Below are 91,674 nucleotides of genomic sequence, written 5' to 3' on the forward strand. Positions count from 1 at the left end.
AATCCCGTTTGCTACCCTGGCTTTCGCGCCTCAGCGTCAGTTTATGGCCAGCAAGCCGCCTTCGCCACCGATGTTCTTCCCAATATCTACGCATTTCACCGCTACACTGGGAATTCCGCTTGCCTCTCCATCACTCCAGTCCTGTAGTTTCAACTGCATAATACAGTTAAGCCGTACCATTTAACAGCTGACTTGCAGAACAGCCTGCGCGCCCTTTACGCCCAGTAATTCCGGACAACGCTCGCCCCCTACGTATTACCGCGGCTGCTGACACGTAGTTAGCCGGGGCTTATTCATGCGGTACCGTCACTTCCTTCTTCCCGCATAAAAGAACTTTACGACCCGAAGGCCTTCTTCGTTCACGCGGCGTCGCTGGGTCAGGATTTCTCCCATTGCCCAATATTCCCCACTGCTGCCTCCCGCAGGAGTCTGGACCGTATCTCAGTTCCAGTGTGGCCGGACACCCTCTCAGGCCGGCTACCCGTCGTTACCCTGGTGGGCCGTTACCCCGCCAGCTAGTTGATAGGATACGAGCACCTCCTACAGCGCGTTGCCGCTTTAACCTTTCGGCCTATGGGGTATTAGCAGAAGTTTCCCTCTGTTGTCCCCCTCTGTAGGACAGCTTCTCATATATTACTCACCAGTCCGCTGCTCCGTAAGCACTTCCCTGTCTCCAGTTCCGTAGCTCCGTCGCTCAACTTGCATGTGTTACGCACGCCGCCAGCGTTTATCCTGAGCCAGGATCAAACTCTCAGTAATAATTTTGTGAGATTTCTGATTCTTGGCTTCAACAAATCGCAAAACAAAAACTTACATCTCATCTGTAAAATTGCTCTGTCAATATGCTCGAAATAATGTTACCATTTCGCTCGTTGTCTTGGTTTCGGAGGTCTTTAGCTCTCTGAGCGTTTGCCTCTCTCAAGCGCAACAGGGAAAATTATACACCTTTTTTTCACCCTGTCAACAAATTAATTTTTCCCCGCTGTTTTCTCGTTGCCTACAGCGTTTATTTCATCAGCACATAGCTGTCTCAAAGCCCAGAATCATATAATCTCGATAATCAATCCGGGCGGAATGTCCTGTGCGTGTTCGATAAGATATTTCACAGCGTTCATGTCAGCTCCTGAGTCGGCAATAACCTGAATTGATTTTCTCCGGCATGAAGTAGTAATTAGTGTTACCGTACATGGCTATGTATGCCTTTCCGGCTGACATCGCTATATACAGCGGAGACATTTTCGGGAATGGATAGAAATAGGCTCATCCCCGCATATCTCAAAATCGAGGCCGTTATTCACAGCATTGATTAATGCCTCAGCGGCATCCTCTAACGTGATGTCCGTATTCAAATCGACATCGGGGGCAAGCCGACAGAATTTCAGACAAAGCCTCACACGCTAAAGCATGACGAACGCGGGAAATTGTATCGTCCTTCAGCGGCAGTGATGTTATCTCTTTACGATTAGTCCCCCGTTTTCATGACATGGCCGACACCCGTAAGGGGCGGGGCTTGCACCGGGGATTTTTGTTATTCTGTTACAGGCTCTTCCTTTTTCGACAGGTTAAGCAGGGTTATTCTGTGATCCTCAAGTCCCATAACGCGAATCGTCCAGCCCTCGTAATGGAATATTTCCCCCTCGTCAGGAAAACTCCCCGAAATCGTCAGCACTAATCCCCCGACTGTCTCAGCGTCATCGCTCCTGAAGTCCGTCCCTAATTCATCGTTCAGCGCGTCAAGACTCATTATCCCCTGCACTAGATATGACCCGTCATCGAGCTTCTGTATTTCGGGCGACTCCTCGTCGTATTCGTCCTGAATCTCGCCGACTATCTGCTCTAGTATGTCCTCCATCGTAACAATACCCGCGACTCCGCCGTACTCGTCAACAATCACCGCTATATGTATATGCTCACGCCTCATGTTTTCGAGAAGCTCCGCCGTCCTTATCGTCTCAGGAACAAATATAGGCTTCCTCAGCAAGTCTTTCACTCCTGACGACAAATCACCCGCGCTGAGATTCTTTAGCGTGTCCTTCACGTAAAGTATTCCGATTATGTTGTCGGGACTCTCCTCGTAAACAGGAATCCGCGAATGTCCCTCGTCAATAAACACCTTCACGGCTTCTTCAAGAGTCGAGGCGGCCTCAATCGCTATCATGTCCGTCCGGGGTATCATGATTTCGCGGACTCTCGTCTCGTCAAAATCTATTATCCCGTCAATCATTCGCCGCTCGTTTGCCTCCAATGCGCCGGACTCCTCGCCGATTTTCACAAGCTGCTCTATCTCGTCTCGCGTAACAAAAACCTGCTGGCTTCCCAAATTTATATGGAGAACAAAGCCGATTGCCGTAACACATTTTTTCATGAGCCACGCGATAGGGGATATTACCACCGCAAGCACCCTCAGAATCGGAGCCGCAACAATCAAAACATTCTCGGAGTAAACCATTGCCGCGCTCTTTGGCAGAATCTCCCCGAATATCACTATAAGCACCGTCATTACAGGCACAACCGCCACAACTGCACCCGCCCCGAAAATCTCAAGCGCAATCCCGGAAGCTAAAGCACTCGCGGAAATGTTCACGACATTGTTCGCGATTAGGCAGACGGTGAGAGCCTCCTGCGTGTCATTGATGAGCCACTGAAATGTTGACGTGAGATAGCGATACTTCCCCGTATCGATGAACGTCCGCAATTTTCCCGTGCCTGTCGCCGTGATTGATGTCTCCGCACCGCTGAAGAACGCCGAAAGAAGAAACAGCACTATGAATCCTATGATGATTTCCGGCATTATCTCAGTGCCTCCAAGAGTCTGCGCGAAATTTCGTCCTGCTTCTGCCACATGGCCGACTGCTTTTCGTCAGTGTCATGATCATATCCCAGCAGGTGAAGGAACGAGTGAGCTATCATCAGGCAAATTCCTTCCTCCCGCGACAATTCCGGGTGAAGGCGGGCGGTTTCCTCCGGGCAAATCACAATGTCGCCAAGCATAAGAACAGGCAATCCGGGCGGAATGTCGTCCATCATAGGGAATGACAAAACGTCTGTAGCCTCGTCAACATCCCTGTACTGTCGGTTGAGGGCGCGTATTCCGCCTGAGTCCGTGAATGACAATGAGACTTCCGCAGAGGCATAATTTTTGCTGGCCGGATAAATTTCCCGGAGGCATTCTTCTAGGACGTGTGATATTTTTTCGGAGCTGTAAAATTCTGTGCCGGTACAATCTGAATTTGCGCCGCTGCCGTCTGATGAATCTTCAGGGGCATCAATTGTTACTGATAACTTCAAGCTGTAACTGACCTCTTTCGTGTTTCGTGATTATTTCCTGCGCTCTATCTTCTTCACTTTGCGCGTGTGGTACATTGACTGAAGGACTGATATTAACGTCCGCTTTATCACGGTAAAATCCTTCATAGTCAGTGCTGCGTTCTCGAACTGGTTTTCGTTGATCTTGCTCCGTATTACCTGGTCTACTATCTTTTCGATTTTGCTGACTGCCTGAGAGCCGGACTGCTCTTCTTCAATCTCGCGTATGTTTGCCGCCCTGACCGCCGCTTCAACTGAGTCCGTTATCATGAGGAGGGCTGTTTCTCTTGACTGCGGTTTAGGGCCGGGATAACAGAACTGCGCCCACTCTACATTTTTTCCCTCAGCTACGGCTTTGTTGTAGAAATATCTTGTGCTTGTGTCCCCGTGATGCTCGGCGATAAAATCCCGTATCCGCTTGGGTAATTTTGCCTCCCATGCAAGTTCGAGGCCGTCTTTCACGTGGGCAATGATTGACATTGAGCTTAGTGTAGGATTCATTGAGTCATGAATGTTGACTCCTCCGCCCTGATTCTCAACGAAAAATTCAGGGTGTCTCATCTTCCCTATGTCGTGATAATATGCCCCTGCCCGCAATAAATTCGTGTCCATTCCCAGCTCCATGCCGACAGCCTCAATCAGCGTGGCAATCGTCAAACTGTGCTGGTACGTTCCCGGTGCCTGCCTCTGAAGGTCGCGCAAAAGAGGGCTTGAAGGATTGCTGATGTCCCGTATTGTCATGATTGAGATTTCGCCGATATATTCCTCGAAATATTGAAGCACTCCCATTATGACGTTTGACGACACCGCCTCATACAGGAAAAACAGCAATGCCCCCCGCGAAAAGCTCGCCCATGAGTACGGAGTCCCCTGCATGTATCGCAGAGCCATTCGCAGAGCCGTCAATATGAACGCCATCAATATCATCCTGTAGGACGCTTTCCGACTCGACTCAAGATTCCGCATGAGGTAGAAACATGCCGTAGCCGTAAATACCGACAAGGCCGACAGTAATATGATGTTCGTTACAGCTTGCCCCGTAACAACAAAAACGCCTGACGCTGAAGCCGTAACAGCTATGCAGAACGCTAAGTAGTCCTGAATGCAGAGGAATGACGCGCACGAGGCCGCCAATGTTCCCGCACCGTAAATTCCGAGCTTGGCCGCTACTGTCTCAGAAATCCACGCCGTTATGATGATGAAGACAATGCACCACTGAGTCGGCTTATGCTCGCCCGCTCCCCTGCTTAGTATGCTTATCCACAAAGGCAGGCACATCACGCACAGTATCACCGAGAATATTTCAGCGACAGGAAAAACATCCTCCGTATATCCCTGAAGCCGGAGAAGTATGGCTGTCTGCTCCGTAACTGTCTCGCCCTCGCTGATTATCACGTCGCCGGGGTCAAATTTTCGGTCTATTGTCGGAACCTCATCCATAACTGCCCGCCGCGCAAAAGTCGTAAGCCGCTCGTCATGCCTTATGTTGAGATTTCCGAACACCGCTAAAATCTGGTAGACAAAATTCGCATCACTGCCCGGAATATTCGCACGGTGAATCTCTTCCCACAGTATAGAGTTTATTACAGTGCTGTTTGACGTGTAAATTTTATCCTGTTCGAGACGGTCAAGAAACGCCGCCCCGACTGTGTATGAGGAGGTTAATATCCGCGTTCTGTTATCGTTTTCAAGCCGGAGAAACGCCGAAATAAATTCCTCCGGGAACGCCGACAGGTATTCGGAAGTTTTTGCAGACTGGACATCCTGAATATTTCCGAGAGCCTCAAGCCGCCGCATTAGCCGTGATTTTGCAGTAACATCATGGACATTCACGCCCGCGACACTTTCACCGACCATAGCGCGCAGCTTTGTGGCCGACTCCCGGTCGTCATATCTCATCTGTGTGATTACCCTGTAGGTTTCGGGGGCAGGGCTTCCGACTTTGAAGGAGTCCCCGCGGCTGTTCAGCACCGCCCACTGAGCCAAGACGATGGCAATTCCGGCAATCAGCAAGAATACTGTAGGGCCTGCGTACTGAAACAATGAGGAGAAATTCACGCGCTCCCAAAATCCCCGCTCTGACGGGATTATTATTCTGCCGCGCTTCATATTCTGTTTTCCTCCTCGTAGCGTGTATATGCCTGTACAATTTTCTGCACAATCTCATGACGGACGACATCGGCGTGTGTCAGGTCAATGAAGCCGATCCCCTTAATGCCTCCGAGAATTTCGCGGACGCTCCCAAGTCCTGACGGCGAATTTCCGGGAAGGTCAACCTGCGTAATATCCCCCGTAACAACAGCTTTTGACCCAAATCCGAGACGGGTCAGAAACATTTTCATCTGCTTGGGCGTTGTGTTCTGCGCCTCGTCAAGAATAATGAAGCTCTCGTTGAGCGTTCTCCCTCTCATGTAGGCAAGCGGGACTATCTCAATGACTCCCTTGTCGGCGTAACGCAGGAATTTCTCAGGCGACAATAAATCGTAAAAGGCATCATATAACGGCCTCACGTAAGGCTCTACCTTCTCGCGCAAATCTCCGGGCAAATATCCGAGACTCTCTCCTGCCTCTACAGCGGGGCGCACTAATACGACTCTGTTGACTTTCCCGGCTTTGAGCATTGAGACGGCCTCACAGACAGCGAGATACGTTTTGCCTGTTCCTGCCGGGCCTGTGGCGAAAAGTATGAAGTTGTCGCGTATGGCTTTGATGTATGAACGCTGGCCGGGAGTCTTTGCGCGTATGGGCTTGCCTCTTGCGGTTGTGCAGATGATTTCCGAGTAAAGCGCGGTGAGGTTCAGTTCACGGCCTTCCGCAAGTGCGTCCATTGCGGCACGTATGTCGTCTGTGTGGATGTCGTGTCCTTTTTCGGCGGCTGAAACAATTTCGCGGATGATTATTCCTGCGAGCCTTGCGGGTTCAGGGTCAGGGCCGCTGATGTGAACGGCCCCGCCTCTTACTGACAGTGATACGGGATAACGCGACTCAATCGCCCGGAAATTCTCATCATTAACGCCGAGTAACCTGGCCTGCGTGAGAGCGTCCCCCGTGAAAGGTATATCCATATTACGCCGGGTAAGCCTCCGGGGCTGCCTGCGCCTGTAGCCCTGTGTCGCGCTTGTGGAGTCTGGCGTACTTCTTCGGGAGGAAGTCTTTTGCGACCTGCGGGAACATTATCCACGTAAGAGCGTCTTCCGGCTCTGTCATCCACGGCTGTGCGTCCTTTCGGGCCTGCTCCATTTCGGGGGCAATCTTTTCGCCCGGCCTGCATGTGATTGGCTCCTCATTGCCGATTGCGAGCTTCTGGACTTCGGGATCCATCGGTGCCGGGGGCTGACCGTAGTAGCCGAGGAAGTACTGCCGGATTTCTTTCGGGAAACTCTTCCACCTTCCGCGCAGAACGTTCACGGTTGCCTGAGTCCCTACCATCTGTGAAGACGGCGTAACGAGCGGAGGATAGCCCATAGCCTTGCGGACAACGGGAACCTCATTCAGCACGGCTTCAAGTTTGTCGAGCGCGTTCATTTCGCGGAGCTGGTTGACCATGTTGGAGTACATTCCGCCGGGGATCTGGTAGCGCAAAATGTTGATGTCGACTCCGGCGATTTCGGGCAATAAGTCTTTGTACTTCTCGCGCAGTTTCTTGAAGTGGTTTGTGATGGGCAGTAATTTTTCGATTTCGATTCCCGTGTCATATTCTGACCCTGCGAGAGCCGCGACAATTGACTCCGTCGGGGGCTGGCTTGTGCCTAATGCGAACGGTGAAATTGCTGTGTCTACGATTTCCGCGCCTGCTTCGATTCCCGCAAGGTATGCCATGCTGGCGAGTCCTGTCGTGTAGTGGCTGTGAAGCTCTATAGGGATGTCGACTTTCTCGCGGATTGCCTTCACGAGTTTGGCGCAGTCCATCGGCCCGATGAGTCCGGCCATGTCTTTAATCGCGATTGAGTCCGCACCCATTTCCTGCATACGCTTGGCCATTCCTGAGAACGAGTCCAGCGTGTGAACAGGCGAAAGAGTGTAGCTCATGCAAAGCTGAAGGTGTGCGCCCTCTTTCTTTATCTGATCTGCGGCGACTTCAACATTCCGCAGGTCATTGAGAGCGTCAAAGCAGCGGATTATGTCAATTCCATTACCGACAGCTTTCTTGACGAACTCGCGAACGACATCATCAGCGTAGTGCCTGTAGCCCACGAGATTCTGACCGCGCAGAAGCATCTGAAGTTTTGCGTTCTTGACACGGGCGCGGATGAGTCGCAGTCTCTCCCAGGGGTCTTCGTCTAAGAATCTCATTGCCGAGTCGAAAGTTGCACCGCCCCACATTTCGAGTGCCCAGTAGCCAGCCGCGTCCATGTACTCAAGAACCGGGAGCATGTCAGCAGTCCGCATTCTTGTCGCGATTAATGACTGGTGAGCATCGCGCAGGCCGGTTTCAGTTATACGTACCTTCTTTTCTCCTGCCATAAATTTTTTCTCCTTCATATTGTTGTGGAATTTGACTGTATTATACTTTATTTGCGTGGAAAATTAATGCGCTCCGTTATCGATGGGCTTATAAATCTTTATCCGTGAAAAACTGATATATAATTCTCTCATCTCCTCACACGAAACAAAAGAAAGAAGGTTCAATTTTCCGCAATGTTATCATCCTCACTGTCAGCAATATGGAACGAAACCGCCGCTGTATTCACTAATGCGGGATACTCATTCTTCAAGATTGAGGCTCATGTAGTATGCGCCGCAGTCGTTGTGATTCTTCTGTACCGTCAGCAAAATTCCTCAGACCAGACAGAAGCCCGCATAGTGTGGAGTCGGTTATTGTCCGTTCAGATTCTGTACTGCATCGCCGGAATAATTAGAGTCCTCGTTGACGTTGCCATTATTCCCAAGAATTACGCGACAAGATACACTGCCGCCGCTTTCACGTTCGGGCTTTTCGGGGCTATGTGCTGGCTTGTGTTCGAGTATATAGAGTTCTACCAGCATTCCGAGATGATGAAGTCAAAAGGCAAAAGGTTCATGGCCGCGCTTCCGTTCATATTCAACACTGCTATGCTTGCGGTAGCGGGGTTCTTTCCGGGACTGTTCGCGGATTTTTCCGGGAGGACTTACACGCGGGGGATACTTTATCCCGTCATGATGCTGATAAATTTTGCCTACCCTGTGGCCGCCGTGATTCTCTCAGTCAGACGCAGAAGCAGAATGACACGCTACGAGCGCGACACAGCCCCCGTCATGGCGACATACCCGGCTTTCTTCATGATCTGCGGGCCTCTTCAGGATCTCAACTGGCGTATACCGTTCCTGTGCTACGTGATTGTTGTCTCGGACATTTTCGTGTACATGTCGTATGCTGACAGCCTCGTGTCTGTTGACCCCCTCACGAGAATCGCCAACAAAAACGCCCTCATGCGGAATTTGTCGGAACGCTTCAAGACGGGCGAGCCTGTAACGCTTCACGTTTTCGCGGTTGATGTCGACTCGCTTGGGAAAATCAACGGGACTTACGGACGTACGGAGGGCGACAAGGTATTAATCCTCGTGGCCAACGCCCTGCGGAAATTCAGCGCAGACGAACATACCTGCGACATATTCAGGTACTACGGCGACGAGTTCATTATCACGGCTGACATTGAGACCGACGAGGAGCGGGAGCTTTTCACCGAGCATATACGCAACTACGTAAGCAACGCGGCAATGTCGGCAAAACTTCCCTTCCACGTGAAAATCTCAATAGGCAGGGCAAAATATGAACCCTACAGCAAGACAGAGACAATATCAGGACTGATTGACGAGGCGGAGAAAACTCTTTACGAGGGGCGCGAACAAAGGAGCTTCCAGCAGATATGGAAAAGCGCGTAGGCCGTAAAAATTTGGCTTATGGCGTAATTCGCTTAATGGTGTAAACTTTCAGCATCACCAAAAATTTTGGCAGGAGGTTTCAGCATGAGCAGTAAAAGTTTCATGAGTTCGCTTCCTTTCCGGCTGATAGTCGCGCTCCTATTGGGTATGGGCATAGGTTTGTGGCTGTCATCAATTCACGGCTCCGCATTGAGTACCGCGCTGTTGAACATCATAGTAACGGTGCACTATATCGCCGGGCAGTTCTTGAATTTCTGCGTCCCACTCATCATTATAGGCTTTGTTGCACCGTCAATAACACGAATGGGCGCGAACGCTTCAAGGATGCTCCTTCTTGCGCTGACTCTGGCTTACGTGTCATCAATCGGCGCGGCGTTCTCGGCGACTGCGGCGGGGTATGCGATAATTCCCATGCTCAATATTGCTACAGCGGTGGAGAGCCTGAAATCACTTCCGGAAGTCGTCTTCAAGCTCTCTATTCCGCAGGTCATGCCGGTAATGTCGGCTTTGTTCGTGTCGGTTCTTGTGGGACTGGCGGCGGCGTGGAACAGAAGCAAAACGGTTATCGCCCTTCTTGAGGAATTTCAGCAGATAGTTTTGAGCATAGTAACAAGATTCCTGATTCCCGTTCTGCCGTTTCTGATTGGTACGACATTCTGCCAGCTCGCGTATGAAGGCTCAATCACCGAACAGTTTCCCGTTTTCCTAGCGGTGATTCTAATCGTCATGGCGGGGCATTATATTTGGATTGCTCTGCTTTACTTTATCGCGGGCGTTTACTCCGGGCGCAACCCGTGGAACGTCATCAAGAATTACGGCCCAGCATATATGACCGCTGTCGGAACAATGTCGAGCGCGGCGACTCTCTCTGTGGCACTCACATGCGCGAAAAAGTCAGAACCGACTCTCCGTGATGACATGGTAAATTTCGGCATTCCACTTTTCGCGAATATTCACCTCTGCGGAAGCGTAATGACTGAGACATTCTTTGTCATGGCCGTGTCGAAAATACTTTACGGGGTATATCCGACTGTCGGGAACATGATACTGTTCTGCTTACTGCTGGGAGTTTTCGCGATAGGCGCACCCGGAGTCCCCGGCGGGACGGTGATGGCATCGCTCGGACTGATTACGGGCGTTCTTGGGTTTGACGCTACTGGGACGGCGTTAATGCTGACGATTTTCGCGCTTCAGGACTCATTCGGGACTGCCTGCAACGTTACGACGGACGGAGCTTTGACGCTTATACTTACGGGGTACGCTGAGAAGCACGGAATCGGCGCGGAGAATCTGACGGCCTGATGATATTTTCCCCGGAGTTTTAGCGAATGACTCACGCCTGAAACTCCGGGCTGTTCCTGTAAATTTCCTGCAATAATTTCACGAAGTCCGAAACACTTTCCCTTTTGTCGCCCGAATGTGTACACAACACACAGCATATTTTCTCCGGGCAGTCGAATAACGTCCATGCAAATTCGCCGTTATGATCATTCAGGAATCCCGGCGCAAGGCATACTCCGCGGTGAGCTTTTATGTTCGTCAATGTAGTCTCGCGGTCATGGCTGTTGAAGTAGTCCACGCGAACCGACTCTATGATTCTCTGCTGTACTGCTTTAAGCTCAGGAGGAGAACCGCCCCCGACCATCAGCACACGCCCGCGCAAATCTTCAGCGTAAACAATATCCCTTCCGGCTAATTCGTCATCCTTCAGCGTAATCAAGTATATTCTGCTGTCGAAAAGAAAATGAAGCCTTATCCCCGGAATGTGCTTGACGTCATTGCGCCGTGCGAACAAAATATCCTCCTCGCCTTTGAGGAATGACGCGGAGTCGTAAAGTGTAAGGAAATGCGGAGTAACTGAGACTCCCCCGTGCGATTTGCTGAACGTCTCTATAGCTTCAGGAAGGAAATATATTGCTGACCTCATCGGTAGTCCGATTGTGATATTCGCCCGGTAACGTGTGCCGTAATTCTGCCCCTGCTCGATTGCGCGTTTCAGCTCATCGCGAATGTTCCTGAGAGTCACGCAGAACTGTTCACCCGCCGGAGTCAGCACCGCTCCTTTCGGCGAACGTTCAAAGAGTGGGAATCGTATTTCCTCTTCAATCTGCTTAATTTGGTACGTTAAAGCTGGCTGTGAAATGAAAAGTTTTTCCGCAGCTCTGTTGAAATTTTTTGTCTTTGCAAGCTCAAGAATGTAATCAATCTGTTTAGTGTCCATAAAAATTTTCCGGCCATGATAAAAATTTGTGATTTGAATATTATATCGCCTGTGATTTAGGATTAGCCCGTCCAAAAATTTTAGTGCAGGAGGTTTCGAGAGTGAGAAAAATTTTTCTTTGTCTCGCGCTTTTGTTATACCCTTTTGCGGTGAATGCCTCAGAGCCGATTTTGATTCAGGAGCAGGGGAGCTTCACGGCAGGAGGGAAGACTCTCAAAAACGGCGGGGAATTTATTTTCTCTGACTTGTGGAATCAATCGGGGCAGACTGCTTACGGTGATAATGCTTTTGTCCGCTATCAGATTCCCGTAAACGCAAAGAAATTCCCGCTTGTCTTTCTTCACGGGGGCGGGCAGTCAATGAAGACGTGGGAGACAACCCCGGACGGCCGGGAAGGATTCGCGAATATATTTTTACGGCGGGGCTTCAGCGTTTATCTTGTGGATCAGCCGAGAAGGGGCGATGCAGGCTTCACGCTTTCTTCAGGGGACGCGATTACACCGATGTATTACGACCGCACAATGTTCACGCTTTTCAGACTCGGACGATGGCCGGAATATTACGATGATACGCAGTTCCCGAAAGACCCCGCGAGCCTCGAAAATTTTTACCGCCAGGGGACTCCCAACACAGGCCCGCTTGATTTCGGCGTAATCTCTGACGCAATGTCCGCTGTTCTGTCGAAAACAGGCCCGGCGATTCTCGTTACTCATTCGCAGGGAGGCGGTGCAGGATGGTACACGGCTCTGAAGTCTGAGAATATCCGCGCGATTGTCGCATATGAACCCGGAGGAAGTCCGCGCCTCTTCCCTGAAGGTGAAGTGCCTGACGCAATCCCGACATCATTCGGACTCATTGAGGGTACAGCGATTCCACTTGAGGAGTTCAGGAAGTTCACGAGATTCCCAATCGTCATATTTTACGGAGATCACATAGCCGACAAACCTACAGATAATTACGGCGCAGATCAGTGGCGCGGAGAACTGGCAATGGGCAGAAGATTCGCCGAACTCGTCAACAAATACGGCGGGGACTGCAAAGTGATTCACCTTCCCGAAATCGGCATAAAGGGAAATACTCACTTCATGTTCTCCGACCTGAATAACATTGAGATTGCCGACCTTCTGTCGAAATGGCTCAAAGAGAAAGGACTTGACGAATGAGAGTCAGAGTCATTCTTTTTGTGATTGCAGGTGTGATTCTGTCTTCAGGGTGCGGGGGATCATCTTCAAGCGTTTCAATCCCGCAAAATTCGCCCGACATTACAGCACCGAGTCCCGAAAATGAACCGCCGACTCAATCCCGCGACATCACAGAGCCGAATCCGAGTCCCGAAAATGAATCACAAGATACGAATCCGACTCCCGAAATTTTGACATACTCCCCATGCCTAAAGGCAGGCGATTCTGGTATCAACGAACCTTGCGCTCTTGCGAGTGTCTTACGGATTCTCCTCCGATGGCTGATGCCCCAACCATTTTTACTTCTTTTACTGCTATAGGCCAGCGGATTTCACCCTTGCTTAACCTGCAAAAAATTATACAGACGAAAGGAATGAAATACAACATAATAAATTAACTTCTGATTACTCGAACGGAGCGCAGGCAATCGACTCATCACTGCAAAGGCTTGGGCTTAATTACGTTGACTTGATGATACTGCACCATTCACAGCCGGCTAATGAGGTCGAGGCGTATAAATCGATGGAGGAAGCATTGAGCGCGGGAAAACTCCGGGCTGTCGGTCTGTCAAACTATTACACGCCGGAAGATTTTGACCGTCTCGCAAGTTCCGTAACGATTCCCCCGGCAGTCTTGCAGAATGAGACTCACCCGTACCATCAAAGCGGAACAATGAAGTCTCACATATCGCAGTACGGGACAATATTGGAGTCGTGGTATCCTCTCGGCGGTCGCGGACATACTCAGGAGCTTTTCGCAGACCCGGTAATCTCATCGATCGCAGAAGCTCACGGAAAAACATCGGCGCAAGTCATCCTGCGCTGGCATCTTCAGGCCGGGAACATAGCAATCCCCGGAAGCAGCAACGAGCAGCACATAATCGAGGACTTCAGCATTTGGGATTTCAGTTTGACAGCTGACGAAATGAATCAGATAGCCGGACTTAATCAGGATAGAAGGAACTCAACATATTAGGAGGCATTAATCATGAAAGAAATCATAACGGCAGCACTAATCATCATGGCATTCACGGCGTGCGCGTTTGCAGAGGAAGTGAAGTATATTGACGCTCCGAAATTCGCGGGAGAAATATATCTTTACGGCCAGCCCTCAAAGGAAGATGTAGATTTTGAGCAGTGGTACGAGATTCCCGGGCGGGGTCAGTTCGTTCGGAATGTGAAAGTCCCGACTCTGATTCCGTATCTCCCTTCCCCCGAAAACTCTAACGGTGCTGCAATCATCATCGCGCCGGGCGGAGCGTTCCTCCATCACACTTTCGGGAGCGGAGGCTATGAGGCTGCGGAGTGGTTCAAGTCTCAGGGGTTCGCGACATTCATACTCAAGTACAGAGTCGAGATTACACCGAGAGAGGAGTCAGAGTATCAAGCGTACGTAGCGAAAATGATGGAGGGCTACAGGGCTGGAGGCAGAAGCGGAAATTACGCCCCTGCGACTCCTGATTACGCATACGAGGACATTAACGCGGCTGTGAAATTGATTCGTGAACGCGCTAATGAGTTTCACGTGAGGCCGGACAAAATCGGGATCGTAGGATTCTCGGCGGGGGCGTTGATGGCGGTCTACAATGCAGAGTGCGCGCCGTCAGAGTCAAAAGCTGACTTTATCGCGTCAATTTACGGTCAGTTAGTCCTGCGTGAGATGAGCGGGAAACTTCCGCCGATGTTCGCGGCCATGTCATCAGATGACGAATTATCCGGGCAGAGCGGATTCGAGGTCATACAGGCGTGGCAGAAGCGCGGAATCGTTGAGCTGCATTTGTACGGTCAGGGCGGTCATAATTTCGGCATGGGTCATAAGCCGTTCACTAATTATCTTTGGCCTGAAGAGTTTTTAGCGTGGCTCCGAATGCTGAAGATCATTAATGAGCCGGCATCATCCGCAAAAATCAGACTCAACAACGGACTCGACATTCCGCAATTCGGGATAGGCACGTTCCGTTCAGACGTTCAGCAGGCACATGACGCAGTTGTTACGGCGTTGCGGGCGGGTTATCGTCATATTGACACGGCGCACGCGTACCAGAACGAGCGCGGAGTCGGTTCGGGCGTGAAAGACTCAGGAATCCCCCGCGGCGAAATATGGATTACGAGTAAATTATGGCCGACGGATTACAATTCGGGCAACGTGGAAGAGGCCATCAGCAAAATGCTGCAGCGACTCGGAACGGATTATATTGACCTCGTATATTTGCATCAGCCTGTAGGTGATTACATGGCCGGGTATCGCGGTCTTGAAGCAGCAGTGAAGGCGGGAAAAGTCCGGGCTATAGGGCTGTCGAATTTTGACCTCAACGAGAAATTATTTGATGACGTTCTCGCAAAGGCCGAAATTAAGCCGGCGATTGTTCAGATTGAATTGCACCCCTACGCGCAGAGAAAAGCATTCCGCAAGAAGTGCGCCGAACATAATATAGCGGTTGAAGGCTGGTATCCTCTCGGCGGGACTCACGGCGGGAATAACGTCCTTTTCGCTGACCCTGTGATTAATGAGATTGCCGGGCGTTACGGGAAGACTCCTGCTGAAATAATTTTGCGCTGGCACGTTCAGGAAGGCTTCAGCACGATTCCCGGATCACGAAACGAGAATCACATACGGCAGAATATCACGGTTCTTGATTTCGAGCTGTCAGAAGATGACATGAACAAGATTCGCGCTCTTGACGGTGAGAAGAGATTCTACACTGGCGATTTTGAGTCGTCGCAGAGATTCTTAGACTGGACTCCTGAAGACTAATATTTTTTCCCCTTCATGTGAAAGTGTGAGGGGGATTTATTTTGCTTATCACTCATAGAATATTACGATTTGATAAATTAATCTTATCCCGCTAATATAATTCCATTCCACAAAGCAAGGAGAACAAATCAATGAAGTATGTGAAACTCGGCAATTCAGGCGTAGATGTGTCGCGTATATGTCTCGGCATGATGAGCTTCGGCAAGCCCGGAACAGAGAACGGCGTTTTTCCGTGGGCAATGGAATTTGAAGACGCAAAGCCAATTTTCCGCAAAGCAATCGAGTCGGGGATAAACTTTTTTGACACAGCAAATGTATACCAGCTCGGAAGCAGTGAGACAATCACCGGGAAATTGATTCGCGAGTTCGGACTCAGCCGTGATGAAATTGTTGTTGCGACAAAAGTAAACTTTGAGATGAGAGCAGGAAGACTTAACGGCGGCGGATCTTCACGCAAAAATATCATGGCCGAGATAGATCACAGCCTCGAAAGACTCGGACTCGATTACGTAGACCTGTACCAGATTCACAGGCTTGACCCTTTCACGCCGATGGAGGAAATATTAGAGGCACTCCACGATATCGTCAAAAGCGGGAAGGCTCGCTACATCGGAGCCTGCACTATGGACGCATGGCAGTTTGAGAGAATGCAGAACCTTGCGGAGCGTCATGGCTGGACGAAATTTATCACTATGCAGAATCAGTACAACCTGATTTACCGCGAGGAGGAACACGAAATGATGCCTTTGTGCCTCGACAGGAAAGTAGGCGTAAACCCTTGGAGTCCTCTTGCGGGCGGTCGCTGCGCTCATCCCTGGGGGACGGTTACAGCACGCACGAAAATTGACGCGGTTTCCCCGGCAGTTTGGACGGAGAAGACAGCAGAGCAGGACAAAGCAGTAGTCGACAACCTCGAACGTGTAGCGCGTGAACATGGCCGGACTATGGCGCAGGAGTCTTTAGCGTGGATGTTGAGCAAGCCTTTCATATGCTCGCCCGTCGTGGGTACTACAAGCGTTAAGCACGTTGAAGAGGCTGTGTCAGCAGTTGACATTGAGATTACGCCGGAAGAAGTCGCCGCCCTCGAAGCACCGTACACAGCTCACACGAAACAGCACGCATTTTAGGCCATGAGCGTTTTTGACGACCTGCGGAACGGAATCCCTTACGACATTAGAGACCCGGAATATTTGCGCGAGGCTCACGGAGAAATGAGCCGATGCCGTAATCTTTGCTGGCGAATCAACAGCACTAACCCTGACGACAGAGACTCAATCCTCACACTTGAGCGCGAATTGTTCGGCGGACTCCCTGAAGGCACATTCATTACACCGCCTTTTCAGGTTGATATAGCCCGCTGCTTTCATCTCGGTCAACAGTAACTCATGACATCCCGGACAACTGCATAGCCGTTGGAGTCCCTGCGAGAATAATAAAGGAAGTGTGATTAATGGCAGAATAGGCGCATTGACTGAGGAACAAACGCCCAAAATTTATCCCCCTGACTTTTTGCCGGGGGGATTTTCTTTGCGTTAATATTCTATTTCATGGTCAGGACTCTTCAGCAGTATGACTCTTTCGCCGTCTCCGATTAAGTTATACTGCTCACGCGCAAGATGTTCTATGCCTTCCTGCGTCTTGTAGAACTCCACTTTCTCTTTGTAGTCCCGGACTGACTCGCGCTTTTCCTTCAATACAGCCTCGCTTTTTGCTATCTGCGTTCGGATTTCGGCTATCCTGTCAAGCTCGAACCTGTAATAGCTCCATGTTATAGCCAGTCCCAAGAGTCCCAGCGCGAAAAATATTATCTGCTTGAGGGATGGCATCTCACATTCTTTCAGGAGCGTTTACACCCAGAAGCCCAAGGCATGACGCTATCACTATTTTTGCGGCGCGGACAAGATTAATTCTCCCGGCCTGAATATCAGGGTCATTCTCGCCCGCAATCCTGTTAGTGTTGTAGAACGAGTGAAATATCCCCGCCAGATTCAGCACATACCCCGTCAGCACCTGCGGAGCTAACTCGTTCGAGGCTTCTCGCACAGCGTCAGGCCAACGGGATAACGAGTCGGCCAGCTCCCTCGCGTCTTTGTCCGTGAAAATTTCAGGCGGAATATTATCGGGTGAAAGGCTGTCGATATTTCCTCCCCTGGCGGCGTATTCGCGCAGAATCCCGGAGATTCTCGCGTGGGCATATTGGACGTAATACACGGGATTTTCGCTGCCCTGCTTTTTCGCCAAGTCCAAATCAAAATCAAGCTGTGAGTCGCTCCGCCTCATGAGGAAAAAGAATCTTGCCGCGTCGACTCCGGCCTCGTCAAGAACTTCACGCAAGGTGATAAATTCCCCGGCTCTTGTCGACATTGTTACTATTTTCCCGTCCCGCAATAAATTCACAAGCTGTATCAATAACACGGTGAAATCGTCAGGATTTTTGCCCATCGCCTTAATTGCCGCCTTCATTCGTGCTATGTAGCCGTGATGATCTGCTCCCCAGACATCAATGACGCGCTCAAAGCTCCGCGTGATAAATTTATCCCGGTGATATGCTATGTCGGAGGCGTAGTATGTCGGGATTCCGTTCGCACGGATTAGCACCCTGTCTTTGTCGTCGCCGATTGTGTCCTCTGTTCTGAACCATAGTGCGCCGTCCTGCTCGTATGCGTAGCCGTTAGCTTTAAGCTCATTCATTGCTGACTGTACGAGTCCGTTGCGGTGCAAATATCCTTCCGGGAAAAAGTTATCGAACTTCACACGGAACAATTCAAGATCATCGCGAATCCCGGCCATGATTTTGTCGGCGGCGTATTTCTTGAAGTATACGAGGCTGTCATCTAACGGAACACCGAGAAATTTATCGCCCTCAAGATTTATGATTTCCCGCGCAATGTCGTAGAGGTACGCGCCCTTGTAGCCGTTTTCCGGGAATGGGACATCATTTTTTCCGAGAAGCTCAAAGTAACGCGCCTGTGTCGATTTTCCCAAGTTCGTGATTTGCAGTCCTGAGTCATTCACGTAATACTCCCGCTGAACGTTCCAGCCCGTAAACGAAAGAATACGCGCTACACTGTCGCCCACAGCCGCCCCCCGGCCATGTCCTATATGAAGAGGCCCTGTAGGATTCGCGCTGACGAACTCGACCTGAATGCGCCTGCCCCGGCCGAGATTGACTCCGCCGTAAGACTCTCCCTGCCTGAGAATGTCCGCGGCTGCCTGAGCGTAGAATTTCCCGGAGAGAAAGACATTCAGGAAGCCAGGCCCTGCGATTTCTGTCCTTTCTATCACGTCAGACTTCAGAGCCTCCGCGATTCTCTGCGCTATCTCACGGGGATTAGCTTTGAGGGTTTTGGCCAGCCTCATCGCTATATTTGCTGCCCTGTCTCCCTGCCCTTCATGTTTGGGACGCTCAAATTCCGCCGGAACATCATTAACGCCGAGAGATCTCACTGCGTCATTTAGTGCCTCATTGAGTTTTGCCGCCGCTGTATTTTCTCCTGTCATGATTTCGCCTCTATCTTATAGGTATGTGCCTCGATGAGAATATCCGCCAATTTTCCAGACACCGCCGCAACAATGACATATTCCCGGCTGATATGCTGCCCATGTTAATCTCAAGCCGCGATTCAGCTAGAAGCCTGTGCCGCCTGTTCTGGTAACTGTCGCTGTAATTTATCTTGTCGGGATTCTTCTGCGTCTTTCCTGAAACAAGTGCTTCTGTCGCGTTTTTTGGGAACGAGAGCGTTATATTCTGGTCGGCTATGAACGGGAATTTTATTTCTACAGGAGGCTCAGAAAGTCCAAGCCTGCGAATAAAAATCGGCTCGAAAAATGGAAGTATCGCCAGAATCCCCCGGCCTGTTCCGCCTATGCCCGGCCTGTTGTCAACCGTAAACTCTATTTCCCGGACTCCCTTCACTGTTTTGAGCTTCACATCACTGTAGTTAGTCAGCCCCGGAAAAAGCGACAATACCGCACCCCTTGCCGCGCCGTCTGTCGGATTGTTTCCGAGAAGGTACGCGCTCCATGCCCCGCGCAGAATCAGCCGTACACTTCCGTTCATTATACCCTGTTCGGTGAGGCTCAAATCCATTACTGCGCTAAGTCTGTTGTCAGATGATTTTGACTGTGGGATACGCCGCGAGATTAATATCCCTTTGTCGCTGAGTGAGAAAATTTTAGCTCCCCCGATAAGCTCAGGGCTATTCATGTCATGGAACGTTACGCCGCGTATACCCTGCACATCAAGCACAGGGCTTGCGAACATGGCCGGGCATATGGGAGTCTTTTCGTCCGGGTCAAACGGCAGAATCCACGACAATGAAGCATTCACTTTCCGCGAATCGAGCCACGATTTTGCCAGCAGTAATTTTTCGCGCTTAGTCCACGCTCCTGAAGACGGAATTTTACGGGGGGTGCCTTCCGCCAAAACAATTTCGGGCTGGGACATCAGCCACTCTATGACCCTGAGAGTCCCTGCCTCGTCTGAGTGCCTGAAGGCTGACACAGCGTCATAGGGTGCGGAGATATTGCCGGCGTTCTCGGCTTCTTTCAGCATTCCCTGAAGGCCAGTTTTGCCCTGCCTCCCGCTGAAGGCGACTCCCGCCCGCTGTACCCGCGCAAATTCGGACGGGTCATTATGCGGGTCAATATTAAGCCGCCGCCAAGTGTAAACAGTCTCCTCGCCGAGCGCGTCAATCTGAGGGGATAAGGGTGCGGGAAATGTCCTGTACGTGATTTTCTGCGGTGAATGAACCTCCGTAACAGCCTCCCAGACTCGCAAGTCCTCCTGAAACCATGAGATACCCTCCATTCCGAGCATGTCCGGGAGAGTCTCGCGCCAAGAAATTGTGATAATGAAAGTGTCAGGCAAGCCCATGAATCTCACGGACTTAACGCCCGACTCAGGGTCATTTTCCGGAGTTACTGCGCTTATCCTCACAAGGCTGTTGAAGTCGTATATATTTGCCTCGATGATTTCGGTGCTTCCTTTGGCGGGAGTCTGAATGTTCCAGTTAAGCCACTTTGACGAAAGCCCCCGCCGACCGAGTATCACATAAAGCCGTGTTATGTCCATTCCGCCGGATTCTGAGCGGGTGAATGTCGTGCGCTTGAGCCAGATTATTCCCTGCGATTCGGGGTAAGTGCTGAAGTCCGGGTTCATCTGCCTCATTCGCCGGAGGTTGTAGCCGTTTGTGTCAGGCTCAATGAATACCCCTGTCCCCGTGTAATCTTTGAGAATGTCGCCCATATCCATTTCCTGTATGTCGGGCATTCGGATTTTTGAGCGGTCAATCAAATCTTTGGCATATGACGCTGAAGCCGCAAACAACACCGCAATTATCATCATCAGGAATTTTCTTGCCATGATTTACAGCCCCCTTCCATGACAGTATTTGTACTTCTTGCCGGATCCGCAGGGGCATGGGTCATTGCGTCCGACTTTGGCGGCTTTCTTGATGGGTTCGCGGACTCCCTCGCCGCCTCCGCCTGATGACATCTGAAACTCTTTTTTCTCCATGTTCATTTTGCGCTCTCTTTTTGCCGACTCACTCATTATACGAATCCTGAATATCTGACTCGTGAATGTGTCCTTTACCCTGTCCATCATGTCGGTGAAAAGATTGTACGACTCGAACTGGTATTCGATGAGCGGATCTTTCTGCCCGATTGCCCGCAGTCCGATTCCCCGCCTAAGCTCGTCCATTCCCGTAAGATGTTCGCGCCACGCTGAGTCTAGAGTCTCAAGCAATATATAGCGAATGATTGAGCCTGCAATATTCGCGCCGTCCTGATTCGCGTTAAGCTCGGCAATTTTGGAGTCGTAGCGGGATTTCACGCCGTCTAAAATTTCCTCCCTCATTCCCTCCATATCGAGACGGGTATCAATCTCGGCGACTCTCCCTTCAGCCCCCGGCCCGAACAAAGCACGGAGTCTTGCCGCGGCTCTTGAGGGGTCCGGCTCTGTCTCGTGGCCTTCCGGGAAATATTTGTCGAGAATATCATTGACGACTCCGCGTATCACTTCCCAGCCGTATTCGGGCATATCATCGTCAGCAGTTGACAGAATTTCGCCCCGCTCGGAATACACCGCTTCACGCTGCTGATTCATAACGTTGTCATACGCAAGGAGCTGCTTCCTTATGTCAAAATGTAGCTCCTCAACTTTTTTCTGCGAGTTCTCGATTATCCTGCTTAACATTGACGACTCTATAGCCTCGCCGTCTTTCAGCCCTAACTTTCCCATGAGCGGCTGAATCTTTTCTGACCCGAACAAACGCAGCAAGTTATCTTCAAGCGACAAATAGAATCGCGATGTACCCGGATCCCCCTGACGGCCTGAACGCCCCCGCAGCTGATTATCGATTCGGCGGGACTCGTGCCGTTCCGTTCCGATTATGGCGAGTCCTCCGGCCTTCACGACTCTTTCATGCTCTGCTCCGCATGTGTCTGTGTATTCTTTGAGGAGGCGTGAATATTCGTCGGGATTTCCCTGCGCTTTGTCCTTTGCGAGAAATTCGGGGTTTCCGCCCAACATAATATCCGTACCGCGCCCGGCCATGTTTGTGGCGACTGTTACGGCACCTTCCCGGCCTGCCTGCGCGACTATGTACGCTTCTTTCTCGTGATACTTTGCGTTGAGTACCTGATGAGGAATCTTGCGGGCTTTGAGGAGTTTGCTTACCCTCTCGGAGTTCTCGATTGACGTTGTGCCGACTAAAACGGGCTGGCCTGCCTTGTGCCGCTCTGTAACCTCGTCCGCAACCGCGCTGAATTTCTCGTGCTCTGTGGCGTAAATGACATCGGGATTATCCGTGCGTATCATCGGCCTGTGAGTCGGAATGCTCACTACCTGAAGGCCGTAAATTTCGCGGAACTCTTCCGCCTCAGTTGCCGCCGTTCCTGTCATGCCTGCCAGCTTGTGATACATCCTGAAGTAATTTTGCAGGGTGATTGTCGCGAGCGTCTGAGACTCCCGGCCTACCTTCACGCGCTCTTTTGCCTCGATTGCCTGATGTAGTCCGTCAGAATACCTGCGCCCTATCATCAAACGCCCGGTAAACTCATCGACTATAATCACTTCCCCGTCTTTCACAACGTAATCAATATCACGCTTGTATAGCCTGTGAGCCTTCAGAGCCTGAACGATTCTGTGCGCCAAGTCCGAATGCGCCGCGTCAGAAAAAAGCCCGGGCATTTTCAGGAAGTCTTCACATTTCTGTATGCCTGCTTCCGTCATTGATATGCTGCGCTCTTTCTCGTCCTTCTCGTAGTCAGTGCCTTCCGTGAGATTTCTGGCGGCTGAGTCTGCCTTCACGTAGAGTCCTGCGTCATCATCTGACGGCCCGGAAATGATTAGCGGTGTCCTTGCCTCGTCAATGAGAATCGAGTCAACCTCGTCAACAATGCAGAAGTTATGACCTCTCTGTACCATCTCAGCCGGGGACATGGCCATGTTGTCGCGCAGGTAGTCGAACCCGAACTCCGCATTTGTCCCGTACGTAATATCAGCCCTGTACGCCGCGACTCTCTCGTCCGGGGGCATGTAGGGGTAAATCACGCCCGCAGTGAGTCCCAAGAAGTTATAGACAGGCGACATCCATTCGGCATCGCGCTTGGCGAGGTAGTCATTCACCGTAACGAGATGGACTCCGTTCCCGCTCATGGCATTTAGGACTATTGCGAGGGGGGCAACGAGAGTCTTTCCTTCGCCGGTCTTCATTTCCGCTATTCGCCCGTCATGCAGGGACATTCCCCCGATTAGCTGAACGTCATAATGCCGGAGACCTATTGCCCTGTCGCTGACTTCCCGGACAATCGCGAATACTTCTGGGAGTACGTCATCAAAACCTGCTCCGCTGTCGGCAACCTGGGTCCGCAGTTCGTTGAAGCGCGACTGAATTTCGCCGTCTGATTTTGCGTGTATGCTGTCTGAATATGAGTTGACGATTTCGACAAGGCCGGAATATTTCTTTAATGCCCGGTCGTTAGGGTCAAGACCCATTAATTTCTTTATGCTGTCTAGGAACATGTTATCTCCTTTGTCTGTGAAATGTGCAAAGATTATCACGAATCAAAACATGCCACAACTTTGCGCGGAAAAATTTTTGCTTGACGTTAAACAGTCGGGCGTGTAAAATCTCTTGTTGTTGCGAGCCGGGCCCATAGCTCAAGTGGTTAGAGCCACCGGCTCATAACCGGAAGGTTCCTGGTTCGAGTCCAGGTGGGCCCATGAGAGAATGAAGACTCCTTGATGTTATGTCAGGGAGTTTTTTGTTGACCTTGTGCGGTGAGGCTCCCGGAGATTTTCACACCGCCGGGAGATTTTTTGCGGGGACTGTTAAATGACGTCTGCTATCTTTCGGATTAATATTCGTGCGTAAACTTCCCTGCCGTTAATCGTAAACCTGCGGCCGGGGTTTGGGTTGTCTTCTATGTACCTGTCGAGTCCGAGAATCTCAAACTGTTTCGGGTTGTACTTGTCGAGAAAAGTTATCGGGACTCCCATTATGCCGTCATAGTCATACGGAATTTCAACGGTCTTGCTGACTTCTATTGCGTCGTAGTTGTCGTAGCGGGGAAATTTTGACGGGTCTTTGCGGTAGCTCTTCACAAGAATCATTGTCTCATTGTGGCGGTGATGTTCGAGATTCGTAAACCAGCAAATATTACCGAGACTGCGGAATTTCTGAACATGGCCGGAGTCGTCTTCTTCCTCCCGGTATCGAGTCTCGCGGGGTTCGTAGTAGTCCGGGACTCTGAAATGTTTATCGCCGTTGCCGAGTCCGAGCCACATTTGATTACGCATAAACAGCGGGAAAATTTCCTTGTAGGTGATGGCGTTCATGTTTGCGAGAACGATAAATTTCTTGCCGTATTTCGTGAGGAGAAAAATATATTCGCGCAGGAGCGAGTGAGGCGGATTAGTCGCTACAATGTCGGCTTCCTGCAGGAGCTTCACGCATTCAGGACTCCGAAAATCCCCGTCCCCCTCAAGAACCCGGAGTCCTCCGCCTACACCGTGCTGCAAAATATATTCAGCGTCAAGCAAGTCCGTGCGTCCATCGCCGTTGTAGTCCTTCATGCACTCAATCACCGCGCAATAGGGCTTGCGACTCGGAGTCGGGGTCTCATCGTCAAAAAGCGATAACTGTCTCTGCGCTATCGGGCTTCCTGCGTAACATGTCGCGATTAATTTCTTTAGGCCGATTGTGTTGAAGAACAGCGAGAAATACTTGAAGAACTCACTTTCATACGGATCATCGCAATTACACAGCACAGTTTTTCCCCTGAAGTGTTCCCAGTAATACCGCATTTCGTTTTCGATGTCGCTGCGTGAAGTGTAAAACTCATCCTGCCTTGCGCGAGCCGCTTCCTGCAATGCAAAATTTTTCGCCATCAGATTCGCCCGTATAACCTGCAGGCCGCCCTTATCCTGTCAGCAAGCCCATCAGGAATCGCGTCCGCCGTCATCCTCCATGCCCAGTTTCCTGAAGCTGTTGACGGAATATTGACCCGCGACTCAGCTCCGAGCCTCAGATAGTCCTGCATTGGTATTATTGCCGTGTCAGCAACAGAACTCACAGCAAGCCGCGTAACTTCTGACGCAAAAATGAAGCCGTCCATGACTCCGCGCCCAATGTATGACGCAAAATTGTTGATTTCCGACTCTGAGGCATCATTCTCGAACCAGCCCCGCGATGTATTGTTGTCGTGTGTCCCCGTATAGACGACAGAATCCCGCGTATGATTGTGAGGGGCATAGGGATTATCCCAGGGATTGCCGAACGCAAAATGAAGCACCAGCATTCCCGGAAGGCCGTAATCTTTCCTGACCGCTTCAACGTCCGGCGTAATGATTCCGAGATTCTCCGCCCAGAATGGCATTGACGGGAAATTTTCCTTCAGCACCGCAAAGAATTTCTCATGCGGGACATCAATCCATTCTCCATTTTTGGCGGTCTCCTCGCCGTAGGGAACAGCCCAGTACGCCACAAGCCCGCGGAAATGATCTATCCTGATTTTGTCGAACATCGCAAGAAGGTTACGCAGTCTCTTAATCCACCACGTAAAGCCGTCTTTCTCCATTGCCGCCCAGTTGTAGCAGGGATTGCCCCATAGCTGACCGTCCGCGCTGAAGTAATCCGGCGGGACTCCTGCCACTGTTACGGGATTCAGGTCTTCCCCTATGTCGAACTGCCCGGGATTCTGCCACACGTCCGCGCAGTCGAGCGTAACATACAGCGGCATATCCCCGACAATCTCAACGCCGAGCGCGTTCAGATATTCGTGAAGTGCTTTGACCTGCCGGAAAAATATGTACTGCCCGAACTCCTGCCGGGCTATTTCCTCGGAGTATTCAGCCTTAAACTTTCGGATTGCGCCGGGGTCTTTGTGCTTTAGGTCATCAGGCCATTCGTACCAGGGGATTCCGCCGTTGACCTGCTTAATGACGCTGAAGAGGGCGAAAGGTTCAAGCCATTCCGCAGACGCTGTAAACTCCCGGAAGTCTGACGCGCTCCCCTTCATGACACGCTTATAGGCCGCGCTGAGAATTTCTGTCTTGAAGGCTCTTGCTGACTCGTAGTCGACACGCTCAGGATTTTTCCCGAAATCATATTTTGCCGACAGTCTCGTGAGTTCGTCATCTGTAATCATTCCCTCGTCCGCGAGAATCTCCGGGCTTATGAGAAGATGATTGCCCGCAAACGCACTCGTAGGGCTGTAGGGGGAATTTCCGCACCCGGGATCTATCGTTGTCATCGGAAGAACCTGCCATATCTTTTGGCCTGCGTCATGAAGAAACTTCCCAAACTTTAACGCCTCCGGGCCGAAATCACCAATGCCGAATTTTGACGGAAGAGACGTAACCGGCAGCAATATTCCTGCACTCCTCATAATATTATTCCTCCTAAACTATATCGCGCCGGAGTCATAGACAGCACAGCCCGCGCAGAATGTCATAGCAATGTCAACAGATGCAATTTCTTCCGGCCTCACCCTGAAGGGATCCTGCTCAAGTATCACTAAATCCGCGTCATTTCCCACAGCTATCTCGCCCCGCCGGGACTCCGCGCCCCCGTTCCATGACGCTGACCACGTATAAACGCTCATAGCCTCCGCCACGCTCAAGCCCTGAGACACGAGAATGCTTGCGGCTTTTACGGGAGACGATAGAGAGTCGCCGCTTCCTGATGAGATTACGAGTCCATTCTGGAACGCCTCATGAAGAAAATCATTCTCCCCTCCGGCAAGGGCAATACCTCCGAGACCAAGAAGGCGCATACGGTCAATGAGATTCCCGGCGATGTTCTTCACGACATGGCGGAGATTTTTGCGAGAACGTTTAATGACTCTCTCTAGGGCGTTGAGGCAGGATTTATTGTTGTCGCTGATTACCTGACAGCCCGAAAGGTGAGCGGAGTAAATCATATTTTTCTGTTCTTGCTGCTCCAAAGCTCCGTCAACGATAATCCCTCCGAGTCGGCAGAACGGAAGCCCGTCCCCTGTCCGCAGTCCGTGAGAGAGAAACTCATTCAGCGGATTAACCCCGTCAAAAGCAAAATTACACCTCATACGAAACGTGAGACTGTCATAAGCGTCATTAAAGAATATATCCCAGAGTCTTTTAGCGTTTTGGGCGACCCCGTGAAAGTCTGACCATATTTCAGTTATGCCGAGTGCGTTTGCTTTGGGCGCGTAAGTTTTCACGAGATGGATAATATCTTCCTCGCTGAGGGGCGGAAGGTGAGTCGTAAATTCGTCAAGCTCTACATTATCCTGCGGCATGTTAAATTCATTCATGGCCGGGGTATTCAATACGGCGCGGCTCATTTTCGCGTCAATAACAGCGCAGGGCAGGGAAGGTATCACCGAGTCCAAATCATCGCGGGAAATCATGATGTCATCCGGGAGATTCGCGGCTATGTACCATTCGCGGAGGGGCTTGGGATTGGCGCGTGAGTATGCTGTGAGGGCTTCGGACATTTCGCGGGCTGAACGGACTCCTGCGAGGCTGAGTCTTTCTTGGGACTCCGCCCATGTCAGGAAGTCGAGCGATGTATCACAGAATCCGGGCAGAACTGTCCTGCCGTGAAGGTCGATGATTTTTCCGTCAAGGCCGGTGCTTTCGTCGTCAACAGAAACGATCCGGCCATGTTCAAACGTGATATTAGCCGCCGTCCCTGAAGGTGTGTGAATCCTGCCGTTGATGAGAGAAATTTTTTCGTCTTGGGTATGCTCCATGTAAAGCAGATTCCCCCCTAATGTGTATAAATATAATACAGCCCGCCCGGAGTGTTTCAGGCAGGCCGCGTGAAAAATGCTAGTAGAGTCCGCTGTGCTTCTGTCCGATTCCAAAAATCTGAAGCGACGACTCCATAAGCTCATTCTGCTGCTTGACGAGCCACGAGCCTACAGCCATCTGAACTTTTGCCTGGCTCATTCCCATAGAGGCTTCCGCTATGCTCATGGGATCGGCTCCGCTTTCGAGTACCTGCGCACTTGCGGCGTTGGCGGTGTTGAGTCCCTGCTGCATCATTGCGAGTCCGTTCTGTCCGAGCGTGTCAAAACTCTTGAAGTTAATCATGATTTGCGCCTCCCTCCGTTAATGTGATATGTGTTAGTATACTACGAGTGAACGAATTTTCCGGCAAAAGGAGATTGATACCGAATGAAATTTTCTGTCATTATTTTCGTCATGGCCTGCGCGATTCTTGGGACTGTGATTCCTCCCTGCCTCGCTGAAACTGAAGACGGCTTCACAATTTCACCGATTGACCCGGCGACCTTCGCCCGCATGAAAGGCAAATCCTACAAGGACAACTGTCCCATTCCGCTTGAAGACCTGCGATATTTGCGCGTCCTGCACAAAGACCTCAACGGCCAAACGCACGAGGGTGAATTAGTCTGCAACGTGTATATAGCTTCTGATGTTCTCGAAATTTTCCGGGGGCTTTACGAGGCAGGTTACCCTGTCGAAAAAGTCCGGCTTGTCGATGAGTATAACGCGGACGATGAGACATCAATGCGGGACAATAATTCGTCAAGTTTCAACTTCCGTTTCATTTCGCACACGACAAGAATATCAAAGCACGGCTTAGGATTGGCGGTAGACATCAACACGCTGTATAATCCCTATGTCAAGACCGTAAACGGAAAACTCATCATCGAACCGGCCACAGCTGGAGAATACACAGACAGGAGCAAATCTTTCCCCTACAAGATAGAGCGGGGCGATTTGTGCTACAAGCTATTCACCGGGCGCGGATTTGAATGGGGCGGAGAATGGAAGACCGTCAAAGACTACCAGCACTTTGAAGTTTCCGATGAAGTCGCAAGAAAACTTTACCCGGATTACAGATAACACGAGGAGGAATCGCGCAATGGAGACAAGAGTCGCAGTAATGAGCATAATCGTGGAGAACACAGAATCAATCGAGGCACTGAACAATACGCTTCACGAGTACCGCCAGCACATAATAGGCCGTATGGGACTCCCGTACCACCAGAAGAATATCAACCTCATAAGCATAGCACTTGACGCACCGCAGGATGTGATTTCGGCACTGTCCGGGAAAATCGGCAATCTTGACGGGGTAAGCGTAACTATGGCTTTCTCGAAATAGCGAATTACGGAGGCTTTGCGGACTATGGGAACAAAAATTTCTGTGATGAATATAGTTGTTGAAGACAGCAGCTCAGTTGAGTCCGTCAGCAATATTATTCATGATTACAGGCAGTATGTCATCGGGCGAATGGGACTGCCCTGCCGCGTGAAGGACATAATCATAATCAGCATTGCGCTTGAAGCACCGAAAAATATTGTCGCGGAAATTTCCAGCAAGATAGACGAGATTAACGGCTCCGGCGTAAGAACGTATTATCTCGGAACGCTCAAGAAGCCGGAATGAATATCAATTCTCTTGCGCTCAAATTATCGGAAAATCATTCGCTGAGTGTTGATGAGTACGAACAGTTAATCGCCGGATTCAATGACGGAAACGCCGACACGTGCGAGCGGGGACACGAAAGTGTACAGCTTTTGCGTAAACATGCCGTAAGAGTCCGGCGCGAATTTTACGGCAATGATGTCTACATACGCGGGCTAATCGAAATCAGCAACATTTGCCGGAATGATTGTTACTACTGCGGAATAAGACGGAGCAATTCACACTGCGAGCGTTACAGGCTGAGTCATGACGAGATTTTAGCGTGCGCTGATGAAGGTTACGGACTCGGCTTCAGGACGTTTGTTTTGCAGGGAGGCGAGGACTCATACTTCAGCGATGAGAGACTCGGCGGTATTGTTCGCGGCATAAAGTCAAAACATCCCGATTGCGCTGTAACTCTCTCGATTGGTGAAAGGAGTCATGACAGCTACAAGTTCCTGAAGGCTTGCGGAGCTGACAGATATTTATTGCGACATGAGACAGCGAACCCGGAGCATTACGCGAGACTTCACCCGGCTGAAATGTCGTACTCTCATAGAATGAACTGCTTGAAGAGTCTCCGGGAGTTAGGCTATCAAGTCGGCTGCGGCTTCATGGTTGGGAGTCCGTTTCAGACATCACGGAATCTTGCTGAGGATCTGAAATTCATTGAGACGTTCAGGCCGGAAATGTGCGGGATTGGGCCGTTCATACCGCATAAAGATACGCCGTTCAGGGATTGCCCCGCCGGGACTGTTGAGCAGACATGCTATCTTCTCTCAATCATCAGACTCATTCACCCTTCTGTTTTGCTTCCATCGACAACAGCACTCGGAACTATTGACCCTTTAGGACGCGAGAAGGGCATAATGTCAGGTGCTAATGTGTTAATGCCGAATTTGTCGCCCGTCAGTGTGCGGAAAAAGTACGAGCTTTACGACAACAAAATATGCACTGGCGAGGAGTCAGCACAATGCCGGGAATGCCTCAGCAGGAGAATGCGGAAAATAGGGTATGAGATTGTTGTTGACAGGGGAGACATTGCCGGGCGCGGAATCAGCGCATAAAATTCCGCTCCTCACAATGATATAATGTGCGTTATCCACAAAAATTGAGGAGGTTAAAATCATGGCGAACAAGTACGCGGGAACACAGACCGAGAAAAATCTTCAGGCGGCGTTTGCAGGGGAGTCGCAGGCGCGGAACAAGTACACCTATTTTGCGTCAGTCGCAAAGAAAGAGGGCTACGAGCAGATAGCGGCAATCTTCCTTCACACGGCAGACAACGAGAAGGAACACGCAAAAATGTGGTTCAAGGAGCTTGACGGGATCGGCGACACGTCAGCAAACCTCACAGCGGCGGCTGAGGGCGAGAACTACGAGTGGACAGACATGTACGAGGGCTTTGCGAAAACGGCAGAGGCTGAGGGCTTCAAGGCACTTGCGGCGAAATTCAGAATGGTTGCGGCAATCGAGAAACATCACGAGGAGAGATACCGCGCATTGCTGAAGAATGTTGAGGCACAGGAAGTATTTGCCCGGAGCGAGGTCAAAGTGTGGGAGTGCAGGAACTGCGGACATATCGTAGTCGGAACAAAAGCCCCGGAAATCTGCCCTGTTTGCGCCCATCCGAAAGCATATTTTGAGATTCACGGCGAAAACTACTAAGCGTTAATTCAAGTCCTCCCCTGTGAGAAATTGCGGGGGAGGATTTTTTCACAAAGAGAGGAGATATTATCATGACGCTGAAAGAAGAAGCATACGCGATTATTGACAGGCTTCCCGAAAAAGTGATGGGAGATATTCTGCAAGTGCTGAAGAAGACGGACGAGAATCCGCGCACATGGGAGACACCTGAACAGGAGCAGGCAAGGAAAGCGAAAGAGCGTGAAGAAAGCATGGCGGCTTTTCGCTGGATGGAGGAAATGAAAAAGAAGAAGCCTCTGCTGATTCCTGAAAACTACGAAGAGGCATACGCGGACGCAATAGCAGAAAAATACGGTGTGGCGAAATGATGAAAGTACTTGTTGACACAAACGTTATAATCACGTACCTGACAGAGCACGAAGATAAATATTCAGCAGAATCACGGCAGGTTATGGAAATGTGCGCGGCAAAAAAGATTGAAGGCTACATTGCATTTCATTCGCTGTCTATAATCTGGTATTCTTCCGGGAGAATGAAGCAGCCTGAAGAAATCCGGCGTGAATGGCTTGACCGTGTGTGCAAGGTTCTCACGACAGCAAGCGCGGGACATGATTTAGTCGTTGAGGCAGTGCATGATACTGAGTTCCGCGACTTTGAGGACAACTTGCAGGCCATATGCGCCCAGAGCATTAACGCCGACTACATCATCACAGCAAACTTGAAGGACTACGAGAACAGCAGGGTTAAGGCGGTTACCCCGGAAGAGTTCGTGAATATCGCCGACAGGTGAGCCGCCCCCCTCAGAATCTCAGCTAAGGAAGTCTAACGCGCTCTGCACAAAGTAATCTATCCCGTAAGCAAAACAATTCTCATCAGGTGAAAATTTCGTGCTGTGGAGTTTCGGAGCGTCAGAAATCTTCACGCCCGCAGGAGTACACCCAAGCCACGCCATAAACGCAGGTCTCTCCCTCGCAAAGAACGCGAAATCCTCAGCCGCCAAATCAGGCTCATCAGCAATTATCACAAACTCAGGATATATTTTCCTCACAGCAGAAGCCGCAATCCCGGCCATGTCAGAGTCATTCACAAGCGGCGGATAACCCTTCACGTATTCCACATCACACGAACAGCCAAGCCCCTCCGCGATTCCTTTCGCAGTGCGCGTGATTAGCTCCGGCATCCGGGACTGCACAGAAGGATTCAGAGTCCGCACAGTGCCTTCAAGTTTCACATTGTCGGGAATAACGTTGTACCTGTAACCGCCGTGTATCGTCCCTATCGTCAAGACAGCAGAGTCCAGCGGCGAGACTGAGCGCGAGATTACCGCCTGCAATCCCGTAATCACATGAGCCGCCGCGACAATTGCGTCATTACCTTGATCCGGCCTCGAACCGTGAGCCGTCCGCCCGTGAACTGTGATATATACCCTGTCTGAAGCCGCCATACATGCCCCGGAGCGCACAGCAATTTTTCCCGTCCCGTAGACAGGCCACACATGAAGCGAAAATATCCCGTCAACCTCCGGCGAGTCTAATACCCCGTCCCGAATCATTCCCGGTGCGCCCCCGGTGGGATTAAGTTCCTCTGACGGCTGAAAGATGAATTTCACGTTGCCCCGGATTTTGTCGCGCATTCCTGACAGGACGCAGGCAGCCCCTAACAGCATGGCCGTGTGCGTGTCGTGTCCGCAGGCGTGCATAACTCCCGGAAATTTTGAGGCATACTGGAGGCCCGTCTCTTCATTCAGGGGAAGAGCGTCCATATCAGCGCGGAGTCCTACAGTTTTTCCCGGCTTATTACCCTCCTGACCCCCCATAATCCCCCCTAATTTAGGGGGGACACGGCTTGCCGAGAGGGGTAACGACTCTCCCGCGCCTTTTCCCCGCAATAACCCTACAACGCCGAATCCCCCGACATTCTTCCGCACCTCAATGCCGAGTCCCTCAAGAACATTCGCCACAAGCCCGGCGGTTTTCTCCTCATGCTGTGATAATTCCGGGTGAGAATGTATTTCCCTCCTCCATGAAATCACCTGCGGCAAAAATTTTTCTGCGTACAAATTTCATCACCTTCCGGGATTTTCTTGCGACAATGATATACTCTCAGCCGTAACTTTCACAGGGGGGATTTAACGACATGGAACAAAGAGAGAAACAAATAATCCGGGTCAGCATAATCGGAATCATTGCGAATATATTTCTTGCGGGATTCAAATTTGCTGTGGGATTCTTTGCGCGTTCAGTTGCGATTATGGCGGACGCTGTGAACAATGCCAGCGATGTATTGTCGTCAGTAGTAACGATAATCGGCACGAAGCTTGCCGGGAAACCTGCGGACAAGGCGCACCCATTCGGACATGGCCGTGTAGAGTACATTACGGCGGCTGTGATTTCGGGAATCATTCTTTACGCGGGAATAACTGCGCTTGTTGAGTCGGTCTCACGAATCATTAATCCTGTTGAGCCTGAGCACAGCGCGGTGAGTCTTGGTGTTGTTGCAGCTGGCGTAATCGTGAAAATAGTATTAGGGCGTTACGTGAAATCGCAGGGGGAAAAATTATCGTCCGACTCTCTGAAAAATTCGGGTGCTGACGCTCTCATGGACTCGGCTGTGTCATCAACGACTCTAATTGGTGCGCTTGCGTTTATGTTCGCGGGATTGAATCTTGAGGCGTGGCTCGGAGTGTTTATCTCAATCATGATAATCAAAGCGGCTGCTGATATGTTCATGGAGACGACAAGCAAAATTCTGGGCGAACGTGAAGACAGCGAATTGACACGGGCAATAAAGGAGACAATCTGCGAAACTGAAGGCGTTTACGGTGCGTATGATTTGATTCTGACGAACTACGGCCCCGACAAGCTGATAGGCTCAGTACATATTGAGGTGCCTGACACATGGACGGCGGGGAAAATTGACGAGACAAGCCGGAAGATAATGCACAGAGTCGCAATGAAGAATCATATCGCGCTTGCGGCAATAGGTGTATATTCGCACAACACTACGGACAAGAGAGCCTCAGAGATTCGCGAGAATGTTACGAGGGCGGCCATGTCGCAGAAATATGTGTTGCAGGTTCACGGGTTCTATTTCAGCGCGGACGAAAAGACAATACGGTTTGATGTTGTTGCGGATTTCTCTGCGCCTGATGTTGAGGCTGTACACAAAGAAGTTACTGACGCTGTGAAGAAGCTGTACCCGGAGTATAAATTAACGGTGCAGGTTGATTCGGATTTTTCGGACTAGGGGAGGAGGAATAATTTTGCCGTACATAGCGATGAAGGACAACACGAAAATTTATTACGAGGAGCGCGGAGAAGGCGAGACAGTATTATTTTTGCACGGACTCAGCTCATCACACTTTGAGCTTCAGCCGTTCATGAAGAATTTTGAGGGCGAATATCATTGTGTCTGCTACGATCACCGGGGACATGCCGCTTCCGAACGTACCCACAAGCACATGAACATTCACACGCTAGGGCAGGACTTGCGCGAGATCGTCGAGTATCTGAATCTCCGGGACATTCACATAATCGGTCATTCGATGGGAGCGGCAACAATTTTCAGCTACGTGAATCAATTCGGCTGTGAGAGGCTCAAGACAATAACGGCGGTTGACATGACTCCGTACATGCGTAATACGGTGTGGCAGGGCGGAATTGGCCAGGGGAAATGGACGGATGAAGACTTCATGACGGACATAGATATGATGTTTGACGACATTGGCGCGGCGAACTGGCGGATAATGACTCACTTGATGACCCCGGCAATGTCAGCGACCCCGAAAGAATATACGCCTGCAATGATGTCAATGTGCCGTGAAAATCTTGACCCGTTCACGGTTGCGGCCATGTGGTACTCGTTATTCCGCACAGATCAGCGGGAAGCCGTCAGCAAAATCACAGTGCCATTTCTGTACCTCATGCCTGAAACGCCGCTTTACTCAATGACAACGGTTAATTTCTACCGCGAGAACGTGAAGAATAAATTTGTGCTTGAGAATAATTTTCTCGGCACGACTCATTTATTGCTCATGGAGAAACCGAATGAGTCCGCCGAATGCGTGAAAAAATTTTTGAGGTCATAACATGCACTACACGGAGCCTTTGTACAGGAGTCCCTACTGGCCTACGCTGCCATTGCTCGAAATCACACAGGGCTGTACGCACAACAAGTGCAAATTCTGCAATATGTACCGTGATGTTCAGTTCCGAATGTCCCCGCTTGAATGGGTTGAAGAAGACCTGAAAGAGATTGCCGAAAGATGGCCGAAAGCACAAACGCTTCAGATACTCAGCGCGAATCCTCTCGCTTTGACGTATGACAGGCTCGCGCCCCGTATCGAACTCATCCGCAAATATCTTCCCGGCCTCAAAGTGATGTATGCACAGACTAGAGTCTCAGACATCAGGAACAAGACAGTAAACGAACTCGCAAGCCTCCGCGAAATGGGACTCAGCGAAATATCATTAGGCACTGAAAGCGGCGATGATTGGACACTCTCACGAATCAACAAGGGATATACTTCCTCCGACATTCTCGAACAGTGCGCCAAACTTGACGAGGCCGGGATAAAATACTGGATGTCGTTCCTTAACGGTGTTGCGGGAAAATCTCACAGCATACAGCACGCTGTGAACTCGGCGAAAATTTACAGCATGTGCCATCCCAAAGTGATTGGCACCGGGGGACTCGTGTTGTTCGACGGTACAGAGCTGAAAGAGGAAGCAGAGCGCGGAGAATTTGACCCTTGCACCGAGCGTGAATTGATGATTGAGCTTAGGACTTTTATCGAGAACCTTACGATTGACTTTGAGAGATTCATAACACATCATACAGTCTCAGCTAATCTCAACTGCCGTAACTTTCAGGCAAGCAAGCCCGAAATCCTCGCAGAGCTACAATACGCGATTGACAATACAGACCTTGACGAACTAGCCCGAAGCAGAGCCGCAAAGAAAAGACTGTAATCCGCAAAATTTTTCCCGGTCTCGACATACAGAGCCGGGATTTTTTCTGCCTGTGGTAAGATACTTCACATCACTTTTTCCACAAAGGAATGATTTTTCATGAAGGCCGTAATGACCGTAACAGCTCAGGACAGAGTCGGAATTATCGCGGGCGTTTGCTCGTTGCTTGCTGAAATGGGCGTGAATATTCTTGACCTGAGTCAGACAGTAATGCAGGGAATTTTCACGATGACTCTTCTTGTCGACACATCAACATCATCACATACATTTGACGAAATACGCACAGCCCTAATGACGAGGGGCGAAAAAGAGTCGCTCAACATTCACATACAGCGTGCGGATATTTTCGAGGCTATGCACAGGGTGTAAACGATGCTGAATATTTCTGACATAATGCAGACGGTCAACATGATCGACCATCAGCATTTAGACATACGGACAATAACGCTTGGTATATCTTTGTACGACTGCGCCTCATCCGACATTCACAAATGCGCCCGCAAGATTCATGACAAGATTTGCAGGAAGGCAGAAAATCTCGTGAAGGTCGGCTGTGAAATCGAGAATGAGTACGGGATTCCCATCGTCAACAAAAGAATCTCCGTTACTCCAATCGCCGAAATTGCCGCGTCATGTGAAAGCGGTGATTATTCCGTAATCGGCCATGCACTGAATGATGCCGCGAAAGAATGCGGGGTAAATTTTATCGGGGGATTCTCTGCGTTAGTGCATAAGGGATTCACTGAGTCTGACAAAAGATTAATCGCCTCAATTCCTCAGACACTCGCGGGAACGGAGCTTGTATGTTCGTCCGTAAACGTTGCCACAACGAAAGCCGGAATCAACATGGACGCAGTTGCGATGATGGGACGAATCATAAAGGAGACGGCAAATCTTACGGCGGACAAAAACGGACTCGGCTGCGCGAAACTCGTAGTATTTGCGAACGCTGTAGAAGATAATCCGTTCATGGCCGGAGCGTTTCACGGAGCGGGCGAGCCTGAATGCGTGATAAATGTCGGAGTGTCAGGGCCGGGCGTTGTGTGGCGTGCGCTGAAAGATGTAAAGGGAGAAAGTTTTGACGTTGTAGCCGAGACTGTGAAGCGTACAGCCTTCCGCATTACGCGAATGGGTCAGGTTGTGGCTAATGCAGCGTCAGAAAGATTAGGGATTCCTTTCGGGATTGTCGATCTGTCATTGGCACCGACTCCCGCAAAGGGCGATTCTGTTGCGCGTATTCTTGAGGAGATGGGACTCAAAGTCTGCGGGACTCACGGGACAACGGCGGCACTTGCGTTGCTGAATGACGCAGTGAAGAAAGGCGGAGTGATGGCTTCCGGCCATGTCGGGGGATTGTCGGGTGCGTTTATCCCGGTGAGCGAGGACGAGGGAATGATTCACGCGGTGAAGTCGGGGAATCTCTCAGTCGAAAAGCTAGAGGCTATGACGTGCGTATGCTCCGTAGGTCTCGACATGATAGCAGTACCGGGAGACACGAGCGCGGAGACTATAGCGGCGATAATTGCGGACGAGTCAGCGATCGGAGTCATCAACAACAAGACGACAGCCGTTAGAATTATCCCTGCTCCGGGGAAGAGTGTCGGAGATTCCGTTGAGTTTGGCGGGTTATTGGGCAATGCTCCCGTAATGCGCGTGAATAATGCGGGAAGCGGTGAATTTATCGCGAGGGGAGGAAGAATCCCGGCACCGATTCACAGCTTGAGGAATTAAAATCGAGCTGTAAAATTTGCGTTGCTCCTTTGAAGTTTATGGGAGCGATTTTTTCTGTAATGTCTTTGTGATTTACGGCGTATTCTAAAATCATTCCTATGAGTTCATTTCTTGAGCGGTTACTTCTGACTTCCCGACAATGTTACGCTCCTCAGCCAACAACACCGCAATACAGGCCTCAATACGTAGCACCCTCAAAAACGTGGCGGCAATTCTGGCAGAGCAAATATACTCCGCAATCACATCACCGAAAATTTCCGGGGCTGTCTGAAATATGGCGGCCTCGTTTTGTGTTTCATATCCGCGAAATAATGTCGCTGAGTTTCACGGCCTTCAAATTTTCCTCTAACGACTTTTGAATCTCATCAAGAAATCCTCCGAGCGCATGATTAATATTTTTCCCGACAACGCATTTCGGATTAGGATTCGGATGGAGCCGGAATAGTTTTCCCTTCACGCTTTCGACAGCCGTATAAATATCATAGAGCGTAATATTTTCGGGCGGCCTTGAGAGTCTCATGCCGCTTACGCCCCGCGAGACATCAACGAGTCCGGCAGCTTTGAGCCGTGATATTATCTGCCTGATGATTACGGGGTTAGTATTTACGCTTGACGCAATGAAATCGCTTGTTACGTTTTGTGAGTCCTGAAAGTAATCTATGCACGTCAGAATATGAACAGCAACAGCGAATCTTCCTGAGATCTGCAAATTTTATCCCCTCAATAAAAAAAGACTTCCGGCCATTATAACCGAAAGCCTTTGTGATTTGCTGTTTTCTTTGATTACTCGCTGAACAATGCGCCCGCACTCATCTCAAGATATGCTTCTCCGCTGTAACCCGGGAATGCTTCCTTGACCGCTGAAATAAATTCTGCCCTGTTCTTTGATGTCTTTGCAGTCTTAAGCACTTTCTCAAGATACGCGATTTTCTCATCAACGGCTTCTTTTCCTTCCGGCGCGTTATGACTCGTGAGGATTAATGAGTAGCCTTTGTCCTTGTAGCCTTTAAGCTCTGATATTTCGGCCTCAATGTAGGGAATCGCCGGGAGAATGTTATGAGTCTTCGAGCCCATCATATGACGGTAAACAGTATTTATTGCAGGGATATATATTCCGTAGCCCTCGCCGTCAGACTCATGGAGAATCACGAAATCCATTCCCGCAAGTTTCACCGTGTCGCCTTCCTTGATGATTTCAGTCTTGACGGGCAAATCTTCCGCAACTTTATCGCCTGCCGCCTTAATGAAGCTCTGAGTCAGATTCCAGACGCTTCCGCCTTCAGCCCAGCTTTTGAGCGCGGTATCTGTCGCGTAAATCTTCACATCGCCGTATGACTTATAGCCGTTGGGATGATACGAGAAAAGCGCACCCGCTAAAGGTTTTCCCAACGACGCAATATATTCCGCAAACGCTTTGACGTTCTCACGGTATGCAGTCGACTCTACCAGCACGAGTCCTTCAGGAGATTCGACAACGTAGCAGTAATCATTCATGTTGTCGCCTGTTCCGTATGCATGAAGTTTCACTCCGCCGTCAAAATTCGTTACGCTCATATTCCCGACGCTGACTCCATTTGCGAACGCTGAACCCGAAAGCACCATAACCGCCAATAATGCCGCAAAAATTTTCCTCATCATTAATTACTCCTTCACTACTGAAATTCTCTGCCTGATGTGTTTTCCGCTGACAGCCTCATCAATCATAGCGATCGCGTAATCCGCATAGCTTATGACACTCTCGCCCTTTGCGTTGAACGTAAGCTCCTCGCCCGCAAGAATGTATTTCCCGGTCCGTTCTCCTTCAGCCTGAAAATCTGACGCGGGACTAATGTACGTCCATTTCACATCATCGCGCTTGCGTAACTCGCTCAATGCTTTAGCCGCTGCTGTAGAGACCGGCATATATATTTCGGGGAATCCTTCTGTCTGAAAATACTGCTTTGTGTGTTCCTTGTTGACGTAGAGACTTCCTGCCCCGCCGATAATCAGTAACCTTGTCTCACTCCCTGAAAGAGCATCGCACAAAACCTTCTGCGTGTCGCTGTAAAGGTGAAGCGTTGAAGGCTCCCATGCTCCGAAAGCGTCAATCACAACATCAAATCCCCGGAGATCTTCCGCCTTAATGTCAAGAATGTCTTTCTTGATTGTGTGAGGGGCGTTAGTCTTGTTTTCACCGCGCACTACCGCCGTAACATCAAGCCCGCGCTTTAATGCCTCGTCAACAATAAGCCGTCCCGCTTTGCCGTTCGCGCATACTACCGCAACTTTCATCCGCAAAATTCCTCCTGTAAATGTGATTGTTACACTGCAAATTTTACCGCGTCATGATGTAATGTCAACAGTTACATTAACAGCACACCGAAAATTTCACCGTCAAGAGTCTTCCGCCGCATTCGCTGTTCATGAAGCACAAAAAAATCCCCTCGGCATTTCACCGGGGGGACTCTGTTATATTTTTGACGCGCCGCTAGTCTCTTCTCTTCCCGAAAATTCTTATCAGGTACAGGAACAAGTTGATGAAGTCAAGATACAATGCAAGCGCACCCATCACCGCGACTTTTCCGGCGGCCTCATCGTCAGTCATTCCGGCACTGTCAGCAATGGATTTGATTTTCGCCGTGTCGTAAGCCGTCAGACCCATGAATATTATGATGCCCATAACACTTATCACTGTCTCAGCCGCTGTTGACCCAACGAACATATTAATCACCATCGCGATAATCAGCCCCCAGAGTCCCATGTGGAGGAAGCTCCCCCATGATGTTATGTCGCGTTTCGTGTACATCGCGTAGACGCTCATAGCTCCGAACATTCCCGCCGTCGACAAAAACGCCGTGTATACGCTCTCCTGCGTGTAGACAAGAAGCACAGCCGAGCAGGTTATCCCGTTGAGTATGCTGTAGAGTCCGAACAGTAACAGCGATGTTGAGGCCGAATGCTTTGCAATTGTGGCGGACAGGTACATCACGAGTCCGATTTCAGCAATTGCTACAATAATTAGCGGGGCGAGTGATGTGTAGAACATCTGAAGCAATGCCGGGACGGAAACTGTAAGCCATGCCGTTAATGATGTGAGGATGAGTCCAAGTGCCATATACTGATATACTTTGCGGAAAAGCGCGTTGACTGCTTCGAGGCTTGACGCTCCCGCCGCGTAGGGTGAGTAGCTCTCATACTGCGCCATAATGTTATCTCCCTTTCGTGTAAAATATTACGGCTATATTCTAGCAGAAATCATAAAATTCTAATGTGAAGGTGAAAAATCTTGCCGACAAAGAAAAATGATGTCCGCGAAATGACTCGCAGCGGGTACGAAAGATTGTCCGAGGAACTGACTAACCTGCGTACAGTGAGACGGCTTGAAGTCGCAAAACAGTTAGAGGAAGCCCGCGCCTTTGGTGATTTGAGCGAGAATGCAGAATACGCCGCGGCCAAAGAGGAGCAGGCCAAACTTGAGGACAGGATACACGATCTTGAGGAGACACTCAGCAAAGTAACAGTAATCGATGAGGAGAAACTCGACACGACAAGGGCAGGAGTCGGACTCAGAGTAACAATCAAAGATTTAGACCATGAGGGAAAACAGTACACATACGAAATTGTAGGCTCTGAGGAATTATCCGGGGCTGCTGTGTCAGCGTCAGGCATTCAGAGAATATCACAGAAGAGTCCCGTAGGCCAGGCGGTAATCGGCCATGTTGTCGGCGATGAAGTTATCGTGAAGATTCCCAGAGGAACAAGACGGCTCAGAATCGCGGCGATAGAGAAATGATAATACGTCCGAGAAGGCTCCGCGTTACTCAGGCAATCCGCGACATGACAGCCGAGACACGTTTAGCCCCGTCAATGTTCGTTTACCCTGTGTTTGTTCGCGAGGGTCATAACATAATCGAGGACATTCCCGCGATGCCCGGGCAGAAACGCTACAGCCCCGACACTTTGCCCGTGATACTCGAACGAGCTGTGAAGGCCAAAATCGGCGGGGTGTTATTATTCGGAATCCCTGAGCATAAAGACCCGGAAGGTTCTTCAGCTTGGAGGGATGACGGCGTAATTCAGACCGCAATACGGACGGCAAAGCGCGAATTTCCCGGCCTGACAGTAATCGGCGATGTGTGCCTCTGCGAATATACATCTCACGGCCACTGCGGACTCCTCAACGGCGAGACTGTCGACAATGACTCAACCCTCGAAATTTTAGCGCGTGTAGCTGTCTCACAGGCTAGGGCGGGAGCGGATATAGTCGCACCTTCTGACATGATGGACGGACATACGCGGGCAATCCGTGAGGCTCTCGACAATTCCGGGATGCCTGACACGCTGATTATGTCCTACGCGGTGAAGTATGCCAGCGCGTTTTACGGGCCATTCCGTGAGGCCGCGGGGTCTGCTCCGTCATTCGGGGACAGGAAAACTTACCAGATGGATCCCAGAAATGTCCGCGAGGCCGTAAAAGAAGCACTGCTTGACGTTCAGGAAGGTTCAGACATTATCATAGTGAAGCCGGGCCTTCCGTATCTTGATGTTCTGAAGACGGTGAAAGAGGCCGTGAATATTCCTGTAGCGTCTTACTGTGTCAGCGGTGAATACTCTATGATGAAGGCGGCGTGTTCAAACGGCTGGCTGAACGAGAGAAATATAGCGATGGAGTCGGCGGTGTGTTTGGCGAGGGGGGGAGCGGATATTATTATCACGTATTACGCTCTTGACCTTGCCGGATGGATACAGGAAAAATAACAGACGAAAAATTTTGCCCCGGCGCAAGCTCCGCCCCTATGGGTACAGCCGCAAAACCGGGGGCAATTTCTTTCTTACAGTCCGAAAACTTTCCGGGCCTCCGTCATATTTTCGCGTATCTTCACGCCGAAAGGACAACGCTTTTCACACGCCCCGCATTTCACGCACTCCCCGGCGTGATGTTCCAACACCCTGTAATGCTCCCTGACTGTTTCGGGGATATTTTTGTTTCCTCCGGCCTGAGCTAGGTTGAGGAATTTTGTTACGGACGCAATATCTATCTTCACCGGGCAGGGCTGGCAGTGTGAGCAGTACATGCAGTGTCCCTCCCAGCTAATTTTCGGGAATGACGCGAAAGCAACGGCGTAATCTCTCTCACTCTCTGAGGCTGACTCATACGCGATTGATGTCTGTAACTGTTCGACACTGTGCGCCCCCGCCAAAACGCAAGCCACAGCAGGACGGCTCAAAGCGTAGGCTATGCACTGACTGACGGTCAAAGCCGCTCCCGCCGGAGACATTTTCGCGCTCAACAAGTCTCCGCCCCCGAAACATTTCATGACGGTGATTCCGACTCCAAGACGCTGGCATGTCTCGTACAATTTCTGCCGCTCCGGGTTCATGTTCGTGAGGTGAACGGCGTAATTCTCATCCCTCCATAGGTCTTCTACGTCCTCGCTTGCGGGCTGAAGGTCATAGCACGGATTCACGCTGAACATCAGCACTTCAACCGCTCCCGACTCAACTGCCTTCAGTGCAACCTGCGGATTATGGGAGCTTAGGCCGATATGATGAATTTTCCCGGCGGCTTTCAGTTCGCGGGCGTAATCAAGAATCCCGTTGCGTAAAATTTCGTCCCAGTCGCTCAAAGCATCGCAGTAGTGAATCATTCCCACGTCAACAAAATCAACGCCGAGAAGCCTTAATGACTCCTCAAATCCTGCTTTCGTCTCAGAAAGATTCCGAGTCCGCAAATATTGTCCGTCCTTCCACACGGAGCAGATATGAGACTGGATGATGAATTTCTCCCTGCGCCCCTTTAGAGCATGGCCGATCGCTGAACGTAACTGCGGGTCTGGCGAGTAAAGGTCAAAATAATTCACGCCGGATTCCTCTGCTGTGTCGAAAAGTTTGGCGCACATGCTGTAATTGTCCTCAGTCATTCCCTCACAGCCTAACGCTATTTCGCTGACGGTGAGTCCTGTTGACCCTAATTCGCGGTAAATCATGAAAATTTTTCCCCCTCTGGAATTTTCCGGCCATTATAGCGCGTTTGAGGGGGGATTAAGCAAATGACTACAAATCGTAGCCGTGAAGCGGAAAAGGGAATCTTCATGACTTTCATTTTCTTCACCTGAGATATTTCAGAGCCGCCCGTTTTCCTGTAGGCGAATATTGCAGGGCGGTTGTCTGCATGAACGTAAAGCCGGGTCTCTGTGATATTCTTTTCTGTGCTGAGATACTTCAGAATTTCGCGGAGCATTTCAGAGCAGAAGCCCCTGCGCCTGTATTTGTCCGATACAAAGACATTGACAATAAGCGCGTCTGTGATGTTTACGCTGAACCCACCGTATTTTCCGCCCCTGTATATTATTCCTATAGTGCCTGCAAGATTTCCGTCTTCTGCCCTCAATCCGAAAAATTCACCAGAACCCGGGCTTTCTATGAGATATTTACGCAGCACACCCACTTGATAAGGAGGAAAATTTTCCTTCTCGAAATCCCTGATACTCTCCGCAGATAATTTTTCTATCCAAATATTTTCAGCGGAAGCAGGAAGTTTTCTGTAATTCTCCGTGAGAAATGACATGATCAGAAATTTATTGTATACGACAATACCGCGCCCGAACACATGAAAATAAAAGCCGTTTTTCCCGGTAGTCGCAACATGCAGTATTTTGCTGAGGCATTTTTTCAGCCATGAGAGACAATAAGGTGCTGTGCTGATTATGGGTGGCCATTTTTATTTTTCAAGCTCCTTTCTGATGATTTTTTTGTATGAGTATAACATTCAGCGTTTTGTGCAGTGAAGATGTTTCACGGCCTCGCGGAACTGTTCGGGAATTTCTGAGTGCTTCAGGTCTTTGACGGCTGAGTCGCTTCCGGCCTCGCAGGCTTTTTCGTAGTACCAGCATTTATACTCTATCACGCCGAGAATGCTCTTCAGATTCTCAAGCTCCTGCTTCAGAATCTCGCGGCGTTTTCTGAATATCTCAAGCCTTGCGGGTAATGCTCCTTTTTTGCCGTCCATGTCGATGAACTTCCTGATGTCCTTTATCGACAGCCCGGAGCGTTTCAGGCAGTCAATCAGCCGCAGCTGTGCGTAATCCTCATCCGTGAATATCCGTATGTTGTTGCCGTCGCGCTTCAGGTTGGGAAGGAGTCCCTGCTTGTCGTAATATCTCAGTGTTGACGCAGGAAGCCCGGTAAGCTCCGACATGTCTTTAATCGTGTAAGGCAAAATTTATCACTCCGATGTTGTGTGAGATGAGATAATTTTAACGCCTTCAACTTGACTTGAGGCACTCGCAGATTATCCCGTCAATTTCCGCAGGGCTGTATGCTGTATCACATACCCATTCGCCATATGTCTTGGGTCTGTCAAGTAAACTGTGTATGAGATTTTTCTATGCCACTTTCGGGAAACGATCAGCGTATGGAGTAATGTCAAAATTTTTTCTCGCCATTGTTCAGCCTCCTTTAACGCCTGTGATTTGTGCGCGGTGATATTATAATCAAACACATTCCACAACACTAAGGAGGAATCATCACAGCAATGTACAAGTTAATCTGCAAAATTCTCGCGCTGGCGTTCGTATGTTCTCCGGCATTCGCTGACGAACCCGCCGGGGCAAAACGTCCCCTAGCGAAATTCGAGACCTCAATGGGAGATTTCACCATCGAGCTATATTCCGACCTTGCGCCCAACACCGTAACCAACTTCATCACATTAGCCCGCAAAAATTTCTATGACGGCGTAATCTTCCACAGGGTAATCGACAACTTCATGATTCAGGGCGGAGACCCTACCGGGACAGGCAGAGGCGGACCGGGCTACGCTATCCCCGATGAGTTCGGCGAGGGGCTGAAGCATGACGCGCCCGGGATTCTCTCGATGGCCAACGCTGGCCCTAACACAGGCGGCTCACAGTTCTTCATTACGCTTGTTCCGACTCCGTGGCTTGACGGACATCACGCGATTTTCGGGCATGTTGTTGACGGTATGAAAGTCGTTGAGAAGATCGGCCATGTGAAAACTGACAGGCAGGACAGGCCGGTGAAGGAAGTAACAATCAAGACAATCACAATTGAGGAGTAAGCCATGAACAGGAAAGTATACGTAACACGCGCCCTTCACACCTCCGTAATGAAAGCCCTCGGAAATATCTGCGAGTATGACGTGAACAATGAAGACCGCCTGGCCACACATGACGAACTCGTGAACGCCGTCAAGAATTACGCGGCCATTATCACAATGCTGAACGATCCCATTGACGCGGAATTGATTTCGCAGGCCGGGCCGGATCTCAAGCTCATCGCGAATTACGGAGTCGGCTTCAACAACATTGACGTAAAAGCGGCAACCGAGAAAGGAATCTACGTAACAAACACTCCTGACGTACTCACGGACGCAACAGCGGATACAGCGTTCACACTAATGTTCGCGGCGGCTCGGCGGGCGATCGAGGGAGATTACATTGTGCGTAATGAGTCGTTCGCGTGGGCACCCAAATACATGCTGGGATATGACATCACCGGGCGCACAGTCGGCATAATCGGTGCGGGCAGAATCGGGACTAATTTCGGAATAAAGGCCGCAAGAGGCTTCAACATGAAGGTGCTTTACTACAGCCGGAGGACATCGCTTCACCTTGAGTCAGTCGGGGCGCAGAGAGTCGGACTTGAGGAATTATTAGAGCGGTCTGACTTTGTGAGCATTCATTTACCGCTGACAGACGCAACACGCCACATGATAGGCGCAAAGGAACTCGCGAAAATGAAGCCGGACGGAATCCTCATCAACACATCGCGAGGCCCTGTAATCGATGAGAAAGCATTAGCGGACGCGCTCGCACGTCATGTTATCGCCGGGGCAGGGCTTGACGTTTACGAGAATGAACCCAACGTAGAACCCGCGCTGAAGACTCTGCGGAATGTCGTATTGCTTCCTCATATCGGGACGGCTACATTCGGCACCCGCAAGGAGATGGGCTTCATGGTGATACGGAACATTGAGGCCGTATTCGCCGGGAAAGAGCCTCCGCAGATGGTGAGAGTTTCATGAATGCTGAGGAACTGAGGAAATTATTGCTGCCCCGCCCGGAGGACATGCACAAAGGATTCCGGGGAAGGCTGCTTATTGCCGGGGGGTCATTGCGTTATCCCGGCGCCCCTGCTTTGAGCGCGCTGGGTGCTTTGAGGAGCGGAGCGGGAGTCGTAACCCTTCTGTCGTTGCAGAGTGTCTGCACTGTATGCGCTGCCCGTCTTCCTGAGGTGATTTACTGCTTTGATGATGACGCGTTCCGCTGGAAGGACGTAGCATTAGCACAGAAAAATATTGATGCTCTCGTGATTGGGCCGGGGCTTGACCGCAGTGTAGCCGCTGAGATTTTCACGTCCCGAATGTGGCGGGAATGGCCTGCGAAAATTCTTGTTGACGGGGACGGCCTGAACGCTTTAGCCTCATCGCGTGATGACATGAAACACAGGGCGGACGCTGTATTGACTCCTCATGAGGGGGAAGCTGGGCGGCTGTTAGGGATTCCAACGGCGCAGGTTCATGAGGACAGAGCCGGGGCAGTCCGTGAATTGTCCGAAAGATGGGGCTGTGTCGTGCTGAAGGGACATCATACGCTGATAGCCTCCGGGGAAAAGTTCGCAGAGATTCCCTACGGCGGGCCGGAATTGTCGGTGCCGGGGTCGGGCGATGTCCTGTCCGGGTGTATAGGGGCGTTCATGGCCGGGGGGCTTGAGGCGTTCGAGGCGGCTGTTCTTGGAGCGTCAGTACACGGCCTTGCGGGTGAACTTCTTGCGCGTGAAGGTGTTGACGGTGTATTAGCGTCAGAAATCGCCAACATGATTCGCAGAGTCATTCATGGCCTGAGAGCTGGAAAATGACGTACAGACGAAAGCGCGTTGACTGGGACGCAGAAATCCGAAAGACTGAGAATATCCGCCGGAAAGGTTTATTGATGAGCGTGCTTAGTTTCGGAATGGCTGTAGCGTTCATATTCGGGATAAGCCGTTCAACGGGGGCTGATGTCGAAATTCCCCGGACGGTTTTATTTGCCGTGATATTCTGCGTGTCATGCGTTGTACTCCGCGTAATCATGAAGCACCGTGCCGAAAAACGCAGCCGCAAAAATGATGACTGAGTCAGGAATCTACATATCCCGCTCGGAGGAGGACACCCGGAAATTCGGCCATGATTTTGCCGGGACTCTTTCGGGCGGTGATGTCGTTCTCCTTTTCGGGGACTTAGGCGCGGGGAAAACGGTATTTGTGCGGGGAGTGTGCGAGGCTTTCGGGATTTCGGGAGTCCGCAGTCCTTCTTTCACGCTGGTGAATGAGTATGAGTCGCCGTCCGGGATTTTCGTCATTCATGCTGACTTGTACAGGCTTGACCCTGACGGAGTGAGCGCAACGGGACTCGATGAATACGCCGGGGATGATGACAGTATTCTTTTTGTCGAATGGCCTGACAGATGGACGAATCCCCCGGCAAATTCGGTGAGGGTATATTTTGAGTCGACAAGCGAGAACGAACGCAGAATCAGAGTCGAAAGGGGGATTTCACGGTGAATATTCTTGCGGTTGAATGCTGCCTGAAACTTACGGGGGCGGCGTTGTCTGTTGACGGGAAAATTTCCGGCAGTGTACAGGAGGATTGCGGACGTAAGCAGACATCAGAGCTTCCCCGGATGTGTGAGTCTCTCATTCACGGCGCGGGACTCACATGGCCGGACTTGGACTATATCGCCCTCACGAACGGCCCGGGATATTTCACTGGTATACGGGTCGGAGCGGCTTATGCTTCCGGGATTGCTTACGCTTCAGGCGCGGAGGTTATTCCCGTCTCAACATTAGAGCTTCTCCCGTACACCTACAGGAAGACTCACGGCGGGGGCGGTAAAATTCTGACGGTGATATACGCCGGACACGGTTTCGTTTATGCCTCGTGTGAAGGATTCTTGAAGGCCGGGGAATATTCACATGAGTCGGTTCTCTCGTGGCTTGGTGAAAATCCTGACGCTGTAACAATCTCCGATGACCCCGAACGCACAGCCCTTGACGCTGAAATTTTGCGTGTCAAGCCTGATGTAACGGACTTGTGCGAGATTGCCCGCTGTAATCTGAACATGTCAGTAAGTCCCGGAAGTCTCAAAATCTGCTACTATCGCGCCCCGCAGGGCGTAAATTAACAGGAAGGTTGATACAAATATGAATGTTGCGTTGATTGTTGATTGTGTGCTGGGAATTATCCTGATATTTTTCCTTTACCGGGGACTCATCAACGGTTTTTCCGGCGAGGTTATCGGGCTTGTAGGGTTCTTTGTGAGTACGTTCTGCGCGTGGAAATTCTGCGACCCTGCCGCGGAGCTTGCTATGCGCTATATCAATGACCCGAATTTTGACCGCAATATGCTGTCCCTTGTCTGCTCGCTGGGAATTTTCTTCACGGTTCAGATTATATTCGCGGTTATCAGCTTGATTCTGTCATATGTCGTGAAGGTTACGCGGCTTTCCGTTACGGATCATGTTTTCGGGATGATTGCGGGCTTCCTGAAGGCCGCTTTTATCACGGTGATAGTGTACGCGCTCCTGTCATCATTCCCGAAATTGATTCCGACTGAATGGATGTCTCAAAGCTGGTTCATGAAGGGAGCTTCTTTTGTGTGGCCGCCAGTCCGGGACTTGTTGCAGGAACACGGCATAATAGACTTCACTGCGCTGACGGGCGGAATGTAGATGATAATATCAGACAGCACAGCAGAAATATTAGAGCTGGGAAAAAACTTGCTCCCCTTCCGTGAAAGACTGCGAGGCGGATTAGGGGAGTTAATTTTGTCATCGCTGAAACCCGCCGGGGATTTCGACTCTCTCCGTGAACGCTCGAAATTATTGCGCGAATGGCTCGACATGACCGACCACAGCGGGGAGTTTGCGTTCAGCGCGGGACTTGACGCAGTGTCGGTGATGTTCCCGGGCGCGAAAAGGAGCGGAATTTTGTCGGGCGAGGAACTATTGAAGGTTCGTGCCGTCCTCAATTGCGCGAAAAGAATCCGTGAAGGACTCGCGGAAGTCTCGAAAGATTACGGGGCTGTTGACGCACTAAGACGGAGCATAGGAGATTTCACGCCGGAGATTGACGCTCTGAATGTTGTTGAGGACTCCGGCAGACTCTCGGACAACTCATCGCACCGGCTCTCAGTCATCCGGGAGGAACTCGAAAATCTCAAGCGTACAGGCAGACGAATCGCGCAGAAACTTCTTGAGGACTCCGACATCACCAACATGTTGCAGGAACGCTCGCTGTCATGGCGTGAAGGTAGATTCTTGATGCTGGTACGTCAGGAATATATCAACCGATTTCCGGGGCTTGCTGTTGAACGTTCAGCGTCAGGAAATTCCGTATACATGGAGCCGAAATCATTATCACGAGTCAACAACGATTTAATCATCAAGACAAAGGACGAGCAAGACGAGGAAGGATTAATCCTTCTCGAACTCACTCGAAAAATTTTGTCCCGCGAAAATGCCATCATCAACGCCGAAAAAGTAATAGGAACGTTAGACCTTCTATGTGTCTGCGATGATTTAATCCGTAATAAACACTGGGTAATCCCGGAGCTGTCAGCAAAAAAATTCTTCCGTCTCATTGATACCCGTCATCCAATGCTCAAAGATAAGGCCGTCCCTGTTTCAGTGTCATGCGGCGAAAACTTTTCGACACTCGTCATCACAGGCTCAAACACGGGCGGGAAAACAGTAACCCTCAAAACTGCCGGGGTAATGATCGCTCTTGCGTGGATGGGACTCCCTTTGCCTGCGCGGGACGGTACAGCAATCGGGACATTTGACGCGATATTTGAGGACATCGGCGATGAACAGAGCATAGAGCAGAATTTATCGACATTCAGCGCGCACCTTCAGAAGATCATTCACATTCTCAGGGAGGCGACAGACTCATCACTCGTTTTGCTTGACGAACTCGGAGCAGGCACAGACCCTCACGAGGGAGCCGCGTTAGGCGTGGCGATTCTTGAGACGCTGAAGCAAAAAGGCTGTATCACCCTCGCAACAACCCATCACAATCCCATAAAGCAGTATGCATTGACGACAGAAGGAGTCGAGACAGCCAGCATGGAATTTGACATACAGAAATTACAGCCGACATACAGACTCTTGATGGGCATTCCCGGACGGAGCAGCGCATTATTGATTGCACGGCGTTACGGAATGCCGGAGGAAGTATTGAGACTGGCGCAGGGGGAATTAGACTCGCGGGAAGTTACAGCTGAGGACATAATGAGCGAGCTTAACGAACGAAAAGCCGCCCTTGACACAGCAGAAAGACAGGTACACACGGCCATGAAGGAAGCGGAAGACCTCAAGCGGGCGTATCAGTCAAGAGTGAAGGAGATTGACACTCAGCGCGACAAAATCATGCAGGCCGCAGACCGTAAAGCCGAAAAATTTATCTCACAGGCTGAGGAAACATCAAAGGAAATTATACGCAGTGTTGAAGAGTCAGCAAGGGACATCGCCCGGAAAGGCTACAACGTGAAAAGAAGAGAGCTAAAAACTTTGCGCGGGGTAATCGACAAACGGCACCAGAAACGCACCGAGCGCGAAATTCAGAACAGCCCGAAACCCTTTGAGCCTGCACCCGGAGTTACAGCGATGGTAGCAGGAAGCGGCATTGTAGGAATCATCAACGAGATTCGCAACGGACGCGCCTACATGACCGCCGGGCCTATGAGCGTTGACGTTCCATTGAGCCAGCTTATTGCCACCGACAAGAAAGCACAGGTCGCGACTCCTCCTGCTGACACAACGAGACTCCCCCGCCCTGAAACAGTCCCGTCGTCCATAATGGTGCGGGGAATGCTCGTAGCTGAGGCACTGCCCCTAGTGGCGAGCTATCTCGATAAGGCGTACAGGTCGAATCATTCTGTTGTTACTGTGATTCATGGCCGGGGTGAAGGAATTTTGCGGAGAGAAGTACACGCGCTGCTGTCGAGGCTGAATTACGTCAAAAGCTATCGGCTTGGCTCTGAGGGTGAAGGGGGCTACGGAGTAACAATAGTAGAGTTCAAATAGGGCGTAAATCCCGCGCCTAACATGATACAATGACAATCAACAAATTAATCCCAGCAAAGGAGGAAAAATTTACCACATGTACAAACCCATAAAGGTGAACAAAGATACATGGTGGCTCGGAGTGAATGATCATGAGACTGACTTGTTCGAGTCTCTCTGGCCATTGCCGCAGGGAGTCGCCTACAACGCTTACGCCGTACTAGGGACGACAGCAACCGCCGCGATTGACACGGTGAAAGGCCCGTACCTTGACGATTACGTGAACAAGCTGACTCAGGCACTGGGACACAGGACGCTGAATTATCTTGTCGTGAATCACATGGAGCCTGACCACGCCGGACTCATTTCGCAGCTCAAATCCGTATGGCCGTCGCTGAAATTTATCGGCAACGCTAAAACTATTCCCATGCTCAAAGGCTATCACGGAATAACGGACGATGTTATAACGGTGAAGGACGGAGACACATTAGACCTCGGCGGGCATGTCCTGAGATTCTTTACTGTACCTATGCTGCACTGGCCTGAAAGCATGGTTACGTTTGACACAACAACGGGCGTATTGTTCTCGAATGACTCATTCGGCGGATTCGGGGCGCATGACGGCGGAATCTTTGACGACCAGAAAAACCCGGCCCGCTGGGAAGATGAGATGCTGAGATATTACGCCTGCATTGTCGCGAAATACTCGAACATTGTCCAAGTCGCGCTAAAGAAACTCGGCGGACTCCCAATCGCAAACATTTTCCCGTCTCACGGTACACTCTTCAGGAAGGACATAAAGAAAGTAATCTCACTTTATGACAAATGGAGCAAATACGAGGGCGAGAAAGGCGCGGTAGTTGCTTACGGCTCAATGTACGGAAACACGCGGAAAATGGCGGAGGCTGTCTGCACGGGGCTGTCGTCAGCAGGAATTGAGGATGTCAGAGTCTACGATGTATCACGCACAGACCCTTCATATATTCTGCGGGACATTTGGCGGTTCAGGGGATTCGCGCTCATGGCCTGCACGTATAACACGCTGCTGTTTCCCCCGATGGAGGCATTATGCGCCAAGCTGTTAAACCGTATGCCAAAGAACAAGACGCTGGGAATCGCTGGGAGCTACTCATGGAGCAAGGGAGCATTAACCGCCCTGAAGGATTACGCCGAGAAAAGCAAGCTGACTCTTGTCGGGCCTGAAGTAGAAGTGTATACGTCCCCGACACCTGATGACCTCGACAAACTTTGCGAGATGGGCGCGAATCTGGGAGAAGCGGTAAAGGCATGAGCGGGTACGTTACGAGGCCGAAGCGCGATAATGAATTGTGGCTGAGTGAGTACAGCTCCGATAATCTCAAGCTCTCAATGCGCGTAAAGTCTCTCATTCACACGGAGAAAACGCCGTACCAGGATTTATTGATTGCTGACACCTACGAATATGGCCGGACTCTTATGCTTGACGGCGCGTATCAGCTCACGGAAAAAGACGAGTTCACGTACTCCGAAATGATGTCGCATGTACCGATTTGCGCTCACCCTGACCCGCAGAATGTCATGATTATCGGCGGCGGGGACGGTGCAATAATGCGCGAGGTTCTGAAGCATTCGTGCGTGAGGAAATGCACATTGATTGACATTGACGAGAGAGTCATAGAGTCGTCAAAGAAATATCTTCCTTTCGCGGGCTGCTCGTTCAGTGATTCGCGGGCTGATGTGAAATGTATGGACGCAATGAAATATATCCGTGAGACTGGCGAACGCTATGATGTTGTGATTGTTGACAGCACTGACCCTGTAGACTTTGCCGCGGGATTATTTCAGGCGGGGTTCTATGATGATGTCAAACGTGTGATGACGGACTCGGCCATGCTGACGGAATTAACCGAGTCGCCGTTCACTGACACGGATTTGATGACCCAGGCGATTCGGGAGATGAGGAAAGTTTTTCCCTGTGTCCGAATGTACTGGGGAGTAGTGCCTACGTACCCTTCCGGGATGTGGACATACGGAATAGCGTCAATGCGTGAGACTGATTTCGCGCCTGCCAGGACAGTAACGCCGACAAAGTATTACACGAACGAGATTCACCGGGCGAGCTTTGTGCTTCCTCCGTTTCTTGAGGAGCTTATACGGTGAGAACGGGAAAAAATCCCCCTTGCGGAAAACGTGAGGGGGGAAATTCTTTAGGAGCAATAGCTAGATGTCGATAAAGTGCAAATTCGTGTAAAATCATGCTATGAAAAATATATCCCGGCATAAAGCATATAAAGTCGAGCTGAAGCCGATAATCGAGCAAATACAAATCATCGAGCGGACTATAGGCGTATGCAGGTATGTCTATAATCTTTTCATAGGCGTAAACAGGGATAATTACCGTAACAGCACACAGGGATATATGTCCGGTTATGATTTCTCAAAATGGCTGAACAACGATTACAGGAAGGCCAATTCTGATAAATTATGGATATGGGAAGTATCGTCCAAAGCTGTGAAGAAATCCATAATGAACGCAGATACAGCTTACAAGAAATTCATGAAAGGCAATGCGGGATTTCCGAATTTCAAGCGCAGAAACGGACGGCAAGTGAGCATGTATTTACCGCGCAACAATCCCAAAGACATAATGACAGAACGGCATCGGGCAAAAATTCCGACATTAGGCTGGGTGCGTATCAAAGAATATGGCTATATCCCGCGTCAGGGCAAAGCAATTAGTGTAACAATTACGAAACGGGCAGGAAGATATTTTGCTTCATTCCTGTTTGAGACAAATACAGCAATCCCAGTAAGCCCAATGCAATCTGAAAGCATAGGAATTGACTTAGGCGTGAAAAGTTTTGCGGTAATCTCGGACGGCAGGAATTACCCGAATATCAATAAGTCCCCAAAGGCAAGGAAATTAATCAAGAGGCTGAAGCGTGAACAGCGAAAATTTTCGCGCAAGATACAGAGATTATTACAACGAAAGGAGGAAACTGCGAGTAAAAAGTGTAAACGTTCAAACCTAGACAAGCAAAGGCTGAAAGTACAGCGGGCGTATATGAGACTAGCTAACAAACGTCATGACTATATAAACAAAACTGTACATGAGATAGTAAGCAGACGGCCTGAATATATCACGATAGAAGACTTGAACGTGTCGGGAATGCTGAAGAACCGCCATTTATCACGGGCAATAGCTGAATGTGAGTTTTATTACTTCCGCGCATTGCTTGAACGTAAGTGCCGTGAGTACGGAATAGAGCTGCGAATAGTAGACAGATTTTATGCAAGCAGTAAAACGTGTTCCCGATGTGGACATATCAAGAAGGATTTGAAGCTGTCAGACCGTGTATATGAGTGTACAGAATGCGGATTAGTGATTGACCGAGATTATAACGCCGCATTAAATTTGAGAAGCTGTAAGAAATATAATACCGCTGGCTGGGCGGGAATTAAAGCCTCTGGACTGTCGGACAAGCCTTAGTAGCATATGCGAAAAGGGACAGGATGAACGAGGAATAATCGAAAGAGTGTTAGCAACACAAAATTACACTTTTTACGTAGCAGGTGAAATTATGAGCATAGCAAGCAACTTCAGGACGTTTCACGGGCTTCTCTCTGAGGGGAAATACGGCGCGTTGTCGTGGAAAATATTATCTAAAATTTTACCGGGAAGAAGCGCAAGGAACATGATATACTTCTCTCTCCGCAGAAAGTACAGCCCGCTAATATCCGCGCATAAATCAGCAGAATTACTCAGCCCGGGGGGAGGGGTATGACGGTAAGATTTAGCGTTTATGGCTTCAGGGAGAAGAGAACGCCCCGGAAGTCTGCAAAGCCTGCCTTAGGTCATTGCGTTACTGGCATTCCGACAAAAAGATTATCACACTCGACAAGAACAACATCTCAGATTACATTAACCTTCCCGGCTACATCATCGACAAGCACGAAAAAGGCATTATCTCTCACGCACATTACAGCGACATAATCAGAGCAGAGCTTCTCACACAGCACGGCGGGACATGGATTGACGCTACTGTTTACTGCACAGGGCGGAAATTCGGGGACATTATGCGGCTTCCTCTTTTCGTGTACCAGACGAAAAGTTATTCCTGCGTTGCCTCAAGCTGGTTCATTGTCTCGGACGCTCATAACCCGATAATCACTCTCACGAGGGATTTATTGTTCCAGTACTGGAAGGATTATGACTACCTGATACATTATTTCCTGTTTCACATGTTCTTCAAGATGGCGACAGAAGCATACCCGGACGAATGGAGCAAGGTTCCGTATTTCTCAAACCTTCCCCCGCACGAAATGCAGCACTCTATGTATGACGATTATTCTGATGACAGGATGAAATATTTTGCGGGGATAAGCGACTTCCACAAGCTGACATATGTCAAGCCGGAAAAGCTGACTCCCTCGTCAATTCTTCAGCACGTCATAGACTCGTACAGGTGAAAAAGAATCCCCCTTGCGTTTTTTCACAGGGGGGAAAATTTATGCCCTTTCCATGATATATTTCACAGTCTCATCAACAGAAATATTCACCTGAGTCCCGTCAGCAAGATTCTTCACTGTAACCGCATTATTCGCCCTCTCGTCAGCACCGACAATACACGCAAACCTGCAAGCCCCCGCCGCTTTCATCTGAGACTTGAAGCCCCGCCCGGCAGTGTCGCACTCAGCAGAGACTCCCGCCTTCCTCAAATCGTATGTGAGAGCCTGTATCATTCCCCGCGACTCGTCATCCATCGCGATGCAGTACACAGCGACTCCGGGAAGCTCGCCGAATGAGCAGCCTTGCTCCTCCATTACCAGCGCAACACGGTCAAGCCCGCACGCGAATCCCACGCCCGGAATTTTCGCCTTCCCTCCGCCGACTGCCTGCGATAAATTGTCGTAACGTCCTCCCCCGGCTACGGCGTTCTGCGCTCCCAAGTCCCCGGATAATATCTCGTAGGCCGTTTTCGTGTAGTAGTCGAGTCCCCGCACTAGCCTTTTGTTGATTGTGTACGTGAAGCCGAGACGTTCGAGTCCTTCTTTGACCTGCGCAAAATGCTCGCGGCATTCATCACAGAGAGAGCCGAAAATGTCAGGGGCAGAGTCGGCGACATGGCCGCATGACTCGTTCTTGCAGTCGAGAATCCGCAGGGGGTTGCGGTTCAGCCTGTCCCGGCATGTGTCGCAGAGGGAGTCAATATTGGCGGTGAAGTGTTCTATGAGCTTCTGACGGTAAACGGGGCGGCACTTTTCACAGCCAACGGAGTTAATGACGACTTCAAGATTCTTGAGTCCCAATCTCCTGAATAATTCTATGCTGAGGGATATTATTTCGACATCTGCCATTGCGCCGGAGACTCCGAGATATTCCGCGTCAATCTGGTAAAACTGTCTGTAGCGTCCTTTCTGCGGCCTCTCGTAGCGGAACATCGGCCCCCAGCTCCACAGCTTTGCCCCTGCTCCCCTCGCGCATAAATTATTCTCGACAGCAGAGCGCATTACCCCGGCTGTAGCTTCCGGCCTTAGTGTTATGCTCCGTCCGCCGCGGTCGGTGAACGTGTACATTTCTTTCTCTACGATGTCTGTAGTTTCTCCCACGCCCCGCGAAAATAATTCCGTATGCTCGAACACAGGCAGGTGAATCTCGCTGAACCCGAAATCCCTCATCGTTTGCGACGCTGTATTGATTATGTATGACCACTTCCACGACTCTGCGGGAAGTATGTCGCGTGTTCCCCTAGGTGCTGTAATTTCCGGCATGATTAATCACTCCTCGTTTGTGTGTGCAGTAAAGTATAGCGCAGAGGCAAAATTACTCTCCCTGAAAAAAGTTTTTCCATGCTGGTATAATTTTCACGCTGGCTTTTGGGTGGGTACTTCGGAAAATAATCCCATAAATCAATCTCACTAATTATGAATCTCAAAGGGAGGTTTTAATTTGCAGGATATATTCTTCACACAGCGGAAAAGGTTCGGTGAAATTCTCCGCGAGTACGATCTCGTGAGTCAGGACTCCCTAGACAAAGCATTAATGCTTCAGAAATCTTCCGACAAGCGACTGGGCGAAATACTCGTGTCTCTCGGAGCTTTGACCCCGACTCAGGTGGCCGAGACTCTCGCCGTTCAGCTTGAGCTTCAGTTCATACAGCTTGACCGCTATCAGCCCGAAGACGAAGCCATCAAGATGATTCCCCGCAACGTAGCAGAAAGACTCCAGCTCATTCCCCTAAAACTTGATGACGATGATACCCTTCTTGTTACCATGTCTGACCCCCTCGACCTTCCCGCGCAGGACGAAATAAAGCTCCTCACAGGCCATGACCTGAGAATAGCCACATCCGGCGGAGATGACATTTCCCGAAACCTGTCGAGAATGTACGACTTCACCGCAAACGTTCAGGGGGCAATGACTGACACATTCGATGCCGGAGACGTATACACCCCGCTTGCCGCCACGACAACGACAATGAACCCGGACGACGCTCCCCTTGTCGAACTCGTGAACAGTGCCATTCAGCAGGCAGTGAGGGAGAACGCCTCAGATATTCATTTCGAGGCTTACGAGCAGATGAGCCGCATAAGATTCCGCGTTGACGGCCAGCTCTATATACATAACCAGTACCCCGCTGTAGTTCAGCCCGCTGTCATATCACGACTCAAGATCATGGCCGGGATGGACATCGCAGAAAAACGAAAGCCGCAGGACGGCAGAATACTCACGATTATTGACGGGCGGCACATAGATTTGCGCGTAAGCTCACTTCCCACAATGAGCGGTGAGAAAGTCGTCCTCCGTATTCTTGACAGGGATCATTCATTCGTTGAGCTTGAACGACTCGGACTCGATGATGACGACATGGAGCATATCAAGAAATTCTGCGAGACTCCATGGGGCATGATGCTTGCCACAGGCCCGACAGGCTCCGGGAAGTCAACTACCCTTTATTCCATGCTCAGGCAGATAAGCCATCCCGACATCAACATCATCACCGTAGAAGACCCCGTAGAGTTCTACATTCCCGGAATAAATCAGGTCAACGTAAACGAGAAAGCCGGACTCACTTTCGACTCTGCTCTGCGCTCAATCCTGCGTCAAGACCCCGACAAAATCATGATAGGAGAGATTCGCGACACACCTACAGCGCAGATTGCTATACGCTCGGCACTGACGGGACATTTCGTGCTGTCGTCCCTTCACACTAATGACGCTCCGAGCGCGGCGGTTCGTATGATTGACATGGGAGTCGCTCCCTTCCTGCTTGCGGCTTCTTTGACCGGGGTAATTGCACAGCGTCTTGTGCGGTGCCTCTGCCCTAACTGCAAGGAAGAGTACGAAATTGACGAGGTAATGTGCGACAGGCTCAAAATCCCTCACGGAACTACGGCATTCAAGCCGGTGGGATGCCCTAACTGCCGGCACGGTTACAGGGGCAGGCGCGGAATATATGAGATTCTCGTGCTGAATGACCATCTGCGCGAAATGATAATCAAAGGCGCGGACGCTATGGAGCTTAGGAGCGCGGCAATAGAGGACGGCATGAAGACACTGCGACAGGCCGGAATTAATGCGGCGATTGCGGGATATACATCACTGGAGGAGATATTAAGTGCCACAATTTGACAACCCAGCATTAGAGGAATTAATCAGGCTTGCGATAAAGGACGGGGCAAGCGACATTCATTTAAGCTCAGGCTGTTTCCCTGCGCTGAGGATTCACGGAGAACTGAACTACATAGAGTCGTCAGAAATTTTCACGCGGGAAGCACTCGAAAAGTTTATCAGCGAGATTCTCACGGACGCACAGCTTGAACGCTTCACTAGGACGGGCGATCTTGATTTCGCGTTCGTGTATGAGACTCAGCGTTTCAGGGGCAGTGCGTACAGGGAAATGAACGGAGTCTCACTGACATTCAGACTTGTGCCGACAGAGATTCGGACTCTCGATGAGCTTGGACTCCCTCCGATTCTCAAAACGATGTCCCAGAAGCACCGCGGACTTTTCCTCGCCACAGGCCCGACAGGACACGGCAAAAGCTCAACCCTTGCGGCCATAATCAGCGAGATAAATCACAACCGCAAAGCCCATATCGTAACCATAGAAGACCCGATAGAGTACGTACATACCCCGGCGATGTCAGTCATACATCAGCGCGAAATCGGCCATGACACCGAGAATTTCGCCTCCGGGATTCGGCATGTTCTGAGGCAGGACCCGGATGTTATCATGATCGGAGAAATGAGAGACCTTGAGACTATCGGCGCGGCTGTTACGGCGGCTGAAACGGGGCATCTTGTTTTCGGGACACTCCATACTCAGGACGCTTCACAGTCGATAGAAAGAATCGTTGACGTTTTCCCCCCTCACCAGCAGAATCAAATCAGGCTTCAGCTTGCGTATACCCTGCTGGGAATCTGCTCGCAGCAGCTTATTCCCCGCGATGACATAAAGGGCAGAGTTTGCGCTACTGAAATAATGATTACGACTCCGGCGATAAGGGCAAGCATACGCGAGGGGAAAATCAGCAGTATACGAAATGCCATGCTCACGGGGATGAGTTTCGGAATGCACACGATGGAGCAGGATTTAGTGAGATGGATAAAATCCGGGAAGATTTCACGGTCAACAGGAAAAAGCTACGCATATGACCAGGGCGAAATTGATCGGGTATTATCGGCAGGGATTTAGGGCGGGGGTGATACGGGATGAAGTTCAAGTACCGGGCGAGGGCTTCAAGCGGCGAAATGGTAGAAGGCACTGTTGAGGCGGACGACCAGAAAAGCGCACTCAGCCAGCTACGCGGGGAAGGGATGATTGTCATCAACCTTAACGCGCAGGGCGGAGGCTCTTCACAGTCTCAGACATTACAGGCACCGAAAACGCAGAAGAGTTCCGGCGGAATGTCCCTGAAGGCATTAATGAACATCGACATAGGCGCGATTCTCTCCGGCGGAAAAGTCCCCCTCAAAGTGTTAATGGTATTCTTCCGGCAGCTTGCCACAATGGAAATGGCCGGACTCAGCCTCGCGACATCAATAGACGTTATAGCGGGCGGGGAAAAGAATCTGACACTCCGAAACGCCCTGCAGAACATCAAGAACAGGTTAGACAGAGGAATGCCCCTGAGTCAGGCAATGAGTCAGGAAAGAGCCTTCAGCACACTGATAATATCGCTGATTCAGGCGGGCGAGGAAGGCGGACTCTTAGGTCAGGCACTTGAGCAGTCAGCAACATTGCTTGAGAAACAGGAACAATTACGCAGCAAAATACGCAGTGCGATGTTCTATCCGTCATTCGTAATGATATTCGCCGTGGGCATATTGATACTGTTCTTTATGTTCCTCGTACCTAAGTTTCAGGAGACATTCGCCGCGCTGAACATAGAGCTTCCGCAGATAACTCTGGTAATGTTCGGCATAGGCGAATGGTTTTCTCACAACTGGTACATAGTCGCAGGCGTTTTTGTTGCGATAATAGGCGGGCTTATTTTCCTGTCGACAAACAAAGCCACAAAGCCAACGATGGACAGAATAAAGCTGAAGATTCCCGTCATGAAGGATCTTGTCATGAAGGCGGCAATGGCACGCTCAAGCCGGACTCTTTCGGCACTGACCAGCGCGGGAGTTCCAATCGTGAGAGGACTCGAAATGGCAGAAGGCACAGCGGGCAACAAGGCAGTTGAGGATGGCTACAATTCACTGCGGCAGGGGGTAATCAGGGGAATATCATTAGGAGACGCGGCGAGGCAGGCAAAAATATTCCCGGTGTTAGTTTCGCAGATGATGAGAATCGGCGAGGAGACCGGGCATCTTGACAACATGCTAGAGCGAGTCGCGACATGGTACGACCAAGAATTAGACGAACAAGTGAAGGCTACAGTGTCATTGCTTGAGCCTATGCTGATTGTGTTTGTCGGGGGAATAATCGCGATAATAGCGATCTCGATATTTGCGCCTGTAACGTCAGCAATAGTACAGCTGTCATAAAAATTCATAGAGGTGATAATCATGAAGAATCACAAAGGCTTCTCGCTCGTGGAATTGATAATAGTGATAGTGGTAATCGGCATATTGTCATCCATGTTCATGCTGTCAAGCTCTGAGTCACTCTCAAACGCAAGCGCAAACAACATCATAACGAACCTGCGTAATTTCTCGATGGCGGCCATGGCATATTACACCGACAACATTGACACATTCGGCAAAACTCCGAACAAGACAATTTCCCTGAGCGATGTTACGCCGTACATGCACAACGAAGGCAATGTACCCGACAAGGACAACTACATAGTTAAGAACAGCTCCGGGACATGGTGGGCCGGGTATAGTGTCGCAGGAATAGCGGACGGCCCGAAAGTCCGCGGCAAACTTCAAGCCCACGCTGAAGAGTACGGACTCAGAGGAAGCGGCAACGACACTCCCCCCGCAAAGGGCGTAACAGCATACTACAAGAGTACCGACAAATACGTGTGGATTCAGATACGGTCAAGCAGAAATTAACGCTTTCAGGGAAACGGAATGCCCTCGGAGAAATTTCCGGGGGCGTTTTTTGTGCCGGGTGTTAAAGTATAATTAGCCCGGAAGGAGTGAAGACACATGAGGGAACGCGGAGGCTTCAAAGCGTACAAAGGTGGCGCGGAAATATGGAGGCATTCGGGGAAAGACATACCGCCGGGGACTTTGCGTAAAATATTCAGGGAGGCAGGAATAAAATGAAATACGAATATCCGGCAGTAATAAGTTATGATTTCAACGATAAAATATACTACGTTGATTTTCCCGGCATGAGCAACTGTTTCACGGACGGAGAGACTCTGCGCGAGGCTCTCGATAACGCCGAAGTGTATTGAACCTTATGCTTCTTAACGCGGAAAAACGCGGGCTTGATATTCCTGAAGCCGCAAAAATTGAGGATATACAGCTCAGAGCCGGAGAAATTATAGCTATGGTGAAAGCAGACACGGAATTATATTCCCAAATAGCAGTGTAAAAGGACGTGGAAAAATGGCAATCGTACAAATAGTGCAGTGGGACGACAGCATAAACTCAAACGATGTACTAGCGTGGCGGTATGTCGACAAAAAAAACCCCGCAAAAAGTGATGAGTTAGGCAACTGGACTCAGCTCGTTGTGCGCGAGACTCAAGAGGCGATACTCTTCAGGGACGGCCAGGCGTTAGACCTGTTCGGCGCGGGGCGGCATACCCTCTCAACAAGCAACATACCCATGCTGGGACGGCTCATCAATCTTGCTACAGGCGGTGAGAGTGCGTTCAAGGCGGCCGTGTGGTTCGTCAACAAAGTCGACATCCCCGACATAAAATGGGGGACTCAGAATCCCATCATGCTCAAAGATCCCGAGTACCAGATTCCCATATACGTTCGTGCGTTCGGGCAGTTCGGGATTCGCGTGGACAACAGCCGGCAGTTTGTGCTGAAACTTTCGGGGAACAAGTCATCAATCACACGCAATGAAGTCGCAGAATACTTCAAGGGCCTTATACTTTCTCGAATGGGCGACATGATAGCGACATACATAGCCCACAAGAAGATTAACATTTTCGAGATTTCCGCATATCTTGATGACATGTCAAGAGAAGCTGTTGACAGAATCCGCCCGGAATTGTCGCTTTATGGGATTGAGCCGCTTAATTTCTATTTCGGCTCGGTGAATGTTGCGGACGATGACGAGGCCATGAAGAAGCTGAAATCGGCAATGGCTGAACGAGCAAGCATGAATGTTATGGGAACGAGCTACCAGCAGAAACGCTCCTTTGACGTGATGGAGTCAGCCGCGAAAAACGAGGGCGGCGGCTCACTCATGGGCGCGGGAATGGGACTCGGCGCGGGCATGGGCATGGGCGGCGCGTTCGGACAAATGGCGGCTCAAATGGGACAGTACATCAATCCGAATAACCCGGCTCCGGCTCCGAATCCGTCAGCACCTTCAGCGGCTCCAACGGCGAATCCTTCAGGGGCGGTATGCCCTTCATGCGGTCAGGGAGTCCCTGCGGGCGCAAAATTCTGCATGAACTGCGGGGCTAAACTCGTCTGCACAAACTGCGGGAATCCATTAGTCCCCGGCGCGAAATTCTGCCCTAATTGTGGCCAAAAGATATAGAGGAGTGATTGTTACGATGGGAAAATTCTTCAGCAAGATTCGCCAGGTCATGAATATATTTCTGATTATGGCGTTAATCGGAGTCGCGGCGGCCTTCTTTGCGTACTACCTTACGACCCCGGAGCAGCGCGGGCAAACGTTTTGGATCTCTGCGGGATTCTTGCTCTTTGCGCTTGTTCTTGAGACGTTAATTTTTGCGGGAATAGCTTGGCGGGGCAACAATGGGAAAAATGTCCCCGTGAGTTTCTCGAAAGCCATAATCGGCGGGGTATACTTCCTGTTCGTGATTGTCGTTGCTATATGGTGCGCTTATGCCTCGTGGACTGTTACGCGGTATATACTCGTTCATGTCGGTGGGCTTGTAGTGTTCCTTGTGCCGATGGGACTAATCAACATGGCCGAATTGAAACTGTCGAACGCTGAGTCCCGTCAGCAGGCAGAAGGCCGGGTGAATATCGCGTCAATGTCATCACGTATAGGCTATATTGTTGACGAGATGAGGGCGGCGGGAATGTCTCAGGAGGCTATATCGCAGGTGATGAGGTTCGCCGAGTCCGTGAAGTATTCTGACCCTTCCCCCGCAAGCGGGAAACTTGAGCGGGGACTCGAAAACGCCGTGAAGGATATTGAGTCAGCCGCAAAGACTCAGGACTCCCAAGCTGTGATTAATGCGTGTTCCCTCGCTGAAAGGGCATTGCGCGAAAGAAACGATTACGTGAAGAACTCAAAGTAGACCGTAAGACAGAACGCCCCCGGAGAATATGCCGGGGGTTTTTGCTACACTTGCGGGGAAAACATGTTAATCTTTATCATTCTGTTGACCTGCGACTGAAGATAGCCCGCCCCGAAAAGTATCAGCATTACGCCTGACGGTGCTATGACGTTTACGGCCTGCGACTTTTCCATGAAGTTAGCGGCGTGTTCCTGAAGAATTTTCCGTGTGATAAACGCCAGCCATCCCGATGACAATATCACGAGAGCCAGCACAATATCAAAGACTGTATACGCTGTTTCCTCATCGACTCCGCTGACTATGTACTCTGAAATTTCCGGCGGCATGAGGAACAATCCTGCGTATAAAATTGCGAACACCGCCACAAGCCACGCGGGTAGTTTTGTTTTTGTGCTGAGGGAATTTAGCGGCTTCATTCTCAGCGCATACCAGCAGACCGAATATAATCCCAGTGTGAAAATATAAAGCACCGCGATAAACGACATTGCGACAAACTTCATGGCCGGGAGATTCTCAAGAGCCTTCCTCCGTTCGTCATCTTTCTTTTGCGACTCACGCTCCCGGAATTTCTCTTCACCGTAGGGCGTAACCGTCCCGCAGTAGGGGCATTTCTCGCAGGATATTTCGAGGGGTGCGCCGCATGAATGGCACTTATTCACCGTAAATCACTCTCACTTTCATGTGTAATAAAATACCCCGGCCATGACTTGAACCGGGGCTTATCCTAAAGGAGGTGCGCTGTATGATGTGCGCTTACTGTGCTAATTTCTTCAGCGACTCGACTCTTGCCTTCTGCGCCTCAACCTGTGCTTCAAGCGTGGCGAGCTGTTCCTCTTCTGCCTTTAGTGAGTTCTTGATCCTGTCCGAGAACTGAGCCGATACAGCCTTCAGAGCCTCGAAATCTTCCTTGAGGTTCGCGACATCGGGGAGGCCGCCTTTCTCTATCTTCTCGACTCTCTGCTCAAGCGTGGCCATTGCCGCTTTTACCTCGTCAAGTTTGGGCGTGAATTTGTTCTGCATTATCGTCCACATGATATTGAGAAGGACTATAACGCATACAACGCCGATGATAATTTTCTTTGTAGTGTCTGGTTTCTGAGGGGCTTTCTTGTCTTTCTGCGCGCTCATTGTGTCATTCCTCCGTCCATAAAGAAAAGAGGCCCGAATTAATGAGCCTCAATTCTAAGCAAACTTACTTCACTTCGACTTCTGCGCCGGCCTCAGCGAGCTTCTTGCGGATCTCTTCAGCCTCTTCCTTTGACACGCCTTCTTTGACGTTCTTGGGCGGGTTGTCAACGAGTTCTTTTGCTTCCTTCAGGCCGAGTGATGTAATCTCGCGCACTGCTTTGATGACTGCGATTTTGTTCGCGCCGGGTGCTTTGTAGACGACATCAAACTCTGTCTTCTCCTCTGCGGGTGCTGCTGCTGCTCCTGCTCCGGGCATGGCCGCCATCATAACGGGAGCCGCTGACGCTGATACGCCGAATTTCTCCTCAAGAGCCTTCACGAGTTCTGAAAGCTCAAGCACTGACATTGATTCGATAGCCTGGATGATTTCTTCTTTGGTCATAATAGATTTTTCCTCCGTAATAATATTTTGTTATGCTGCTGTTTCTTCCTTCTTTGCGCGAATCTGATCGAGGCATGTAACGAAATTCCTGATCGTACCCGCAAGAACGTTGACGAACCCCGAAATAGGCGCGGCGATTGTCCTGACGACCTGACCGCGGAGAGCTTCTTTTGACGGAAGATCCGCAAGTGCCATCACCTGTGCCAAGTTAAGCTGCTGATTTTCGAGCTGGCCTCCCTTGAGGATAAATGCCTTCTGCGTTTTGTCGTTCGCGTAATCCTTGAGGACTTTTGCGACGGCTACGGGGTCATCATAGCAGAGCGCGTAAATGTTCGGGCCTTTGGTCATTTCTTCGGGAAGCTCAGAGAGTCCCGCTTCTTTCATGGCGATTGCGAAAAGGGTATTTTTTGCGACTTTAAGCTCTCCGCCTGCCTCGCGCACCTTGTGCCTAAGCTCTGTACTCTGCGCGACTGTCATCCCGCGATATTCGGCGACAAAAACAGCCTTGGTCCGCGATAATTTTTCCTTCAGCCCGTCAACAAGACTGTATTTCACTTCTGCCGGCATGTTGTGTGTTTCACCTCCTTCAACAAAAACAAGCTCCGCCCATGATAACACAGGAGGAGCATTTTTACTCTCATTTCTCACTCCTGGGCAGGGTTGGAATATTAAGCGTGAAGCCCCTGCTGTCTTGGGAATATATTTATTTGTTGCTGTCGAAAATTTTTACAGTGCTGATAATGTCTATAGGGCTAATTCCTTCTGCGCTAATGCAGGGTCAACAGCGATTCCCGGTCCCATCGTTGAAGCTATTGCGATGCTTCTTACGTAAGTTCCTTTGACTGCGGCGGGTCTTGCTTTGTATATTGCCTGCAGCAACGCTTTCACATTGTCGTAAAGGTCATCAACGCTGAAATCACGTTTTCCGGCGGCGTTGTGAATGATTCCGGTCTTGTCGGCTCTGAACTCAACGCGCCCAGCTTTGATCTCTTTAACGGCGGCTGAAAGCTCAAATGTTACCGTGCCAGTTTTCGCGCTGGGCATGAGTCCGCGAGGGCCTAAGACTTTACCGAGACGACCAACAGACTTCATCATGTCGGGAGTCGCTATTACCGCGTCAAAGTCCATGAATCCGCCCTGAATCTGCTGAACGATGTCATCTCCGCCGACTATATCCGCTCCTGCGTCCTGAGCCTCTTTGATTTTCTCGCCCTGAGTGATTACGAGGACTCTTTTTGTTACGCCTGTACCGTGAGGAAGTGAGACCGTGCTTCTTACCTGCTGATCCGCGTGTTTCGGGTCAATCCCTAACCTTACGTGAACTTCTATGCTCTCGTTGAATTTCGCTGTTGAAATCTGCTTGAACAGCTCGACAGCCTCGCGGAGTCCGTATAATTTCCCCTCCTCGATTTTTGCGGCTGCTTCCCTGTAACGCTTGCTTCTCTTCATGTTTGTACCTCCTGCGGTGAATAACGGGGCAGATTTTTCCCCTTCCGCTGATTCTGTTACCCCTCCCTGCCCTTACGCAGTGGAGGCGACCCCTCCGCGACCCCTCCGCCCTCCGGGCACCTCCCCTTTCGCAGGGGAGGCAGGAACATGGGCGAGTCCCTCGTCCCCCATGCCAAGGGGGGATTAAGGGGGGTGAACCTACCAAGTGGATTTAGGGGGGTAGGGTGCTAGTCGGTGATTTCCAGACCCATTGAGCGCGCTGTGCCTTCTATCATCCTCATAGCGGCTTCAACGTCGTTTGCGTTAAGGTCTTTCATCTTCAGCTCGGCGATTTCCTTCACCTTTGCGCGGGCTAATTTTCCGACTTTCGTCTTGTTCGGGACTCCTGAGCCTGACTCAATCCCTGCCGCTTTCTTCAGCAGTACAGCCGCCGGGGGAGTCTTCAGCTCAAATGTGAAGCTCCTGTCAGCATACACCGTGATTACTGCCGGGATAACAAGTCCGGCCTGATCCTGTGTCTTTGCGTTGAACTGCTTGCAGAACTCCATAATATTCACGCCGTGCTGGCCTAACGCGGGGCCTACAGGGGGCGCGGGCGTTGCTTTTCCGGCGGGTAACTGCAATTTTACCTGCCCTACTACTTTCTTAGCCATGATAAAAATTTTCCTTTCTGTCTATTGCTTACGGCCTTATATTTTCTCTAAGGCTTTGTAATCCGTCTCAAGCACTGAGCCGCCGAGCATGTCGCTCTTGAATTTCACACGGCCTTTTTTCGCGTTTATTTCAACTACAGGGCCGGTGAATCCTTTCATGTCGCCTTCCGCAACTACCCTCACAGTGTCGCCGACTTTGAGATCCATTTCGACTCTGGGATTCTCGTCAGCCTTCTTCATGCCGGACATAATGCGGTCAACTTCTTCCTGCGACAGCGGCATAGGGTGAGTTCCCGCGCCGATAAAACCTGTTACTCCGGGCGTGTGCCTGACTGTGTACCATGACTGCTCATCGAGAACCATCTCAATCATCACATATCCGGGATAAAGTTTGCGGGTAACTTCGCGGCTTTTTCCGTCCTTCACGACAATGTTTGTCTCTGTCGGTATAAGAACGCTGAAGATTTTGTCCTGCATCTTCATGGCCTTTATGCGCTGAGTGAGGTCGTCCTTCACGCGCTTCTCATAGCTGGCGTACGTCTGAACGACATACCATTTTCGTTCGCCCGGCATGGCAGTTTAACCTAACAGCGCGCTGAAAAGCCACGCAAGAAGGAAATCAACCAGTCCCAGATAAAGCGACACGCACAGCGTGAACACTATTACGACTAGCGTCCAGTACCATATTTGTCTGCGCGTAGGCCATGTAACTTTTTTGAGTTCGGCTTTGGCTTCACGGATGAAGTTCATTAGCGAAGACATTTTTGTGGGTTTCTCTGCTGATGATTTTGCCATTTGCTTTGTCCTTATAATAACGAAATGGCAGGCCCGGCAGGACTCGAACCTGCAGCCCCCGGTTTTGGAGACCAGTGCTCTGCCAATTGAGCCACGGACCTGCGTGAAAATTACGGGCTGAATTTTACAACAGGCTTAATCTTTTGGCAACACTACTTTGATTCCTTATGGAGCGTTGAAGCGTTGCACCACTTGCAGTATTTCTTCAGCTCAAGTTTCTTTGCCTGCTTCTTTTTGTTGACTGTTGTTGTGTAGTTGCGTCTCTTGCACTGTGTGCAGGTGAGTCCGATGATGTCTGCCATGTGAAAAAATCTTCCTTTCATTGAGGTGTGAAAACGTGAGATATTTTAGCACAGCCGGAAATTTTCACATTATAATTTTTCTTGTCCGTCAAAAATTTTACGGGAGAGGGCATTTTTTTGTTCACGCTATAAAATATCAGCCATAAAATTTTTCAGAAGGTGATTCAGAAATTGGCACACAAAAAAATTCTCGGCTACTTCACTATTGACGATGCCCCCGGAGGCAATCAGGACTGGCTCCCCGAATGGGATATGAACATGGGCGGATGTGCTGCCGTAACAGCCTGCGACACATGTATATTCCTTTCGCGCCGGGAGGAATACAGGACGCTTTACCCCTACGACCCCGGCAACCTGTCCCGCTCCGATTTCGTTCGGTTCGCCTCGTCAATGAAGCCATATCTTTATCCCCGCTATCACGGAGTCGACCTCCTCGAAACATACATATGCGGTTTCTACGATTACATGAGTCACGCAGGCAATAACAGACTCATTCTTGAGGGAGTCTCCGGCAATGTACCCTATAATGATTTCGCAGGGGCGGTAACAGATCAGATTGACAGAAATTTTCCCGTCCCGTTCCTGTTATTACATCACAAAAATCCCCGGCTTGACGATTTCCAGTGGCACTGGTTCAACCTGGCCGGCTATGAGGAGTCAGACAGCGGCATTAATATTCTCACAGTAACTTACGGCGAATATCAGTGGTTCAGACTTGAGGACGTTTACGAGACTGGCTACGAGCGCAGGGGCGGAATGATACGGATAATTGAGCGCGTATTGTGATATGATTTCACGGAATCCATTAAGCAAAGGGGCAAAATTGCATGAATGAGAGATACGGCCCGCGGCATTCACGCGGGAACAACGATATAAATTACCGCATTGACCTTGACGAAATGCTCCTCAGAAACCGACAGCATCAGCAGAGAATTAGACAGGAGCAGGAATATGAGTCCCAGCACCCGCATAATCATTCCCCGAAACCGCACAAGAGAAAACATGTCTCAATCATGAAGATTATACTGATGACTATACTTCTTGTGATACTTCTTGCGACAGGGGCATTAAGCGCGGGAGTCGCTTGGTATGTCGTGAAATTGTCCGAGGATCTTCCCAGCATGGTAGAGCTTGCCAACCCCCGTAGCAGTCTTCCTTCTATCATGTATGACAGGAACGGGGAAGTTATAGCGCGTCTCTTCATCGAGAACAGGACACCGCTAGAGCTTCATGAGATGTCCCCGAACATAATACGGGCTGTGCTTGCGGCGGAGGACTCAGCGTTCTACCAGCACGGCGGAATACGAATAGGATCTATACTGCGTGCGCTGTGGACAGACATTGTAGAGGGCGGAAAAGTACAAGGGGCAAGCACAATCACACAGCAGTTAGCGCGGAACTTGTTTTTGACACATGAGAAGAGCATAACCCGTAAGGCCAAAGAGATAATTATCGCGATGAGGCTCGAAAAATTATTCCCGAAAGACAAAATACTAGAGCTGTATTTGAACACGATAAATTTCGGGCGCGGGGCATGGGGAGTCGAGACAGCCGCCCGGACATATTTCGACAAGTCAGCAAGAGATTTAGACGTGGCGCAGTCGGCAATACTCGCGGGACTCATCGCCAACCCCGGACGCTACAATCCGCAGTCAAGCATAAGCAACGCAAAAGCCCGGCAGAATTATGTTCTCGGACGTATGGAGACTCTCGGATGGATTACGCCCGAACAGAGGCAGGCAGCATACGATGAGGAATTGCAGTTCCGCAGCCGCTCCAACAAGATTGAAGAGTACAACATGGCACCCTATTTCGTTTCTCACCTTCTGTTTAATGACCTTCTCCCGAAATACGGAAAGGATGAAGTTTACAGCGGTGGAATGGAAATCTACACGACTCTTGACCTCAAATTGCAGGAAAAAGCAAGGGAGGCAATAAACGGCCTCAACAAAAATGTAATGGGCGCACTTGTCTGCATTGAGTCAGAAACAGGCGAGGTATTAGCCCTTGTCGGAGGCAAAGACTTCAAGGAGAGCAAATTCAACCGTGCGACTCAGGCAGTCCGTCAGCCCGGCTCCAGCTTCAAGCCGATTGTTTACGCCGCAGCAATGGAAGAAGACGTAATGCCCAGCGATCACTTTCTCGATGCTCCGATAACGTTCAAGCAGAAGGGCGGAAAGGGCAAGGGATGGTCTCCGCACAATTCCGGCGGGGGGTATTCGGGCGAGGTTACATTACAGCGGGCGTTAGTCGGCTCATACAACACTGTTGCAGTGAGAGTCGCGGCATATATCGGAACGGACGCAATCGTGAAGATGGCGCGTAATATGGGAATTGAGACAAAATATCTCCCTAATGATTTATCGGTCGCGCTCGGCTCTGCGAGTCTGACTCCGCTTGAGATGGCTGTGGCGTTCAACTGCTTCAACAACGGCGGGAAAAGAATCGTCCCCCTGATGATTCGCGAAATCAAAGACCGGGACGGCAATGTGTTAGAGAAACGGCAGACGGCAGAGTCCCAGGCGATGAGGCCGGAGACGGCATACGCTCTGCGCTCTATGATGCAGGACGCAGTGAGGTCAGGGACAGGAAAGCCCGCGGCAATCAAGGACATCAACACATTCGGCAAGACAGGAACGTCAAATGATTTCATTGACGCATGGTTCTGCGGAGGCGTTCCCGGGCTGACAACGGTTGTTTATGTCGGGCGCGATGATCACAAGTCGATGGGTCGCCGCGCTTTCGGCGGGACAATGGCCGCTCCTGTGTGGAAAAAGTTTATGACGTATGCCGCTGAAGAGCAGAATACCCCGGCGAATTTCCCGGCTCCGCCTGACTGGGTAGAGGTCGACAAGGTATCAATCTGCCGTGCTACTGGCTACCGTGCGCGGGGAGGGTGTCAGGCTGTCCCGCTGTTTTTCCCGAAAGGAAGAAGCCCTACTGCCTCATGCCCCGTTCACGGAGGGAGCTACAGAGCCGCCGACAATGATCCGAGAGGCCCGCGGCTTTTCCTCGTTGAGCAGGATGATACGTATCTTGCGCGTTCGTACTCAGAGCCGAGAGAGTCAGGAAGCAAGAAATCATCACAGCAGGAGTCCTCACAGGCAAAAGCCTCCCAGCAGGTCAGCGCACACACAAATGCCGCTGTGCCGAGACCGTCAGCACCTGCCCCGAAACGGAGCGAGCCACAGCTGAGCGAGGTTGAGCAGCGTTACCGGCAGTTGCTGAAACAATACGGCTTGGAGTAAATGCCGCCCCCGGTGTGAGAGCATCGGGGGATTTTTTTACCCTCATCAATTCTGATTTCTGTTATATAATTTTTCCCATCACAAAAAACATTCACACAAAAATTTTTCACGGGAGGAAATTTTCATCATGGCATTGTTCGCGCAGGACAAGAATCTTGCTATGGAGTTAGTCAGGTCAGCAGAGGCCGCTGTCATGGCATCGGGTCGCTGGTTCGGACTCGGCGACAAAAACGAGGTTGACCGCGCCGCAGTAGAGGCTATGCGCTACGTTTTGCACGGTGTTGACATGAAGGGCGTTGTAGTCATCGGCGAGGGCGAAAAGGACGAGGCTCCCATGCTCTTTAACGGCGAGGAAGTCGGCACAGGTGAAGGCCCTGAAGTCGATATAGCTGTTGACCCTATAGACGGCACAAGGCTTATGGCGCAGGGGCAGGACGGTGCAATAAGCGTAATCGCCGCAGCTCCGAGAGGCTCAATGTTCAGCCCGGATAATCTCTTCTACCTCAACAAAATTGTTACTGGCCCGGAAGCAGCAGGGTATATCGACATTCAAGCCCCTATAGAGTTTAACGTCCGAATAGTCGCAAAGGCAAAAGGCAAAAAGATAGAGGAGACCACCGTTGTAATGCTTGACCGTCCGAGAAACGCCGAAATCCTCAAAAAGGTTCGGGCAATGGGTGCGCGGGTCAGGCTAATCGGGGACGGAGATGTAGCAGGCGCATTGATGACGAGTCTCCCCGGCCATGAAACAGCAGATATACTTCTCGGCATTGGCGGATCTCCCGAAGCCGTAATCACTGCCTGCGCTATGAAGTGTCTTGACGCTAACATGCAGTGCCAGCCGTATTTCAGGAATGACGATGACGAAGCGAAAGCTAGGGAGCGCGGACTAACACGCGATACAGTTCTGACGATTGACGACCTCGTGAAGGGGGACAATGTATTTTTCGCGGCGGCGGGAGGGTCTGACGGTGATTTACTGCGCGGGGTTCACTATCACGGGGCGCATATTGAGACTAACTCGCTTTGCATGAGGAGCAGCTCAGGGACAATCAGATTCATATCCGCGACACATTCACAGAAAAAACTTGAGGAAATGGGCGGGAATATCGCCTATGACCCGTCAGTAAAAGAGGAGCTTGGACTGTAATGCACATAATCAGCGCGCTTACCTCGTGGCTTGTCGACACAATCGGCAGTATGGGCTACACCGGCATAATATCGCTAATGTTCCTCGAATCGTCGTTCTTCCCTTTTCCCAGTGAAGTTGTCATGCCTCCTGCGGGCTATCTCGCGTGGAAGGGGGAAATGTCTTTGTCCCTCGTGCTGATTTCCGGCATTGCCGGGAGCTTGCTGGGTGCGCTGTTCAATTACTGGCTGGCGGTGAAATTAGGCCGTCCGTTTCTGCTGAAGTACGGAAAATATTTCTTCATATCCCCCGAATCAATCGACAAAGCCGACAAATTTTTCTCCAAGCACGGCCATGTAAGCACCCTTGTAGGCAGACTACTTCCCGTAATACGTCAATATATTTCCCTTCCTGCCGGAATTGCGCGTATGCCAATGAAAACGTTTATGCTCTTCACGACAATAGGCGCGGGGGCGTGGGTTGTTGTGCTGACGTTCGCGGGCTACCTTCTCGGAGAACATCAAGACATGCTGAAAGAATATCTCCATGTCATAACGCTTGCATGTGTCGGACTCGCTGTGATTATCGCGGGAGGCTACATCCTCTATCTCAGGAGACGGCGGAAATCATGAGCGGTATACCCGGCGTAACGCTGAGGGGAATGGAGGCACTTCCCGTTGAAGTCGAGGTAGAAATCACCGGGGGAATATTTCAGGTGAATATTGTCGGAATGCCTGACACGGCGGTGCGTGAGTCAAAAGAGCGCGTGAGATCTGCATTGCGTTCGCTGGGTCTGAATCTGCGCGGAAGAGTCTCCGTCAACCTTGCCCCTGCTGACCTCCCGAAAGAAGGCGCACTGCTTGACCTTCCTATAGCACTGGGAATGATTAAGGCAATGGGCGCACTGAAGGAATGTCCGAAAGCGTTATACATGGGAGAACTTGCGCTTGACGGTAGATTGCGGCGGGTGAGGGGTGCTGTTCCGGCGGCGTTTCTTGCGCGGAAAATGAAAATCCCGCTGTACATTCCATCGGGGAACGCTGAGGAAGTCGCGTTAGTGCAGGGAGTGGAGGCTTACTGCGCGGACAATCTCGCCGAACTCGTCATGATGATACGGGGAGAAGAGAATCCCCGGCCATTACCCCCGGCGTATATTCCTGATTTGCCTGTGAACGCTGACCCGGATTTTTCCGACATAAAAGGACAGATTCAGGCAAAAAGAGCCGCAGAAATCGCCGCGGCAGGCCATCACAATTTGCTGCTTGTAGGCTCACCCGGAAGCGGTAAGACCCTAATCGCCAAAGCCATCGCCGGAATTTTGCCGCCTCTCACTGATGACGAGCTTGTAGAAACAATGCTAGTACGCAGCACTTTGGGACTTGAGACAAAAGCCGGGCGCATTAGGCCGTTTCGGACAGTACATTTCACAGCAAGCACCGTATCAATCTGCGGAGGAGGCTTTGACTTGAGGCCGGGGGAAGTGTCATTAGCTCACAGGGGCGTATTGTTCCTCGACGAGTACACAGAGTTCCGGCGGGACTTGACCGAGAGTTTACGCGCTCCGATTGAGGACGGAGAAATTCACGTTAGCCGGGCTTCAGGGTCAGTAACATACCCTTCAAGAGTGCTTCTTGTGCTGGCGGCGAATCCATGCGCCTGCGGTTACTTGGGAGACCCCGTACAGCCGTGCAAATGCTCACCGTCAGAAATAGAACGCTACAAGCGAAAACTTTCCGGGCCAATCATGGACAGGATAGACCTACAAATAGCAGTGCCGAGACTCACACCGCAGGAATTATTGTCCATCGACAAGAACAGCAAGCCCCCCGAAACAAGCGCGGCAATCAGGGAGAGAGTCATACGCGCAAGAAATATACAGGTTGAACGCTGGCGGGAATATGGTTTTGTCTGCAACGCCGAAATCCCCGAAAAGCTCGTGAAAAGATGCCTGACGCTTGACGACGACACGCGGTCATATCTTGCGTCAATGGCGGCGAAAGTGAACTTATCCGGGCGCGGGTTAAGCCGTGTGCTGAAAGTTGCCCGGACTATAGCTGACCTTCTCGGCGAGAAAGACATTCAGAAAATGCACATTGCGGAAGCGTTGATGTACCGTCAGCGCGGCGAAAGGTGAAAAAAATTCCCCCCGTCTTTTTTCAGGCAGGGGGAAAAATACTACTCATCATCATAATCATATTCCTTGGCTTTTTTCAGGGCGCGGATATGCTCGGCGAGGAACGCCCAGATAATTCCAAGCCCAAATCCGGCCATTGCCCCTAGAACTATAATCCTTGCCCGACGCGGAAGGTACTTGTAATCCGGGGGCGTTGCAGGGTCTACAATCTGGAGCGTAGAAAGGTCGTTGGCCTCAGAAAGTTTCGCGTTCTCGTACTGCCTCAGCATAGTGTCATACTTGACTGTTGCGAATCTCAAAGCGCGCTCATATCTCATATACTCTACATTAAGCTCCGGGACGTTTCCCAGCGAGGACAGAATATCTCCCGATGTTGCGCGCCCCTGCCTGCGCTCTGTGCGCTTCTGCTCTTCCTCTAGGCGGTGAAGCTCCTTTGTCATGGCCTCAAGCTGTGAGCGGGCGAGCTTGAGACGGGGGTTGTCCTGGCGGGCATAGCTTGAGAGCGATGAGATTTCGACATTTTTGGCGGCTATCTGGTTTCTGAGGCTTGATATTGATCCGAGCAGGGAGGCTGTCTGAGACCCAAGGGCAAGCACTCCGCTGTTCTGCTGGTATTTCATCATGGCGTTCTCCGCATCGGCTAATTCCTGCTGTGCCTGCATGAGCTGATTCTCGAAAAATAGCCTCTTCTCCTGCGCGTCATCAAATGCTATCTCCCTCATCTTGAGCTGAAGCTGTTCGACAAACGCATTCGCCATGTCCGAAGCTCTCTGCGGATCTGTATGGAGGTACGCAACGCTGAGAATACCGCTGCTGTTGTCGACAGTTGCCTCAAGGCTTCCCAGTACAGCCTGCCTCGCCATTAGCCGTATGTCCATGCTCATTTCCTCCATGAGGTTGAATTTGTCGATAATCGCGTCAACCACCGTGTTGCCGTTAAGGATGCCTATCATCCTCTGAGCCGATGACCCCGGCTGAAATCCCATAAAGGTCGCAAATCCTCCGTACGGGGACGATGTTCCCCCCGGCGGAATGATCCTGCATTCAGCACGGTATATAAACGGCCTCGTGAAAGCATATACGGTAGCCGCCGCCCCGAAAATAAACGTCAGGAAGAATATCAGCCATTTTTTTCTCCAAAGTATGCTGAATATGTCTAGCAGTGATAATTCTTGCTCGTCTTCATACTGCATGTATCAAATCAAATCCCTTCATGTGAAATTTTGCGCTGATTATAACATTCAAGCCCCGTAAAGCACACGGATACATGCCTCACTCAGTGCCTTTAGGCTCGAAACCTGCCTTTCACACGGAAGCCCGGAAGCCTCATACGCAAGCGGCAATTCAGTGCAGCCCATCGTAACAGGAACATCACGCTCCCGCCACAATTCACGGACAACATCATTCATGATCTCCCCCGCCGTTTTCATGTCTCCGGCTTTTACCTTCCTCACACAGAGCTGGACTCTCTCCTGCTGATTCGGGGACGGCTTCAGGAAGTGATAATTCATTCTCTGCGCACACTCCGGGTAAATCATGCTCTTCTGTGTCCCGTCAGTCGCAAGAAGCCACGAGCAATTACCCTGACTCAATTCCTTTGCGGCCTCAACGGTAGCTTCTACGATGTGGATTAACGGCACGGGCAATTCATCCCTGAAGCGGTCAATGAAGTAGTGCGCGGTGTTGCAGGGGACAGCGAGAACATCCGCCCCCCATTTCACGAGCTGAAGAAGGTTGCGACGAATCACGGGCAGGGGGTCAGGGCCGAGTCCCATGAGGCCGTCGCTCCTGTCGGGTGTCTCAGGGTCAGACAGCATTATGATTTTCGGGTGCTGTGAGTCATTTTCGGCGGGACAGTCGCGGGCGAGTATTCGGAGAAATTCAGCGCAGGCAGCCGGACCCATTCCGCCGAGAACGCCTAACACTTTTTCCGGACGTGCTGACATGGAAAATACGCCTCCTTTAATGTTTGTGCTTGATTATATTTTGGAATGGACTAAAATTTTCCACATACTACCACAATTTTTCAGAAGGGAGAAAAATTTTCATGTATTCATTTATCGGCGGCCTTGTGATTCTTGTGCTTGGCTATATGATTTACGGCGCGATTGTCGACAAGATTTTTGCTCCGACAGACAACCCGACACCGTGCGTTGCTCATCCTGACGGCGTTGACTTTGTTCCCATCACCCCGGGGCGTGCGTTCCTGATTCAGCTCCTGAACATCGCCGGGCTTGGGCCTATATTCGGAGCCTTAACGGGAGCTATCTGGGGGCCTCAGGTCTATTTGTGGATAGTTTTCGGGACAATTTTCGCGGGGGCAGTCCATGATTATCTCGTTGGTATGCTCTCAGTGAGGAATGACGGCGCGAGCGTCTCAGAGATCACCGGGAAATATCTCGGAGGCTTCATGCTTCAGGTTATGCGCCTGTTCTCTGTCGTCCTTCTCGTGATGGTCGGAGTCGTCTTCATGGTAGGCCCCGCGGGACTTCTCGCGCTCATGGTAACACAGGGCACAAGCGGTGCTGTAGGTGCTGCGGCGGCAGGTGCTCCCGCCACTGCGCTGGGCTACACTGCGGCGGAATGGACAAAGATTCTCACCGTCATAATTCTTGTGTATTACTTCCTCGCTACCCTCCTTCCCATCGATAAGGTAATCGGCAAGATATATCCCGTTTTCGGCCTCGCGCTTATCTTCATGGCAGTCGGGATCGGCGGTGTTACGGTCATGAATCACATCAACGGAACAAAGCCCATGATTGAATTGTGGGAAGGTCTCTACAACATGCACCCGAAAGCCGACTCAATGCCTATATGGCCGCTAATGTTCATCACGGTGGCCTGCGGAGCGATTTCGGGATTCCACGCTACACAGTCCCCGTTGATGGCGCGGTGCTTAACGTCAGAGCGTCAGGGAAGGTTCGTATTCTACGGCGCAATGGTAGCTGAGGGAATTATCGCGTTGATTTGGGCAAGCGCGGGTATTGCGTTCTACAATGCGACAGACGGCGGATTTTCTACAGCAGGGCTTCTCGCGGTCGGCGGAGGAAACTCAACGAGCGTATATCAAATCTCTGTCGGACTCTTAGGGCCTGTAGGCAGTATTTTGGCGTTACTCGGCGTTGTTGCATGTCCGATTACGTCAGGCGATACTGCATTCAGGAGCGCACGTTTAACCCTCGCTGACTGGTTCAAGATTGACCAGAAGGGAATGGCGCCGAGACTCCTTCTTGCAGTTCCGTTACTCGCGGCGGGCTACGGTATTTCGTTCCTCGACTACGGAATCGTATGGCGTTATTTCTCATGGTCGAATCAGACTCTCGCTATGATAGCTTTATGGGCAGGCGCGGTGTATCTCTGCAGGAACGTCAGCAAGGGCGCAAGCCTCATGGCCGCAATCCCGGCTACGTTCATGTCAGCGGTCAGCGTAACATACTTCTGCATTGCTCCTGAATGCTATTTGATGCTTGAGAGGACTCTTGCTTACGGAATCGGAATTGGCGTTGCGGTATTATTCGCGCTGATATTCTGCTTCACGACTTACCGCAAAGCATAGCAGAGGACTCAATCATGAAGAAAGTCATTCACGTTGTAGGCATGGGCTGTGAGAAGTGCGTTGCCCACGTCAAAGAAGCGTTAGAGGGACTCGACGGCGTTACGTCAGCAGAAGTGAGCCTCGACAAAAACACGGCGGTAATCACAATGTCGGCTGATGTTGCTGACACGGCGATAATCGCGGCGATTGACGAGGCGGGCTACGATGTCAGCAAGATAGAAGCGGCGTAAGTCTCAGCAATACGAACTGTGAACGGGTTGTGCGGAAAAACACAGCCCGTTTTTTTGCGCTCATATTCCGAGAAGCTGACAGTACCATTCAGACATTCTCGCGCCCTGAGTCTTAACGTCAAATCCTGCCTCCCTCGCGTAAATGCTCATGTCCCGGCGTATATGGCCGTCTGAAATCTTCAGTGCCTCATCAGCCCATTCACCTGCGGATTTTTTCAGCGGGAAAAAGTGAAAGTTATCACAAATTTTTGCGTCAATGGGAAGTTCAGTAGACGCTATCACAGGAAGCCCCGAAACTTGAGCCTCAACAACAGACATACCGAGTCCCTCGTAAAGGCTGGGAAATATAAATACGTCCATAGCCTGATAATATTTCTCCGCGTCTTGAACATCTCCGGCAAATATAACGCTGTCATTTAGGCCAAGCCGCGAAACTTTTTCCCTCACGTCCTCCATCAACGGCCCCTCGCCCGCAAGAAGAAGCACAGAATTTTCACGCCTCCTGAGAATCTCGGCGAATATGTCGACAAGGAAATCATGATTTTTCTGAGGCATGAAACGCCCCGAATGACCCACAATGAATTTATCCGACAGCTTGAGCTTCCTGCGAGTCTCATTTCGGACTGTCTCATTGTAGGCGAATCGTTCGGTCTCGATTGCGTTCTGCCAGATTCTGACGCGCCCGGAGTCCACTGCTCTGCGCCCGAACTGAAATTCCCCGGCGAGCTTTGAGCAGGCACACATGTGGGTCGGGAAAATCCGCGAGAAATTCCGCAGGGTATACTTCATGATGTTGCGGGCTGTCTCGCCTTTTCCCTTTCCTGCTGTTGTGTGGGAGTGCGCGACTCTCAAAGGGACTCCCGCCCTCCATGCCGCGAATAGGGGAAATACTGACATCGTATTCATGTGCGAATATACAAGCGGGTAATTATTCTCCGTGAAAAGTTTGTAGAGTGCCTTGTGATATTCCGCCGCTTTCTGATACGGAGGGACTACGATAATTTTTCCGCCCATGCTGTTTATGAAGTCTTCATGAGTGTGCGTTGAATCCGCGTCAATGATAAAGTCATACTGTATTTTTGAGCGGTCTATGTTCTTGTAGTAGCCGAAAATTACGGACTCGACTCCCCCGTTACGCATTATGCCTATCACTTGCGCTATTCTTACAGGTAGCGCGGGCTTGATTATGGACATATAAAGCTATTTCCTTTCGCTGTGCGGAATTTTCGCCTATTGTAGCACAGGCTGACCGCTAAAACTTTCCTGTATGCTATAATCTTTCACATCTCGCATGAATCAGGCTTTAACGTGAGACTCACACGGCCTTGTTTCAGCGTAAGGAGGAAAAAATTTCATGTTCGCAGTAATCGAGACAGGCGGAAAACAGTACCGCGTGAATGCCGGGGACAAGTTCAGAGTAGAGAAGCTCCCCGGAGAGACAAGCACAGAGATAATTTTCGACAAGGTTCTTGCTGTCGGAGGAGATGACACAGAGACACGCTTCGGCAATCCCTACATCACAGGTGCGAGAGTTACGGCCGAAATCGTAAAGCAGGGGCGCGGGGACAAGGTGTTAGTCTTCAAGTACAAGAGCAAGAAGAACATCCGCAAAATGCGCGGGCATCGTCAGTACTTCACAGAAGTAATCATCAGGAACATAGAAGCATAACGGAGGCACAGTCATGGCACACAAGAAAGGTCAGGGAAGCTCAACTAACGGACGCGACAGCCAGCCCAAGTACAGAGGCATAAAGGTTTACGCGGGTCAGACAGTAACAGCAGGAAGCATACTCGTACGGCAGTGCGGGACAAAGGTTCACCCGGGAAAGCACGTAGGACTCGGACGCGATTTCACGCTCTTTGCGCTGGTGCCGGGAAAAGTAAACTACCACAAGAAACTCGGACGCAAATTCGTATCGGTTGAGCCTGCACAGGCATAACACAGAGAAATCACGAAAGCCCCTGAAATACGGGGCAATTTTTTTACCGTCAACAATGAAATTCACAGACACAGCAGAAATTTACGTTAAGGCCGGGCGCGGGGGGAACGGTGCTTTAAGTTTCAGGCGCGAAAAATTTGTGCCTAAAGGAGGCCCCGATGGCGGAGACGGCGGCAAAGGCGGAGATGTCATAATTGAGGCTGTCGGCGGAGTCGTAACGCTTGCTGATTTCGAGTATGACAGACGATTTCAGGCAGGCCACGCAGGACACGGAAGCGGCGCAATGAAAACAGGCTCAAACGGTGAAGATTTAGTGATACATGTTCCTTGCGGGACTCTGATTCGTGAAACTGGCGATGACAAAATACTTGCTGACCTCACAGAACCGGGGCAGAAATTTATCGCGGCTCACGGCGGGAAAGGCGGACGCGGTAATTCTCACTTTGCGACATCATCACGGCGCGCCCCGAAATTCGCGGAGAAAGGCGACACGGGCGAGGAAAAATCTTTGTCGCTTGAGCTGAAATTGATTGCCGATGTCGGACTCGCAGGCTTCCCGAACGCAGGAAAGTCAAGCATACTTTCAGCCATAAGCGGCGCAAAACCCAAAGTAGCAGGCTACCCTTTCACGACACTGACACCGAATCTCGGAGTCCTTGCGGTTGATGACGCGCAGGTCGTGATTGCCGATTTGCCCGGACTCATTGAGGGAGCGCACGAGGGTAAAGGACTCGGCCTTCAGTTTTTGCGGCACGTTGAGAGAACGCGAATATTATTACATGTTATCGACCTCTCACAGCCTGACCCCGTTTCTACGTTCCGCGCTCTGATGAATGAATTTCGCGAATACGGCGCGGGACTCGACAAGCGTCCCTGTATCATCATAGGCAACAAGATTGACATTCCAGGAACCGCTGAGAACTCGCAGAAATTGCAGGAGGAAGCCGAGAGATTATCAGCCCCGTACATGGCCGTAAGCGCGATGTTCGGCACGAATATTCCTGAGCTTATACGGGCGGTTGCTGACCTTGTGAGACGGACTCCCGCAACAGCCCCGGAAAATGACTCGCCCGAAATAATCGAGTTACCCATGAGGAAATCAACAGGTAGAAATTTACGCGAACCCGTGAAAATAATCCGGCAGTCTGACGGGTCATTCAGAGTCGAACATGCAAACTTTGAGAAGTCAGTCGCAAGAATCAATTTTGAGCATGAAGACGCTTTGCAGAAATTCGCCGGGCTGTTAAAGGCACTCAGCGTTGAGGAGGCACTAGAGGCAGCCGGAGCGAGAGAGGGCGACAAGGTTTATATTGGCGATGTTGAATTTAACTTTGAGCCTGATACGGCAGGTTAGGCCATGAAAACGGGCATAATGGGAGGGACTTTTGACCCGATACACTACGGTCATTTGCTGGCGGCTGAGGAAGCGCGCATAAATCTCGGAATTGACCGGCTAATCTTTGTTCCGACAGGAGACCCACCGCACAAGCACGAGCGAAGAATTACCCCTGCTGAAGACCGTTACGCGATGACTCTTCTTGCCACGGCGGGAGTGTTGGAATACTCAGTATCACGGATTGAAATCGACAGGAAGGAAGAGACTCACACCGTAGATACCCTGCGGGCGTTTCTTGACACGGGAATAAGGCCGGAAGATTTATACTTCATCACGGGGCTTGACGCAATGCTGTCGATAACATCATGGTATGACTACGAGAAAATCCCGGAGCTTTGCACGCTTGTTACTGCCCGCCGTCCGGGCTACCCTGTCAGCGGAATAGAATCGCTCCCGGAGTTTATACGCTCAAAGCTGAAATATATCGAGATTCCGCAATTCTCAGTGTCAAGCACAGAAATACGCGGGAGAGTAAAATACGGAAAAGGCATAAGGTTTCTTGTTCCTCATCTTGTCGAAATCTACATAGAGTCGAATAATCTCTACAAAAATTTATGAGAGGTGATTACATTTTATGAGAGTGCTAAAGATTTTGGGAATAATATTCATGGTAGTAGCCTCTGCCGTAGGGGGTGCGGCACTCCGCTTGATGGAAGTCCTGAATGACCCTAACCCCCTCCCGATTCCGAAAGCGTCCCAGCAAAAAGCCGGGCTTCCGCAGCAGATTTCCCGCCCCGAAAGCGCGTCAGTAGCCCCGGAATTAGCGGTAGGCGAGGCAAAAAAGCAGGACTCAGCACCAAGAAGCACCGTCAATGTTCTTATTGTCGGCCTCGATAACGTTGAAGGCGGCTCACGGACGGACGCTATTGCCTTGGCGATATTCGACGCGGAGAACAAAGCCCTGCGGATAGCGTCAATCCCAAGAGACTCGCGGGTGTATATTCCCCGGCGGAGCTGGGACAAGATAAATCATGCCTATGTTTACGGGGGGATTAACCTTCTCCGGGAGACTATCGTGAATCTTACGGGGCTGCCCGTGGATTATTTCGTCAAAATCAACTACAAGAGCTTCCCGCGAATCGTTGACATACTCGGAGGCGTTGACATTTACGTGGAGAAGAGGCTTCATTACAACGACTATTCCGGCAAATTATTCATAAACATTCCCGCGGGCCGTCAGCACATGGACGGGAAAACGGCACTGGGCTATGTGAGATTCCGCCATGATCCTCTGGGCGACATAGGGCGCGTGAGGAGGCAGCAGAATTTCATTGACATCATGATGAAGAAGATAAAGACTCCTGCGATTTTGCCGCGTATACCGGCGATTGTTACGGAGCTTTACGACTCTATTGACACGGATTTAGCACCGCTTGAGGCATTGAAGCTCGTGCAGTTCGCCAACTCATTATCGCCTGACAGAATCAAAATGTTCATGGCACCGGGGCGGACTGGGTCAAGCAAAAATATAAGCTATTGGATTCTGGACAACAAAGCATTCTCGCTACAGCTTGCGGCGAAATTGCCACCGTCAGAAAACATCCCTGAAGACGGCGAAACGGTAGAGCTTGACTTCACGCCTGAGCCTGTAGACATGTCAGCATTTGACAGCAACAAGATAGCCGAACTCAGAGATCAGATAATGAGCATAAGAATCCTCAACGGAGACGGCGAAAAGGGAATCGGCAGGCGCGCCCAGCAGATATTTCAGCGCATAGGGATAGAAGTCCCCTACACAGGAAACGCACGGCACTACGATTACAGGTCATCGAGCATAATATATCCCCCTGACAGCGACGAGTCCGTGAGGCAGGGCGCAAAGGCTCTCGCGGAATTGTGCGGGATAAAGAACGAGAGACTCATTCAGCCCGACAAGAGAGCCACTTCACTGACGCTCATACTCGGCCATGACAAAGAGGAATTATTCAGGAGGCTTGAGCCGCTGAACTCATAACAAAAAAGCGGTGCTGTATCATTTGCGGCATCGCTTTATTCTTTAGGCGCAGAGATTACGCGGGACATTATTTTTCATTTTCCGGGCGAGGATATTAACCTGTCAGCGAGTGAGAGCTTGAAGATTTTGTGTGTGTGAAAAAAAAATGGAGGCGGGGGACACCGAATAAAAATCCACAAATACACCTGTAATCAATAATTTAACGATAAAACGCAGAATATCTTTCTACGGTTTTTTCTACGGCAGAAAGTTTACTAATATCGCAAGAAACATAATCACTCCTACAAGACTGTACGCTACTCCTTTCATGAAGGCTTTGACTCTGTTTTCACTGTTGAGCATAACCGCGTCAATCCACGACACAAACGGCACAACAGCTCCGTACAGCCACCATTTGAACGCGGATTTTTCTCCCTTGCGCTTTGCCGTCATCGCCGTAAGAATCCCTGCAATCACGAACGCTACAGGAAAGCACATCGCAGGTTTATCACCCCTAACTGCCAGAAGCGTAAACGCTACTGCCCAGAAGCTAAAGAAACAGCACAGTGCATACTTCAGCAGCTTGGTGAATATTCCAGATGATTTCTTTTCGGCAGGTGCAGTTCCAGTAATGGGAATTTCTCTCACGGACTCAGTAGTTACGGCAGGCAGTTCTTTTACTGGTCCTGAATGAGCTGCGTATTCTTGCGGGATTGATTCTGATTGTTCAACTGGCGAACCGGCTGATTCATAGCGGGTAAATTCCATTGTGTAATCACGCTCGCCACGCGAAAATCTCTCGGACTTCATTAACCCTAACTCATCAGCAAGCCGGAATATATGCTTGCACGGTTTCCGGCGTTCTTCAAAGTCAGGGCATGTACACATATCAAGTGAAGTCTCGTATGTCCTTACACCGTAGCTTGTTACAGATGTGAACGTTGCCCGCGCCTTTTCCCGGTCAAGTGAGGAAAGTATTACGCCGTGTGAACGCTTGCGCCTCGTAGCTTGTTCAGGGGATGTCAAAAAACTTGCAGGCCATTTCCGCCAGCTGCATTCGGGGCATTTCGCAATACCGCGAGGAATTGATTTCCCGCAGATTATGCACTTATTCCCGATTGATGAATAGTTAGATGATATTTCCGAGTCGCCTTCAAGATAGCCCGCTGTGGTCTGAAGAATTTTTGCGAGGGCTTGAAGATTACTTTTCTGCGGGCTGGTTAATCCATGCTCCTCTTGAGAGTTTTCTTGCCGTATCCGTCCCTTGTGTTGCCCGCTGCGCGTCCTTCGTCTGTGTTATTGAGGTGGAAATCCATCTCGGCGTTAAGGATTCGTTCTAACAGAGCCTCTTTTGGGATTGTGGAAAGAAATCAAGCAAAAACAGGAAAAACGAAAGAAACACAAACACCATTAATACGGCTGAGAATGCGAATGATATAATTATTAATAATTTCACACAACTAAATTTGCATACAGGAGGGACAGCGATGAATACATATTTCAGCCGTGAGCTTGTTGAGCAGGTTAATTCGCGCATGACATCAAGGCGTGTTCAGTCTAGCGTTGTTTCACCTCAAGTTCGCTCCTATGTTGAGCGCAAAACTACACAGGAATTATCAGATGCTTTGTCTTTTGCTTGGAGGAAAAATGCAGGTAACCGATAACTCAGAGCATAGACCTTACAGCAAAGTGTATAGCTTGCTTGTTCATGGTGAAGATGATTTAGTAGGACACATTGCGTATGCGATTTACAAGCAGCAGAAAATCGAGAAAATAACGCGGTTTACGACACGAAATAAGCGTCCACCTACAGATGAAGAGCTTGCGTCTTTCATGGAGAATGCAGAATCAGAAAAACAGCTGCGTTTTTACAATGACAGGGCTGTAAGTATTCTGAAGGATTTCCTTGAGCAGTCGCTTTCGGCAGAGGTTGAGGAAATTAACTGCAAGAACAAGGCAGAATATGACGCTAAGGTAAGAGACCTGTTAGCGAGTTTGCGTCCTAAAGGTTTCATGTATGGAGTGTGGCAAGGGGGATTTGCCTCGTTTATATTTTTCGCGGCTGGTATTTTTCTTTTGCTTGCGACAGGAGAATGGGCGCGTATCGGACAAGCACTGATGCAACTTGCTCAATAACGTTTTGAATGAATTGCTCCCTTCGGGGGGCTTTTTTTATGGGCAAAAACATTAAAACGCTATAACAGACGGAGGAATTTTTATGCAGATATTCTTTTTGGTGTTATTGGTTGTGATAATCGTGATGTTGTGGGTAATTACCAAACAAGGACAGATAATAATGAAACTCAACCACGAAATTAACATGCTGAAACTGGAAATGAAAGGCAATGAGGCAGTTAATGCCGTAACATTCGCACTTAAAAAGAAAAAAAAGAAGATGAAGAGATGATAAAAATTGACATAGATTTGTTCTTACTGTGCTGGTTCATATGGACGTATTTTAGGGATTGCAGACGGACAAACGAACTTGGAACAAAAATAAGCTGGCTGGAGGAAAAATTGAGATGGCATTAATCAGAGGTGAAACATGACAACAACGACAACCATCAAGGAGCAGATTCACATAGCCGAGTCCCGATTAGCCCTCTACTACAAGGCGGAGAAGGCAATTTTATCGGGGCAGAGCTACGAAATTGAGGGATTGAAGCTGACCCGCGCAAACCTTAAGGACGTTCAGAGCATGATAAACACTCTCGAAAGCAAAATTTCAAGGAGTGGACAGTTCAAGGTGTCCGAAGTTGCTCTTGAGCGTTTTCCTGCCGTATCCGTTCCTTGTGTTGCCCGCTGCGCGTCCTTCAGCGGTGTTATTGAGGTGGAAATCCATCTCGGCGTTAAGGATACGTTCTAACAGAGCCTTGCTTATCTGAGTGATGATGCCCTCTTTGCCCCATAAATCGTCTTGAGTTTTGACCCCTACGAGCATGGCATCGAGCAAGTCGTTGCTGATCTTGAGTTTTTTCCTGTCTAGCTTCTTCCATTATGCTTACCTCCTGTGTATTTTCCTCTTACACAGTTCATTGTACAGTCTCTCGGCGTTACGATTAACGCGCCTTATTTGGTCATTCATACCGCTTGAGCCGTATACCGCGCTTTCGTTGATGGCAACATTCAATCAGGCACGCCTCGTTCCGTTAGTGAATTTTGAGCCTCTCAATGGATTATCGCCATTGTGCCATACTACCGTCACTGTCTCATACTATGCCTATTCCAAGTGTTCGAGCCAATTTCAGGATTGCGTCTTCAGCTAGTCGGCTGTATCTTACTATCTTTTCAAGCGGTTCACCGCCCATCAGCATATCCGCTGCCACACGATATTCCACTTCTTGACGTTCTTGCGCTAATACTTTTTCTTGGTCATATTCTGTAAGAAACATACCCTTCACCTCCGCCTTGTTCTGCAACAGAAATCTCTTTATCACAAATTCATCAGGCATTTCTTCTATCGCCGCGTCTATTGCCGCCTCAAGATTTCTCATCGTACGTTGAGTTTCTCTGATTGCCTCCACAAGCCACGCATATTCGCTCAATGGTTCACACGCTTCCATGAGTGCCATGTTCTTGCCGTAGTTGATGTTCAGCATCGTTACTATGACTTCAATGTCCCCCCTCGCCTCCGAACGCCTCACTCTGACGCAGGATTTTTTGCTCAGGCTGATTGCCCGTTCCATTGTAGAAGCATACACACTTCGGGCGCGGCGCAGGTTGCAACACGCTGCTGTATGGGTAGTAATCACTTCCGGCTATATATTTCTCGTACAATTTGGCCGCGTACAGCAGGAATCTCATCGGCATATTCGGATTGTACGTACTCTGATGTTCCCAAAGGTTAAGCGCGTCTACGATAATGAAAGAGACATCGTTTTTCATGCCCAGATACACAGCGTCTTCGATTGTGTTGTACTCTATATCCTCTGGATTGTCGTAGTTTGAACCGTTAACCGCGTTGTAAAGCGCAAGCGTCCACTCTCGATTTGCCGGATTGCCGAAAAGGTATTTGAATACCCTGTCTTTATGTTCGTCGTTCACTGCCAACTATCTCGCCTCCCTATTTTCTGCGTCTGTAACAAGTACCGCCGTAATTATCTCGCGCCCATCGCCACCGTAACTCTCCGCATAACCGCGCTCCACTATCTGCTGTGCGCCTACACGTTTCATCTCTTCGACACCCGCGCTCGTTTTCGATAACTTGAACTCAAGTACTACTGTCAGATTCTTGAATTGGATCACCACATCAGCGCGTCCCTTTGAGGTATGAGGCTCACTGTACGAGATTATTCCAGCACCACGCAACAGCATTACGAACATTGAGCGATACCAGAACTCATTTCTGGGGTTGCGCTCTTTGCTACCCGGAGTCGTGTAGTCATCGTAGGCCACTCCCGCAAGCGCAATGTTATACAGCCTCACGATTTCAGGTATATCTCCCTCACGCAATGCCTTCCAGATTTGATTGCCCAGAAGCGCGTAACCTTCTACTCGGTATACCAGCTTCAGGTACATGCTTGACAGCGAGTTCCTCACTTCCCGATTCGGGTAATCAAGCGTCAATAACTGCTCTTCTTTCTTCTCGATTGTCAGATAACCGCTCTGGTACAGGAAACTTGCCGCGTCCGCCTGCTCTATCTCCTGTGCGCTTATGAAGTCATTGCTGTTGATTACTATGTGCCGATACTCTTCGGGGTCTAAGATTTGGTGTTCCTTCATCCATTCTACGATGAATGACGGCGAGCCGCTCTCGTACCAGTAGTTTCGGAACTCTCCCTTCTTCAGGCATTGCAGGATTGAGAACGGATTGTACAGCCTCGTTCGACCGTCAAAGCTGAAGCCGTCATAGTAATCTCTCAGACGCTCAATTAGCTCATCACGAGGTATTCCCATGTCCGCTGAGGCCGCTTCAAGCCAGCCCGCAAAATAGTACTCCAATTCCCACTGCGTGTAACCTGCTATATCGCCGCAACTTTTGTCCATTGATATATCCTCAAGGTTATTCATGGCCGAGAACACGCCCATCTTGCTGAATTTCGATATTCCCGTTATTAACACAAAGCGCAGGTACTCGTCGCAACTCTTCAGCACCGTGTAGAATGAGCGCAATACTTCTCGCATTTCGTGCGCTTTCCTTATGTCTGAGAGATTATCCAGTATCGGCTTGTCGTATTCGTCTACAAGCACTACAACCTGCCCCTGAGATGATATTTCCTCGATTAAATCTATTAATTTGCCCGTCATGCTCTGACTATGTAATTTTACTTTATTCTTTCGGGCTGTTCGCTCTATCATTTCGCTTAATGCCTGTTCTATCGTTACTGAGTCTGTTAGTTTCAACGACGATATATCGAACCTCAGCACTGGTGAAGGATTCTCTGACTGTCGTGTAACCCATTCTTCCGCCGCAAGTCCCTTGAAATACTCTTTGCGCCCCCTGAACATCGCGTCTAATGTCGAGAGCATCAACGACTTTCCGAATCGGCGGGGGCGTGAGAGAAAATACCGCTCTCCCTGTTCGATAAGTTCAAGCAATTTCCCCGTCTTATCAACATACAAGTAATTCTGTTCCCTTATCTTCACAAAGTCCTGTACTCCTATCGGCAGCTTTTTCATTCTCCGTCAGCTCCTTTACATCAGAATATATTATCTGCTGCGTTGTCCTCGATTGCATCCTCGCGCTGGAAGTACTCGCGAAGCACTTGCGTTGACCTGTGGTCTGTTTGGTTCATTATAGAACGTTCCGTTTTTCCCTGCCGGATTGCCGTCGTTACAAACCCTGAGCGCAGGCTGTGCACTGTCAGGTCTAATGATAATCCTGCTTTCGCCGCTGTCTGTTTCACTATCAACCGTACACTCTGCGGGGTCAGGCGTTCCTCCGTCATATGCTCTCCCTTCAATATTCGTGTGAACAGTGCGCCCTCTGAACCGCGAATTTTCAGCCACCTCTTTAACAGCTCCGTCGGTGATACAGTTTTATCCTGACTCGGAAATATCGCCTTCATCATTCCGCGACCCTCTTGGTCGGTCTTCGAGCGTTTCAACTCAATTAATACGATTTCCTGCTTTTCGCGAAATACCCACTTCAGATGCTCAACATCTATCGCGCACAACTCTGAACGCCGAAACGCCCCTGCGACCCCCAGCGCAATTATCGCTTTGTCCCGAATATTTTTAGGTGAATTGTCATCGGGGATCGATTTCAGAAGGTAGCGCACGATTTCGACTGTCGCTGCGTCATGCTTCTTATGCGCCGTTCCGTATTCTCGCCGAAATCCCTCCAGTACTTTCTTCACCAACAGGCTCTCCGTAGGCGAATTTAGTCCCTGCGCCTTGTGCGTCGTCGAGATTGCTGCCATTGTCTGAGTTATTGTCGCATTCGATAATCCGTCTCTAGCCATGTCCGTTATGTATATCGCTAGGATTTCTGGCGCAATCGGACACGAGGAACTCAATCCCTTCTCATTGCACCAGTTCACAAATCGTTTCAGGCGTGAGGTGTATGCGCGTCGCGTCTCTGAGGCTACTGAGGCCTCAACAAGATAACGAATCCTGCCGCTGTAATCGGATAAATCAGGCACGTCTGGAGTATATTTCTCAACCGTAACAAGTGAATTATCTGCATCTATAATAATTATATTATAATACTTATAATACTGATACGGAGGCGATCCGTATTTCAAACTGTTCCGAACAAGATGAACTATGCACAGCTGAATGTCCGATTTGGGGAACACCCCTTTTATCGCATCTGGAAATCCTGTTAGGCCGTCCACGCAGAACACAAATACGTCTTTTACTCCTCTGTTGTTCAATTCTGTGAGTACCTGCGCCCAGAATGACGCTCCTTCATG

General features: G+C 50.3%; 97 protein-coding genes, 2 tRNA genes, 1 rRNA gene, 1 pseudogene and 1 other annotated feature. Of the genes and pseudogenes, 58 read left to right on the forward strand and 43 right to left on the reverse strand.

Annotated elements, in window-relative coordinates:
• From IKQ95_02240 to IKQ95_02265, 6 genes are all read right to left on the reverse strand, one after another.
• Positions 1-759: ribosomal RNA gene (locus tag IKQ95_02240) — 16S ribosomal RNA — on the reverse strand; the annotation flags it as partial.
• A gap of 769 nt (positions 760-1,528) precedes the next feature.
• A complete protein-coding gene (locus IKQ95_02245) occupies positions 1,529-2,791 on the reverse strand; it encodes an HlyC/CorC family transporter (protein ID MBR4195516.1) in 1,263 nt (420 codons plus the stop codon).
• Positions 2,791-3,288: an rRNA maturation RNase YbeY gene (gene ybeY / locus IKQ95_02250; GenBank protein MBR4195517.1), complete on the reverse strand. Its 498-nt coding sequence runs from the start codon at positions 3,286-3,288 to the stop codon at positions 2,791-2,793. Before ybeY ends, IKQ95_02245 begins: the two co-directional genes overlap by 1 nt.
• Positions 3,289-3,318: 30 nt before the next feature.
• Entirely contained in the window at positions 3,319-5,415 is a 2,097-nt protein-coding gene (locus IKQ95_02255) for an HDIG domain-containing protein (protein MBR4195518.1), read from the reverse strand.
• A complete protein-coding gene (locus IKQ95_02260) occupies positions 5,412-6,371 on the reverse strand; it encodes a PhoH family protein (GenBank protein MBR4195519.1) in 960 nt (319 codons plus the stop codon). Before IKQ95_02260 ends, IKQ95_02255 begins: the two co-directional genes overlap by 4 nt.
• 1 nt (position 6,372) lies before the next feature.
• Positions 6,373-7,788: a pyruvate carboxylase subunit B gene (locus IKQ95_02265; protein ID MBR4195520.1), complete on the reverse strand. Its 1,416-nt coding sequence runs from the start codon at positions 7,786-7,788 to the stop codon at positions 6,373-6,375.
• 156 nt (positions 7,789-7,944) lie between these two features.
• Between IKQ95_02265 and IKQ95_02270 the strand changes: the two genes are divergently transcribed.
• Both IKQ95_02270 and IKQ95_02275 read left to right on the forward strand, forming a co-directional pair.
• Entirely contained in the window at positions 7,945-9,168 is a 1,224-nt protein-coding gene (locus IKQ95_02270; GenBank protein MBR4195521.1) for a GGDEF domain-containing protein, read from the forward strand.
• Positions 9,169-9,252: 84 nt separating this feature from the next.
• A complete protein-coding gene (locus tag IKQ95_02275) occupies positions 9,253-10,470 on the forward strand; it encodes a dicarboxylate/amino acid:cation symporter (protein ID MBR4195522.1) in 1,218 nt (405 codons plus the stop codon).
• A gap of 31 nt (positions 10,471-10,501) precedes the next feature.
• On the opposite strand, the gene IKQ95_02280 is transcribed toward IKQ95_02275, so the two are convergent.
• Positions 10,502-11,389, reverse strand: a complete 888-nt coding sequence (locus tag IKQ95_02280; GenBank protein ID MBR4195523.1) for a LysR family transcriptional regulator — start codon at positions 11,387-11,389, stop codon at positions 10,502-10,504.
• A gap of 101 nt (positions 11,390-11,490) precedes the next feature.
• Between IKQ95_02280 and IKQ95_02285 the strand changes: the two genes are divergently transcribed.
• From IKQ95_02285 to IKQ95_02310, 6 genes are all read left to right on the forward strand, one after another.
• Entirely contained in the window at positions 11,491-12,552 is a 1,062-nt protein-coding gene (locus IKQ95_02285; GenBank protein ID MBR4195524.1) for an alpha/beta fold hydrolase, read from the forward strand.
• A complete protein-coding gene (locus IKQ95_02290) occupies positions 12,549-12,890 on the forward strand; it encodes a hypothetical protein (GenBank protein MBR4195525.1) in 342 nt (113 codons plus the stop codon). Before IKQ95_02285 ends, IKQ95_02290 begins: the two co-directional genes overlap by 4 nt.
• A gap of 58 nt (positions 12,891-12,948) precedes the next feature.
• Positions 12,949-13,545, forward strand: coding sequence for an aldo/keto reductase (locus tag IKQ95_02295; GenBank protein ID MBR4195526.1), 597 nt, complete (start codon positions 12,949-12,951; stop codon positions 13,543-13,545).
• A 12-nt stretch (positions 13,546-13,557) separates the two neighbouring features.
• Entirely contained in the window at positions 13,558-15,324 is a 1,767-nt protein-coding gene (locus tag IKQ95_02300) for an aldo/keto reductase (protein ID MBR4195527.1), read from the forward strand.
• A gap of 131 nt (positions 15,325-15,455) precedes the next feature.
• Positions 15,456-16,451, forward strand: coding sequence for an aldo/keto reductase (locus IKQ95_02305; protein ID MBR4195528.1), 996 nt, complete (start codon positions 15,456-15,458; stop codon positions 16,449-16,451).
• Between the two features lie 3 nt (positions 16,452-16,454).
• Complete coding sequence (locus IKQ95_02310) at positions 16,455-16,706, forward strand: hypothetical protein (GenBank protein ID MBR4195529.1); 252 nt, start codon at positions 16,455-16,457, stop codon at positions 16,704-16,706.
• Positions 16,707-16,856: 150 nt separating this feature from the next.
• Here the strand turns inward: IKQ95_02310 and IKQ95_02315 are convergent, their stop codons facing one another.
• The 4 genes from IKQ95_02315 to secA are packed head-to-tail and all read right to left on the reverse strand — an operon-like array spanning position 16,857 to position 23,326.
• Complete coding sequence (locus tag IKQ95_02315; protein MBR4195530.1) at positions 16,857-17,150, reverse strand: septum formation initiator family protein; 294 nt, start codon at positions 17,148-17,150, stop codon at positions 16,857-16,859.
• Position 17,151: 1 nt separating this feature from the next.
• Positions 17,152-18,825 carry an arginine--tRNA ligase gene (locus IKQ95_02320; GenBank protein ID MBR4195531.1) on the reverse strand — a complete coding sequence of 558 codons (1,674 nt, stop codon included), beginning with the start codon at positions 18,823-18,825 and terminating at the stop codon, positions 17,152-17,154.
• A gap of 10 nt (positions 18,826-18,835) precedes the next feature.
• Entirely contained in the window at positions 18,836-20,689 is a 1,854-nt protein-coding gene (locus tag IKQ95_02325; protein MBR4195532.1) for a hypothetical protein, read from the reverse strand.
• Between the two features lie 3 nt (positions 20,690-20,692).
• Positions 20,693-23,326, reverse strand: a complete 2,634-nt coding sequence (secA, locus tag IKQ95_02330; protein MBR4195533.1) for a preprotein translocase subunit SecA — start codon at positions 23,324-23,326, stop codon at positions 20,693-20,695.
• A gap of 154 nt (positions 23,327-23,480) precedes the next feature.
• On the opposite strand from secA, the gene IKQ95_02335 reads away from it, so the two are divergent.
• A tRNA-Ile gene (locus IKQ95_02335) sits at positions 23,481-23,554 on the forward strand.
• A gap of 108 nt (positions 23,555-23,662) precedes the next feature.
• On the opposite strand, the gene IKQ95_02340 is transcribed toward IKQ95_02335, so the two are convergent.
• The 4 genes from IKQ95_02340 to IKQ95_02355 form a co-directional block, all read right to left on the reverse strand.
• A complete protein-coding gene (locus tag IKQ95_02340; GenBank protein MBR4195534.1) occupies positions 23,663-24,721 on the reverse strand; it encodes an adenine-specific methyltransferase EcoRI family protein in 1,059 nt (352 codons plus the stop codon).
• Positions 24,721-26,220, reverse strand: coding sequence for a 4-alpha-glucanotransferase (gene malQ, locus IKQ95_02345; protein ID MBR4195535.1), 1,500 nt, complete (start codon positions 26,218-26,220; stop codon positions 24,721-24,723). Before malQ ends, IKQ95_02340 begins: the two co-directional genes overlap by 1 nt.
• Before the next feature lie 18 nt (positions 26,221-26,238).
• Entirely contained in the window at positions 26,239-27,567 is a 1,329-nt protein-coding gene (locus IKQ95_02350) for an amidohydrolase family protein (GenBank protein MBR4195536.1), read from the reverse strand.
• 79 nt (positions 27,568-27,646) lie between these two features.
• Positions 27,647-27,910 (reverse strand): hypothetical protein, encoded by a 264-nt coding sequence (locus IKQ95_02355; protein ID MBR4195537.1) that lies wholly within the window; start codon positions 27,908-27,910, stop codon positions 27,647-27,649.
• Between the two features lie 84 nt (positions 27,911-27,994).
• Between IKQ95_02355 and IKQ95_02360 the strand changes: the two genes are divergently transcribed.
• From IKQ95_02360 to IKQ95_02390, 7 genes are all read left to right on the forward strand, one after another.
• Positions 27,995-28,687: a M15 family metallopeptidase gene (locus IKQ95_02360; protein MBR4195538.1), complete on the forward strand. Its 693-nt coding sequence runs from the start codon at positions 27,995-27,997 to the stop codon at positions 28,685-28,687.
• Positions 28,688-28,706: 19 nt separating this feature from the next.
• Positions 28,707-28,949: an iron-only hydrogenase system regulator gene (locus tag IKQ95_02365; protein ID MBR4195539.1), complete on the forward strand. Its 243-nt coding sequence runs from the start codon at positions 28,707-28,709 to the stop codon at positions 28,947-28,949.
• Between the two features lie 24 nt (positions 28,950-28,973).
• Positions 28,974-29,234: a hypothetical protein gene (locus IKQ95_02370; GenBank protein ID MBR4195540.1), complete on the forward strand. Its 261-nt coding sequence runs from the start codon at positions 28,974-28,976 to the stop codon at positions 29,232-29,234.
• A complete protein-coding gene (gene hydE / locus IKQ95_02375) occupies positions 29,231-30,319 on the forward strand; it encodes a [FeFe] hydrogenase H-cluster radical SAM maturase HydE (protein MBR4195541.1) in 1,089 nt (362 codons plus the stop codon). The genes IKQ95_02370 and hydE overlap by 4 nt, the downstream gene beginning before the upstream one ends.
• Positions 30,320-30,380: 61 nt before the next feature.
• On the forward strand, positions 30,381-30,920 hold the full coding sequence (locus IKQ95_02380; protein ID MBR4195542.1) for a rubrerythrin family protein: 540 nt from the start codon (positions 30,381-30,383) through the stop codon (positions 30,918-30,920).
• A gap of 71 nt (positions 30,921-30,991) precedes the next feature.
• Positions 30,992-31,267 carry a hypothetical protein gene (locus tag IKQ95_02385; protein ID MBR4195543.1) on the forward strand — a complete coding sequence of 92 codons (276 nt, stop codon included), beginning with the start codon at positions 30,992-30,994 and terminating at the stop codon, positions 31,265-31,267.
• Positions 31,264-31,689 carry a PIN domain-containing protein gene (locus IKQ95_02390; protein ID MBR4195544.1) on the forward strand — a complete coding sequence of 142 codons (426 nt, stop codon included), beginning with the start codon at positions 31,264-31,266 and terminating at the stop codon, positions 31,687-31,689. Before IKQ95_02385 ends, IKQ95_02390 begins: the two co-directional genes overlap by 4 nt.
• Before the next feature lie 18 nt (positions 31,690-31,707).
• On the opposite strand, the gene IKQ95_02395 is transcribed toward IKQ95_02390, so the two are convergent.
• Entirely contained in the window at positions 31,708-32,958 is a 1,251-nt protein-coding gene (locus tag IKQ95_02395) for an amidohydrolase (protein MBR4195545.1), read from the reverse strand.
• A 77-nt stretch (positions 32,959-33,035) separates the two neighbouring features.
• Here IKQ95_02395 and IKQ95_02400 point away from each other — a divergent pair, with 77 nt between their 5' ends.
• The 5 genes from IKQ95_02400 to IKQ95_02420 all read left to right on the forward strand — a co-directional run bounded on the left by IKQ95_02400 (position 33,036) and on the right by IKQ95_02420 (position 37,600).
• Positions 33,036-34,145, forward strand: coding sequence for a cation transporter (locus IKQ95_02400; protein MBR4195546.1), 1,110 nt, complete (start codon positions 33,036-33,038; stop codon positions 34,143-34,145).
• Between the two features lie 16 nt (positions 34,146-34,161).
• The gene (locus tag IKQ95_02405) at positions 34,162-34,986 is read left to right on the forward strand and encodes an alpha/beta hydrolase (GenBank protein MBR4195547.1); all 825 of its coding nucleotides are present in this window, start codon (positions 34,162-34,164) and stop codon (positions 34,984-34,986) included.
• Position 34,987: 1 nt separating this feature from the next.
• Positions 34,988-35,869 (forward strand): radical SAM protein, encoded by an 882-nt coding sequence (locus IKQ95_02410; protein MBR4195548.1) that lies wholly within the window; start codon positions 34,988-34,990, stop codon positions 35,867-35,869.
• Positions 35,870-35,968: 99 nt separating this feature from the next.
• Entirely contained in the window at positions 35,969-36,238 is a 270-nt protein-coding gene (locus IKQ95_02415; GenBank protein ID MBR4195549.1) for an ACT domain-containing protein, read from the forward strand.
• Positions 36,239-36,241: 3 nt separating this feature from the next.
• Positions 36,242-37,600 (forward strand): PFL family protein, encoded by a 1,359-nt coding sequence (locus IKQ95_02420; protein MBR4195550.1) that lies wholly within the window; start codon positions 36,242-36,244, stop codon positions 37,598-37,600.
• Between the two features lie 295 nt (positions 37,601-37,895).
• Here the strand turns inward: IKQ95_02420 and IKQ95_02425 are convergent, their stop codons facing one another.
• The 4 genes from IKQ95_02425 to IKQ95_02440 form a co-directional block, all read right to left on the reverse strand.
• Positions 37,896-38,309: an Rrf2 family transcriptional regulator gene (locus tag IKQ95_02425; GenBank protein ID MBR4195551.1), complete on the reverse strand. Its 414-nt coding sequence runs from the start codon at positions 38,307-38,309 to the stop codon at positions 37,896-37,898.
• Between the two features lie 74 nt (positions 38,310-38,383).
• Positions 38,384-39,235, reverse strand: a complete 852-nt coding sequence (locus IKQ95_02430) for an MBL fold metallo-hydrolase (GenBank protein ID MBR4195552.1) — start codon at positions 39,233-39,235, stop codon at positions 38,384-38,386.
• A 6-nt stretch (positions 39,236-39,241) separates the two neighbouring features.
• On the reverse strand, positions 39,242-39,871 hold the full coding sequence (locus IKQ95_02435; protein MBR4195553.1) for an NAD(P)H-binding protein: 630 nt from the start codon (positions 39,869-39,871) through the stop codon (positions 39,242-39,244).
• A gap of 196 nt (positions 39,872-40,067) precedes the next feature.
• On the reverse strand, positions 40,068-40,784 hold the full coding sequence (locus IKQ95_02440; protein MBR4195554.1) for a Bax inhibitor-1/YccA family protein: 717 nt from the start codon (positions 40,782-40,784) through the stop codon (positions 40,068-40,070).
• A gap of 78 nt (positions 40,785-40,862) precedes the next feature.
• On the opposite strand from IKQ95_02440, the gene greA reads away from it, so the two are divergent.
• Positions 40,863-41,372, forward strand: a complete 510-nt coding sequence (gene greA / locus IKQ95_02445) for a transcription elongation factor GreA (protein ID MBR4195555.1) — start codon at positions 40,863-40,865, stop codon at positions 41,370-41,372.
• Positions 41,369-42,337, forward strand: coding sequence for a porphobilinogen synthase (hemB, locus tag IKQ95_02450; GenBank protein ID MBR4195556.1), 969 nt, complete (start codon positions 41,369-41,371; stop codon positions 42,335-42,337). Before greA ends, hemB begins: the two co-directional genes overlap by 4 nt.
• A gap of 74 nt (positions 42,338-42,411) precedes the next feature.
• On the opposite strand, the gene IKQ95_02455 is transcribed toward hemB, so the two are convergent.
• From IKQ95_02455 to IKQ95_02465, 3 genes are all read right to left on the reverse strand, one after another.
• Entirely contained in the window at positions 42,412-43,566 is a 1,155-nt protein-coding gene (locus tag IKQ95_02455) for an aldo/keto reductase (GenBank protein MBR4195557.1), read from the reverse strand.
• Complete coding sequence (locus IKQ95_02460) at positions 43,563-44,027, reverse strand: GNAT family N-acetyltransferase (protein ID MBR4195558.1); 465 nt, start codon at positions 44,025-44,027, stop codon at positions 43,563-43,565. The genes IKQ95_02455 and IKQ95_02460 overlap by 4 nt, the downstream gene beginning before the upstream one ends.
• Positions 44,028-44,348: 321 nt before the next feature.
• Positions 44,349-44,798 (reverse strand): MerR family transcriptional regulator, encoded by a 450-nt coding sequence (locus IKQ95_02465; protein MBR4195559.1) that lies wholly within the window; start codon positions 44,796-44,798, stop codon positions 44,349-44,351.
• Positions 44,799-45,113: 315 nt separating this feature from the next.
• On the opposite strand from IKQ95_02465, the gene IKQ95_02470 reads away from it, so the two are divergent.
• The 13 genes and pseudogenes from IKQ95_02470 (at position 45,114) to IKQ95_02530 (ending at position 56,089) form a co-directional block, all read left to right on the forward strand.
• Entirely contained in the window at positions 45,114-45,656 is a 543-nt protein-coding gene (locus IKQ95_02470; GenBank protein ID MBR4195560.1) for a peptidylprolyl isomerase, read from the forward strand.
• Between the two features lie 3 nt (positions 45,657-45,659).
• On the forward strand, positions 45,660-46,622 hold the full coding sequence (locus IKQ95_02475; protein ID MBR4195561.1) for a D-glycerate dehydrogenase: 963 nt from the start codon (positions 45,660-45,662) through the stop codon (positions 46,620-46,622).
• The gene (locus tag IKQ95_02480) at positions 46,619-47,455 is read left to right on the forward strand and encodes an NAD(P)H-hydrate dehydratase (GenBank protein ID MBR4195562.1); all 837 of its coding nucleotides are present in this window, start codon (positions 46,619-46,621) and stop codon (positions 47,453-47,455) included. Before IKQ95_02475 ends, IKQ95_02480 begins: the two co-directional genes overlap by 4 nt.
• On the forward strand, positions 47,452-47,712 hold the full coding sequence (locus IKQ95_02485; protein ID MBR4195563.1) for a hypothetical protein: 261 nt from the start codon (positions 47,452-47,454) through the stop codon (positions 47,710-47,712). Before IKQ95_02480 ends, IKQ95_02485 begins: the two co-directional genes overlap by 4 nt.
• Positions 47,678-48,139 (forward strand): tRNA (adenosine(37)-N6)-threonylcarbamoyltransferase complex ATPase subunit type 1 TsaE, encoded by a 462-nt coding sequence (gene tsaE, locus IKQ95_02490; protein ID MBR4195564.1) that lies wholly within the window; start codon positions 47,678-47,680, stop codon positions 48,137-48,139. Before IKQ95_02485 ends, tsaE begins: the two co-directional genes overlap by 35 nt.
• Positions 48,136-48,759: a tRNA (adenosine(37)-N6)-threonylcarbamoyltransferase complex dimerization subunit type 1 TsaB gene (gene tsaB / locus IKQ95_02495; GenBank protein ID MBR4195565.1), complete on the forward strand. Its 624-nt coding sequence runs from the start codon at positions 48,136-48,138 to the stop codon at positions 48,757-48,759. Before tsaE ends, tsaB begins: the two co-directional genes overlap by 4 nt.
• A gap of 19 nt (positions 48,760-48,778) precedes the next feature.
• Positions 48,779-49,306, forward strand: a complete 528-nt coding sequence (locus IKQ95_02500) for a CvpA family protein (protein ID MBR4195566.1) — start codon at positions 48,779-48,781, stop codon at positions 49,304-49,306.
• Positions 49,307-51,661, forward strand: coding sequence for a Smr/MutS family protein (locus tag IKQ95_02505; protein ID MBR4195567.1), 2,355 nt, complete (start codon positions 49,307-49,309; stop codon positions 51,659-51,661). It begins immediately after the preceding gene.
• Between the two features lie 76 nt (positions 51,662-51,737).
• Positions 51,738-52,931 carry an FprA family A-type flavoprotein gene (locus IKQ95_02510; GenBank protein ID MBR4195568.1) on the forward strand — a complete coding sequence of 398 codons (1,194 nt, stop codon included), beginning with the start codon at positions 51,738-51,740 and terminating at the stop codon, positions 52,929-52,931.
• Positions 52,928-53,779, forward strand: coding sequence for a polyamine aminopropyltransferase (gene speE / locus IKQ95_02515; protein ID MBR4195569.1), 852 nt, complete (start codon positions 52,928-52,930; stop codon positions 53,777-53,779). Before IKQ95_02510 ends, speE begins: the two co-directional genes overlap by 4 nt.
• A 100-nt stretch (positions 53,780-53,879) precedes the next feature.
• On the forward strand, positions 53,880-55,109 hold the full coding sequence (locus IKQ95_02520) for a transposase (GenBank protein MBR4195570.1): 1,230 nt from the start codon (positions 53,880-53,882) through the stop codon (positions 55,107-55,109).
• 91 nt (positions 55,110-55,200) lie between these two features.
• Complete coding sequence (locus tag IKQ95_02525; protein ID MBR4195571.1) at positions 55,201-55,404, forward strand: hypothetical protein; 204 nt, start codon at positions 55,201-55,203, stop codon at positions 55,402-55,404.
• A 16-nt stretch (positions 55,405-55,420) separates the two neighbouring features.
• Positions 55,421-56,089: pseudogene (locus tag IKQ95_02530) on the forward strand (capsular polysaccharide synthesis protein).
• Positions 56,090-56,128: 39 nt separating this feature from the next.
• Here the strand turns inward: IKQ95_02530 and IKQ95_02535 are convergent.
• A complete protein-coding gene (locus IKQ95_02535; GenBank protein ID MBR4195572.1) occupies positions 56,129-57,391 on the reverse strand; it encodes a histidine--tRNA ligase in 1,263 nt (420 codons plus the stop codon).
• A gap of 271 nt (positions 57,392-57,662) precedes the next feature.
• Here IKQ95_02535 and tadA point away from each other — a divergent pair, with 271 nt between their 5' ends.
• The 7 genes from tadA to IKQ95_02570 all read left to right on the forward strand — a co-directional run bounded on the left by tadA (position 57,663) and on the right by IKQ95_02570 (position 64,482).
• Positions 57,663-59,252 (forward strand): Flp pilus assembly complex ATPase component TadA, encoded by a 1,590-nt coding sequence (gene tadA / locus IKQ95_02540; GenBank protein MBR4195573.1) that lies wholly within the window; start codon positions 57,663-57,665, stop codon positions 59,250-59,252.
• The gene (locus IKQ95_02545; protein ID MBR4195574.1) at positions 59,239-60,318 is read left to right on the forward strand and encodes a type IV pilus twitching motility protein PilT; all 1,080 of its coding nucleotides are present in this window, start codon (positions 59,239-59,241) and stop codon (positions 60,316-60,318) included. Before tadA ends, IKQ95_02545 begins: the two co-directional genes overlap by 14 nt.
• 17 nt (positions 60,319-60,335) lie before the next feature.
• The gene (locus IKQ95_02550; GenBank protein ID MBR4195575.1) at positions 60,336-61,616 is read left to right on the forward strand and encodes a type II secretion system F family protein; all 1,281 of its coding nucleotides are present in this window, start codon (positions 60,336-60,338) and stop codon (positions 61,614-61,616) included.
• A gap of 21 nt (positions 61,617-61,637) precedes the next feature.
• On the forward strand, positions 61,638-62,129 hold the full coding sequence (locus IKQ95_02555; GenBank protein ID MBR4195576.1) for a prepilin-type N-terminal cleavage/methylation domain-containing protein: 492 nt from the start codon (positions 61,638-61,640) through the stop codon (positions 62,127-62,129).
• 212 nt (positions 62,130-62,341) lie between these two features.
• On the forward strand, positions 62,342-62,479 hold the full coding sequence (locus IKQ95_02560; protein ID MBR4195577.1) for a type II toxin-antitoxin system HicB family antitoxin: 138 nt from the start codon (positions 62,342-62,344) through the stop codon (positions 62,477-62,479).
• Positions 62,480-62,633: 154 nt separating this feature from the next.
• Positions 62,634-63,749 (forward strand): SPFH domain-containing protein, encoded by a 1,116-nt coding sequence (locus IKQ95_02565; GenBank protein ID MBR4195578.1) that lies wholly within the window; start codon positions 62,634-62,636, stop codon positions 63,747-63,749.
• A 16-nt stretch (positions 63,750-63,765) separates the two neighbouring features.
• Positions 63,766-64,482: a hypothetical protein gene (locus IKQ95_02570; protein MBR4195579.1), complete on the forward strand. Its 717-nt coding sequence runs from the start codon at positions 63,766-63,768 to the stop codon at positions 64,480-64,482.
• Between the two features lie 44 nt (positions 64,483-64,526).
• Here the strand turns inward: IKQ95_02570 and IKQ95_02575 are convergent, their stop codons facing one another.
• The 10 genes from IKQ95_02575 to rpmG form a co-directional block, all read right to left on the reverse strand.
• Positions 64,527-65,141, reverse strand: a complete 615-nt coding sequence (locus IKQ95_02575; GenBank protein ID MBR4195580.1) for a hypothetical protein — start codon at positions 65,139-65,141, stop codon at positions 64,527-64,529.
• Between the two features lie 94 nt (positions 65,142-65,235).
• The gene (locus IKQ95_02580; GenBank protein MBR4195581.1) at positions 65,236-65,610 is read right to left on the reverse strand and encodes a hypothetical protein; all 375 of its coding nucleotides are present in this window, start codon (positions 65,608-65,610) and stop codon (positions 65,236-65,238) included.
• A gap of 64 nt (positions 65,611-65,674) precedes the next feature.
• The gene (gene rplL, locus IKQ95_02585) at positions 65,675-66,052 is read right to left on the reverse strand and encodes a 50S ribosomal protein L7/L12 (GenBank protein ID MBR4195582.1); all 378 of its coding nucleotides are present in this window, start codon (positions 66,050-66,052) and stop codon (positions 65,675-65,677) included.
• Between the two features lie 30 nt (positions 66,053-66,082).
• Entirely contained in the window at positions 66,083-66,619 is a 537-nt protein-coding gene (locus tag IKQ95_02590) for a 50S ribosomal protein L10 (GenBank protein MBR4195583.1), read from the reverse strand.
• A 17-nt stretch (positions 66,620-66,636) separates the two neighbouring features.
• Positions 66,637-66,766, reverse strand: a sequence feature (ribosomal protein L10 leader region).
• Positions 66,767-66,796: 30 nt separating this feature from the next.
• Positions 66,797-67,501 (reverse strand): 50S ribosomal protein L1, encoded by a 705-nt coding sequence (locus IKQ95_02595; GenBank protein MBR4195584.1) that lies wholly within the window; start codon positions 67,499-67,501, stop codon positions 66,797-66,799.
• Positions 67,502-67,728: 227 nt separating this feature from the next.
• Positions 67,729-68,154 (reverse strand): 50S ribosomal protein L11, encoded by a 426-nt coding sequence (gene rplK, locus IKQ95_02600; protein ID MBR4195585.1) that lies wholly within the window; start codon positions 68,152-68,154, stop codon positions 67,729-67,731.
• A gap of 36 nt (positions 68,155-68,190) precedes the next feature.
• Complete coding sequence (nusG, locus tag IKQ95_02605; protein ID MBR4195586.1) at positions 68,191-68,727, reverse strand: transcription termination/antitermination factor NusG; 537 nt, start codon at positions 68,725-68,727, stop codon at positions 68,191-68,193.
• A 6-nt stretch (positions 68,728-68,733) separates the two neighbouring features.
• The gene (gene secE, locus IKQ95_02610) at positions 68,734-68,949 is read right to left on the reverse strand and encodes a preprotein translocase subunit SecE (protein ID MBR4195587.1); all 216 of its coding nucleotides are present in this window, start codon (positions 68,947-68,949) and stop codon (positions 68,734-68,736) included.
• A 25-nt stretch (positions 68,950-68,974) separates the two neighbouring features.
• Positions 68,975-69,050: transfer RNA gene (locus tag IKQ95_02615), tRNA-Trp, on the reverse strand.
• A 51-nt stretch (positions 69,051-69,101) separates the two neighbouring features.
• Positions 69,102-69,251, reverse strand: coding sequence for a 50S ribosomal protein L33 (gene rpmG, locus IKQ95_02620; protein ID MBR4195588.1), 150 nt, complete (start codon positions 69,249-69,251; stop codon positions 69,102-69,104).
• Between the two features lie 171 nt (positions 69,252-69,422).
• Between rpmG and IKQ95_02625 the strand changes: the two genes are divergently transcribed.
• The 5 genes from IKQ95_02625 (at position 69,423) to IKQ95_02645 (ending at position 75,762) form a co-directional block, all read left to right on the forward strand.
• Positions 69,423-70,037 carry a hypothetical protein gene (locus IKQ95_02625; protein ID MBR4195589.1) on the forward strand — a complete coding sequence of 205 codons (615 nt, stop codon included), beginning with the start codon at positions 69,423-69,425 and terminating at the stop codon, positions 70,035-70,037.
• A gap of 41 nt (positions 70,038-70,078) precedes the next feature.
• A complete protein-coding gene (locus tag IKQ95_02630) occupies positions 70,079-72,499 on the forward strand; it encodes a PBP1A family penicillin-binding protein (protein MBR4195590.1) in 2,421 nt (806 codons plus the stop codon).
• 133 nt (positions 72,500-72,632) lie between these two features.
• Positions 72,633-73,649, forward strand: coding sequence for a class II fructose-bisphosphatase (gene glpX, locus IKQ95_02635; GenBank protein MBR4195591.1), 1,017 nt, complete (start codon positions 72,633-72,635; stop codon positions 73,647-73,649).
• A complete protein-coding gene (locus tag IKQ95_02640) occupies positions 73,649-74,260 on the forward strand; it encodes a DedA family protein (protein MBR4195592.1) in 612 nt (203 codons plus the stop codon). Before glpX ends, IKQ95_02640 begins: the two co-directional genes overlap by 1 nt.
• The gene (locus IKQ95_02645; protein MBR4195593.1) at positions 74,257-75,762 is read left to right on the forward strand and encodes a YifB family Mg chelatase-like AAA ATPase; all 1,506 of its coding nucleotides are present in this window, start codon (positions 74,257-74,259) and stop codon (positions 75,760-75,762) included. The genes IKQ95_02640 and IKQ95_02645 overlap by 4 nt, the downstream gene beginning before the upstream one ends.
• Before the next feature lie 41 nt (positions 75,763-75,803).
• On the opposite strand, the gene IKQ95_02650 is transcribed toward IKQ95_02645, so the two are convergent.
• On the reverse strand, positions 75,804-76,955 hold the full coding sequence (locus IKQ95_02650) for a hypothetical protein (GenBank protein MBR4195594.1): 1,152 nt from the start codon (positions 76,953-76,955) through the stop codon (positions 75,804-75,806).
• A 48-nt stretch (positions 76,956-77,003) separates the two neighbouring features.
• Positions 77,004-77,708 (reverse strand): aspartate/glutamate racemase family protein, encoded by a 705-nt coding sequence (locus tag IKQ95_02655; protein MBR4195595.1) that lies wholly within the window; start codon positions 77,706-77,708, stop codon positions 77,004-77,006.
• A 101-nt stretch (positions 77,709-77,809) separates the two neighbouring features.
• Here IKQ95_02655 and IKQ95_02660 point away from each other — a divergent pair, with 101 nt between their 5' ends.
• Complete coding sequence (locus IKQ95_02660; GenBank protein MBR4195596.1) at positions 77,810-79,318, forward strand: carbon starvation protein A; 1,509 nt, start codon at positions 77,810-77,812, stop codon at positions 79,316-79,318.
• 14 nt (positions 79,319-79,332) lie between these two features.
• Positions 79,333-79,548, forward strand: a complete 216-nt coding sequence (locus IKQ95_02665; protein MBR4195597.1) for a cation transporter — start codon at positions 79,333-79,335, stop codon at positions 79,546-79,548.
• Between the two features lie 60 nt (positions 79,549-79,608).
• On the opposite strand, the gene IKQ95_02670 is transcribed toward IKQ95_02665, so the two are convergent.
• Positions 79,609-80,742, reverse strand: coding sequence for a glycosyltransferase family 1 protein (locus IKQ95_02670; GenBank protein ID MBR4195598.1), 1,134 nt, complete (start codon positions 80,740-80,742; stop codon positions 79,609-79,611).
• Positions 80,743-80,902: 160 nt separating this feature from the next.
• Between IKQ95_02670 and rplU the strand changes: the two genes are divergently transcribed.
• Genes rplU through IKQ95_02695 form a run of 5 tightly spaced genes read left to right on the forward strand, consistent with a single transcriptional unit; the run spans position 80,903 to position 84,838 of the window.
• Positions 80,903-81,217 (forward strand): 50S ribosomal protein L21, encoded by a 315-nt coding sequence (gene rplU, locus IKQ95_02675; protein MBR4195599.1) that lies wholly within the window; start codon positions 80,903-80,905, stop codon positions 81,215-81,217.
• A 13-nt stretch (positions 81,218-81,230) separates the two neighbouring features.
• On the forward strand, positions 81,231-81,488 hold the full coding sequence (rpmA, locus tag IKQ95_02680) for a 50S ribosomal protein L27 (GenBank protein ID MBR4195600.1): 258 nt from the start codon (positions 81,231-81,233) through the stop codon (positions 81,486-81,488).
• Between the two features lie 55 nt (positions 81,489-81,543).
• Positions 81,544-82,842 carry a GTPase ObgE gene (obgE, locus tag IKQ95_02685; protein MBR4195601.1) on the forward strand — a complete coding sequence of 433 codons (1,299 nt, stop codon included), beginning with the start codon at positions 81,544-81,546 and terminating at the stop codon, positions 82,840-82,842.
• A gap of 3 nt (positions 82,843-82,845) precedes the next feature.
• A complete protein-coding gene (gene nadD, locus IKQ95_02690) occupies positions 82,846-83,442 on the forward strand; it encodes a nicotinate-nucleotide adenylyltransferase (protein ID MBR4195602.1) in 597 nt (198 codons plus the stop codon).
• A gap of 16 nt (positions 83,443-83,458) precedes the next feature.
• Positions 83,459-84,838, forward strand: a complete 1,380-nt coding sequence (locus tag IKQ95_02695) for an LCP family protein (protein MBR4195603.1) — start codon at positions 83,459-83,461, stop codon at positions 84,836-84,838.
• Positions 84,839-85,075: 237 nt separating this feature from the next.
• Here IKQ95_02695 and IKQ95_02700 read toward each other — a convergent pair whose 3' ends face one another.
• Positions 85,076-85,843, reverse strand: coding sequence for an SWIM zinc finger family protein (locus IKQ95_02700; protein MBR4195604.1), 768 nt, complete (start codon positions 85,841-85,843; stop codon positions 85,076-85,078).
• A 461-nt stretch (positions 85,844-86,304) separates the two neighbouring features.
• Between IKQ95_02700 and IKQ95_02705 the strand changes: the two genes are divergently transcribed.
• The 3 genes from IKQ95_02705 (at position 86,305) to IKQ95_02715 (ending at position 87,224) form a co-directional block, all read left to right on the forward strand.
• On the forward strand, positions 86,305-86,481 hold the full coding sequence (locus tag IKQ95_02705) for a hypothetical protein (protein MBR4195605.1): 177 nt from the start codon (positions 86,305-86,307) through the stop codon (positions 86,479-86,481).
• Positions 86,465-86,953, forward strand: a complete 489-nt coding sequence (locus tag IKQ95_02710) for a hypothetical protein (GenBank protein ID MBR4195606.1) — start codon at positions 86,465-86,467, stop codon at positions 86,951-86,953. Before IKQ95_02705 ends, IKQ95_02710 begins: the two co-directional genes overlap by 17 nt.
• Before the next feature lie 82 nt (positions 86,954-87,035).
• The gene (locus IKQ95_02715; GenBank protein ID MBR4195607.1) at positions 87,036-87,224 is read left to right on the forward strand and encodes a hypothetical protein; all 189 of its coding nucleotides are present in this window, start codon (positions 87,036-87,038) and stop codon (positions 87,222-87,224) included.
• Positions 87,225-87,542: 318 nt separating this feature from the next.
• Here IKQ95_02715 and IKQ95_02720 read toward each other — a convergent pair whose 3' ends face one another.
• The 5 genes from IKQ95_02720 to IKQ95_02740 form a co-directional block, all read right to left on the reverse strand.
• Positions 87,543-87,770 carry a transposase gene (locus IKQ95_02720; GenBank protein ID MBR4195608.1) on the reverse strand — a complete coding sequence of 76 codons (228 nt, stop codon included), beginning with the start codon at positions 87,768-87,770 and terminating at the stop codon, positions 87,543-87,545.
• 256 nt (positions 87,771-88,026) lie between these two features.
• Positions 88,027-88,503 (reverse strand): hypothetical protein, encoded by a 477-nt coding sequence (locus IKQ95_02725; protein ID MBR4195609.1) that lies wholly within the window; start codon positions 88,501-88,503, stop codon positions 88,027-88,029.
• Entirely contained in the window at positions 88,430-88,867 is a 438-nt protein-coding gene (locus IKQ95_02730) for a hypothetical protein (GenBank protein MBR4195610.1), read from the reverse strand. Before IKQ95_02730 ends, IKQ95_02725 begins: the two co-directional genes overlap by 74 nt.
• Positions 88,868-90,436: an AAA family ATPase gene (locus IKQ95_02735; protein MBR4195611.1), complete on the reverse strand. Its 1,569-nt coding sequence runs from the start codon at positions 90,434-90,436 to the stop codon at positions 88,868-88,870.
• Positions 90,437-90,456: 20 nt separating this feature from the next.
• Positions 90,457-91,674, reverse strand: a 1,218-nt coding sequence (locus IKQ95_02740) for a transposase (GenBank protein MBR4195612.1), incomplete at its 5' end; no start/stop codon positions are given.

The sequence above is a fragment of the Synergistaceae bacterium genome (assembly GCA_017540085.1).
Lineage (GTDB): Bacteria > Synergistota > Synergistia > Synergistales > Aminobacteriaceae > JAFUXM01.

Coding starts and splice junctions, on each gene's coding strand:
- IKQ95_02245 (MBR4195516.1), bottom strand. CDS start 2,791: ATGCCGGAAATCATCATAGGATTCATAGTGCTGTTTCTTCTTTCGGCG.
- IKQ95_02255 (MBR4195518.1), bottom strand. CDS start 5,415: ATGAAGCGCGGCAGAATAATAATCCCGTCAGAGCGGGGATTTTGGGAG.
- IKQ95_02260 (MBR4195519.1), bottom strand. CDS start 6,371: ATGGATATACCTTTCACGGGGGACGCTCTCACGCAGGCCAGGTTACTC.
- IKQ95_02265 (MBR4195520.1), bottom strand. CDS start 7,788: ATGAAGGAGAAAAAATTTATGGCAGGAGAAAAGAAGGTACGTATAACT.
- IKQ95_02270 (MBR4195521.1), top strand. CDS start 7,945: ATGTTATCATCCTCACTGTCAGCAATATGGAACGAAACCGCCGCTGTA.
- IKQ95_02275 (MBR4195522.1), top strand. CDS start 9,253: ATGAGCAGTAAAAGTTTCATGAGTTCGCTTCCTTTCCGGCTGATAGTC.
- IKQ95_02280 (MBR4195523.1), bottom strand. CDS start 11,389: ATGGACACTAAACAGATTGATTACATTCTTGAGCTTGCAAAGACAAAA.
- IKQ95_02290 (MBR4195525.1), top strand. CDS start 12,549: ATGAGAGTCAGAGTCATTCTTTTTGTGATTGCAGGTGTGATTCTGTCT.
- IKQ95_02300 (MBR4195527.1), top strand. CDS start 13,558: ATGAAAGAAATCATAACGGCAGCACTAATCATCATGGCATTCACGGCG.
- IKQ95_02305 (MBR4195528.1), top strand. CDS start 15,456: ATGAAGTATGTGAAACTCGGCAATTCAGGCGTAGATGTGTCGCGTATA.
- IKQ95_02310 (MBR4195529.1), top strand. CDS start 16,455: ATGAGCGTTTTTGACGACCTGCGGAACGGAATCCCTTACGACATTAGA.
- IKQ95_02315 (MBR4195530.1), bottom strand. CDS start 17,150: ATGCCATCCCTCAAGCAGATAATATTTTTCGCGCTGGGACTCTTGGGA.
- IKQ95_02320 (MBR4195531.1), bottom strand. CDS start 18,825: ATGACAGGAGAAAATACAGCGGCGGCAAAACTCAATGAGGCACTAAAT.
- IKQ95_02325 (MBR4195532.1), bottom strand. CDS start 20,689: ATGGCAAGAAAATTCCTGATGATGATAATTGCGGTGTTGTTTGCGGCT.
- secA (MBR4195533.1), bottom strand. CDS start 23,326: ATGGGTCTTGACCCTAACGACCGGGCATTAAAGAAATATTCCGGCCTT.
- IKQ95_02340 (MBR4195534.1), bottom strand. CDS start 24,721: ATGGCGAAAAATTTTGCATTGCAGGAAGCGGCTCGCGCAAGGCAGGAT.
- malQ (MBR4195535.1), bottom strand. CDS start 26,220: ATGAGGAGTGCAGGAATATTGCTGCCGGTTACGTCTCTTCCGTCAAAA.
- IKQ95_02350 (MBR4195536.1), bottom strand. CDS start 27,567: ATGGAGCATACCCAAGACGAAAAAATTTCTCTCATCAACGGCAGGATT.
- IKQ95_02355 (MBR4195537.1), bottom strand. CDS start 27,910: ATGATTAACTTCAAGAGTTTTGACACGCTCGGACAGAACGGACTCGCA.
- IKQ95_02360 (MBR4195538.1), top strand. CDS start 27,995: ATGAAATTTTCTGTCATTATTTTCGTCATGGCCTGCGCGATTCTTGGG.
- IKQ95_02365 (MBR4195539.1), top strand. CDS start 28,707: ATGGAGACAAGAGTCGCAGTAATGAGCATAATCGTGGAGAACACAGAA.
- IKQ95_02370 (MBR4195540.1), top strand. CDS start 28,974: ATGGGAACAAAAATTTCTGTGATGAATATAGTTGTTGAAGACAGCAGC.
- hydE (MBR4195541.1), top strand. CDS start 29,231: ATGAATATCAATTCTCTTGCGCTCAAATTATCGGAAAATCATTCGCTG.
- IKQ95_02380 (MBR4195542.1), top strand. CDS start 30,381: ATGGCGAACAAGTACGCGGGAACACAGACCGAGAAAAATCTTCAGGCG.
- IKQ95_02385 (MBR4195543.1), top strand. CDS start 30,992: ATGACGCTGAAAGAAGAAGCATACGCGATTATTGACAGGCTTCCCGAA.
- IKQ95_02390 (MBR4195544.1), top strand. CDS start 31,264: ATGATGAAAGTACTTGTTGACACAAACGTTATAATCACGTACCTGACA.
- IKQ95_02400 (MBR4195546.1), top strand. CDS start 33,036: ATGGAACAAAGAGAGAAACAAATAATCCGGGTCAGCATAATCGGAATC.
- IKQ95_02410 (MBR4195548.1), top strand. CDS start 34,988: ATGCACTACACGGAGCCTTTGTACAGGAGTCCCTACTGGCCTACGCTG.
- IKQ95_02415 (MBR4195549.1), top strand. CDS start 35,969: ATGAAGGCCGTAATGACCGTAACAGCTCAGGACAGAGTCGGAATTATC.
- IKQ95_02420 (MBR4195550.1), top strand. CDS start 36,242: ATGCTGAATATTTCTGACATAATGCAGACGGTCAACATGATCGACCAT.
- IKQ95_02430 (MBR4195552.1), bottom strand. CDS start 39,235: ATGAGGAAAATTTTTGCGGCATTATTGGCGGTTATGGTGCTTTCGGGT.
- IKQ95_02435 (MBR4195553.1), bottom strand. CDS start 39,871: ATGAAAGTTGCGGTAGTATGCGCGAACGGCAAAGCGGGACGGCTTATT.
- IKQ95_02440 (MBR4195554.1), bottom strand. CDS start 40,784: ATGGCGCAGTATGAGAGCTACTCACCCTACGCGGCGGGAGCGTCAAGC.
- hemB (MBR4195556.1), top strand. CDS start 41,369: ATGATAATACGTCCGAGAAGGCTCCGCGTTACTCAGGCAATCCGCGAC.
- IKQ95_02455 (MBR4195557.1), bottom strand. CDS start 43,566: ATGATTTACCGCGAATTAGGGTCAACAGGACTCACCGTCAGCGAAATA.
- IKQ95_02470 (MBR4195560.1), top strand. CDS start 45,114: ATGTACAAGTTAATCTGCAAAATTCTCGCGCTGGCGTTCGTATGTTCT.
- IKQ95_02475 (MBR4195561.1), top strand. CDS start 45,660: ATGAACAGGAAAGTATACGTAACACGCGCCCTTCACACCTCCGTAATG.
- IKQ95_02480 (MBR4195562.1), top strand. CDS start 46,619: ATGAATGCTGAGGAACTGAGGAAATTATTGCTGCCCCGCCCGGAGGAC.
- IKQ95_02485 (MBR4195563.1), top strand. CDS start 47,452: ATGACGTACAGACGAAAGCGCGTTGACTGGGACGCAGAAATCCGAAAG.
- IKQ95_02500 (MBR4195566.1), top strand. CDS start 48,779: ATGAATGTTGCGTTGATTGTTGATTGTGTGCTGGGAATTATCCTGATA.
- IKQ95_02505 (MBR4195567.1), top strand. CDS start 49,307: ATGATAATATCAGACAGCACAGCAGAAATATTAGAGCTGGGAAAAAAC.
- IKQ95_02510 (MBR4195568.1), top strand. CDS start 51,738: ATGTACAAACCCATAAAGGTGAACAAAGATACATGGTGGCTCGGAGTG.
- speE (MBR4195569.1), top strand. CDS start 52,928: ATGAGCGGGTACGTTACGAGGCCGAAGCGCGATAATGAATTGTGGCTG.
- IKQ95_02520 (MBR4195570.1), top strand. CDS start 53,880: ATGAAAAATATATCCCGGCATAAAGCATATAAAGTCGAGCTGAAGCCG.
- IKQ95_02525 (MBR4195571.1), top strand. CDS start 55,201: ATGAGCATAGCAAGCAACTTCAGGACGTTTCACGGGCTTCTCTCTGAG.
- IKQ95_02535 (MBR4195572.1), bottom strand. CDS start 57,391: ATGCCGGAAATTACAGCACCTAGGGGAACACGCGACATACTTCCCGCA.
- tadA (MBR4195573.1), top strand. CDS start 57,663: ATGCTTCAGAAATCTTCCGACAAGCGACTGGGCGAAATACTCGTGTCT.
- IKQ95_02550 (MBR4195575.1), top strand. CDS start 60,336: ATGAAGTTCAAGTACCGGGCGAGGGCTTCAAGCGGCGAAATGGTAGAA.
- IKQ95_02555 (MBR4195576.1), top strand. CDS start 61,638: ATGAAGAATCACAAAGGCTTCTCGCTCGTGGAATTGATAATAGTGATA.
- IKQ95_02560 (MBR4195577.1), top strand. CDS start 62,342: ATGAAATACGAATATCCGGCAGTAATAAGTTATGATTTCAACGATAAA.
- IKQ95_02565 (MBR4195578.1), top strand. CDS start 62,634: ATGGCAATCGTACAAATAGTGCAGTGGGACGACAGCATAAACTCAAAC.
- IKQ95_02570 (MBR4195579.1), top strand. CDS start 63,766: ATGGGAAAATTCTTCAGCAAGATTCGCCAGGTCATGAATATATTTCTG.
- IKQ95_02580 (MBR4195581.1), bottom strand. CDS start 65,610: ATGAGCGCGCAGAAAGACAAGAAAGCCCCTCAGAAACCAGACACTACA.
- rplL (MBR4195582.1), bottom strand. CDS start 66,052: ATGACCAAAGAAGAAATCATCCAGGCTATCGAATCAATGTCAGTGCTT.
- IKQ95_02590 (MBR4195583.1), bottom strand. CDS start 66,619: ATGCCGGCAGAAGTGAAATACAGTCTTGTTGACGGGCTGAAGGAAAAA.
- IKQ95_02595 (MBR4195584.1), bottom strand. CDS start 67,501: ATGAAGAGAAGCAAGCGTTACAGGGAAGCAGCCGCAAAAATCGAGGAG.
- rplK (MBR4195585.1), bottom strand. CDS start 68,154: ATGGCTAAGAAAGTAGTAGGGCAGGTAAAATTGCAGTTACCCGCCGGA.
- nusG (MBR4195586.1), bottom strand. CDS start 68,727: ATGCCGGGCGAACGAAAATGGTATGTCGTTCAGACGTACGCCAGCTAT.
- secE (MBR4195587.1), bottom strand. CDS start 68,949: ATGGCAAAATCATCAGCAGAGAAACCCACAAAAATGTCTTCGCTAATG.
- rpmG (MBR4195588.1), bottom strand. CDS start 69,251: ATGGCAGACATCATCGGACTCACCTGCACACAGTGCAAGAGACGCAAC.
- IKQ95_02630 (MBR4195590.1), top strand. CDS start 70,079: ATGAATGAGAGATACGGCCCGCGGCATTCACGCGGGAACAACGATATA.
- IKQ95_02640 (MBR4195592.1), top strand. CDS start 73,649: ATGCACATAATCAGCGCGCTTACCTCGTGGCTTGTCGACACAATCGGC.
- IKQ95_02645 (MBR4195593.1), top strand. CDS start 74,257: ATGAGCGGTATACCCGGCGTAACGCTGAGGGGAATGGAGGCACTTCCC.
- IKQ95_02650 (MBR4195594.1), bottom strand. CDS start 76,955: ATGCAGTATGAAGACGAGCAAGAATTATCACTGCTAGACATATTCAGC.
- IKQ95_02655 (MBR4195595.1), bottom strand. CDS start 77,708: ATGTCAGCACGTCCGGAAAAAGTGTTAGGCGTTCTCGGCGGAATGGGT.
- IKQ95_02660 (MBR4195596.1), top strand. CDS start 77,810: ATGTATTCATTTATCGGCGGCCTTGTGATTCTTGTGCTTGGCTATATG.
- IKQ95_02665 (MBR4195597.1), top strand. CDS start 79,333: ATGAAGAAAGTCATTCACGTTGTAGGCATGGGCTGTGAGAAGTGCGTT.
- IKQ95_02670 (MBR4195598.1), bottom strand. CDS start 80,742: ATGTCCATAATCAAGCCCGCGCTACCTGTAAGAATAGCGCAAGTGATA.
- rplU (MBR4195599.1), top strand. CDS start 80,903: ATGTTCGCAGTAATCGAGACAGGCGGAAAACAGTACCGCGTGAATGCC.
- rpmA (MBR4195600.1), top strand. CDS start 81,231: ATGGCACACAAGAAAGGTCAGGGAAGCTCAACTAACGGACGCGACAGC.
- obgE (MBR4195601.1), top strand. CDS start 81,544: ATGAAATTCACAGACACAGCAGAAATTTACGTTAAGGCCGGGCGCGGG.
- nadD (MBR4195602.1), top strand. CDS start 82,846: ATGAAAACGGGCATAATGGGAGGGACTTTTGACCCGATACACTACGGT.
- IKQ95_02695 (MBR4195603.1), top strand. CDS start 83,459: ATGAGAGTGCTAAAGATTTTGGGAATAATATTCATGGTAGTAGCCTCT.
- IKQ95_02705 (MBR4195605.1), top strand. CDS start 86,305: ATGAATACATATTTCAGCCGTGAGCTTGTTGAGCAGGTTAATTCGCGC.
- IKQ95_02710 (MBR4195606.1), top strand. CDS start 86,465: ATGCAGGTAACCGATAACTCAGAGCATAGACCTTACAGCAAAGTGTAT.
- IKQ95_02715 (MBR4195607.1), top strand. CDS start 87,036: ATGCAGATATTCTTTTTGGTGTTATTGGTTGTGATAATCGTGATGTTG.
- IKQ95_02725 (MBR4195609.1), bottom strand. CDS start 88,503: ATGGAACGGGCAATCAGCCTGAGCAAAAAATCCTGCGTCAGAGTGAGG.
- IKQ95_02735 (MBR4195611.1), bottom strand. CDS start 90,436: ATGAAAAAGCTGCCGATAGGAGTACAGGACTTTGTGAAGATAAGGGAA.